Origin of the sequence: Streptomyces sp. C, from assembly GCF_000158895.1 — a bacterium.
Classification (GTDB): domain Bacteria; phylum Actinomycetota; class Actinomycetes; order Streptomycetales; family Streptomycetaceae; genus Streptomyces; species Streptomyces racemochromogenes.
The window spans coordinates 411,060-524,443 of record NZ_GG657751.1; the positions used below are offsets into that span (position 1 = coordinate 411,060).

112 protein-coding genes and 2 pseudogenes (1 of these 114 only partly in view) are annotated in these 113,384 nt (G+C 69.6%); 43 read left to right on the plus strand and 71 right to left on the minus strand.

Annotated elements, in window-relative coordinates:
• The 4 genes and pseudogenes from SSNG_RS44530 to SSNG_RS35200 all read right to left on the minus strand — a co-directional run.
• Positions 1–781: FAD-dependent monooxygenase (locus tag SSNG_RS44530; RefSeq protein WP_241695317.1), on the minus strand; the 781-nt coding region annotated here is incomplete at its 3' end.
• An 88-nt stretch (positions 782–869) separates the two neighbouring features.
• A pseudogene (locus SSNG_RS44535) lies at positions 870–1,349 on the minus strand (FAD-dependent monooxygenase); the annotation flags it as partial.
• Positions 1,342–1,959: a PadR family transcriptional regulator gene (locus SSNG_RS35195; protein ID WP_007268748.1), complete on the minus strand. Its 618-nt coding sequence runs from the start codon at positions 1,957–1,959 to the stop codon at positions 1,342–1,344. The pseudogene SSNG_RS44535 and the gene SSNG_RS35195, both read right to left, overlap by 8 nt.
• Before the next feature lie 160 nt (positions 1,960–2,119).
• A complete protein-coding gene (locus SSNG_RS35200) occupies positions 2,120–2,539 on the minus strand; it encodes a hypothetical protein (RefSeq protein WP_007268750.1) in 420 nt (139 codons plus the stop codon).
• A 310-nt stretch (positions 2,540–2,849) separates the two neighbouring features.
• Between SSNG_RS35200 and SSNG_RS35205 the strand changes: the two genes are divergently transcribed.
• From SSNG_RS35205 to SSNG_RS35225, 5 genes are all read left to right on the plus strand, one after another.
• Positions 2,850–3,725 (plus strand): class I SAM-dependent methyltransferase, encoded by an 876-nt coding sequence (locus SSNG_RS35205; RefSeq protein ID WP_063749980.1) that lies wholly within the window; start codon positions 2,850–2,852, stop codon positions 3,723–3,725.
• Between the two features lie 104 nt (positions 3,726–3,829).
• Positions 3,830–4,912, plus strand: coding sequence for a site-specific integrase (locus tag SSNG_RS35210; protein WP_241695318.1), 1,083 nt, complete (start codon positions 3,830–3,832; stop codon positions 4,910–4,912).
• A 3-nt stretch (positions 4,913–4,915) separates the two neighbouring features.
• The gene (locus tag SSNG_RS35215) at positions 4,916–5,260 is read left to right on the plus strand and encodes a helix-turn-helix transcriptional regulator (protein ID WP_007268752.1); all 345 of its coding nucleotides are present in this window, start codon (positions 4,916–4,918) and stop codon (positions 5,258–5,260) included.
• 194 nt (positions 5,261–5,454) lie between these two features.
• Entirely contained in the window at positions 5,455–7,647 is a 2,193-nt protein-coding gene (locus SSNG_RS35220; protein ID WP_042804664.1) for a hypothetical protein, read from the plus strand.
• Between the two features lie 421 nt (positions 7,648–8,068).
• A complete protein-coding gene (locus SSNG_RS35225) occupies positions 8,069–8,674 on the plus strand; it encodes a hypothetical protein (RefSeq protein ID WP_007268754.1) in 606 nt (201 codons plus the stop codon).
• Positions 8,675–8,729: 55 nt separating this feature from the next.
• Here the strand turns inward: SSNG_RS35225 and SSNG_RS38430 are convergent, their stop codons facing one another.
• The 3 genes from SSNG_RS38430 to SSNG_RS43145 all read right to left on the minus strand — a co-directional run bounded on the left by SSNG_RS38430 (position 8,730) and on the right by SSNG_RS43145 (position 12,446).
• On the minus strand, positions 8,730–11,039 hold the full coding sequence (locus SSNG_RS38430) for a serine/threonine-protein kinase (RefSeq protein WP_007268755.1): 2,310 nt from the start codon (positions 11,037–11,039) through the stop codon (positions 8,730–8,732).
• Between the two features lie 186 nt (positions 11,040–11,225).
• On the minus strand, positions 11,226–11,501 hold the full coding sequence (locus tag SSNG_RS45500) for a hypothetical protein (RefSeq protein ID WP_347232516.1): 276 nt from the start codon (positions 11,499–11,501) through the stop codon (positions 11,226–11,228).
• 588 nt (positions 11,502–12,089) lie between these two features.
• Positions 12,090–12,446 (minus strand): hypothetical protein, encoded by a 357-nt coding sequence (locus SSNG_RS43145; RefSeq protein ID WP_007268757.1) that lies wholly within the window; start codon positions 12,444–12,446, stop codon positions 12,090–12,092.
• 38 nt (positions 12,447–12,484) lie between these two features.
• Between SSNG_RS43145 and SSNG_RS35245 the strand changes: the two genes are divergently transcribed.
• From SSNG_RS35245 to SSNG_RS41480, 3 genes are all read left to right on the plus strand, one after another.
• A complete protein-coding gene (locus SSNG_RS35245) occupies positions 12,485–13,081 on the plus strand; it encodes a hypothetical protein (protein WP_007268758.1) in 597 nt (198 codons plus the stop codon).
• Between the two features lie 103 nt (positions 13,082–13,184).
• Complete coding sequence (locus tag SSNG_RS35250) at positions 13,185–14,387, plus strand: hypothetical protein (protein WP_050780044.1); 1,203 nt, start codon at positions 13,185–13,187, stop codon at positions 14,385–14,387.
• A 125-nt stretch (positions 14,388–14,512) separates the two neighbouring features.
• Positions 14,513–15,880 carry a hypothetical protein gene (locus SSNG_RS41480; protein WP_007268760.1) on the plus strand — a complete coding sequence of 456 codons (1,368 nt, stop codon included), beginning with the start codon at positions 14,513–14,515 and terminating at the stop codon, positions 15,878–15,880.
• Positions 15,881–16,190: 310 nt separating this feature from the next.
• Here SSNG_RS41480 and SSNG_RS45505 read toward each other — a convergent pair whose 3' ends face one another.
• Both SSNG_RS45505 and SSNG_RS35260 read right to left on the minus strand, forming a co-directional pair.
• Entirely contained in the window at positions 16,191–17,864 is a 1,674-nt protein-coding gene (locus SSNG_RS45505; RefSeq protein ID WP_241695319.1) for an IclR family transcriptional regulator C-terminal domain-containing protein, read from the minus strand.
• The gene (locus SSNG_RS35260) at positions 17,861–18,442 is read right to left on the minus strand and encodes a sigma-70 family RNA polymerase sigma factor (protein ID WP_241695320.1); all 582 of its coding nucleotides are present in this window, start codon (positions 18,440–18,442) and stop codon (positions 17,861–17,863) included. The genes SSNG_RS45505 and SSNG_RS35260 overlap by 4 nt, the downstream gene beginning before the upstream one ends.
• Before the next feature lie 563 nt (positions 18,443–19,005).
• Here SSNG_RS35260 and SSNG_RS35265 point away from each other — a divergent pair.
• Complete coding sequence (locus tag SSNG_RS35265) at positions 19,006–19,722, plus strand: HNH endonuclease family protein (protein WP_241695321.1); 717 nt, start codon at positions 19,006–19,008, stop codon at positions 19,720–19,722.
• Positions 19,723–19,793: 71 nt separating this feature from the next.
• A complete protein-coding gene (locus SSNG_RS35270) occupies positions 19,794–20,624 on the plus strand; it encodes a hypothetical protein (protein WP_007268765.1) in 831 nt (276 codons plus the stop codon).
• 4 nt (positions 20,625–20,628) lie between these two features.
• Here SSNG_RS35270 and SSNG_RS35275 read toward each other — a convergent pair whose 3' ends face one another.
• A complete protein-coding gene (locus SSNG_RS35275) occupies positions 20,629–21,171 on the minus strand; it encodes a DUF5956 family protein (protein ID WP_007268766.1) in 543 nt (180 codons plus the stop codon).
• Positions 21,172–21,516: 345 nt separating this feature from the next.
• Here SSNG_RS35275 and SSNG_RS35280 point away from each other — a divergent pair, with 345 nt between their 5' ends.
• The gene (locus tag SSNG_RS35280; protein WP_050780046.1) at positions 21,517–22,983 is read left to right on the plus strand and encodes a HEAT repeat domain-containing protein; all 1,467 of its coding nucleotides are present in this window, start codon (positions 21,517–21,519) and stop codon (positions 22,981–22,983) included.
• A complete protein-coding gene (locus SSNG_RS38435; RefSeq protein ID WP_050780047.1) occupies positions 22,959–23,687 on the plus strand; it encodes a hypothetical protein in 729 nt (242 codons plus the stop codon). The genes SSNG_RS35280 and SSNG_RS38435 overlap by 25 nt, the downstream gene beginning before the upstream one ends.
• A 19-nt stretch (positions 23,688–23,706) precedes the next feature.
• Here SSNG_RS38435 and SSNG_RS35285 read toward each other — a convergent pair whose 3' ends face one another.
• The 4 genes from SSNG_RS35285 to SSNG_RS35300 form a co-directional block, all read right to left on the minus strand.
• Positions 23,707–24,795, minus strand: a complete 1,089-nt coding sequence (locus tag SSNG_RS35285) for a PQQ-binding-like beta-propeller repeat protein (RefSeq protein WP_007268769.1) — start codon at positions 24,793–24,795, stop codon at positions 23,707–23,709.
• A 36-nt stretch (positions 24,796–24,831) separates the two neighbouring features.
• Positions 24,832–25,206, minus strand: a complete 375-nt coding sequence (locus tag SSNG_RS35290) for a PIN domain-containing protein (RefSeq protein ID WP_042804667.1) — start codon at positions 25,204–25,206, stop codon at positions 24,832–24,834.
• Complete coding sequence (locus SSNG_RS35295) at positions 25,203–25,463, minus strand: hypothetical protein (RefSeq protein WP_007268771.1); 261 nt, start codon at positions 25,461–25,463, stop codon at positions 25,203–25,205. The genes SSNG_RS35290 and SSNG_RS35295 overlap by 4 nt, the downstream gene beginning before the upstream one ends.
• Positions 25,464–25,618: 155 nt before the next feature.
• The gene (locus tag SSNG_RS35300; protein WP_007268772.1) at positions 25,619–26,224 is read right to left on the minus strand and encodes a hypothetical protein; all 606 of its coding nucleotides are present in this window, start codon (positions 26,222–26,224) and stop codon (positions 25,619–25,621) included.
• Positions 26,225–26,939: 715 nt separating this feature from the next.
• Between SSNG_RS35300 and SSNG_RS35305 the strand changes: the two genes are divergently transcribed.
• Positions 26,940–27,881 (plus strand): phosphotransferase, encoded by a 942-nt coding sequence (locus tag SSNG_RS35305; protein WP_007268773.1) that lies wholly within the window; start codon positions 26,940–26,942, stop codon positions 27,879–27,881.
• Positions 27,882–28,121: 240 nt separating this feature from the next.
• On the opposite strand, the gene SSNG_RS35310 is transcribed toward SSNG_RS35305, so the two are convergent.
• From SSNG_RS35310 to SSNG_RS35340, 7 genes are all read right to left on the minus strand, one after another.
• Positions 28,122–28,679 (minus strand): AAA family ATPase, encoded by a 558-nt coding sequence (locus SSNG_RS35310; protein WP_007268775.1) that lies wholly within the window; start codon positions 28,677–28,679, stop codon positions 28,122–28,124.
• A gap of 46 nt (positions 28,680–28,725) precedes the next feature.
• Entirely contained in the window at positions 28,726–29,430 is a 705-nt protein-coding gene (locus SSNG_RS35315) for a class I SAM-dependent methyltransferase (RefSeq protein WP_007268776.1), read from the minus strand.
• Positions 29,417–30,376, minus strand: coding sequence for a glycosyltransferase (locus SSNG_RS35320; RefSeq protein WP_050780049.1), 960 nt, complete (start codon positions 30,374–30,376; stop codon positions 29,417–29,419). The genes SSNG_RS35315 and SSNG_RS35320 overlap by 14 nt, the downstream gene beginning before the upstream one ends.
• Positions 30,373–31,566, minus strand: coding sequence for an arylsulfotransferase family protein (locus SSNG_RS35325; protein ID WP_007268778.1), 1,194 nt, complete (start codon positions 31,564–31,566; stop codon positions 30,373–30,375). Before SSNG_RS35325 ends, SSNG_RS35320 begins: the two co-directional genes overlap by 4 nt.
• Positions 31,567–31,621: 55 nt before the next feature.
• Positions 31,622–32,383 carry a creatininase family protein gene (locus SSNG_RS35330; protein WP_007268779.1) on the minus strand — a complete coding sequence of 254 codons (762 nt, stop codon included), beginning with the start codon at positions 32,381–32,383 and terminating at the stop codon, positions 31,622–31,624.
• Positions 32,384–32,420: 37 nt separating this feature from the next.
• Positions 32,421–33,278, minus strand: coding sequence for a hypothetical protein (locus SSNG_RS35335; RefSeq protein ID WP_165365089.1), 858 nt, complete (start codon positions 33,276–33,278; stop codon positions 32,421–32,423).
• Positions 33,279–33,380: 102 nt separating this feature from the next.
• Positions 33,381–34,559 (minus strand): radical SAM/SPASM domain-containing protein, encoded by a 1,179-nt coding sequence (locus tag SSNG_RS35340; RefSeq protein WP_042804668.1) that lies wholly within the window; start codon positions 34,557–34,559, stop codon positions 33,381–33,383.
• Between the two features lie 267 nt (positions 34,560–34,826).
• On the opposite strand from SSNG_RS35340, the gene SSNG_RS35345 reads away from it, so the two are divergent.
• Positions 34,827–36,149, plus strand: a complete 1,323-nt coding sequence (locus SSNG_RS35345) for a transcriptional regulator (protein ID WP_042804669.1) — start codon at positions 34,827–34,829, stop codon at positions 36,147–36,149.
• Between the two features lie 293 nt (positions 36,150–36,442).
• Here SSNG_RS35345 and SSNG_RS35350 read toward each other — a convergent pair whose 3' ends face one another.
• The 11 genes from SSNG_RS35350 to SSNG_RS35400 form a co-directional block, all read right to left on the minus strand.
• Entirely contained in the window at positions 36,443–36,766 is a 324-nt protein-coding gene (locus tag SSNG_RS35350) for an ankyrin repeat domain-containing protein (RefSeq protein WP_007268784.1), read from the minus strand.
• Positions 36,767–36,864: 98 nt separating this feature from the next.
• Positions 36,865–37,470, minus strand: coding sequence for an ATP-binding protein (locus SSNG_RS35355; RefSeq protein ID WP_347232522.1), 606 nt, complete (start codon positions 37,468–37,470; stop codon positions 36,865–36,867).
• Between the two features lie 157 nt (positions 37,471–37,627).
• The gene (locus SSNG_RS44545) at positions 37,628–38,134 is read right to left on the minus strand and encodes an NUDIX domain-containing protein (RefSeq protein ID WP_347232517.1); all 507 of its coding nucleotides are present in this window, start codon (positions 38,132–38,134) and stop codon (positions 37,628–37,630) included.
• Positions 38,131–38,976 (minus strand): class I SAM-dependent methyltransferase, encoded by an 846-nt coding sequence (locus SSNG_RS35365; protein ID WP_007268787.1) that lies wholly within the window; start codon positions 38,974–38,976, stop codon positions 38,131–38,133. The genes SSNG_RS44545 and SSNG_RS35365 overlap by 4 nt, the downstream gene beginning before the upstream one ends.
• On the minus strand, positions 38,973–39,401 hold the full coding sequence (locus SSNG_RS35370) for an HIT family protein (protein ID WP_042804811.1): 429 nt from the start codon (positions 39,399–39,401) through the stop codon (positions 38,973–38,975). Before SSNG_RS35370 ends, SSNG_RS35365 begins: the two co-directional genes overlap by 4 nt.
• A gap of 161 nt (positions 39,402–39,562) precedes the next feature.
• The gene (locus SSNG_RS35375; protein ID WP_241695322.1) at positions 39,563–40,774 is read right to left on the minus strand and encodes a methyltransferase; all 1,212 of its coding nucleotides are present in this window, start codon (positions 40,772–40,774) and stop codon (positions 39,563–39,565) included.
• Complete coding sequence (locus SSNG_RS35380) at positions 40,764–42,077, minus strand: MFS transporter (RefSeq protein WP_241695323.1); 1,314 nt, start codon at positions 42,075–42,077, stop codon at positions 40,764–40,766. Before SSNG_RS35380 ends, SSNG_RS35375 begins: the two co-directional genes overlap by 11 nt.
• The gene (locus SSNG_RS35385; protein WP_063749981.1) at positions 42,074–42,862 is read right to left on the minus strand and encodes a class I SAM-dependent methyltransferase; all 789 of its coding nucleotides are present in this window, start codon (positions 42,860–42,862) and stop codon (positions 42,074–42,076) included. The genes SSNG_RS35380 and SSNG_RS35385 overlap by 4 nt, the downstream gene beginning before the upstream one ends.
• Complete coding sequence (locus SSNG_RS35390) at positions 42,850–44,295, minus strand: NUDIX domain-containing protein (protein ID WP_347232518.1); 1,446 nt, start codon at positions 44,293–44,295, stop codon at positions 42,850–42,852. Before SSNG_RS35390 ends, SSNG_RS35385 begins: the two co-directional genes overlap by 13 nt.
• A 157-nt stretch (positions 44,296–44,452) precedes the next feature.
• Positions 44,453–46,342: an ABC transporter ATP-binding protein gene (locus tag SSNG_RS35395; protein WP_007268793.1), complete on the minus strand. Its 1,890-nt coding sequence runs from the start codon at positions 46,340–46,342 to the stop codon at positions 44,453–44,455.
• 466 nt (positions 46,343–46,808) lie between these two features.
• Positions 46,809–47,936, minus strand: a complete 1,128-nt coding sequence (locus tag SSNG_RS35400; protein WP_241695324.1) for a phosphotransferase — start codon at positions 47,934–47,936, stop codon at positions 46,809–46,811.
• A gap of 497 nt (positions 47,937–48,433) precedes the next feature.
• Here SSNG_RS35400 and SSNG_RS35405 point away from each other — a divergent pair, with 497 nt between their 5' ends.
• Complete coding sequence (locus tag SSNG_RS35405) at positions 48,434–48,823, plus strand: hypothetical protein (RefSeq protein WP_007268796.1); 390 nt, start codon at positions 48,434–48,436, stop codon at positions 48,821–48,823.
• 77 nt (positions 48,824–48,900) lie between these two features.
• Here SSNG_RS35405 and SSNG_RS35410 read toward each other — a convergent pair whose 3' ends face one another.
• From SSNG_RS35410 to SSNG_RS35440, 7 genes are all read right to left on the minus strand, one after another.
• A complete protein-coding gene (locus tag SSNG_RS35410; RefSeq protein ID WP_007268797.1) occupies positions 48,901–49,899 on the minus strand; it encodes an alpha/beta fold hydrolase in 999 nt (332 codons plus the stop codon).
• Positions 49,900–49,941: 42 nt separating this feature from the next.
• Positions 49,942–50,910: a beta-ketoacyl synthase N-terminal-like domain-containing protein gene (locus SSNG_RS35415; RefSeq protein ID WP_007268798.1), complete on the minus strand. Its 969-nt coding sequence runs from the start codon at positions 50,908–50,910 to the stop codon at positions 49,942–49,944.
• Positions 50,907–52,043: a beta-ketoacyl synthase N-terminal-like domain-containing protein gene (locus SSNG_RS35420; RefSeq protein WP_007268799.1), complete on the minus strand. Its 1,137-nt coding sequence runs from the start codon at positions 52,041–52,043 to the stop codon at positions 50,907–50,909. The genes SSNG_RS35415 and SSNG_RS35420 overlap by 4 nt, the downstream gene beginning before the upstream one ends.
• Positions 52,040–53,824, minus strand: coding sequence for an AMP-binding protein (locus SSNG_RS35425; protein ID WP_277752179.1), 1,785 nt, complete (start codon positions 53,822–53,824; stop codon positions 52,040–52,042). The genes SSNG_RS35420 and SSNG_RS35425 overlap by 4 nt, the downstream gene beginning before the upstream one ends.
• Before the next feature lie 163 nt (positions 53,825–53,987).
• Positions 53,988–54,764, minus strand: a complete 777-nt coding sequence (locus tag SSNG_RS44550; RefSeq protein ID WP_241695325.1) for a nucleoside 2-deoxyribosyltransferase — start codon at positions 54,762–54,764, stop codon at positions 53,988–53,990.
• Between the two features lie 91 nt (positions 54,765–54,855).
• Positions 54,856–55,575 (minus strand): uracil-DNA glycosylase family protein, encoded by a 720-nt coding sequence (locus tag SSNG_RS35435; protein ID WP_007268802.1) that lies wholly within the window; start codon positions 55,573–55,575, stop codon positions 54,856–54,858.
• Between the two features lie 110 nt (positions 55,576–55,685).
• Complete coding sequence (locus SSNG_RS35440; RefSeq protein ID WP_042804670.1) at positions 55,686–56,909, minus strand: class I SAM-dependent methyltransferase; 1,224 nt, start codon at positions 56,907–56,909, stop codon at positions 55,686–55,688.
• Positions 56,910–57,317: 408 nt separating this feature from the next.
• On the opposite strand from SSNG_RS35440, the gene SSNG_RS42720 reads away from it, so the two are divergent.
• The gene (locus SSNG_RS42720) at positions 57,318–57,923 is read left to right on the plus strand and encodes a hypothetical protein (RefSeq protein WP_007268804.1); all 606 of its coding nucleotides are present in this window, start codon (positions 57,318–57,320) and stop codon (positions 57,921–57,923) included.
• Between the two features lie 396 nt (positions 57,924–58,319).
• On the opposite strand, the gene SSNG_RS35450 is transcribed toward SSNG_RS42720, so the two are convergent.
• The 12 genes from SSNG_RS35450 to SSNG_RS44555 all read right to left on the minus strand — a co-directional run bounded on the left by SSNG_RS35450 (position 58,320) and on the right by SSNG_RS44555 (position 66,957).
• Positions 58,320–59,789, minus strand: coding sequence for a sporulation protein (locus SSNG_RS35450; protein ID WP_129593420.1), 1,470 nt, complete (start codon positions 59,787–59,789; stop codon positions 58,320–58,322).
• A 286-nt stretch (positions 59,790–60,075) separates the two neighbouring features.
• Positions 60,076–60,615, minus strand: a complete 540-nt coding sequence (locus tag SSNG_RS35455; protein ID WP_007268807.1) for a hypothetical protein — start codon at positions 60,613–60,615, stop codon at positions 60,076–60,078.
• A complete protein-coding gene (locus SSNG_RS35460) occupies positions 60,612–60,950 on the minus strand; it encodes a hypothetical protein (RefSeq protein ID WP_007268808.1) in 339 nt (112 codons plus the stop codon). Before SSNG_RS35460 ends, SSNG_RS35455 begins: the two co-directional genes overlap by 4 nt.
• 153 nt (positions 60,951–61,103) lie before the next feature.
• A complete protein-coding gene (locus SSNG_RS35465) occupies positions 61,104–61,571 on the minus strand; it encodes a hypothetical protein (RefSeq protein WP_007268809.1) in 468 nt (155 codons plus the stop codon).
• Positions 61,572–61,616: 45 nt separating this feature from the next.
• Complete coding sequence (locus tag SSNG_RS35470) at positions 61,617–62,123, minus strand: hypothetical protein (RefSeq protein ID WP_007268810.1); 507 nt, start codon at positions 62,121–62,123, stop codon at positions 61,617–61,619.
• Positions 62,120–62,650, minus strand: coding sequence for a GntR family transcriptional regulator (locus SSNG_RS35475; protein WP_007268811.1), 531 nt, complete (start codon positions 62,648–62,650; stop codon positions 62,120–62,122). The genes SSNG_RS35470 and SSNG_RS35475 overlap by 4 nt, the downstream gene beginning before the upstream one ends.
• A gap of 62 nt (positions 62,651–62,712) precedes the next feature.
• Positions 62,713–63,468 carry a hypothetical protein gene (locus SSNG_RS38445; RefSeq protein ID WP_007268812.1) on the minus strand — a complete coding sequence of 252 codons (756 nt, stop codon included), beginning with the start codon at positions 63,466–63,468 and terminating at the stop codon, positions 62,713–62,715.
• 17 nt (positions 63,469–63,485) lie between these two features.
• The gene (locus tag SSNG_RS35485; RefSeq protein ID WP_007268813.1) at positions 63,486–63,989 is read right to left on the minus strand and encodes a hypothetical protein; all 504 of its coding nucleotides are present in this window, start codon (positions 63,987–63,989) and stop codon (positions 63,486–63,488) included.
• A gap of 124 nt (positions 63,990–64,113) precedes the next feature.
• Entirely contained in the window at positions 64,114–65,181 is a 1,068-nt protein-coding gene (locus tag SSNG_RS35495; protein ID WP_007268814.1) for a hypothetical protein, read from the minus strand.
• Positions 65,175–65,681, minus strand: coding sequence for a DUF6624 domain-containing protein (locus SSNG_RS38450; RefSeq protein WP_050780056.1), 507 nt, complete (start codon positions 65,679–65,681; stop codon positions 65,175–65,177). Before SSNG_RS38450 ends, SSNG_RS35495 begins: the two co-directional genes overlap by 7 nt.
• Before the next feature lie 218 nt (positions 65,682–65,899).
• Entirely contained in the window at positions 65,900–66,385 is a 486-nt protein-coding gene (locus tag SSNG_RS35505) for a hypothetical protein (protein WP_129593423.1), read from the minus strand.
• Between the two features lie 371 nt (positions 66,386–66,756).
• Positions 66,757–66,957, minus strand: a complete 201-nt coding sequence (locus SSNG_RS44555) for a DUF5999 family protein (RefSeq protein WP_007268817.1) — start codon at positions 66,955–66,957, stop codon at positions 66,757–66,759.
• Between the two features lie 330 nt (positions 66,958–67,287).
• On the opposite strand from SSNG_RS44555, the gene SSNG_RS41485 reads away from it, so the two are divergent.
• Together SSNG_RS41485 and SSNG_RS35520 are read left to right on the plus strand one after the other, a co-directional pair.
• Positions 67,288–67,761 (plus strand): ATP-binding protein, encoded by a 474-nt coding sequence (locus SSNG_RS41485; RefSeq protein ID WP_007268818.1) that lies wholly within the window; start codon positions 67,288–67,290, stop codon positions 67,759–67,761.
• Between the two features lie 41 nt (positions 67,762–67,802).
• Positions 67,803–68,816: an aldo/keto reductase gene (locus SSNG_RS35520; protein WP_277752180.1), complete on the plus strand. Its 1,014-nt coding sequence runs from the start codon at positions 67,803–67,805 to the stop codon at positions 68,814–68,816.
• 96 nt (positions 68,817–68,912) lie between these two features.
• Here SSNG_RS35520 and SSNG_RS35525 read toward each other — a convergent pair whose 3' ends face one another.
• Together SSNG_RS35525 and SSNG_RS35530 are read right to left on the minus strand one after the other, a co-directional pair.
• Positions 68,913–69,641, minus strand: coding sequence for a 2'-5' RNA ligase family protein (locus SSNG_RS35525; protein WP_042804673.1), 729 nt, complete (start codon positions 69,639–69,641; stop codon positions 68,913–68,915).
• 8 nt (positions 69,642–69,649) lie between these two features.
• A complete protein-coding gene (locus tag SSNG_RS35530; RefSeq protein WP_128637633.1) occupies positions 69,650–71,008 on the minus strand; it encodes a hypothetical protein in 1,359 nt (452 codons plus the stop codon).
• 462 nt (positions 71,009–71,470) lie between these two features.
• Between SSNG_RS35530 and SSNG_RS35535 the strand changes: the two genes are divergently transcribed.
• Together SSNG_RS35535 and SSNG_RS35540 are read left to right on the plus strand one after the other, a co-directional pair.
• Entirely contained in the window at positions 71,471–72,376 is a 906-nt protein-coding gene (locus tag SSNG_RS35535; protein WP_042804820.1) for a helix-turn-helix transcriptional regulator, read from the plus strand.
• Positions 72,373–72,609 carry a DUF397 domain-containing protein gene (locus SSNG_RS35540; protein ID WP_007268823.1) on the plus strand — a complete coding sequence of 79 codons (237 nt, stop codon included), beginning with the start codon at positions 72,373–72,375 and terminating at the stop codon, positions 72,607–72,609. The genes SSNG_RS35535 and SSNG_RS35540 overlap by 4 nt, the downstream gene beginning before the upstream one ends.
• 125 nt (positions 72,610–72,734) lie before the next feature.
• Here the strand turns inward: SSNG_RS35540 and SSNG_RS35545 are convergent, their stop codons facing one another.
• Positions 72,735–73,844, minus strand: a complete 1,110-nt coding sequence (locus tag SSNG_RS35545) for a methyltransferase domain-containing protein (protein ID WP_007268824.1) — start codon at positions 73,842–73,844, stop codon at positions 72,735–72,737.
• Positions 73,845–73,851: 7 nt separating this feature from the next.
• Positions 73,852–74,013, minus strand: a complete 162-nt coding sequence (locus SSNG_RS42725) for a hypothetical protein (RefSeq protein ID WP_165365090.1) — start codon at positions 74,011–74,013, stop codon at positions 73,852–73,854.
• 199 nt (positions 74,014–74,212) lie between these two features.
• On the opposite strand from SSNG_RS42725, the gene SSNG_RS35550 reads away from it, so the two are divergent.
• Positions 74,213–75,502, plus strand: a complete 1,290-nt coding sequence (locus tag SSNG_RS35550) for a helix-turn-helix transcriptional regulator (RefSeq protein ID WP_042804674.1) — start codon at positions 74,213–74,215, stop codon at positions 75,500–75,502.
• Here SSNG_RS35550 and SSNG_RS42730 read toward each other — a convergent pair.
• The 7 genes from SSNG_RS42730 to SSNG_RS35580 all read right to left on the minus strand — a co-directional run bounded on the left by SSNG_RS42730 (position 75,499) and on the right by SSNG_RS35580 (position 79,858).
• Positions 75,499–75,663, minus strand: coding sequence for a hypothetical protein (locus SSNG_RS42730; protein WP_007268826.1), 165 nt, complete (start codon positions 75,661–75,663; stop codon positions 75,499–75,501). The two genes, SSNG_RS35550 and SSNG_RS42730, sit on opposite strands and share 4 nt — an antisense overlap.
• Positions 75,660–76,913 (minus strand): tyrosine-type recombinase/integrase, encoded by a 1,254-nt coding sequence (locus SSNG_RS35555; protein WP_007268827.1) that lies wholly within the window; start codon positions 76,911–76,913, stop codon positions 75,660–75,662. Before SSNG_RS35555 ends, SSNG_RS42730 begins: the two co-directional genes overlap by 4 nt.
• The gene (locus SSNG_RS35560) at positions 76,910–77,284 is read right to left on the minus strand and encodes a DUF6221 family protein (RefSeq protein ID WP_007268828.1); all 375 of its coding nucleotides are present in this window, start codon (positions 77,282–77,284) and stop codon (positions 76,910–76,912) included. The genes SSNG_RS35555 and SSNG_RS35560 overlap by 4 nt, the downstream gene beginning before the upstream one ends.
• A 16-nt stretch (positions 77,285–77,300) precedes the next feature.
• Entirely contained in the window at positions 77,301–78,143 is an 843-nt protein-coding gene (locus SSNG_RS35565; RefSeq protein ID WP_007268829.1) for a hypothetical protein, read from the minus strand.
• Positions 78,140–78,451 (minus strand): hypothetical protein, encoded by a 312-nt coding sequence (locus tag SSNG_RS35570; RefSeq protein WP_007268830.1) that lies wholly within the window; start codon positions 78,449–78,451, stop codon positions 78,140–78,142. Before SSNG_RS35570 ends, SSNG_RS35565 begins: the two co-directional genes overlap by 4 nt.
• A gap of 61 nt (positions 78,452–78,512) precedes the next feature.
• On the minus strand, positions 78,513–79,661 hold the full coding sequence (locus SSNG_RS38455; RefSeq protein ID WP_007268831.1) for a hypothetical protein: 1,149 nt from the start codon (positions 79,659–79,661) through the stop codon (positions 78,513–78,515).
• Entirely contained in the window at positions 79,661–79,858 is a 198-nt protein-coding gene (locus SSNG_RS35580) for a hypothetical protein (RefSeq protein ID WP_007268832.1), read from the minus strand. The genes SSNG_RS38455 and SSNG_RS35580 overlap by 1 nt, the downstream gene beginning before the upstream one ends.
• Before the next feature lie 369 nt (positions 79,859–80,227).
• Here SSNG_RS35580 and SSNG_RS42735 point away from each other — a divergent pair, with 369 nt between their 5' ends.
• Genes SSNG_RS42735 through SSNG_RS42740 form a run of 3 tightly spaced genes read left to right on the plus strand, consistent with a single transcriptional unit; the run spans position 80,228 to position 80,732 of the window.
• Positions 80,228–80,395, plus strand: coding sequence for a hypothetical protein (locus tag SSNG_RS42735; protein WP_165365091.1), 168 nt, complete (start codon positions 80,228–80,230; stop codon positions 80,393–80,395).
• Between the two features lie 53 nt (positions 80,396–80,448).
• Positions 80,449–80,574 carry a hypothetical protein gene (locus tag SSNG_RS45095; protein ID WP_277752181.1) on the plus strand — a complete coding sequence of 42 codons (126 nt, stop codon included), beginning with the start codon at positions 80,449–80,451 and terminating at the stop codon, positions 80,572–80,574.
• 2 nt (positions 80,575–80,576) lie between these two features.
• On the plus strand, positions 80,577–80,732 hold the full coding sequence (locus tag SSNG_RS42740) for a hypothetical protein (protein WP_165365092.1): 156 nt from the start codon (positions 80,577–80,579) through the stop codon (positions 80,730–80,732).
• Positions 80,733–81,264: 532 nt separating this feature from the next.
• Here SSNG_RS42740 and SSNG_RS35585 read toward each other — a convergent pair.
• Entirely contained in the window at positions 81,265–81,600 is a 336-nt protein-coding gene (locus tag SSNG_RS35585; protein ID WP_042804676.1) for a helix-turn-helix transcriptional regulator, read from the minus strand.
• A gap of 304 nt (positions 81,601–81,904) precedes the next feature.
• Between SSNG_RS35585 and SSNG_RS35590 the strand changes: the two genes are divergently transcribed.
• On the plus strand, positions 81,905–82,303 hold the full coding sequence (locus SSNG_RS35590) for a hypothetical protein (RefSeq protein ID WP_042804677.1): 399 nt from the start codon (positions 81,905–81,907) through the stop codon (positions 82,301–82,303).
• Here SSNG_RS35590 and SSNG_RS35595 read toward each other — a convergent pair.
• Complete coding sequence (locus tag SSNG_RS35595) at positions 82,298–83,140, minus strand: IS5 family transposase (protein ID WP_007268836.1); 843 nt, start codon at positions 83,138–83,140, stop codon at positions 82,298–82,300. The two genes, SSNG_RS35590 and SSNG_RS35595, sit on opposite strands and share 6 nt — an antisense overlap.
• 815 nt (positions 83,141–83,955) lie before the next feature.
• Here SSNG_RS35595 and SSNG_RS40805 point away from each other — a divergent pair.
• Together SSNG_RS40805 and SSNG_RS41490 are read left to right on the plus strand one after the other, a co-directional pair.
• On the plus strand, positions 83,956–84,810 hold the full coding sequence (locus SSNG_RS40805; RefSeq protein WP_241695327.1) for a DUF4231 domain-containing protein: 855 nt from the start codon (positions 83,956–83,958) through the stop codon (positions 84,808–84,810).
• Positions 84,811–85,202: 392 nt separating this feature from the next.
• A complete protein-coding gene (locus SSNG_RS41490) occupies positions 85,203–85,742 on the plus strand; it encodes a hypothetical protein (RefSeq protein WP_007268839.1) in 540 nt (179 codons plus the stop codon).
• 155 nt (positions 85,743–85,897) lie between these two features.
• Here the strand turns inward: SSNG_RS41490 and SSNG_RS35605 are convergent, their stop codons facing one another.
• A complete protein-coding gene (locus SSNG_RS35605; RefSeq protein ID WP_128637634.1) occupies positions 85,898–87,625 on the minus strand; it encodes an AAA family ATPase in 1,728 nt (575 codons plus the stop codon).
• Positions 87,626–88,360: 735 nt separating this feature from the next.
• Between SSNG_RS35605 and SSNG_RS35610 the strand changes: the two genes are divergently transcribed.
• From SSNG_RS35610 to SSNG_RS35645, 8 genes and pseudogenes are all read left to right on the plus strand, one after another.
• Entirely contained in the window at positions 88,361–91,129 is a 2,769-nt protein-coding gene (locus tag SSNG_RS35610) for a hypothetical protein (protein WP_129593425.1), read from the plus strand.
• 735 nt (positions 91,130–91,864) lie between these two features.
• A complete protein-coding gene (locus SSNG_RS35615; protein WP_129593426.1) occupies positions 91,865–92,050 on the plus strand; it encodes a hypothetical protein in 186 nt (61 codons plus the stop codon).
• Between the two features lie 9 nt (positions 92,051–92,059).
• Positions 92,060–92,854: a helix-turn-helix transcriptional regulator gene (locus SSNG_RS38465; protein ID WP_007268843.1), complete on the plus strand. Its 795-nt coding sequence runs from the start codon at positions 92,060–92,062 to the stop codon at positions 92,852–92,854.
• A gap of 493 nt (positions 92,855–93,347) precedes the next feature.
• On the plus strand, positions 93,348–93,581 hold the full coding sequence (locus SSNG_RS35625) for a hypothetical protein (RefSeq protein WP_007268844.1): 234 nt from the start codon (positions 93,348–93,350) through the stop codon (positions 93,579–93,581).
• Positions 93,574–94,598, plus strand: a pseudogene (locus tag SSNG_RS35630) (response regulator). Before SSNG_RS35625 ends, SSNG_RS35630 begins: the two are co-directional and overlap by 8 nt.
• Before the next feature lie 246 nt (positions 94,599–94,844).
• Complete coding sequence (locus SSNG_RS35635; protein WP_042804679.1) at positions 94,845–95,138, plus strand: hypothetical protein; 294 nt, start codon at positions 94,845–94,847, stop codon at positions 95,136–95,138.
• 372 nt (positions 95,139–95,510) lie between these two features.
• Complete coding sequence (locus SSNG_RS35640) at positions 95,511–95,873, plus strand: hypothetical protein (protein WP_129593427.1); 363 nt, start codon at positions 95,511–95,513, stop codon at positions 95,871–95,873.
• A gap of 118 nt (positions 95,874–95,991) precedes the next feature.
• Positions 95,992–96,660 (plus strand): HNH endonuclease family protein, encoded by a 669-nt coding sequence (locus SSNG_RS35645; RefSeq protein ID WP_007268849.1) that lies wholly within the window; start codon positions 95,992–95,994, stop codon positions 96,658–96,660.
• A gap of 24 nt (positions 96,661–96,684) precedes the next feature.
• Here the strand turns inward: SSNG_RS35645 and SSNG_RS35650 are convergent, their stop codons facing one another.
• A complete protein-coding gene (locus tag SSNG_RS35650) occupies positions 96,685–96,996 on the minus strand; it encodes a hypothetical protein (protein WP_007268850.1) in 312 nt (103 codons plus the stop codon).
• A gap of 44 nt (positions 96,997–97,040) precedes the next feature.
• Between SSNG_RS35650 and SSNG_RS35655 the strand changes: the two genes are divergently transcribed.
• From SSNG_RS35655 to SSNG_RS35675, 4 genes are all read left to right on the plus strand, one after another.
• A complete protein-coding gene (locus SSNG_RS35655; protein ID WP_007268851.1) occupies positions 97,041–97,382 on the plus strand; it encodes a hypothetical protein in 342 nt (113 codons plus the stop codon).
• 2 nt (positions 97,383–97,384) lie between these two features.
• A complete protein-coding gene (locus SSNG_RS35665) occupies positions 97,385–97,744 on the plus strand; it encodes a DUF6233 domain-containing protein (protein ID WP_007268852.1) in 360 nt (119 codons plus the stop codon).
• Positions 97,745–97,814: 70 nt separating this feature from the next.
• Positions 97,815–98,291, plus strand: coding sequence for a Ku protein (locus SSNG_RS35670; protein WP_347232519.1), 477 nt, complete (start codon positions 97,815–97,817; stop codon positions 98,289–98,291).
• 58 nt (positions 98,292–98,349) lie between these two features.
• On the plus strand, positions 98,350–98,751 hold the full coding sequence (locus SSNG_RS35675) for a hypothetical protein (RefSeq protein WP_241695328.1): 402 nt from the start codon (positions 98,350–98,352) through the stop codon (positions 98,749–98,751).
• A gap of 10 nt (positions 98,752–98,761) precedes the next feature.
• Here SSNG_RS35675 and istB read toward each other — a convergent pair whose 3' ends face one another.
• Together istB and istA are read right to left on the minus strand one after the other, a co-directional pair.
• Positions 98,762–99,532, minus strand: coding sequence for an IS21-like element helper ATPase IstB (istB, locus tag SSNG_RS35680; RefSeq protein ID WP_007268855.1), 771 nt, complete (start codon positions 99,530–99,532; stop codon positions 98,762–98,764).
• On the minus strand, positions 99,529–100,947 hold the full coding sequence (gene istA, locus SSNG_RS35685; protein WP_042804831.1) for an IS21 family transposase: 1,419 nt from the start codon (positions 100,945–100,947) through the stop codon (positions 99,529–99,531). Before istA ends, istB begins: the two co-directional genes overlap by 4 nt.
• A gap of 145 nt (positions 100,948–101,092) precedes the next feature.
• On the opposite strand from istA, the gene SSNG_RS35690 reads away from it, so the two are divergent.
• Positions 101,093–101,638, plus strand: a complete 546-nt coding sequence (locus tag SSNG_RS35690) for a hypothetical protein (RefSeq protein ID WP_050780060.1) — start codon at positions 101,093–101,095, stop codon at positions 101,636–101,638.
• Positions 101,639–102,453: 815 nt separating this feature from the next.
• Here SSNG_RS35690 and SSNG_RS41495 read toward each other — a convergent pair.
• Positions 102,454–102,981, minus strand: coding sequence for a hypothetical protein (locus SSNG_RS41495; RefSeq protein ID WP_007268858.1), 528 nt, complete (start codon positions 102,979–102,981; stop codon positions 102,454–102,456).
• A complete protein-coding gene (locus SSNG_RS35700; RefSeq protein WP_128637636.1) occupies positions 102,981–103,946 on the minus strand; it encodes a NucA/NucB deoxyribonuclease domain-containing protein in 966 nt (321 codons plus the stop codon). The genes SSNG_RS41495 and SSNG_RS35700 overlap by 1 nt, the downstream gene beginning before the upstream one ends.
• A 290-nt stretch (positions 103,947–104,236) precedes the next feature.
• Between SSNG_RS35700 and SSNG_RS35705 the strand changes: the two genes are divergently transcribed.
• Complete coding sequence (locus tag SSNG_RS35705; protein ID WP_050780063.1) at positions 104,237–104,827, plus strand: hypothetical protein; 591 nt, start codon at positions 104,237–104,239, stop codon at positions 104,825–104,827.
• Positions 104,828–105,003: 176 nt separating this feature from the next.
• A complete protein-coding gene (locus SSNG_RS38475; RefSeq protein WP_007268861.1) occupies positions 105,004–105,363 on the plus strand; it encodes a hypothetical protein in 360 nt (119 codons plus the stop codon).
• A 1,028-nt stretch (positions 105,364–106,391) separates the two neighbouring features.
• On the opposite strand, the gene SSNG_RS38480 is transcribed toward SSNG_RS38475, so the two are convergent.
• A complete protein-coding gene (locus SSNG_RS38480; RefSeq protein WP_165365093.1) occupies positions 106,392–108,632 on the minus strand; it encodes a ricin-type beta-trefoil lectin domain protein in 2,241 nt (746 codons plus the stop codon).
• A gap of 594 nt (positions 108,633–109,226) precedes the next feature.
• Between SSNG_RS38480 and SSNG_RS35730 the strand changes: the two genes are divergently transcribed.
• Positions 109,227–113,384 carry the 5' portion of a polymorphic toxin-type HINT domain-containing protein gene (locus SSNG_RS35730; RefSeq protein ID WP_165365094.1) on the plus strand. The gene runs 45 nt beyond the window's last position, so 4,158 of the gene's 4,203 nt are visible here — the first part of the coding sequence; the start codon lies at positions 109,227–109,229; its stop codon lies off the right edge, out of view.

Consider the following 113,384-nt stretch of genomic DNA (forward strand, 5'->3'; position numbering starts at 1 on the left):
CCGCCCACGGCCGGACGGCGGCGGAGAGGGCCCGGGCGCCCGCCGTGCCGTCGAGCAGCAGTGCGCCGCCGGCCGACCGGGTCAGCAGCGCCGTGAGGCTGTCACCGCCGTCCCGGCCCAGCGGGACGTCCGGCACCATCCGCCCCGCCCACGGGTGTCCGGGGTCCCCCGAGGCGGGGTAGCGGGTGCCGACGGCGGTGATCGCCTCGGCCAGCGGCCCGGCCGTGTCCCCGGAGCCGGCCAGCTCGGCGAGCAGGTCGCGGACGGGAGCCAGGCGGTCGTCGTCTCCCTCGGCCCGGGCGAGCACCGCCTGCGCGCGGGTGTTGCGGAGCAGGCGCTCGCCCGCCGCGTGGCGCTCGTCGTGGTAGCTGTCGAGCAGCGTGTCCGGCGCCAGGCCGCGCACTACCAGGGCGAGCTTCCAGCCCAGGTTGACGGCGTCGTCGATCGCCGCGTTGACGCCGACGGCGCCGGCCGGGGGGTGGATGTGCGCGGCGTCCCCGGCGAGCAGCACCCGGCCCGTCCGGAACCGCTCGGCGAGCCGCGCCGCGTCCCCGAACCGGGTCAGCCACAGCACCTCGGTGATCTCGGCCCGGTGTCCCAGCGCGGCGTCGATCGCGCGCTGGAAGGAGTCGGGCGCCACCGGCTCGTGCGGGTCCGCGGGCGGCGCCGGGTCCTCGGTGAGGAGCCGGACGTGGCCGGGGCGCGGGATCGCGAACACCGAGCGGCCGCCGGGCCCGGCGTGGGGGCCGAACGGGACGGCCGACGGGTCGGTGAGGACCACGTCCCCCGAGCAGGGTGAACGTGCGCGCGGGCGTCCCCGGGAAGCCGGTGGCGGTCGCCTTCCGCACCGTGCTGCGGCCGCCGTCGCAGCCGACCAGCCACCGGCAGCGCACGGTTGACGGGCCGTCCGCGCCGTCCGTCTCCACCGTCACGCCGCCGGCGTCCTGCCGCAGCCCGGTGAGGTGCCGCCCGCGGACGAGGCGCGCGCCCGACTCCAGGGCCCACTCGGCGAGCAGCTCCTCCACCCGGGTCTGGGCGATGCCGAGGACGTAGGGGTGCTTCGTGCGCATGGCGGCGAGGTAGAGGCGGGAGCGGCCGACGAACGCGGTCGTCGGGACGGTCGGCCCCTCCGCGAGGAAACGCCCGGCGAGGCCCCGGCGGTCGAGCAGCTCCAGGCTCCGGGCGTTGAGGTTGAACCCGCGGCAGAAGCCCGGCGGTTCGGGCTCCCGCTCCAGGACCAGCGCCCGCACCCCCGCGCGCCCCAGCTCCCCGGCGAGCGCCAGCCCGGCCGGACCGGCTCCGGCTATCAGGACGTCGACGGCCTCGGCCCGCGGCGCGCCGTCACTCACCGTCCGCCCCTTCCGGCCACGCCAGCGTGCCGCGCTCGACCTCGTCGGCGGTGTGCTCCACCCAGGCCAGCTCGGCCCGTGCCATGGCGGCGGCGTACTCGGCCTCGATGACGAACAGGCGCGGTGCGCCGTGCTCCTCGCGGGCCGTGCGGTAGCCCTCGGCGTCCTGCTCGATCCGCTCCCTCAGCGCGGCGGCCCGCTCGCGCAGCGCCCCCGCCGCGCGGACTCGGCCCAGCGCGCCGAGGTATCCGACGGCGGAGAGGAACCGCGGGTACTCGGGTGAGGGTTCCCGGATCAGCTCGTCGAGCCAGCCGGTGAAGCCCTCCCGTCCGGCGGCGGTGTGGCGGTAGACGGTGCGGGCAGGGCGGTTGCCGACCTGCTCGGTGCCGTCCGCCTCGATCCACCCGTCCCGCGCGAGCGCGCGGACGGTGTCGTAGAGCGATCCGGTCGTCAGCTTGAACGTGCGGTCCATACCGCGCTCGCGGAACGCGCCGGCCATGGCGTGGGGGTGCATCGGCTGCTCCAGCAGCAGCCCGAGCACGGCGAGGGCGAGGGCGTTGGCGGGGCGCTTCGGATGTTTCCGGACGGCGGAGGGTTCGCGGGTGGGCATGGAGCTCCAGTGCGCCGGCTCGGCGGTGTACTCGGTGTCGATTACTCGGATCCGAGCATAAGGAGCGGGGATCCCGCGCGCAAGGACGCGGGTCCAGGACGGCGGGGGCCGGGCGCCGCCCGTGATCCTCGGCGGATCACCGCGTCGCCCGGCGGGCCGGTCAGAAGTGCGGGTTGAGCAGCGAGCCGATCGTGTGGGTGCCCCTGTCCAGTCCGAACTCGGACGGGTCGACGAGGTACGCGGTCTCTGAACCGGGCTTGTACAGGAGGGAGTACTGCTTGTAGTAGCCGTTCTCGGGCCTGAGGCAGTCCTTCCACGTGTAGGTGCCCATGGCCAGGTAGAGGTCGCGGGTCGGCCAGCGGTACCCGTCGAGGATCTGCGTCCACGTGTAGTTGCCGGAGGCCAGGTACATGCTCCGGGTGGTGCACGCCTCGTCCTGGCCCCGCGTCGGTGTGCCGTCGACCCAGACGCTCCGCGTGTTGAAAGCTATGTCCCCCGCGCTCGCGGGCGTCCCCGTCAGCGTCACGACCGCCGTCGCCGCGGCCGCCACGGCCGCGAACTTGCCCGACTTTCCAGGCATGAGATGCCTCCCCCTTGATGACGTCGTCGTCGATGGTTGTTCAGGCAGTGCGGAGTCGCAGGACCCTGTTCGGGCAGGAGTCCGGCGTCCGTCACCCGGAGGTGAATCTAGGCGCGGGCGCCGCGCGGCGGTGTTCGCCGCGTGCCTGGTTCCTGTGCTCTGCGTGCCGTGCGGCTGCCGGTACCCGGCTTCCCCCGCCCGCGCTGCGGGGCCGCTGGGGCAGGACGCGTCCGGTGTGCCGTTCCGGATGGGCGGTCCGCCCGTGCTATCTGCTGGTCCGTCAGGTTCGGGTGAGCGCAGGGAGCGTGTGGTGGACGAGCGGATCGCGAAGTGTGCCGCAGAGGTCTTCGACGAGCTGGGCGGTGAGTACGAGCGGGCGTTCGCGGGGCTGCCCGGACAGGACGAGGCGTTGGGCTGGCTCACGGAGCGGTTGCCGGCGGACGCCCGTGTGCTGGACGTCGGCTCCGGTACCGGGAGGCCCGTCGCCGCGGCGCTCGCCGAGGCGGGGTTCCGGGTGACCGGCATCGACGTTTCCGCGACCATGGTCGAGCTGGCCCGGTCCCAGGTGCCCGGGGCCGACTTCCGGCTCGCGGACGTGCGCACGTACGAGCCGGCGGAGCACTTCGACGCCGTCTGCGCGTTCTTCCCGCTGCTGCTGATGTCGCAGGGGGAGGTGGCGGCCTCGCTGGAGCGGATCGCGTCCTGGGTCGCCCCCGGCGGCTACCTGCTGTTCGCGACCGTCCCCGGCGACCTGGACGGCACCACCCTGACGTGGATGGGCCGCCGCATGAACGTCAGCAGCCTGCCCGCCGACGCCTTTCCCGCGCGCTTGGAGGAAGCCGGGCTGACGGTGCTGCACCGGCAGACCGCCACGTTCCAGCCCGACAGCCGCATCGCAGGCCCGGAGGAGCACCTGTTCCTCCGGGCCCGGCGCACCGGCCGGGTCACCGCGCCCGCCCACGCGCTCCTGGGCCCCTACCCGCACCCCGCCCGCTACCGGGGCCCGCACACCCTGAGCACCGACGCGTGGGCCGCGTTCGAACCCCACTTAATTGGAGTTCCGTTGGGTTCGTTGGCTGGTAGTGGCGGGGTTCGTCGGTTGACCAGCTCGTTTGCCGGCGTCTGGGTCGCTCGGTGGGGTGAGGTTTTCAGGGTTTCTGGCAGATTCTGCGAGTTATCACAGTAATTTGCAGGGCTGTGGTTGATTTGAGTGGTCGTCGGTTGTCGTTGGTGCCGCCACCGATGCCGGTGGAGGACGGGCGAGAGTCCGCAGGCCCAGGTGGGGCGGATGTGCTGGCTCTGTCGAGGCAGGGGGCGGGCTTCGCCGATGTGGGGAACGAGTCTGCGTTCTTCCTGGACACGATGGCGGAGTATGTGTGGGCCAGGGATGTGGCGGGGCTCGCGGAGACCACGCTGCAGAGGCTGATGCAGCCCGTGATGGAGGTGTGTGGTTTCTACGAGACGGTGCCGTGGCGGTTGACGCCGAGGCAGGTCGACTACTACTTCGCGGGGCCGGGGAAGCGGGGGCATCGTACGGTCCGGCAGAAGATGGTCAAGATCGACGGGTATTTCGCGTTCCTGGAGCAGCGGTACGCAGGGGAGATCGGGCGGCGGTTCGGGACGGCTGTGCAGTCGCCGGTCGATGCGTTCAACCGGCCTCGGCACCGCGGCGAGTTCCTGCAGCGGGTTCCGCCGTCGCGCCGGGAGATGGGGGAGTTCTTCGCCGGCTGGCGTGAGAGTCTGCCGGCGTCACGGAAGTATCCCGTGGCAGTACGGGACTACTGCATGGCCAAGATCGCTTACATCTCCGGTGTCCGGGCGACGGAGCTGTGTTCGGTGCGCCTGGGCGACGTGCACTGGGAGCTCGGCCGGTGGGGACGGTTCATCGTCCGGGGCAAGGGAGCGCGTGGGTCGGGTCCGCGTGAGCGGCAGGCGTACCTGTTCGCGGAGGGCCGTGAGTTGTTGTGGTGGTATGTCGAGGAGATCCGGGGTCAGTTCGCCGACGATGTGGCCGATCCGCGGGTCCCGCTGTGGCCGTCGGAGCGCCTGCCGCAGACGCGGGCCCCGCTGGATGGTCCCGTCGCGGCGGCGGTCGGGCCGGATGTGTTCCGCCGGGCGTTGAAGACCGCGTCGGGTCTGTATCTGGGCGGGCCGGTGGACCGGCTGTATCCGCATTTGTTGCGGCATGCGTGTGCGACGCACAACTACGAGCTGGGGATGCCGCTCTGGGACGTGCAGAAGCTTCTGGGGCATGAGTGGGCGACGACCACGGTGGGCTATCTCGGCTCGGTGGGGGCGGATCCGGAGAGGGCGTGGCGGGCGAGTCTGGCGGCTTCGGACCGTGCGGCGCGACGGCTGAGCGGGGAGGTGTAGAGAGTGAAGTGGAACCTTCGCTGGGTGGCGGCCCGCCGGGACATCTGGCGGCCCACCCAGTTGCAGGCCGCGTTCGAGGAGGTCGGGTTCACCCCGTCTCTCAGCAAGGTTGCTGCCCTGTGGTCGAACAAGCCGGTCACGGTACGGCTGGAGGACCTGGACAAGATCTGTGCGGCACTGGGCTGCACGGTCGCCGACCTGCTGGAAGCCGAACCCCAGCAGTACGAGTCCCGGCAGGACACCCCCCGGCAGCCGGCGGCCGGAGCCCGGCGCGTGGCCGACACGGTCCGGCCGGTCCCGCGCCGTAGTGGTGGCGGCGCGCCCCGGCGTGGCCTCCCGCCGAACTGACGGCGCCGATGGCGAGCCGGACCGGTCAGTGCGACCGCTGCCATGCCTGGGGACCGCTGCGCCCACGCGGCAGTTGCTACGGGTGTGTGGCGTGGAAGGCCCGCGGCGGGAGGGATGGTCTGTGCCTGAGATGCCGTCACCCGGGCCTGGTCAACGGGGACCAGGTCTGCCGGCTGTGCACGATCGAGGTCCGGATGCTGCCGGACCCGCAGTGGAGCCACGCCGCCCTCAGCCGGGTTCCAGGGCCGCCGCGCCACCTGCAGCTGCCCCTGCAGCTGCCCGGGATCTTCCCGCCCAAGGCCACGGCGGTCCGCGGCGCTGAGGCTCTCCCCGGCCCGGTACCAGCCGTCGGGGTCTGGAAGACGGTCCGGGGCCTAAACCCCGGCAGAGAGCTGGACGCCCCCGGCATCTGCCCGCCCCAGATCCCCGGACAGCTGCCGCTCTTTCCCCGCCAGCCCAGGACCTTCACCCGCGAGCACGCGCTGCGCATCGCCGGCCGGGACTTCCCCGAGGGAGCACGCGTCCGTGAAGCCGCAGAGAGGCTTCGCACGCGTGAGCACCAGACACCGGACTGGCGCTCACGCGTCCTGGAGATGGTCCCGCTGGCGCTGGCTTCCCGCGAGCCCGGCGAGCTACTGGTGGACGAGCGCATCGTCGCGGAACTACCGCGCCAGCGGCCGGCCGTTGCTGCCGTGCTGAAGGAAGCCGGCCTCCTGCGCCCCCACCTCGGCTCAGGGCTCGCCCAGACCGGCTACCAGCGTGACCTGCGGCACAAGGTTTCCTGTGCCCACTGCCTGGCCTGGGCCGGGGACGCCAAGAGCCTGTGCGATTGCTGCCGCGAGTGGGCACGAGACCTGGACAAGCGCCCCGGTCCGTGTGACCGCTGCGGCCGTACCTGGCCGCTCAAAGACGGCGAGTGCCGGTTCTGTCTGCAGGTGCAGCACGATCACAGCGGCGATGGTCCCGTCATCGAACAGCTCTGGTTCAACGGCTTCGCACCGGGACTGAGGACCAGGAGGCCCGGTGCCCGCGTCCGCACTCCAGGACTTCCGCATTCGGGGGCGCGAGAAGTCACCGATGAATTACAGCGCGGGTTGCCTCCCATGCCACCCATGGCCACCCAGCCGGCCCTGTTTGCGCTGCCGCATCGGGTATGGCTCAAGTGCGTCAGCGGCCCCCAGCAGCTGGCGCTGTTTCCCCAGCCCCCGCGAGACTGGCTTCGTGTGCGCGACCAGGAACAGCCCGCCCTGTCTCCCGCAGCTTCAGAGCTTGTCACCGAGTTCAAACGGTATGCCACCAGCCAGCAGTGGAACCTCTGCGCCCGCGACGCTCACCTGCGAACACTGCGGATGCTCCTGGCCTGGCTCGGCCTCGCGGCCCTGATTCCCGAAGTCGATGTCCAGGCCGTCGCTGCGCTGGGGCCCGGCTGGTCGGGCCGGCGTCTGATTCCTTTTCTGCAGGAGCGCGGCCTGCTGCTTCCTGTGAACAAACGCGACCGAGACCATGCCGCCGTCGAACGCCTCCTTGGTGGACTGCCCGAGCAGATCCGCAGCGAGGCCGAAGTGTGGGTGCGCGTCATGCGAGGCGAGGGCCACCAGCGCTCCGTTGTTACCGACTGGGCCACCATCCGCGCCTACGCCCACAGCAGCTTCCCGATTATCCGACGATGGGCCCAACGGATCGGCAGTCTCCGCGAAATCACCCGCCACGACATCAACACAGCCATCAGGGAGTGCACCGGCCAGCGCGCACACAGGCGCCAGACAAGCCTGCGGTCCCTGTTCCGCGCTCTCAAGCGCGAGCGGGTGATTTTCCACGACCCCGCCCGCAGCGTCTCCTTTCTCGCAGTCGAGACCGTACGCCGCCCCATCTCCTCCGACAGGCTTGCCGGCCTGCTCGACGCGACACCCGGCCCGATGGCGAAGGCCGTGGTTGCCCTGGTCGCGATCCACGCACTCCGCCCGATCGACATCGTCCGCCAGCAGCTGTCCGACATCGACCAGTCAGCCGGCCGGATGACGGTGCGCCGCCGCTTCGGCCACCACACCATCTACCTCGACACCGTCACACAAAGGCTGCTGGCGGCCTGGCTCGAAGAACGGGCCCGCCGCTGGCCCTGCGGTACGAACCCCCACCTGTTCGTCACTCAGCAGACCGCGCTCGACCCTGCAGGGCCGACCCTCGTGAAGTACACACTCTGGGCCACCTTCCGAGTCCTCGGCCTCACGCCGACGCAGCTGCGTGTCGACCGGATCCTCGACGAGGCACACGAAACCGCAGACCCCGTTCACCTGATGCATCTGTTCGGCATCGCCGACACCACTGCAATGAAGTACGTCAAAGCCGCCCACCCCGAACACTTCCTCAAGAACTCCGCTCAGGGATGACGCAACGTCCTCAAGTCCGGCAGCCGACGGAGTCCACATGCGGATGTCCATGCCCTCACCCAGAGCATGGCTCCCGGCCGTCCACCAGCTGCCCCGCCCGGCCCCCGGCCCCTGGCACGTCGCCAAGGTCCCAGATGCGCTGGGCACGCCCGGACCGTCGGAGCGGCCCCTCGCCCGGCCGAGGGGCCCGGCAGGCAGAGCAAGCTGCGCCCGGCTCCGGTCGTGCGGCCCTGGGCCGACTGGCGAGCGGTGCGCACCGCCTCGGTCGCCGCTCCCCGCTCACCTGCCTCGCCCCGGTCACCCCGGACACGGACCGGGTGCTGCTCGCGGAGGCGGCCGGGATGGCGCGGGTGGGGCGGGCGCCGGTGGCGGGCTGGCGCCGCCGCCACACCGACTTCCCCGCCCCTACCCCCGGGACGGAGTGCATCCGGAGTTTGAGCGGGCCGACGTCGTCGCGTGGCTGCTCGCCCACGACAAGATCACCCTTCCCGCCGGGGCGGGGCAGGCATCGCTGCTGGTGCGCGGCGACATGGGCGCCACGGGCCGGTTCCGGCTGGATGTCCCGTGGCTGGGCCTCGCCGACGACATCGAGGGCACCGACCAGCTGTCGGGCTGGGTCGCCAACGATACCGACGCCGACGCCCTGGCCGCCCTGGCCGCGGGCCCGGTCGGGGCCACGCTGACCCGGCTCACCGCACCGGGTGCGGGACCGCTCGCGGTGCTCGGCGACGTCCGGGTGACCGACCGGTTCAGGTCCGGGTCCGGGGCCTTGCGCATCACGCTGGAATGGCCGGCCCGCCTGCGCGGCACCACCACGCGGACCGGCCGCGGCGGCGTGGTCCGCCACGGCGTCCCGCAGACGAGGGCCGGCGAGGACTGTGTATGCGCGCGGCACGACTGCGGCGGCCTGGTCCCGGTCCTGTGGTGCGCCGAGCACGGGGACGACGTCGCCCCGGTACTGGACTGGCACGCGGGCGGAGGCCTGCGCTGCGCGCAGCTCACGCGCGGCAGGGCGGCAAGCGCGTAGGGGGCTCGTCGGCTGCGGGTGGTCCCGGCGCACCCTCGGATGCGTCGGGCGCCGGTCAGGCCCGGATTTCACCGTCCGGGGTGCCGGCGGCGCGCTGGTACCAGGCTTCTGCCTCGGTCTCGCGGCCAGTGTCCCGCAGCAGCACTGCGAGGTTGTTCATGGCGTTGGTGTGTCCGGTGTTGGCGGCGCGCTGGAACCAGTGTTCCGCCTCGGTCTCGCGGCCGGTGTTTACCAGCAGTAGTGCGAGGTTGTTCATGGTGTCGGGGTGTCCGGCGTCGGCGGCGCGCCGGTACCAGGGTTCTGCCTCGGTCTCCCGGCCAGTGTTTACCAGCAGCACCCCGAGGTTGTTCATGGCGTTGGTGTGTCCGGCGTCGACGGCGCGCCGGTACCAGTGTTCCGCCTCGGTCTCCCGGCCAGTGTTTTGCAGCAGCACCCCGAGGTTGTTCATGGCTTCGGTGTTTTCGGCGTTGGCGGCGCGTTCGTACCAGGGTTGCGCCTCGGTCTCGCGGCCAGTGTTATGCAGCAGGAGTGCGAGGTTGTTCATGGCGTTGGTGTGTCCGGCGTTGGCGGCACGCTGGAACCAGGGTTGCGCCTCGGTCTCGCGGCCAGTGTTATGCAGCAGCGCTCCGAGGTCGTTCATGGCGTTGGTGTGTCCGGCGTTGGCGGCGCGTTCGTACCAGTGTTCCGCCTCGGTCTCGCGGCCAGTGTTTTGCAGCAGGAGTGCGAGGTTGTTCATGGCTTCGGTGTTTTCGGCGTTGGCGGCGCGTTCGTACCAGGGTTCCGCCTCGGTCTCGCGGCCAGCGTTATGCAGCAGCGCTCCGAGGTTGTTCATGGCGTCGGTGTGGCCGGTGTTAGCGGCGCGTTCGTACCAGCGTTCCGCCTCGGTCGTGCGCCCGGTGTTCTCCAGCAGCAGTGCGAGGCTGTTCATTGCGCCGGTGTGTCCGGTGTCGGCGGCGCGCTGGTACCAGGGTTCTGCCTCGGTCTCGCGGCCAGTGTTCTGCAGCAGCAGTGCGAGGTTGTTCATTGCGCCGGTGTGTCCGGTGTCGGCGGCGCGTTCGTACCAGGGTTCCGCCTCGGTCGTGCGCCCGGTTTCCTGCAGCAACGCTCCGAGGTTGTTCATGGCGTTGATCTGTCCGGCGTCGGCGGCTTTGCGGTACCAGGTTTCGGCTTCGTTGCTGCGGCCGGTGTCCTCCAGCAGGAGTCCGAGGTCGTTCATTGAGCCGCTGTTTCCGGAGTCGGCGGCTTTGCGGTACCAGGTTTCTGCCTCGTTGGTGCGGCCGGTATTGGCCAGCAGGATTCCGAGGTTGTGCATTGAGCCGCTGTCTCCGGCGTCGGCGGCCTTCCGGTACCAGGTTTCCGCTTCGTCGATACGGTCAGCCTCTGCCAGCAACAGCGCGAGGCTGAACATGGCGTCGGAGTTTCCGGCTTCGGCGGCCCGTTGGTGGCGCTCCTCGTCGGTTTCCGGAGCTTCCGCGGCAGGGCCGTTGGTTGGCCCGGGTGCGAGGTGTGCCGAGCGCAGGCGTGCGGCGACGTCCTTGGCGGTGGGGGGACGGTCGACGGGGTCTTTGGCAAGGAGGGAGGTGATGAGGGTGTCGATGCCGGGCGCGATGGCGGGCCGGTGGGTGCTGGGCGGTTCGGGAGCGGTGGACAGGTGCATGGCGATGACGGCGTACGCGGAGTCCGCAGTGAACGGAGGGCGCCCGGTAAGGAGCTCATACAGGCTGGCACCCAGGGCGTACAGGTCGGCCGAGTGCGTCGGTGTCTGGCCTCTGAGCTGCTCGGGAGCCATGTAGAGAGGGCTGCCGAGCAGCGCTCCGGTCATGGTCAGGCCGATCGTGCCGTCCTGGACCTGGGCGATCCCGAAGTCGCAGATCTTGACGGTGCCGTCGTCGAGCAGCATGAGGTTGGCCGGCTTGATGTCGCGGTGGACGATGTTCCGCGTGTGGGCGGCGGCCAGCCCGTCGCACACCTGGGCGCCGTACTCCACCACCTGCTCCAGGGGGAGCCCGCCGGGGTGGTACTCGTGCAGGACCGTCGCGAGATCACGCCCTTCCAGGAACTCCATGACGAGGAACGGAGAGACTTCCACCTGCCCGTCGGCGCTCGTCTGCCGGTGCTCGCCCAGGTCGTGGACGACGGCGATGTTGCGGTGGTTCAGCCGGGCGGCTGCTTCGCCCTCACGGCGGAAACGGGCCAGGACCTGGGCGGCGAGCCGTTCGTCACGCAGATGGGAGGTGAGCACCGTCTTGACCGCGACGGTACGGCGCAGCCTCAGATCGGACGCCGCCCACACCTCGCCCATGCCGCCGTGCCCCAGTCGGCTGTCGAGCCGGTAGCGGCCCGCTAGCTCCATCCCCCTGTACATGCAGGTCAACGTATGCGACTCGCCCGCGATGCGACAAGAATCCTCCGAACCTGGGCGGGGTTTCCCGGCCGCATCCGCCGGCCCGCTGCCAGGAGTACGAGCACCGCCGCGACACCGCGACCGGTCCGCTGCGCGGGTCGGCTCCGGCTGGTCCCGTTGTGTGCCTTCGGATGTGCCGGGGGCCGGTCAGGCCCGGCTCTCGTTGACCCGCATCCGCAGGGTCAGGCTGTGCTTCTCGGGCGGCAGGGCCTCCATCGCGGTGGTGGCGTGCGCGACACCGCCCGCCTTGTCGCCGGAGCGGGCGAGCATCAGCCCCCGGTGGAGCTCCAGGTGGGTGGCGAAACGCGGCAGGCTCGCGGGGAGTTCGGCCAGGGCCTGGTCCTGCGCCTCGGTGGCGGCTTTCTCCTCGCCGAGGCGGGCGAGGAGCAGGGAGCGGAACACGTTGAGCCGCCACCACGGCACGGCGTAGTCGGAGGTCTGCTCGTACGAGCCGGCCGAGTCGAAGACCCGCCGCCCCGGTCGTCGAGCGCGAACGCGGTTGTGTGGTCGCCGTGGAGGGCGGCGGCGGCGTGGGCTTTGCCGTAGATGGTGTTGAGCAGCTGGGAAGCCGGTCACCTTCACTCACTGGTACATCGACTGGCTGCAGATGGCGGAGCTCACTGCACACCAGCCATCTGCAGGCGCCTGACGCTGGGCAGTGGTGTGCACGGCGCCGCGCCGTCGTCACGACGGGCGCACGTACCCGCATACGAACACGGCGGGGTGCCGGGGCTGCGTGTTGCGCATGTCCGGCGTCCGGGCCGGGGTGGTGGCGGCTTTCGGCCGGGGTCGTGGCCGGAAGGTGGTGGCGGGGCTGGTGAGGGGTGTCCTTTCGTGGCCGAGGCCGTTGTTGATCAAGGATCCGGCGTCCGGTGCGGCCCTGAGCCGGCTGCCCTGTGCTGTCAGCGTGCGGGGGCGTTGCGTGCCGTGGCCGGGATCCGTACGACCTTGGTCTCTAGATCGTTTTGGAGTGGTGATGACGCGGAGTTCCGTGACGGCCAGGTTCCTTCTCTACGCCGTGCCGGCGGCCCTGGCGATGTCTCCGGTCGCGTTGGCGCAGGCGGCGCCGGAGGCGGGGGACAAGCAGGCGGAGAGTGTGACGACGACGGTCTGCTCGCCGACACAGGGCATGGCCACGGGCACGGGATTCTCGCGCGGCCCCAATGGTGATGTACCCAACGATGTGCAGGCGATGGGGCAGGGCTGCCTGACCACGGTGCGTACCGGGGACAGCGCGAAGCTGACGTTCAAGGTGAAGGCGAACGTCGCGGAGCGCAAGGACAAGGACTCGCCGTGGGTGCCGGCCGAGAAGTACCACGGTGCGGCCACATGCCGCCTGTTCCGGGTGGACAAGAACGGCAGCTTCACCCTGAAGGACAAGGAGGTTCACCAAGGAGTTCCACGAGGTGACCGGCCCGGTGGACACCTGCGAGCTCACGGGCACGTTCCCGACGGCGCAGCTGCGGGACCTGCAGCTGCGGTGGGAGGTCGTCAAGCACGGCCTGACCGCGTACGTGACCGGCGAGCCGATCAACGCCATCTTCCGCCCGGACGCGTCCAAGTGGAAGCCGGGCACGGTATGCGACCCTGCCCCGGACAAATGGCTGGACGGCTACTCCGAAGACGGATCCCGCAGCGTCTCCGCCCGGGGCTGTGTCACCACCGCCAAGGACGGCGACAAGGTGAAGATCACCGCGAAGGTCACCGGCGCCTCCTACGCCAAGGCCGCGGGCTGGTGGAAGGAGACCAACTACGACTACCAGATCCGCTGCCAGCTGCGAAAGCGCACCAGCGACGGCTGGGACCGCGTGAAGGGCGGCGGGACCGCGATCGTCAACGGCAGCGGCCAGGTCACTGGCTGCACCCTGAACCACTTGGTTCCGGCCAAGGACATCAACCTCTACGAGCTGTACTGGGGCTTCGGCCGCGCCTACCCCGCCAACCTGAAGGCGGCCGCCGAGGTCGGCAACAGCATCTACCCGCTGTGGGACTCCGGCCGGTAACACCACCCCGGCCCACCGGCACTGGCAACTGTTCCTCGCCGGAATGGGCGTCCCTCTGCCCGGAGCCGCCGTCCCTGCCCCGGCCCGGACCCGGATTTCACCGGTGACCTGGCAGATCCCCGGGCAACTCGCTCTGTTCCAGATCCCCCGGGACCTCACCCGTTTCCACCGCCCCACGCACGCCAACCCAGCAAACCCGATGCTCATCCACGCCCGTGCCGCTGCGCGCAAGATCACCCAGGCCCGCGGCTGGTCGCACCACCTGCTCGATGAAGTCGACGACGCTCTGGTGGTGCTGCTCTCCGGCTACGCGCCCGGCGACTGGATCAGCCACAGCGAGATCTGTCAGGTCGACCGGCTGGGCCTCAACGTCTCACGAACAGCCGAGGTTATCGACCACCTTGGCGTGCTCAACGACGACCGCCAGGATGCCTTTGACGCCTGGCTCGACCGCAAGCTCGCCGACCTCGCACCGCGTATCGCCACCGACGTCCGCGCCTGGGCCAACACCCTCCGCCACGGCGGCCAGCGTTCCAAGCCTCGCAGCCCGCAGACCATCCGCAACTACCTCAACGCGATGCACCCCCAGCTGAGGGCCTGGTCCGCCTGCTACGAAACGCTGCGCGAGACGACTCCGGCCGATGTTCACACCGCCACTGACGCCCTCACCGGCCTGCCCCGCAAGCGGACCGCCGTCGGTCTGCGTTCACTGTTTCGCTTCCTCAGGCGCACCAACCGCATCTTCCAAGACCCGACCCGCCGCCTGAAGACGGGGAACCCGGCACTTCCCGCTCTGTGCCCACTGCCGCCAGCGACACTCAGTCGCGCCGCCGGCATGGTCACCACCCCGGCCGCGCGCCTGATCCTCGCTCTCGCGGCCATCCATGTGGCCCGTCCCATCACCCTTCGACGCCTGCAGCTCGAGGACGTCGACCTCCCGAACCGTCGTATCACCATCAACGGCCACACGCGCCGCCTCGATGAACTGACCGCGCGCCTGCTGGCCGACTACCTGGAAGATCGGAACCGACGTTGGCCCCACACGCTCAACACCCACCTGTTCGTCAGCGAGCAGACCGGCCACGACCACCGTCCGGTCGGTGAGTGGTGGATCAGCACCCGCCTCGAAGGCATCGCCGCGACCCCCAATCAGATCCGCATGGACCGCCAGCTCGAAGAAGCCATGGCGTACGGGCCGGATGCCCTGCACCTGGCCAGCGTTTTCGGCATCAGCGAACGCGCAGCAATCCGGTACGCGGACGCCGCCAGACAGCTCCTAGAAGCCGGACCGTTCTGGCACGGGTGATCGCAGACCGAACTACATGACATCAGCCGTCTGCAGCCCTGAAGCACCCGTGTGGCGGGTTTCCACCGGGGGTGATCGAAGCACGATCACTGAGCCCGAACCATCACCCAACCAGATCCTATGGGGTGGTTGTCATCGCCACGAGCGGCCCACAGCAAAACGACACCGGCCTTAAAGTTTATGAGACGGAGAGGAGAGATGAACAAAACACGTCCTCTCTGATTGTTGCCGTGACAACGGGCACTCTTGCCTACTTCAGTGCAGCTTCAGCGTATCTCGCCGACGAGACGAGGCAAAGCAAGATTTCCCCGAATATTCTGATGCTTGCACCGTTTCCGCTTCTCATCCTGACTGGTTATGTCACCTTTCAATATGCAGCCTCCAGGGTCAGGCAGTCCTATCTCATGAAACTTGAGATGACACTATCCCGAGAGCCCTGGGATAAGAGGGTCAATTTTCCTGGTTTTATGACACTCCATCAAGGGATTTTCGCTGGCTGGAAGGGCGGCCTCTGGCCGTTCGCCGCTTTGACGATTCTCACATTCCTGTCACATGTGATCATCGTCGTCGGGTTTACCGGATATACGGCATATATTGCCTATGGGGAGCATGTCAACGAAGCGTGGTTTTGGTTCCTCTCGTCGTTCTATACGCTAATGATCGCCGTTAACACCGCAGCTGCGTTTATGGTGCTTGAATTTGCCTTCAACGCAAGGAGTAAGCAACTGGGTACACTCAGACGTCTTGCGGCAGACACGGTGGATCGCGAAATGTCACGGTGGAGCCAGCCCCACGAACCTTCTGGCGGCAGCGACTACATCGGGAGCGCGTGGGTTCTAAGGAAATTTCATCCATTCGCTGCAGGCGTGATCGCTCTATTCATTGTCGGGATTGTCGGAATTCTGCGCCTAGCCTTCGAAGGGCGCTTCTATGACTATGCACTCTCAAGCCTGCCTGGCGACCTTCTTATTGCCATTGAATTGGCACTCGTTAGCTGGATGCTCCGGGGGGAAGTAAAGCCGCCACCGCTGGTTGGAAATGTCGTCTGGCACTCGGTGATTGGTGCCATCTGCCTAGCTTTGGGCGTTCTTCTATACGCGCACTCAGGCTATACCGAAGACACAATCGCAAACATCTATCACAACCTGGCGGCAGCCCCCCTGCTAACTTACTCCGTGATTTCTACCCTTCCGACGCTAATTCGGGGAAGTCATCCGATTTGGAGACTGGTTGCAACTGCATGCTTGCTGGCGTGGCTGGGTCTCCTTCTCTATGACGTTAGCGTGGGAAATCTTCAACGGAATAACCCGGGCAGGTCCGGGGCATCGGCGCTGCATCAGCCGGAGACCCTCGGGAAAGGGAACGTAGGTTCGGGGTCAGCCACAGCCGCTCAATCGGACACGACTGGCAGTCGTGCCTCACATCGGGTTCACGTCGCCTACCCTCCCCCAGGTCACCGCGAACCCGCGGTGCGGGGAGCAGTCTTCGGCTGATCGGCTCGCGAGTTCCCTCGTGCTATCCCGCAGATTTTCTGAACTCGCGGCAGACGCGCCGACACCGCCGTCGACCGCGGCGGCGTCTACAGGCACCCTGTCAGGCTGCGCAGGCTCCGGCTGGATATGACGCCCCAGGAATCGCCCGCCTTCGAGACGGGACCAGCCAGGGCAGAAGGGTGATCATGATGGCGTCGCCGCGAGCCGGTCTTGCTGCGGAGCCTCCCGGTTTGGCAAAGGCTTGCGGGCCTGGCCCTTGCGGGCCGCGCGCCCCGCGGCGGTCAGGCCACGGGGCGGCTGCCCCTCGAGTTCAGCGGCGGCCTGCGGCCGGTCCGGCTGGTGTGCGCAGATCCTCGCCGGCGACCAGGAGGGCGAGGACGACGGCTACGGCTTCGTTGCGCAGGACGCGGGCTGCCTGCTGGAGGCGTTCGGGGTCGGGGGTGGGCAGGGACAGGGCCACGCACTGGGGTTCGGTGCCGGTGCCGATGGGGACGGCGGCACAGACGGTGCCGAGGGTGTACTCCTGGAGGTCGAGCAAGGGCTGGCCGGGCCTGCGGTCGTCGAGTTCGTCGAAGAGGATCTCCCGGCTGGTGATGGTGTGGGGGGTGAAGCGCTCCATGCGGTACCGGCTGAGATGGTCAAGGCGTTCACTGGGGCCGAGTTGGGCCAGGAGGGCCTTGCCGACGGCGGAGGCGTGGGCGGCTTCGCGGAAGTCGACCCACTCGTGCACGGCCGGGGTGCGGGGGCCGTCGGCGTACTGGGTGATGGAGACCTCGCCTTCGGTGTAGGTGGCGACGTAGACGGCGGCTCCGACGGCGTCGCGCAGGTATCCGAGGGTGTCGCGGAGCTCGCCCATCCGGTCCCGGTCCGCGGCCGCGAGCTGCAGGGCGGAGCCGGCGGCGTACACCCCGGGGATGATCGGTGCGGCGAGCTGGGCACGGACGAGTTGCTGCAGGGCCTGGTTGAGGTGGAGCTGGCCCAGGCCGGTCTCCCGCGCGATCTGGGTGAGTCGTACACCGCCGACGTGCCGGTGCACGACTTCGAGGACGCGCAGGGCCCTGTGGGCCGCGTCCAGGCTGGAACATGTCGGCCGCCGGGGCGCCCGGCGGGCGATCCGTGCTCCCTGCAGGGCGTCGGCGGTCAGTCCGGACGGGGCCAGACGGGCGCAGCGGGCCAGGGCGGAGGCGAGTTGGCTGGTGGTCCTGTAGACCTCGCCGTGGACGAGGTCCTCGCGGGGGACGAGGGCGGTCATCGCCCGGTGCAGCGGCAGGGGGACCTGCCGCAGGGCCTTGGAATCGGCGGGCGGGTGAGCGGCCAGGTCAGTGGTGGAGATGGGTGGTGAGGACCAGATGACGGACGCGCCCAACGGGGACTCCAGGTCCTCGGGGATCGGCGGCAGGGCCGGCAGGCCGGCCTCGATGTCGTTGGTGGGGCTGGTGGTCTGCTTCTGCCAGTGGCGGGCGATGGTGACCTCGGCCCGGGACAGGTGAAGGAGGTAGAGGGCTCGGGCAGCGGTGGCCGAGCCGGCGCCGGCGGCGTACTGGAACCAGAACTGCGCGCCCTCCACCCGGCCGGACAGGTGCAGCAGGCTCGCGAAGAGCAGGGCGGAGGGCTGGCTGTAGGGCCAGGCGTCCGCGTCCAGGGCGATCCGGGTGAACTCCGCGCTGTCGACCAGGTCCCGGGCGAGGCGGTCGAGGGCGCGGCCGGCCCGCACGTGGCAGGCCGCGTCCAGTACCAGCTGACGTTCCCCTCGGCTCGGAACACGGGATCCAGCCGGAGCGACGCCTCCGTACGGCAGCGCACCACCGGCGGGGCGTCGCGCCGCCGCGCCCCTGCGGTGACCGACGACGCGCAGGGCGATACGGCGGCGTGCCTCCGTCTCGTCGTAGGTGGCGTAGTCGCCGGTGAAGACGTTGGCGGCCAGGAGAGCCTTGCCGTCAACTTCACTCGGCGATCCGGCGGCGTTGCCGGTTGTGTCGTTCACAGGTCCTTCTCCTCTCCGGGAGTCCATTGCAAATTGATCTTTTCGGCAAGCGTGCGGCGGGCGGTGTGGATGTGCGAGCGCACCGTGGTCGGGGAGATGCCCATCAGCTGCGCGACCCGCCTTCTCTCCAGACCCAGGACAAACGTCAGCAGCACGACGTCGTAGTGCCGCTCGGGCAGCTCGGCGATCGCCTCGTACAGGCCGATCGTGGACACCTGCTGCGCCTTCAGCTGGCGGCGCGAAGCGCGTCGCAGCGCCGCGAACTGGGCGGTCTTCACCAGCGCTACCGGAACAACCTCGGCCGCCTTGAAGCGTGCGACCGTCTCCCGCAGCTGCGCCCAGGCGAACCCCTGGAGACTGGCTTCCTGGAGCGCCTCCGGCCATACCTGCAGCAGGAACGTGAAAACGTCCTCGACGACGGCCGCGGCGACCTTGCCGTCGCCGAGCTCCCACTGGGCGTAGTGGAAGAAGGCCTCGTTGTTCTGCGAGTGGAACGCGACGAACTCCACCGGCATGATTCCGGCCAGCTCGACGTCGACGGCCTGCTCACCGAACGGGTCGTCCTCGGCGTCGGTCATGAACTCCCCCACGGCTGTTCCCCGGCCCCGTTCAGGCCGGCACTCGGCATGTCACGCGGCCGGTCCAGGTGACCGGCCGCCAGGTTGCTGCGGCCCGCAGTGAGTTCGGCGGCGCCCACCCGCACTCCAGCCCCGAGAAGGCGGCGGAGACCTCGTGCCACGTCAGGGGCGAACACGCGCACGGCAGTTGCCCCTATCAGCGCCAGAGCGAGCGGTTCGGTGATGTCCACGGAGCAGGGCGTCCTTCCAGACGGTCTTCAGGCAGGTGATCCAGGCGTGCCTCCCCCCAGTGCGGCAGCCGGGAGCCACCACGAGGCGGCTCCTAGTCACCAGCCAAGCGAACTGGCCTCGCGAACGTTCAGGACGTGTTGGCAAAACTTCTGGAGCGGGGGCATCCGCTTCTTTGCGCGCCCCCGCACCCCCGCGCACGCCCCCCTGCTCCCCAACGTCACCCCCGGCCCCCGCCGGACGATCGTTTCCGCAGTGAAGGCACCCACCCGGCAGGGTGAAACACCCGAACACACGCTGGCAGGCCTCACTTCAAGGCCGATACAAATCCCTTCGTGATCAAGAACCTCATGCGCCGTGGCCTGCCCGCACTCGCCCTCGCCGCCCTCCTCAGTACCGCCGTCCCCGCCGCCCAGGCCGCACCAAGCCGGCCGACAGCTCCTCCCGCGACCGCCGCGGGCGCGGCCGGCCTGCGGACACCGGTCCCGCTGTACGAGGCGATCGACCGGCTCCCGGTGGCCCCCGAGCACCGCGACGGCTACCGACGCGACCTGTACAAGCACTGGAACCGCGGGCTGAACGCCTCAGACGGCTGCGACACGAGGAAGGAAGTCATCCTTTCCGAAGCCGTCGAAGCGCCGCAGGTCGCAGCCGGCTGCAAGCTCACCGGCGGCTCCTGGCGCAGCGCCTACGACAACCTCGTCGTAGCCGACGCCGCCCGTCTCGATGTCGACCACTTCGTGCCGCTCGCGGAGGTCTACGACTCCGAGCAAACCGTCTGGTCCGCGGCACGCCGGGAGGCATACGCGAACGACCAGGGCTCTCCGGACACGCTGATCGCGGTCTCCGCCGCCTCCAACCGCAGCAAGGCCGACAAGGACCCGTCCGAATGGCTGCCCTCGGACGCTTCCTACCACTGCACGTACGCGGCGACCTGGGTCGGCACGAAACTCCGCTGGAACCTGGCCGTCGACGACGCCGAGCGCCAAGCCCTTCTCGGACTCGCCGAGGACTGCCCGACCACCACGGTCGTCTACGAGACCGCTCCCTGATCCGCACCAGCCGGATCGCCCGCCACCCCGGTCCGGCGGCACCGTCATCGTGAAGCCCGAGAGAGGCGCCCATGAAGATTCTCCGAAGCCTGACCACGGCACTGGCCGCGTGCCTGGCCCTGGCCATGGTCACTGCGCCGCCTGTCGCTGCGGCACCCGAACACGCTCCACTGCCCTGGACGGCACTGGACACCTCCGACGGCCAGGACGCCGGACTGGGTCCCTGTGTCAATGAGGCACACCGCACGCGGCCCGACGCGTGGACCTGTATGGGCGGCGTCCTGAGAGTCACCGCGGACAGCCGCGGCAAGACCACCGACACCGTGTACACCGTCGCCGAGAACACGCCTGCCTCCCCGGCGGCGCGCGCGGCGGCGCCGGGCAGAGACGACTACGACTCGTGGTGCGAGAACGGCACGATCTGTGCCAGGCAGATCAACGACTACACGGCGGAGGTGAAAGGCAACGGAGCCTACGGCGACAGCAAGGGCGTCATCGGCACCTTCGACGTCGTCTACCGGCAGTCCTTCGACGGGAACCTTCCGCGCTGGCGCACCCTGATCGACTGGGACAGCGGCCCCGAGGTCAACCCCGGCTCCTGGACGAACACCTGCCGTGTCAACCTCAGCGGCCGGCCCGACGACTACTGCGGGCGCAACAACGTCAACCTCACCTCGATCAACGCAGCCGCGCCACGGGCCTGGTGGCCCAGCGGCGACCGCTGGTCATACAACGCCCAGCGGCTGACGGGCAGCGGCAAGTACCACGACGACCACGAAGGGGAGTTCACCGCCTTCGGCCACCGGCAGTTGTTCAAGGCCGGCGTGCTGCACACCGGCCGCTGGACCAAGTGCAACACCCGGACCGGCTGCCAGTACTACCAGGTCCCCTGGACGCCCTGACGCATCACCCGGCTGCGCCGGCCTCCGGTGCGGTGGGCCGGCCCGCATCTGCTGCGGCCTGGAGCTCGGCCGCGCACAGCGCCACGAACGTCGCCGACAGCCCGACGGGCACACCGCGGGCCTCAGCGCGATCACAGAGGTGGTCCAGGACGGCGTCCAGATCGTCGAACCGACCCACCGGCCTCAAAAACCAAAGCCGTCCGGCGGGACGCGGCGGGAGCCCGCACCGGGCCAGGTCCGCGCAGGCGTCCTTCTCCAGGGTCTCCTGCTCCGCCTCCGTGACGGGGTGGCACTCGACATCCACCACCCGCCCCGACCCGTCCAAGGTGGTGTCGACCTGCCAACGGGTCGACCGGTCAGGAACCCACGTCCGGGCTTCCGCTGGCCACGCGAACGGCAGGAACACCCACATCGGCGCCTCAGGCGCCAGGAACCACCCCAGCACCTCCAGCTCCCGCGCCTCCGGCAGCCGCCCCGGTTCCAGCTCGCTGCGACCCGAACGGCGGTCGGCCAGCGGGTGCGGGCCACCCTCTACATCCCATGACATACCGGACCACAGTAGTCAAAGCACTGCTTCCACGCCGGGACACGCCGTCAGTCCGCTGATGCGCAGGCCTGCGGTCGGCGCCGCAACGGCACGTGGCGTTGTCCACGAGAACGGCTCGTGAACAAGGCCAGGCACGGTTGTCAGCCGGCGAGGAGGAGGCGATGACGATGGCGGCGAGGTCCTCGGGGCCAAGGATTCGGATGCCCAGCTGTTCGGCCGTGTTGCCGCCTGGAGCTGGCCCTCCCGCCCGCCACCAGCAAGGTGGTGCGCTTGGACGCTTCCGGGTGCCCGCCCCACTCCTCGGGCCCTCACCGATTGTCGGAGGGTCCTGCGAAGATCACGGCCATGGAGCTCCCCACCGCCCTCGCCGGGCTCGCCACCCACCCCTGGGCCACCGTGAACCACGCCTACGGCCCAGCCTTAGACCTGCCCAACATGCTGCGCACCTTCGCCGAGGGTGGTGAGGATGCCGAGGAGGCACTGGAAGAGCTGTACGGCTCGATCGTACACCAGGGCACCGTGTACGCGGCCAGCGTCGACGCCGCCCCCTACCTCGCCCGCATCGCCGCCTCCGGCCGGCAGACCGTAGACGCGCTGCGTCTGCTCGGCTGCCTCGCCAAGAGCGAGGACGAGCACGCCGTCGAGCCCGGCGCGGTCCGCGCCGCCGTCACCGCCCAGCTGCCGCTGCTCATACCGCTGCTGGCCGACGAGGACGCCGCCGTCCGGCAAGCAGCGGGCTGGACGGTCGGCCACACCAGGGACACCCGCACGGCCCTGCCTGCTGTCCGGTCCCGCTTGGCCGCCGAGACCGAGCCCGTCGTCCGGGCGGAACTCCTGACCGCGTACAGCCGGCTGGACCGGGCGGGCGCCGGCGCCGAGGCCCGCGCCCTGCTCGGCCCGGACACGCCCGCGCCGCTGCGCCTCGCCGCCGTGTTCGCCGCCCTGGGCCCCGAGCAGCCGTGGCTCGTGGCGCACCGCGACGCCCTCCTCGGCCTGCTGCCCGCACGCGAGACGGCTGCGGCCGGGTACGCGGACGAGCACCGGGATCCGCTGAGCGCCATGATCGAGATCCTGCTGGGTCGGGACACCGAAGCCGACCGCGAGAGCGCCTTCGCACTCCTCGATGCCGCGCTGCGCGACGAGCGCCCGGATGTGCGGGCCGAGGCGCTGTGGGCGGCCGACCGCGCCTGCATGCTGTCCCGCAGCGCACCGCAGCGGCTGGTCCCCGCGATCGCGCCGCTCGCCGCCGACTGGACGGCCGCCCGGCTCCTGGGCAAGATCGGCCCGGCCGCCGCCGGGGCCGCGCTTCTCCTCGGCGAGCTCGCCGCGCAGCCGGACGACGAGGCGGCCGACCAGGCCCTGGCCGCGCTCGTACTGGTGGCACCGCAGACGGCCGCCCCCCTGTTGGCCAGGGCGCTCGGCCGACGCCCGCACGCCATGCAGTGCGCCACCGGGTCCCACGCCCCGGCCGACATGCCCTTCCCGTTCGACGCGGAACTGCTCGCTGCGGTCCGCGCTCGCCTGGCCGCCAAGGCACTGGAGCAGCCCGAGGGACGCAAGGACTGCGGTTGCCCGACAACCGCGGACCACAACGACACCGCCGGACTGGTCCACCTGCTCAGGCTGTGGGGCCCCAGGGCCGTAGAGGCGCTGCCCGAACTCTGCGCCGTCCTGCCCCGGTTCCACTACGCCGCCACCGCCATCACCTCCGTCGCCGCCGGCCTCGGGCCGGAACAGCGCGAGCAGGCCGCCACCGCCCTGCGGGGCCGGTCGCCGACAGCTTGTTCGTGGCGCAGGCCCTGCACGAGCTGACCGGCGAGACCGGCCCCCTGTTCACCGCCGCCGAGGCGGCGCTCGCAACCGGTGTCCGCGGCTTTGTCGAGGGCGCAAACGCCTTGGCCGACCTCGGGCCGGCTGCCGCGCGCATCGCCCCGGCCCTGCGGGCGGCGCTCGGCCGCACCATCGACAGCGACACATCGGCGGAGATCGACGCCGACCTCGCCTTGGCGCTCGCCCTGTGGCGGATCACCGGTGAGGCGTCCGAGGTCGTGCCGGTGCTGGCCTCGGTGTTCGACCGGTGCGAGGGCCAGCGGTGGTCCCACTGGACGACCGCCCGCGCCGCCCGCGAGATCGCCGCCCTCGGCCCGGCCGGGCGCCCGCTGACCGGCCGGCTCCACGCTCTCCTCGACGACCCGGCCCAGGCGCCGTCCGCTGTCCTCGGACTGCTCGCCGTCGCCGATCCGGGCAGCCTCGACCGTGCCCGGCTCGCCGAGGCGGCGCTGCACTCGGCCGAGACCCGCGCCGACCTCAACGGCGCCTGCGACGCCCTGCGGGCACTCGGCTCCGCCGCCCTCACGCCAGAGCAGCACGATCGGCTGGCCGCGCTGGCCGAGGGGGACCGCCGCCTGGTCCTCTACGGGTCCGACCACGCGATGATCCGCGAAGACGAACAGCTGCGCGCCGCATTGACGTCTGCACTGCCGGCGGCGGCGAGGGACACTGCCGGAGCTTGCTGAGGCCGGTGCCGCTTCCCGGCTAGGCCGTTGTTTTCGGATCTTGTCGAGTGGACTTGCGGTCGGAGAGGGCTTCCGCGCTGGCTGCGGTTGTGGTCAGCCGCTGGGCTTTCGGGCTGAAGGTGAAGGAGCCGAACGTGCCCTTCGCCGCGAAGAACAGCCCGCCGTCGTCGGCGGCGGCCAGCGCGTCCAGGCGCCGACCCGGCAGCGAACACCCCTCCACGGACCGGCCGTCGGGCCCCAAGAGCCGGATGCCGCCGTTGGCATCCCCCACCAGGACGCCGTCGGCGTACGGCAGAGGGTCGGCCACCATCCGCCGATCTGCCTCGACCGACCACGTCGGCGTCCCGTCGGCGGGGTCCACCGCGAGGAACCCCTTGCCTGACCGCAGCATCCATACCGACCGGTGGATGTATCCAACTGCCCCGAACGGATCGTAGGATCCGAGCCGGGTGGGCTCGTCCGCGCCGATCCCGAAGGTCACCAGTGACGAGGCCTCGCAGACCGCCACCACCCGCTCCGCGTCCACCGGGACGAACGCCTTCGCGTCGGTTCCCGCGAGCGGGTCCGGCAGCCGCCACCGAGCCATGTCGCTCCCGTCGGCCGGATCGAGGAGAACCGCCTCGTAGCCGCTGCCGGTCAGCACGCCGCTGGCCCATGCAAGGGTCGGTACGGACGTCACCGGCGATGGTGTCGTCCACCGGACGCCCCCGTTGGCGAGGTCCAGGCCACTCATAGGGGTGTAACCGCGCCAACCGCCTATCACCACGGTGTCCGAGTGGACCGCGAGGTTCCCCGTCCACCTCGGCGTCGGGGCGCTCCATAGCGACGCACCCGTCCGCAGATCGATGCAGGACAGCAGGTCCGGCGCTTGCGGCAACACCAGCACGCGGTCCCCCGCGAGGACGATCCCGCGCGGCCAGGTACCGAGCGGGACGTCCCAGCGCACGGCGCCGTCGAGGCGTTCCAGGCAAACCAGCCGGCTGTGCCGCTCGTGCAGGACGACACAGTCCGGCCCCACGACGAAAACGGAACCCCCGCCCCGCTGATGCAGTTCGCGCTCCCAGAGCACTGTGGCGATCATCGGGCCATCCCACCACAGGCGGTCCACCCCCGACGACGGCGCCTCAGGGCCGGGACGGCCACCTTAGCTCGGGTTGAGCGGGTAGACCCCGGTGCCTTCGTACGCCTCGGGGGTCAGCGAGAGCACGGTGACCGGCTCCCCGGTTTTCGCCGCCTGCCAGGCGATGGCCGCCGGATGCGTCACCGTCCATTCGGTGGTGGGCCAGGAGCCGGCGTCCAGGGCGTGGGCCGCGGTGAAGGGCACGGTCTCGGCGAACCGCAGGCGCGCGGCGTGGGAGCCGGCACCAGGCATCGCGCGCTCGGCGGCCAGGACGGACAGGGCCGGGATCAAGACCCGGCCCGTGCCCCGGGACGACTCGATGTACAAGCCTGTGAAGAACGGGTCGGCCTGGTAGAGGGCGACAAGCGCCGTGTGATCGAAGACTGCCGTCAGGTTCACGCGGCGGCGCCGCCCTGATGGGCGCGGATCTTCTCCCAGGCCGACTGGCCGGCCTGCTGCACCTGCTCGGTGTACTCCAGCCCCAGCTCCGCCGCAGCCTCCCGGACCCGCTGCTCCTGCTCCGCCCGGGTCAGCCGGCTCTGGGCCAGTTCCTCCAAGAGCTCGGTGATGGTCGTGCCGCGCTCCTGCGCGAGGAGGCGCAGCCGGTCCCGGGTCGCCTCGCTCGTCTTGATGCTGGTGGGCTTGCTGTCACTCATGGAACGATTCTACCGCCGGTAGAACCCCGCTGTCATGGCAACCGACTCCCTCATGCCTGCCAGGACCCGGTCAGCTGACGCACACAGGATTTCGCTGCGACGTACCGGCCGGGCGTCGGCCGAAGCCCGGCCGGAGCGAGCGGTGATGCCGCTGGTCAGCCGTAGAAGTCCCAGCCGCCGAAGCGTGCGAGCAGCGCCTGGGCGTGGTCGGGGGTGAGGCCGAGGGCAGCGGCAACCTCGGCGGGGTCCTGATCGCGGGCGTCGTGGGCGGCCCCGTAGGCGGTGCGCTGGGCGATGAGCTCCAGGCCGCGGGCGGCCTTGATGGCGGCGGCCGGGGAATCCCATAAGAGTCGCTCGATCGCGTCACCGACGCTGCGCAGGAGCGCCTCCAGCTCGGCGGGGAGAGCAATGGTGGTGTCTCGTACGGTGCCGATGTGCCGGTCCCAGTCCTCCTCGCACTGCTCGGCGGCGGCCCGCCCGCTCTCGTGGAAAGGCTGCTCGTCGGCCGGGTCCCACTCCACCGGGTAGGCGGCCCCGGTCCAGCCGCAGGAGCATTCCGGCCGCAGTGCATCCGCCTTCGGACGCGTGGGGTGGGTGCTGCCGTCGTAGACGCTCCAGTGGGTGATGTCCCGGCCGGCGGTTCCCGACGCCGAGTCGAAGTACACCGGCTTGGGCACGGTCCCGTCCGCGAGGAGCACCCCGACACGGCCCTCGTGCGAGGTTCCGAACTCGTCGGACGTCCACGTCTCATCGTTCTCCATAACCCCTCCCGCAGTTGTGCGGCTGCTTGGGTACGACGATCGCGCACCTGCGGGAGCAAGCGCGCGTGAACAGTAGAAGTTCGCTGAAGAGAGCGGCCCCTCGGCGGCGGCACCGGCAGAGGTGTTTACTCGTCACCTCCGTCACGACAACGAAGCCCCAGCAGAATCCGGGCGGGGCCTCGCCGTGTGCCTCCTCGATCAGCGTCTCGCCTGCCACCACCGCCCTCGCCGCGGCGGAACCTCGGCGAGGGCGAGCGGCTCTGGTAGCGGGGCGATCCGGTCAGGCTCAAGTCCGACCTTGTCGGGGTGGACACAGGCCGGGGTTCCGTCAGCGGTGTACCGGTGGCCGTCGGCCGGGTTGAACGGGCACTCCTGGGACGGCCTGTCGTGAGACCACGAACCCCTCGCGGGGCAGTCTCGTCGCCGGACAGATCCCGCACGCCGGATGGTCGGGGCCGGTCGCGAACGGCGTCTCCATGGCGGGACGGTAGCGCAGCTGTCGCTACGAGGCGGCGAAGGTGATGTCGTGCTCGCGCCCGGCCGGTGCAGGCCGATCGCCGTGTACCGCGCGGACAGGATGGCCACCCGCCGGTCCACCTCCGTCTCGGCGACCGGACATGTCCTGGCTGGGCGCGCCCTCGACACCGGTGGCTGAGCTGAGCGCCGTAGCGTAAAACTCGGGGCGCGGGCCGCTCGTATCCATACCCTTGAATCCATGACTGCCACCGCCGTGAGGCCCGAGTGGGGTGCCGTCCCCGACCAGGTCCGCGCGTACATCGAATCGCGGCTGGGTGCCGCTGTCGCAGAGGCGCAGACGTGTGGAGGCGGGTTCACCCCCGGCCTCGCCGCACGGCTCCTGCTTGCCGACGGGAACCGCGTGTTCGTCAAGGGCATCCCGGACGAGCACCCCATGGCTTCGGTCTATCGGGAAGAGGCGCGCATCACCGCCGCCTTGCCGGAGAGCGCGCCCGGCCCGCGGGTGTTCTGGACGGAGACCTCCGGGCAGGAGGCCGGTTGGTCTCTGCTGTGTCTGGAAGACCTGCCGGACGGCAACCCCGACCTCTCGCCGGGCTCCTCGGACGTGCGGGCTGTGGTCGATACGCTGCTGCTCCTGCGGGAGTCGCTGACCCCGTCGCCGATCCCCGAGGCGCCGCAGATGGCTGACGTCCACGGCTCCTACCTGTGCGGCTGGGCTGAACTCGCCGAGAGCGTCCCGGCCGACCTCGATCCCTGGGCGCGCAGGAACCTGGAGCACTTGGCCGGGATCGAAAAGGGCTGGCTGGACGCGGCGCGCGGGTCCACCCTGACGCATGGCGACCTGCGGCCCGACAACATGGTGATGAGCGGCGGCAAGGCCGTCGTCATCGACTGGTCGTACCTGAGCCAGGCGGCCGACTGGTGCGACGCGGCGTCCCTGGTGCCTCACCTGATCCTGGCCGGGCACGATCCTGCCTCCGCCGAGCAGGTCCTTGCCCCGCTGCTGGGATTGGTGCCGGACCCCGACGTGGTGACGGCGTTCGCGGCGGCGTTCGGCGGGTTCTGGGAGCGTTCCTCCCGCAACCCGGCTCCTCCGAACGTTCCACACCTTCGCGGCTACCAGGCCCGCGCCGCTGAGGCCGCCCGGCGCTGGATCGCGCACCGGACGGGCTGGGTGTAGGCCGGCAAAGGAACGGGCCCGGCCCCTGGCCGGGCCCGTTGTGCTGCAGGCGGGGGTGGCTCTACTGGGGCCAGAGCGAGGACGATGATCATCTGCGCGGCGATCTCCTCGCGCAGCGCCTGGCACTCGGGGCCGCCTGGGACATCGCCGCCGGCCGCTTGTCCTTCAACGGGCAGCAACGCCGTGTCGGCGCCCGTGGCCGCACCGCCGCCGCGCTCACGACCTTCTTGCTCACGCCCTTCATCGCCTTCGACGGACGAATTTCTGGATCTCTGCCATGGCGGGCGTGTAGCCGTCGGATGTGTTCACCAGCAGGTTCGGGGCGGTCAGGCTGATGGGAACGAACTGGTCGGGGTCGTAGAGGCCAGCCTGCATGTCGGCGAGCAGGGCCTTGTCACCATGGGCGACCCTGTGGCTATCGCTGTGGGCGCGGTCGGTGATGCGTCGGGCAATGGTCGGCGTGGGGGTGGTGCACCGGATGATCCGTAGGTCGGCGAACTCTGTGAGCGGCTCGAGTCCGGGGCGCCAGAGGCGGTCCTGGAAGGCGGCTTCGGCGACGACGGTCGTGCCCGCCTGCAGGAGGATGGTGATTGTCGCGAAGAACGCCTCCATGGCTGGGACGTTGAGAGGGTCGTCGCCGTCGGCTTCGTGCCCGGGGTAGTTCATGACCATGCCCTGCTTGATCTCGTCACGCAGGATCGCGGGGCAGCCCAGGTGCTGGGCGAGCGTTCGGGCGAGGGTGGTCTTGCCGGTCGCGGGAGGGCCGCTGACCACGGCCAGAGTCGGACGGATGTGCACGGGTGGACTCCGAGGGGAGGGGGCGCTGAGGCAGCTGGGGCGGGCCCTAGATCTCAGGGTGTCGCTTGCGGAGCTGGATGGCCATGAAGCCAGGCTGGTGGGTCAGTTTCTCGTGTTCGGCCGGGTGTCGGTGGGCCATCGCGGGAACTGGCTGGTGTTCGACGAGGCGGTCGATGGTGAGTCCGGCGGCGGTGAATTCGTCGAACCAGTCCTGGAGGGGCTGGTGCCAGTAGCGGTGGGACATGCCGTTCGACCAGAGATCTTCGGCATAGCCGCTGGTGAAGTAGCTGCCGCCGATGGCAAGCCAGTCCGCCGTGGGGTGACTGGTCGAGACGATGATCTTCCCGCTGGGTCGGAGGACTCGGCCGAGCTCCCGTAGCGTGCCGATCCGGTCGGGGAGGTAGTGGAGTACCAGAGTGAGCAGGACGACGTCGAAGGTCTCGTCGCTCGCCCAGGCGAGGGGCTCGGTCAGGTCGTGCTGGCGGACTTCCGCGAGGGTCCCGAGGCGCTGGCCGGCGAGGCGGACCATGTCGGCGCTCTGGTCGATGCCGACGGGCCGAGCCCCGCGGGCGGCGAGTTCGGACAGGTACAGACCGGGGCCGCAGCCGGCGTCCAGGATGTCGAGGCCGTTCACATCGCCGATCAGGTCCAGGACGGTGGGGCGGTCGTAGTGGGCGTTGTAGGCGCTGACGGCGGCCTCGCGGGCGAAGGTCTCCGCGAAGCCGTCGTACGGGGCGTCACCGGACTGCATGCGTCACTGCCGGGCGGAGCACGAGGGCCTCGCCGTCGTGCCGGGAGGGCGCGGCCGGGGTGAGGGGGAGGAGCCGGCCCAGGAGGTCGCGGTCCGGGGAGCGGCGGTCGGTGAAGGTGGCGTGGAGCTTGCGGACGGCGTGTTCGTACACGTGGTGCGGGACGCGTCGGCCGTGGGCGATGAGGGTGTCGAGGCGCTGGTCGAAGCGGCGGAACCAGTCCCTGTACTCCTCGGCGCGGCCGGTGGCCGCGGGCCAGCGGCCGTAGAGGAGGGTGCGTGCCCGGGTGAACGGGGTGGGGGTGGACTGGTAGGCGGTGTGGACGGCGCCGGGCACAGGGACCTGGTGGTAGACGCTGGTGATGGTGTCGAGGCGGGCGAAGCGGTTGCCGGCGGCGCGGAGGGCGAGGAGGAAGTCCCAGTCCTCGCAGTGGTACAGCGTCTCGTCGAACCGGACCGGGCTGCCAGCCGGGTTGCGGGTGACGACGGAGCCGGTGTGGATGGTGTTGGCGACGGAGAGGAAGGCCGGGTCGAACGCGTAGTCCTTGCACGGCAGGTGGCCCCGGTCGCGCGGCAGGTCCTCGATCCAGGTGGGGCTGACGAGGGCCTGGCCGTAGACGGTGTCGACCCGGCGGGTGCGCAGCGCGTCGGCCGCGGCCTGGAGGTGGTGGGGCAGGAAGACGTCGTCGTCGTCGAGGAGGGCGATGTGGTCGCCCTGCGCGACGTCGATGGCGCTGTTGCGGGCGTGGGAGACCCCGTGAGGGGTGTCGGATTCGAGGAGCCTGACGGGTATCTCGCGCTGCCAGCGGTCGATGACCGGCTCGACGGGGTGGCCGCCGTCGCGGACGACGATGACCTCGAAGTGCCGGTAGGTCTGGCGGGCGACGCTGCGCAGGGCTCGGTGGAGCGGTCCGGGGCGGTCTCGGGTGGGGATGATCACGCTGATCACAGGGGGCTCCGTACGGTCTGGACGAGCTGGGCGCGGACGCGGGATGCGGTGAGGGTGCGGGCGGGCCGGTCACCGGTGCCGAGATGGTCGGCGGCGGCTCCGGGGATGGCGGAGAGGCGGTAGAACTCCGCGCGGGAGCGCGGGCCCGTGGTGTGGGTGGAGACCTGGACCTGCCACCGCTGGTGGCCGTCGTGGTCGACGATCAGGGCGCGGCCGGCTTGGGCGTCGCTGATGAGGATGGTGCCGTCGGTCAGGCGCTCGCAGCCTCCGGCCATCTCGCAGAACAGGCCGGGCTCGTACTGCCAGACGACCGTCCGGGTGACGGGTTCGATTTCCAGGATGCGGGAGCGGCTGGTGCGGCGGCCGTTGTCGAAGACGAGGATGGTGCCGTCGGGTTGAGCGGAGGGCTGGTGCTGCCCGGACAGTTCGCCGGGGCCCCACCACCAGCGCACGGCGCGGGCGCGCAGGTCGAGGACGGCGATGAGGTCGAGGTCGCGCAGCGAGACCAGGACGTCTCCGGCCGCCCACAGGCCGGCGGGGTGGGCGGGGAGGAGTTCGAGGGTGTTGGTGTGCAGGATGTCGCTGGGGGAGCCGGGCCGGGAGCGCAGCAGGCGGGAGATGTCGCGGCCGCGCCGCCAGCCGTTCGGGCCTTCCAGCCGCGGGGCGAGGACGGCGGTGTCCGCGGTCCGGCCGGCGCTGCGGTGGCGGTCGATCGCGTCGGTGATCAGCGTGGTCAGGGCCGGGTCGGTGGTGAGGATCTCGTACAGGGAGTGCGCGTCGCGCAGCTGGCCGTCGGGGTCCAGGACGGTGATGGAGTTGTCGAGCAGGACGTGGGAGCCGCCGGTGCAGGGCACCGGGCGGGGCTCTTCGGTCAGGACGTAGATCTCGCCGTGGGGGCCGAGGGCGAGGTCGTGGTGGGCGGGGAGGTCGGCGCGCCAGGTGAGGGTGGAGTCCGGGGCGAGCTTGAGCAGGGCGTGCAGCGGCACGATCGCGAACAGGGAGCCGTCCGGGGTGACTTCGACGTGGTTCCAGCCGCGGAGGTAGGACGGCGGGCTGGTCTCGATGTCGGGCTGGCCGATCGGGCTGGACCAGGCGTGGACGATCCGGGCGCGGTCGTCGATGACGGCCGCGAACGGCCGCGGGTAGGAGGCGGAGGGCGAGAACACGAACAGGTCGTTGCCGAGGGACATGGGTGTGGGTCTCCTTCGGAGGAGCGCCCGGGCCGGGCCCGGGCGGCGGCCGGGTTCAGGACGGCAGGGGCGCGGTGAACTCGCGGAGCACGGCGTCGGCGAGCTGCGCGGCGACCTGGTCGGCGACCCGTCTGCCGAGCTCCGGGCTCGCGTGGGCGGCGGTGTAGACGATGCCGGTGCTCGTGGTGGTGTCGGCCGGCTGCGGGTACAGGTGGTAGCTGATCCGGCGGGGCCGCTCGGTGCCGCCGTCGGCGGGCAGCCGGTTGGGGCGGACGGCGTGCGGGCTGATGTGCATGACGAGGCTGGACTCGACCATCCCGGCGTGGTGGTCGTCCGCGCGGGCGGTCCCGGTCTCCTCGGCGAGGGCGTTGCGGAAGTCCTCGCCCACGACGTCCCACCAGTTCACGATCATCACCCGGGCTCCGGGGACGTGTTCGGTCAGGTGGCGGGCGGCCTCGCACAGGAAGGCGATGTTGTCGATGGCCGAGTTCAGCAGGATCAGGCGCCGGTAGCCGTGGTCGGCCAAGGCGGTGAGGATCTCGGTGACCAGGGCGGTGAGGGTGGCGCCGGTGATGCTGATGACGCCGGGGAAGGTGCCGCCCAGGCGCTGGCCGGGCGTGGCCACGCCGTAGCCGATGCTCGGGGCGACGTGCCCGGCGACGGCGGCGGCGAGGCGGTGGGCGAAGTGGTCGCTGATCATGGTGTCGGAGCCGAGCGGGAGGTGCGGGCCGTGGGGTTCCAGGGCGCCGACGGGGATGATGACGTGGGTGTCGGGGCCCGGGTTCAGGTCGGGCCAGGTCATGTCGCCGATGAGCACGAGAGCTTCTCCCTTCCGGGAGCGGGAACGGTCGGGGTCAGGCGTCGGTCCAGCCGAGGCTGGGGACCGTGGAGGGGCGCAGGGGGGCGGCGATCTGCAGGTTGAGGAAGTCCTCCTTGTTGCCGCACCCGCCCCGGGCCGCGCACGGCGCCCACGGTTCGGGGCGCAGCGGGAGGTCGAAGCCGGGCTCCAGGACGCTGCCCAGCGGGGGCTGCTCCTGGGAGGAGTAGTTGGAGCAGCGGTAGGCCTGGCCGTGGATGTCGATGAACGCCGTGTCGTGGCCGGCGCGGCAGAGCATGCCCCGGCAGGAGGTCAGCCCGATCAGGGCGGCTTCCGCCAGGGCCCGGTTCCCGCCGAGAGCGGCCAGCGTGTCCAGGGCGTCGGAGCTCTGGAGGACCGGAACAGCGGCGGACGGGTCCTGGACGGCTGCGGTCGGGTCGTAGCCGAGGTCGACGTTGAAGCGCAGGCCGGCGGCTCGGGCGGCGTCCCGGGCGGAGGCCACGGCGTCGGCGTTGGTCTCGAACAGCAGGGTGTTGACGACCACGAAGCAGCCGTAGCGCTCCTGGGCGAAGGCCGCGGCCTTGATGAACCGCTCCAGGTCGACCTGCCCGTCGTGCCAGGTCAGCCAGAGCGACAGCTTGCCGAGGTTCGCGTCCGCTTCGAGCTTGGGCAGCCGCCTGGGCAGCAGGATCGCGTTGGAGAGCAACTCGACGTACTCGACGCCGCTCTGCCGGGTCAGCCAGGCCGCCTTCTCCAGGAAGAAAGTGCTCGCGAACGGCTCGCCGAGCGTGCCCAGGCGGACCTTCACCGGGTAGGGGCGGGCCCCGATCCAGGTCACGACCTGCTCGTAGACGTCGCGGTCCTCGGGGTTCTTCCAGTCGTAGCGGTTGCTCATGGCCCACTCACCGATGGACACGCAGCGGGCGCAGGACAGGTTGCACAGCCGCTGGCCGGCCAGTACCACAGGCGTACGGGTGCTCGCATGAGGGGTCGCCTCCTATCCGAAGGTCGCGATCGGGCGGAAGTCCCGGCCGGGGAAGTCAGGCAGCTGGTTGTGGCAGCGCCGGCACAGGAAGTCGTCCGGGGCCGTCTCGACGCCGAAGACCTTCCGACGCAGCGCGACCGCCCGCTCGCTCGACATCAGCTCGTCGATCGAGCCGTCCCGGACATGGCCGAAGGTCTCGCGCTGGTAGTAGTCGTTGCAGCACAGGAACAGCTCCCCGGCCACCGAGAAGTTGACGTGCTGCACCAGCCAGCCGCAGCCGGTCAGCCGCCCCTGAACGTGGACATCCTGCGCGTACTCGCCGCCCAGCTCACCGGCCCGGTCGCAGGTCAGGCTCGGATACACCTCGGCACCCAACGGCGTGAAGTGCCGCTCCACGCCCTCCAGATTCCGCTCCAGGCGCGCGCCGACCCCGTTGACGACGACCTGCACCGGCAGGCCGGCCGCCAGGGCCGCCTCCGTGTTGCTTATCGTGTGACGGAAGTGCCGCGAGCCGGTGAGGACGTTGAACTCCGTCTCCTCGGCGGAGGGGATGTTGACGATCAGGTGCTTGAGCGCCCCGGTCCGCTGGAGCGTGGCGATCTTGTCCGCGGTCAGCGCGGAGGCGTTCGAGTACAGCGCCAGCGGCATCCCGCGCGCGGCCAGGACCTCCAGCCGCGCGGCGAAGTGCCGGTCGAGTGTGGGCTCGTTGAAGAACTGGAAGGTCAGATACTGGGCGCCGGCCGCGGCGAGCTTGCCGATGATCTCCTCGAACAAGGGCATCGGCATCGTGCGGCGCGGCTTCGGGTCGGTGGCGACCGGGCAGGAGACACAGCCCCAGTTGCAGTGCGCAGTCACCTCGATCTCGCCGGAGACCACGCGGTACTCCCGGCACAGGCGAGCGGGATCCTGCAGCCACCCCCGGCCAGCCGCCGCGGAAACCCGGCCGGGCCCGAAGCGGGCCGCGAGCTCGCCCCTGGCGCGCGGGGTGGAGGCGGCGTAGCGCAGGAGGTCGAGGACCTCGGCGTCGTCCTGCCACACGATCGTCCGGTCCAGTCCCACGATCCCGAACACGGCCGCCGCCGGGGGGAGCGGCCCGGTGGGGGCCTCGGGACCGGCGGTGTCGGCCAGGTACACCAGGCGCGGGTCGGCGCCGGGCCGGACGCTGGAGAGATACGGACAGGTCTGCAGCATCGGCTCCGGGCTCCGCCCGGCACGGCAGCCGCTCTCGGCCATCACCAGGGGCGCCGGGCAAGGAGCCGGGGATCGGGGCATGATGTCTCCCTTCGGAGCATGCGGGAACGAGACGGGCGCCGGGCCTCGTACGGCCGGGCGTTGACGCTCGGAGGATCGAGCTTCGAGCACACGTGCCCCGGGTGCGATGGGTTGGCGGGGGTCCTGCCGGGGGTCCCCCTCGTCAAACGTCTCCCAAGCCGCCACGGGCGGTGCTTGACTGACTACGTGACCGAGTGCACTCACCCGTTGGCCCACCAGCGCGCGTCCAAGGGCCTGACCCGGGTCGACCTCGCGAAGCTCATCTGTGCGGCGGCCGAGCGACGCGGCCTGCGCTCGGGCACCGACAAGCACCGGGTCCGCAAGTGGGAAGTCCTCGGCATCACCCCGGAGGCCGAGACCCAGATCTACATCGCAGAGGCCCTGGAGCTCCCGCTCGATCTGGTCGACCCGGCCGCCTGGCCCCACTGGCTGCCTGCGGGGGATGGGGGCGTTGTGCCTCTCGGACCGTCCAGCACCGTCATCGCACTGCGAGAGGCCCTCAACACCGCCATGGAACCACTGGAACGCCGTACCTTCCTCGCCCTCTCCGGGTCCGCCCTCACCGCGCTCGCCGCGGCCTGGGCCACCGGGCCCGGGAGCGCTCTCGCAGCGCGGCTGGGGGGAGAGAAGCTGGTCGGCGAGGAGACGGTCACCGTTCTCGAGGACATCAGCCGGCAGCTCAACAGCCTGCTCACCGAGCAGCGCCAGCACGTCTCCGCCCTGCTGGACGCCCACCTCAAGACCGTCACCGACCTCATCGACGACGGCCGCTACAGCAAGGCCACGGGCCTGCGCCTGCACACCCTGGCCGCCTCCCTCGCGCAGACCGTGGCCTGGCACCGCTTCGACCACGGCCGCCACACCGCCGCCGGAAAACTCTGGATCGCCGGCCTCCACAGCGCCCACGCCACCGGCGACCCCGACCTCGGGGCCGCGATGCTCGGCGACCTCGCCTACCAGGCCGCCTGGCGCCAGGACCACACCACCGCCGCCGGAATCCTCCGCCAGGCCCTCAAACGCGCCCAGCACCCCGCCGCCCGCTCCCTCCTTCACCTCCGCCTCGCCCGCACCCTCGCCGCGCAGCAGGACAAGCAGCCCGCCCTGCGCGCCCTCGAAGCAGCCGAGCACCACTTCGGGGCCTCATCCGGCAGGCCACTGCCCGCCTGGTGCTCGTGGATGTCCGAAGCCGACCTCGCGGTCGACTCCGGCCAGGCCCTCCTCGACCTCGGAGACGCCCGCCGCGCCCACCAGCTCATCACCGAGGGCCAAGGCCTCCTGCCCCACTCCCGCGCCAAGACCCGCGGCGTGTTCCTGGCATACGAGGCGGCCAGCCACCTACAGCTCAAGGAACCCGAACTCGCCGCCCACGCAGCCGAAGAAGCACTCACGCTCGCCCGCCGCATCGGCGCCCCCCGCTGCGAACGACTTGTCCAGGACCTCGTGCCGGACTTCCAGCGCTACCGAGGCGCTGACGGTGTCCCCGCCTTCCTCGCCCTCGCCGCGGCCTGAAGCCGCCGGACACCCGGCCGGCCATACGGCCACTCCGCCGGAACGAGTTCCCGCCCGATGCCTGCCCACCTCAGGCCAGGATGTCCGTAAGTCCTCCGCCTGATGCCACCCGGTCAGAAAATCGGGTGCATGGGTGATCTGGTGATCCACGAAACGGCGAGTTGCTACGCCTTCGCACGGTTCGGAAGAGAGTGGCGACTGTGCCTGATCGAACATCCTGTGGACGACGGCGTAATTCCCCAGGGGCTGTGGTCACGTAATTCCCCAGCCACTGGGGATGCTCTGGCCTGTGATCAGGTGTTGGACGGCCTTGTGGCCCAGGCCCGGATCAGTTCCGCGGCCAGCCAGTGACCGCGCTCCTCCGCCTCGGCAGCCGGGAAGACACCATCAGTGCTGCGGAGCGGATCCGCCCCGCGAGCCAGTAGGAAGGCAGTCACGTCGGCATGGAGGGGCTCGCCGCTTTGAATGTGGCTGTCGATCTCGATGTCGATGGCATGCCGTAGAAGGGTCCAGCCATCTCCGTTGTCGTCCTCGACGTCATAGCCGGCGTCGAGAAGTTCGCGAAGTTTGGGCAGGTCCTCCTGCTCGACGGCCTGGTGGCCAGGTGACCACGTCATAGGAGCCCTCCGGGGAAGCTGTCGGGGATCGTGGCTGCTGTGTTCGAAGCGTCTCACGCTGCCGCGGGCCCCTGGCGGGCGCCCTGATCTGCGACGACTTACTCGGCTGTGGGATTCGTCGGCTTGTTGGCGGAGCTCTTGGGCCGCTTGTTGGGTCGGTAGCTGGGGCCGTTCATGATGACCTGGTGACTGGCGTTGATCAGCCGGTCCAGAAGGGACTCGGCGACGACGGGGTTGGGGAAGAGGGGATACCAGTCGCTGGGCGCCCGGTTGCTGGTGATGATCACGGACCTGCCCTGCCGCTCGGAGATGAGTTCGTAGAGGTCGTCAGCCTGGGGGGCGGTCATCTGGCGCATGGCGAAGTCGTCGAGGATCAGCAGGTCGGGACGGACGATCTCGCGCATGCGCCGGTCCCAGGTGCGGTCCGCGTGGCCGCCGGCGAGCTCGGCCAAGATGCGGCTGGTCTTGGCGAAACGGACGTTGGCGCCCTGGCGGATAGCGAGGTGCCCGAGGGCCTGCGCGACGTGTGTCTTCCCGACCCGTGCAAAGACCGGCCTCCCACTTCGGTGAGCACGACGGTCCGCAGCCCCGCATCGGCAGCCACCAGACGGGGCGCGGCCGCGCCGAGCCCGACGACCCAGCCGCGGAGCGCGGCGACTTCGCGCTCGTGGAAGCGGTCGTTCTGGTGGATCTTGACGTACCAGGTGCCGCCCTCAGCGCCGCGCACCCGCCATACGCGGCTCCCCGCACGCGCCCAGGAGACATCGCTCCAGGTCGTGATCCGGCCCACCGCCTGTTCGACGAAGGCGCGCACCGCGTCCTCCGGGACGACACCGCGGTCGGTGTGGCCGGGGACCAGGGTCAGCCGGTCGGCTGCCGGGTCGTAGGCGATCGCATCGCCGGGTTCCTGGAAGTGCAGCGCGACCGGCGCGCCGGCCCGGTAGGCATCGATTCCGGCTCGGCAGTAGGCGACCATCGGCTCCGGGAGCCCGTCGAGCGCGAACCAACCGATCGCGTCGCACTTGTCCGCCTCCACGACCCGCTCGGTGCCGCTCCAGCGGCGGACCTCGAAGAAGAGCCCGACCCTCGCCTGACCGCCCGGTGGCCGGTGGCCGGTGGCCGGTGGTGCACCGTGACCGCCGCCCGCACGTCCGCCGCCTCCACGACGAGACCGGTCTCCTCCAGCGTTTCGCGTACAACGGCGTCGACGACGGTCTCGAGCTCCACATGACCCGACGGCGCGTGCCACAGACCGCTCGCGTATACGTCGCCGGCGCGACGGGACAGCAGCAATTCCGGGCCCTGATCTCCGTCACGGACGGCGAGCAGGTGCACGTCCGCCGGCACGGTGTGCCGCCCGCCGCTCACGCCTTGCCTCCCGGACGTCGGGCCAGCAGCACGGTGAACACCGCGTCCTCGACGAGGCCGGTGTGCTCGCTGTGGCGCTCCAGCAGCTCCAGGGCTTCGGCTTCGAAGCGGTCATGGCGGTCGTGGCGGTCGCCGAAAAGGCCCGGGCGGGCGAAGCTCGTGCTGCGCAGGTAGCCGAGGACCTGAGCCGGCGTCCAGACACGGCGGACAGGGAATCGGCGCTCGGTGACCTGGTGGAACGGCGATGCGGCGAGGTCATCCTCGAACCGCCGGCCCGGTCCGGCGTACACGCCGCCCGTGCCCGCGCGGCGCTCGTCGCCCAGGTAGGACTGGATCAGCTGCTTCAGCGCGGCCGTCCACTCCGCCCGGTAGGTCCACAGGCTGCCGTCCCCCATGATCGCCACCGTGGCCTCGGGAGTGGTGGCACGGTCGGCCATCTTCAGGACGGCGGACCGGTCCATCCAGTGGAATGACCGCGCGCAGGTGATCAGGTCCGCCCGGTAGCCGTCGCACGGGGGCGTGAAGTCCTCGGCTGCCACCGGGTGGAAGCCGGCCGGACGGGCGCCCAGCAGGGGTTCGAGAGTGGTGGCGGCCTGGCGGAGCATGTCCTGGTCCGGGTCGACCAGGTCCACGCGGTCGATCCGGGGAACGGCCGGGAGCAGAGCGGCAGGCACCTGGCCCGTGCCGGAGCCGAGGTCCAGGAGGGCCGGGTGATCGGCTGTCCGCATCGTTTCGGCGAGGAGCGAGACGGCCTCCGGCGGGATGCCGGGGCGGTGGCGGGCGTAGTCCGCCGCCGTCGACGTGAACAGTTCCTTGGGCTCGTTGTGCGGCGGGGTGGTCATGCGTCCTCCAGCAATTCCCGCAGCGCAGCGGCGTCGGCCTGCAGCTGTGCCTCGTCCTGGCGCCCGTTGTCGAGGACGTCCCAGGGCAGTGGGCCGCCCGGCGCCGGGTCGGTGTCACCGGCGTACCGGGGGCAGACGTGGCTGTGCAGATGGGGTACGACGTTCCCGAGCGTGGAGAAGTTCAGTTTGATCGGCTTGTAGAAGGCCGTCAGGGCCCGGCCGAGCGCGAGGGTGTCGCGCCAGTAGGCGGCCGCGTCGGCTTCGGACAGGTCGGTCGGCTCGGCCGCGTGCGGGGCTCCGCGGTGGATGAGCACGCAGTAGCCGCGCAGGCGTCCGCTTCGCCACAGGTAGGCGTTGGCCACCTCGCCGCGGCGGAGCACGAGGCCCCAGCCGATGTCGTCCGCGGAGTAGTCGTTCGCGCACATGGGACATCCGTCGCCGGCGCGGTGGCGGAGGAAGGTCTCGGGCCAGCCGACCGGCACGCCAGGGCTGACTGCTTGGGGGTGAACGGTCGGTGGCTGGGGCACCCGAAACTCCTTTTTGCTGTGCGGCTGGTGGGGCGGTGGGGGCGGGGCCTGTAACGCGGTCATGGCACCTGCCGGGGCACGGCGGCGAGCGGAGGCAGCGTCCAGGACAGGGCCTTCGGGCCCGCGCCGGAGGTGACGTGCTGGACCCCGGAGCTGTCGTGGAGGTCGACCCGGTACCGCTCGGACCGTCCGGCCTGCTCCCAGCGAGCGTGGAGATCTTCGAGTTCGGCCCACACATCACGCGGCCCATGGACTCGAACGGTGCCGTCGCCCGGACCGGCCACGGCCCAGGAGTCGTCCTCGGGCGCGACGATCGTCATCGTCTCGGCCTGGAAGTCCCGGACCAGACCGGATGCGAGGTAGGCGGCGGCGAGCCAGAACCCGTACGCGTCGTCCGGCGGCGGCGCGAGCGGTGTGGACCGTGCCGTGCCGGGGTCGTCCTTGATGCGGGCGCGGTGGTCCACGGCGTTGAGCCACCGGTAGCCGAGCAAGGGCAGGTATCCGCGCGGCCGGCCCCGCAGGACTGCCTCGACCGTGCCGGCCGAGGTGCGGGTGACGAGGAGTTGTCCGGGCCAGCTCGGCGTACGGGTCGCGAGCGTGGTGAGCAGCCGGCCGCCCGGTGCGAGCTGCTCCACCCACGGCGCCGGGACACACGGCACACCGATGCCGGAGTGGATCCGGTCGTAGGGCGCCCTCGCCTCGTGCCCTTCGAGCGCGTCACCCTCGATCACCACCGCGCCGACGCCAAGGTGGTCCAGGTTCCGCTGAGCGAAGGCCGCCATGGGTCCGTCCCGCTCCACGCCGGTGGCCAGTCCGGGGCCGGTAATGGCGGCGGCGAGTGCGAGGGAGACGCCGGGTCCCGGCCCGAGCTCCAGATACCGCTGCCCGGAACCGAGTTCCAGGGCTTGGAGGACTTCGACCGTGGCAGGGGTGTAGGTGGACATGGACGTCATGTGTCCGCCGGTCACCGGCCCGCGGGGGAGAGCATCAAGGGGTTCACCGTCGCGCTGGAGCAGGATCGACTCGTCGCTGTGGATCAGCTCGAGCCACTCCTGACGGTCGTCCGGGTGGGAGCCGTCGAGGAGGCGCCATTCGATCGGGTCCGCACCCGGGCCGCTGACCCGGACATACGCGTGAGGGAGCAGGATCTCGCGCGGCAGGCGAAGCAGCGCGTCGCGCAGCAGCGAGTCGGTCAGGCCCCCCTCAGCCGTGAGCCGGTCGACCATGCCGGTGCGCCGACGGCCCGTCGCCGTGTGGAGGTCAAGAGCCATGAGCGGGGTCCTTCACCGGAGTGGGCGCGGCAGTGGGCATGGTGGTCAGGCGGCGGACCGGCGAGGCCCACAGCAGTGCTGCCGGCACGAGGTAGAGCAAGGTCCCGGCGATCAGCGCGGCATGTACGGAGAAGGCGGCGGCGATGGCGCCGGCCGTCAGGGCGGCGGCCGGGCGCAGTCCGGTGACCAGCCAGACGGAGGTCTGCTGCGCACGGGACTGCAGCTCGGGAGGGCACAGTTGCTGGCGCAGGGACCGCTGTGTCGTGCCCGCCGCGACCGCGGCCGCCGTCCTCATCGCGCCGGCGGCCGCGATCACGCCCAGCCACACCGGTTCCGGCCGGGCGACGAGAAGGGGCACGCCGCACACGGCGTAGGCGAGGAACCCGGTCAGCAGCACGCGTGCCGGCCCGACCCGGTCCACAAGACGGGTGGCGACCACTGCCCCCGCGAGGCCGCCGACGGCGGCTACGCCCATGACCTGGCCGAGACCGGTGCTGCCGGAGTCCAGCCGGGTCAGCAGCGTGTACGCGAAGTACGTCGTCACGATCCCGTCGGCGAAGGCGAGCCCGGCGAGCGAGAGCACCAGCGGGCGCTGTATCGGATCGTGCATCACGTAGCGCACCCCCTCGCGGATCGCGGCGCCCATCCGCGTGGGCCGCTCAGCCGCCGCCCGTCGTGCCTGGCCGGGCTGGATCCGGGAGGCGCACCAGGCGCTGAACAGGTACGAGACGGAGTCCAGCCACAGGGCGCGGCCCGCACCGAGGAGGCCCACGACGAGGGTGCCGCCGTAGGTACCGGCCGTGTCCGCCAAGGAGAAGGCGCCGGCGATCCGCGCGTTCGCCGGATGCATGTGGTCGCGGTCGACGATCTCGGGCACGATGGCGATCGACGCGGCCTGGTGCAGCACGGTCAGTGCCCCCAGCAGCAGGGCGACCGCGTAGAGCACGGGCACGGACACGACGCCCACGGCCCAGCAGACCGGCCCCACGGACACCACCGCGGCTGCGGCGAGATCCGTACCGATCATGATCTTCTTCTTCGGGTACCGGTCGCCGGCCACCCCGGCGGGCAGCGCGAGAACGAACGCGGGCACCGTCGCCGCGGCGGCCAGCAGCGACACCTGGCCGGGGGAGGCGTCCAGCTCCAGCACCGCGATCATCGGCAGCGCCACGCCGTGGACCGATGACCCCGCGAGGGTCACCGCCTCGCCGACCCAGTACGCGCGAAAGGACCTGTTGGCGCGCAGGGGAACGGCGGCCGCGCCTTCCGCGGCCGTTTCATGGACGGTGCTGGTGGGCGTCACGATCGGCTCCGCCCCGGTCGGCGGGCCAGGGTGTGCACGAGGTGACCCAGGTCCCGGTAGGGGCTCCGGGAGGACGCGGCCCACTCCAGCTCCAGCGCCGCCGCGTAGGCGGCCGGATCCGGAGCCCAGGTGTCGTCGAAGTGGTCATGGAAGATCCGCACACCCTGCCACGGCTGCGGACTCAGCCCGTGCTCGGCGGCGAGCCGGTCGAGGGCGTCGGGGTCGTCACCGCGGGTTTCCCGGCCGAGATTGCCCACGCTCCGGTCCGCTTGGGACACGATGAGCCGGCACGCGGTCTCGGAGTCTCCGGCGAGAGCCTCGCGTACGCCGACGGCCCGGCTGTTCTTGGCGAGGATGCTCAGCAGGCCGCCGGGCGCGACGAGCCCTGCCAGACGGACGACTGCCTCACCGGGATCGTCCAGGTACATCAGCACGCCGTGGCAGCACACCCCGTCGAACGGCTTCCCGTCCAAGGAGAGGGAGTCCAAGCCAGCGTTGACGAGTTGGACGCGGTCGGCGAGCTCGGGCCGGGCCGCGAGACGGTCGGCCGCGGCCGCCAGCATGGTGGCGGCCGGATCGACGCCGGTCACCCGGTAGCCGGCGGCGGCGAGGCGCAGCGTCATCTCGCCGTTCCCACAGCCGACGTCCAGAATCCGAGCGGGTGCGGCCGGGAGCTCGGCGAGAAGCCGGCGTTCCACCAGGTCGTGACGTAGGCGGCCCCGCGCGCTGTCGGAGTGAGCGGCGTACGCAGCGCCCACGGAGTCGAATCCGGTCACCGCGTCCATCCCAGTTCCGTGTAGACGCGTCCGGCCCGAATGCCCTCGATCGCAGCGCGCGTGTAGGGGACGACCTGCTCGGGAAGGTCCTTGACGTTCCACCACTCCCACTGGACGCACTTGTCCGGCTCCCGCAGTTCCGGCTCCCCCTCCCAGCGGAGGGCGCGGAAGAAGAGCTGGATGCGGGGCGGGTCCGTGGGCTGTTCCCTCATGTGCACGGTGTGGACGAGCTCGACGTCGGCCGCCTCGATGACCAGTCCCGCCTCCTCGTACGCCTCCCGCACGAGGCAGGCACTCGCGGCCTCCGCCTCGCAGTGGCCCGCCAGCACGTGCCAGGAGCCGCCCGCGTAAGCCGAGTCGGGATGCCGCAGGCCCAGCAGGACCTGCCCGCCGCGTTCCAGGTAGAGGTGAACACCGACCACGTTCAGCACGGTCCCGGCCGGCGCCTGCGCCCGCGCGGTCCCTGCGGGCGCCACCGGACCGTCGGCGAGCAGGGGATGATCGACGGCGTGCTGCTCCAGCAGTTCCCGGGTCGAGGGCCGCATCGTCATGTACGGGAACTTCTCGGGCCGCACCCAGGCCAGCATCACGCCCTCGGTGAGAGGCAGACGGGCCGGGTCACCGTTCCAGAGGCCGGTGAACAGCTGGATCGGCACCCTCGTTCCGTCGGTCCCGGTGACGTGCTCGACCGCGTACGGCTCCAGGTCCGCGACCGTCAGGCCAGCCTCCTCGTGCAGCTCCCGACGGACCGTGTCGAGCAGGGTACGGTCCTGCGGCTCCCGACCGCCGCCGAGCAGCGACCAGCACCCGGGCTCCCAGATCCACGGCTTGTTGGCGTCCCGCAAGTGCAGCAAGTACCGGCCCTGGCCGTCGTGGATGATCGCGGAGGCATTCACCGCAACGGTCACCCCGTCCAGTGCCGAGCCGGCGAGTTTCTCGCGCAGCGTTGGGGAGGACACTTCGTCGAACGGCAGCCACGCCGATCCCGTGACCTCCCCGGCCTGCAGCGCGAGCTCGGGCGCACTGTCGGCGAGGTAGAAGACGAAGCGCAGGTCGTAGTGCCGGTGGGCCGCTTCGCCTCGTGCCGGATTGGGGTCGATGGCGTGGACGTCGATGTCGACCGGCTCGTCCCGGAGCTCGGGCGTGAGGACGAGAGAAGAAGCCGGGATTCCCGTCTCCTCCTCTACCTCGCGCAGGGCAGCGGCCAGGAGAGTGTCGTCGCCTGCCTCGACGTGACCGCCTGGGGCGAGCAGCACTCCTCCGCTCGCCTTGTGGCGGATGTGCAGGACCCGCCGGTGCCGGTCGATCACTACGGCGCTGCACGTGATGTGGGCAGGAAGGGTGGTGCGGTTGGTCGGCTCGGCGCCGGCGTCCAGAGCCGCCAGCAGGCCGGCCAGGGCGTCTCGTTCGCCGAAATTCCGGTCGAGGTAGGCGGTGACCACGGTACGGATGTGAGAGGGGGAGGGCGGCATCAGAACCTCGGCGCTGAGGGGACAGGGGTGTCACGCGGAGCCGGCTCGGGCTCTTGTTGAGCCGGGCACGGGGGGCAGGGGCGGCTTGGCTGTCAGCGAGGGGACGTATGTGACGGGGCGTGATCGGTCAGCGGTCCTGGGAGAGTTCCAGCAGTTCGGCGAAGGTGCCGCCAGCGTGGATGAGGTCGTCGTACCTGCCCTGTTCGGTGATCCGGCCGTCCTCCATCACGATGATGTGGTCAGCGATCTTGGTGTTCTCCAGGCGGTGGGTGACCATGATCGTGATGCGGTCCGCGGCGATGGCCTTGATCTGCTCGAAGATCTGGTGCTCGCCGCGAGGGTCCATCTGGGAGGTGGGCTCGTCGAGAATCAGCAGCCCCGGGCGCCGGTACAGGGCCCTTGAACAGGCGATGCGCTGCCACTGCCCGCCGGAGAGTTCCGAGCCGCCGAAGACGTCGCGGGCCAGGAGGGTGTCGAGACCGGCGGGCAGGTCTTCGACGGCCTCGCGCAGGCCTACTGCGTCGATGGCTTCCCACACGGGGGTGTCGTCGTGGGTGCGGGGCTGGCCGAGGGTGACGTTCTCGCGGACCCGCAGCGGCCACTGGGCGAAGATCTGCGGCACCAGGCCGGTGTTCGCCCACACCGTGGCGGGGTCCATCGCGGCCAGGTCGGTGCCGTTCCATGTGACCGTTCCCTTGTCGGGCAGGTAGATCCCGGTCAGCAGCCGGGTGAGCGTGGACTTCCCCGACCCGTTCGCACCGACGATCGCGAGGATCTGCCCGCGCCGCAGCGCGAGCGAGACACCGTTTACGGCGGGCTTGTCCTTACCCGGGTACTGGTAGACGACCTCCTCGAGCCGGATCTCCTCGGTCGGCGCGGCATGCGGGTGGGGGCCGCGCTTGGGGGCGCGGGCGGCGGCATCGTCGAGGAAGGCCTGCATGTCACTGAGGTACAGGCTGGTGTGGAAGACCGCGGCGCCGTTGATGACCACCTGGGACAGCGCGGCGAGCGTGGTCTGCACGGCGATGACCGCCGTCGCCGCGACCGCGAGCTCGACCCGGCCGGAGACCGCCAGCCACGCCAGCGCGCCCCAGGTCGCGACGAGGAAGATGCCGCCGGCCAGCGCGGAGAGCAGGGCGATCCGCAGGGTCCGCGGCGCGGCGGCCAGGGTACGCCGGTCGCACCGGTCGGACAGAGCCCGGTACCAGTAGATGAGGTAGTCGGTCATCGAGTTGGCGCGGACTTCGTCGCCGTACTTCGACTCGGTCGCCCACCAGCGCATCATGCCGCGCACGTTGCGGTCGGCGACGTTGGCGTAGTGGATCTCGTAGTCGACCCGGGCGGTCAGCACGGCGCCGACGCCGGCCGGCAGCACCGCGAGCAGGAGCGGCGGCAACATCCACGGGTTCAGCACCGACAGCACACCGCCGGCGGTGACCATGCGGATCAGCGCGGACAGGAACCGCTGAGCGTCGGTGACCATGACGTGCGTACGGACCACCCCCATCTCGGCCGCCTCATGCCGGTCCGAGAAGCCGTCCTCCGCGTAGGCCGAGGCCTCCACGCGGCACACCGCCTCGACCAGCGCGGTGTCCGTCTCCGTGGTCAGCCGCGGAGTGATCCGCCGCTCGGCGTACGCGGCGACCGCCCCCGCAGTGCGTGCCAGCGCGGCGGCGAGCGCCACCACCAGCAGTGCCGGCAGGGCGCCGCGCAGCCGCTCGCCGGCGGTGCCGTCCCCGAGGACGGGTGCCATGGCGCGGGCCGTGGCGGCCAGCAGTACGGCGGCAGAGACGCCTGTGACTACCTGGCAGCCGAGCAGGAGCTGCACGGCCCGCCGGTCGGTCCGCCACGACAGCCGTGCGATCCGGCCCAGGACGGCCGGGATCTGGGCGCACATCCGCCGGAAGGAGACCTCGGCGAGCGGGTTGACGGAGTACTGCCCGCTGTACGTGATTTCCGCTGGCAGGGGCGGCGGAGGCGCGGTCTTCTGCTGTTCGTTCGTTGCGGCCGAGGTCAAGGCGGGTCCCCCTAAACGGTCGTCCGGCGTGTTCGTGAGGTTCAACGACCACGCCGAGATATCGAACTGGTGTATTTGAGTCGCTTCGGATTTCCCGAGATAGAGCGGCTGGGGCCGTATGGGGAATGCACGGACCCAATCCCCGCAACAGGTCTATGGAACGGAGCGGTTGGCCGAATCGCCGACGGTGGTGTCCTCACGTGTCCGCGGGTGACGTCCACGACGCGCGTCGCCCCCGTGGTCGACGATCACGCAGCCCGCTCCTTCCAGCCGCCGGTGGCCCCGACCGCCGCCACCGCGCAGCCAGACGCCACCGTCGACGGTGCCGGCCGCGCGGTATCCGGGACGGCGGTGTTCTTGACCGTGTCGAACTGGGCGGTCTGCTGGGCGGCGGTGCAGGCCCGGTGCGGGACGCCGAGGACCCCGTCCAGGGCTGGGCCCTTGCGTGGCCATGAGGGTCATGAACTCAGCGAAGAGCGGAACGCAGGGCCTCCTCGAAGACGGGTAGCTGGTCCAGCAGCATCAGATCGGCCTCGTGCCGCGCCCTGCCGTAGGACTCCAGTGCGGCATCGACGATGTGCGGACGCTTCACCGGTGCCGAGAACGGAAACGTCGAGCAGAGCACGGCTGCACAGCCCACACGGAGCGAGGACACGAGGTCGTTCGCGGATGCCTTGGGGTTGGCGTCCCGGTAGGCCAAGATGAGATCGGTGTATCCGGTGAGCCAGCCCTCGACACCGTTGGCCAGCACGCTGCTGGGGTCACAGCCCAGACGCGCGATTTCCCAGGCGAGGTACCCGGGTGCGGGCGGTCGGAAGTCCACGAACGCGGCGGCATCGTCGTCCTTCAACAAGACGTTGGGGCCGGACAGGTCGCCGTGCAGGATCTGGACCGTCAGCGATGGAAGCGCAGCAAGGATGCGCTCGACGCCACCGAAGAGAGCGTGCCGTTCACGCGTCGCCTGCAGCGACCACGCCTCGAACTCCCCCAGCCTGGGCTTGCTCTGGAACGCGAGAATCAGACCCTCATAGCTGCCTCGTGAGGCAGCCACATCACACACCGCGGCGCCAGGTTTTAGGGTGGGCGCGGCGGCGGGGTGAGCGGCGAGCCGACGGTGAAAGCGGCCCATCGCTGTGCCGACGGCTCCCCACCGTGCACCCCGCAGGCCTCCTTCGGCGGTCGCGGTGTGCGGCACGTACGACCACAGGGACAGCGGCAGGGGGCCGCGGGTCGCGATGAGTTCCTGCTCGCGTGTGCGGGTCGCCCGCGCGGTCGCGACACCTCCGCCGGCGCAGTACTCGGACAGGTCGACCGACGCCCGCTCCAGATCCAAGTGCTCCCAAGTGCGGTAGACCTTGGCGAAGTGCTTCCGGCCCGCCTGGTCCACGACGGCGTAGTTGTCCGTCGCGGTGCCCTCCGGGATACGCGTGATGTCTGCCGGGTGCATTCCGTACTCGAGCACCAGCGTGTCGGCGACCGCCTTGACCTGCTCCCCCTGCGCGGTGGGGCCGGGTGTGGAAGGCGCGGGGAGAGGGCTAGTAACGGGCTGGTGAGATGCGGTGGACATGGTCTCCTCGTCGAAACGCAGCGACATGCTCAGATGCCGAGTGGGCGGCAGGTGGTCCGTTCGATCAGGACGCGGCATGAATTGCGACCGCTGACTGCGGCGACCGAGCCAGGTGCAGCGCGGGTCCGCAAGGTCGCCGGCGGACACCACTCCGTCAATGCAGTCATCTGCTTGCGCCACCCTCGTTCGGGTTGTGGCAGCACCCGAGCCCGACCCGGCACCACCAGCTGCCGGCGGGGCACCGGCCGACCGAGCCGACACAGCGGCGCCCTGCCGCGTGAATCGGCTGATCGAGGCGCTGAACGCGGTAACCGACACCGGTTGCTCGCGGCGAGAGTGACTGTTTCGGCATCCCTTGGGCGGGGCGTAGGGCTGGCGGACGGGCGGCGCGGCACCAGGAGGGGGTGCTCGTCGCATAGAGTGCGGGCGCGCGGGTGTCCACGTCGTCCGTCAAGAGATGATCTCGGACGCCTTTGTTCTTGTCTCCGCAGGCACCCCTCGGGCCGCACCACCAGGAGGAACCAGTGTCGTCCCCGCAAGTGATCACCCCCGAGGCGATGCTCGCCGATGCGAAGAGGCAGCTGGGCTTCCCGCGTATCGTCGCGATCTGCGGCTCCACTCGCTTCATGGACGAGATGACCAAGGCCGATCTGCGGGAGACCAAGGCCGGAAGGATCGTCGTCAAGCCGGGTTGCGACCTGAAGTCGCCTCACGAGCTTTGGTCCAATCCTGCCGAGGCTCAGGCGCTGAAGGTTCGACTCGACGAACTGCACCGGTCGAAGATCCTGCTCGCCGACGAGGTGCTCGTCGTCGGCGACTACATCGGAGACAGCACCCGGGCAGAGATCGCCTACGCCCGGGAGCTGGGCAGGCCCGTGCGGTTCACACACCCCGAAGTCGACCCCGGCGCCTGAGGACCCGTCACCGCGCTCTCCACGGGCTCCCCGTTGGGATTGATCACCCAGCGGGTGGCGTGGTAATGAAAGCGAGCTCATGCAGCGGCACGCATCGCGGCCGTGATGGCGGCCGCGAGAGGCTGCCGGTGGTTCATCACGTAGAAGTGGTCGCCCTCGAACAGCTCGAGTCCGCGGAAGTGCCTGCTGAACGCTCGCCAGGAGAGCAGGCGGTCCTCGCCGATCAGCTTGTCGTTGCGGCCCCCGAACACCGAGAGCGGAACGGGCAGCGGCTCGGGGGCGTGCGGAGGCGCCCAGGTGTCCAGGAGTTTGAAGTCGCTGCGGAACACCGGGGCGAACGTGGACCAGACGGCGTCGTTGTCGAGGAGCTGCGGTGTGCTGCCGCCGACGCTTCGCAGCCAGCCGCGCAGTTCGTCGTCGGACATCAGGTGAGGTCGGTCGTCGGTGTCGGCCTCACCTCGCGGGGCGCCGTAGGCCGACATACCGAGCCAGATGGGGAGCGGGCCTCCCTTGTGGTGGAGCCGGCGGGTGAGCTGGTAGGCGATGAGGGCGCCCAGGCTGTGACCGAAGAACCCGAAGGGCCGGTCGAGCAGGGGAGCGATGGCGGTGTGGAAGTAGTCGACCAGCCGGTCGCAGTCGTCGATCAGCGGGAGTGTCTGCTGCTGGCCTCGGCCGGGGGCCTCCAGGAGGCAGAGTTCCCAGTCCTGGGGGAAGTGCTCCGCCCAGCCCCGGTAGAGCAGGTGTGAGCCGCCGGCGTGGTGGAACAGGAACAGGCGCACCTCCGGGTCGTCCAGCGGCCTCGGGCGGATGACCAGGCTGGCCGGCCTTTCTCCGACGTGCTTCGAGATGACGAAGGCGTGCAGCTCGGCGAGGGTCCTGGCACCGCTGACGACCACGGTGTTCTCCGGGACGTCGTACGCGTTCTCCACGCGGGTGGAGATCTCGAGCATCAGCAGCGAGTCGATGTCGAGCTCGTCGGTGAAGAGCGCCTCATCGGTCACCTCCTTGGGTTCGATCTCCAGGACGCCGGCTATCAGGGCGCGGAGATCCTCGATGTTCACGGTCGTACTGGTCATGCCTGTTCCCCCAGCTCCTGCGCGGAATGGACGAATGGTCGGTCAAGGGGTCAGCAGCACGGCGGCTGCCGCGTCGTGGCGAGGGCCTCCCGCAGTGGCGAGCACGTTCCCGGTGGCGCCGCCCTCGAAGTGGGCAGCCGCGGCGGCGCACTGCAGGACGCCCAGCGCCCCGGACAGGGGGCCCAGCTGGACTTCCAGGTCGATCCGGCGCGTGGCTGCGACCAGCTGGCTCGCCCCGGCATCCGCCTCGTCCCCGAGCCACAGTCCGACGGATACCTCCTCCGCCACACCGGCGCAGGTCAGCGCCGCGGCGAGGTCCCGGGCCCGTGCGTACCCGGTGATCTTGGCGCGAGGCCGTGCGCCACGGGAAGCGGCTGCGTCCGCCGGTTCGAGGACGACGGCGACCGCCGCGTCGGTGGACTGCTCGCCGAGCAGCTTCGTCGTCACGGCGTTGGCCGGTTCGACGCCGACGACGACGGCCGTTTCGGCGCGCCCGGCCAGGATGAGGTTCCGGGCCCAGGCGACGGCGTCCAGACCGCTCGTGACGCCGTTGCAGACGGTGAGGTTGGGGCCGCGCAGCCCGTAGCGGATGGCCACCCAGCCGGCGATGACGTTGCTTGAGGTCTGGGGCAGGCCCAGGGGGCTGAGGCCCCTGACGCCTTCTCTGGCGATCGTGTCGGTGGCTTCACAGACGCTGTCCGCGTTGCCGAGGTTGGTGCTGACCACGACGGCGGTCGCATCAGCCGCACCCGTGAACGTTTCGTCGGCGTCGGTCAGTCCCGCGTCATGGAGGGCGAACTCGGCGGCCCGCAAGGCGAGCCGGGACGCACGGTCCTTATGGCGCAGTTCGCGTCCGCTGAGTCCGGTGGCCGGGTCGAAGCCGCCCACCACGGGCAGCTGCCCAAGGAGGTCGCCGTACGTCGCGACACCGGGGAGCGCCAGTCCGATGCCCGTGACGACGACCTCCCCGACGTTCGGGTTCCCCGTGCGTCCGGCGCTCGTCGCGCTCATCGGGCTGCCTCCACGATCGCGACGGCGTTGATCCCTCCGAAGCCGAACGCGTTGATCTGCGCGATGGCCAAGTCACCGGCGGCGGGAGAGCCCTGCACCAGGCCCAGTCCTGCGGCCTCGGGGATCGGATCGGTGAGTCCCAGGACCGGGGGTACCGTCCCTTCCTTCATGGCGAGCACCGCCATCACGAGGCTGAGCAGTCCCGAGCCGCCCAGAGTGTGGCCCGTCATCGCCTTGATGGCGGTCATCCGCGGACCGGGTCCGGAGCTGTCGAAGATGCGGCGCAGCACGCTCGACTCCGTCGCGTCGTTGAGGGGGGTGCCGCTGCCATGCAGCATCACCAGGTCGATGTCACGGGCCCGCACCCCTGCTCTGCTGTAGGCATCGAGCACCGCGTGGGTGATGCCGTCGGGGTCGGGCGCGGTGGCATGGTTAGCGTCGCAGTTCATGGACACACCGCGCACCCGGGCGTGCACGGGCCCGTTCCCAGTGCCAGCGCGCTGGACGACGACGGCCGCCGCGCCCTCACCCATCAGCATGCCCTTGTGGGTGGTGTCGACGGCACGCAGCGCGTCGGGGATGCCGTTCTGTACCCGGTCGAGCGTGCCGAAGCCGCTCTCGGTGGCGGAGTCGGTGCCCGCGACGACGACCGTGTCGGCCATGCCGGCCTCGATCATGTCGGTGGCCATGCCGAGCGCGTACAGCGTGGCGGAGCAGGCGTTGGCGAACGTGTACGTGGTGGACGCTCCGAAGGCTCCCTGCAGGGCGGTGCCGAAGTGCAGGTCTTCGAGGGCAACGTCCGCGCCGTCGCGCCACCACAGTTCGAGGCTGCGCTGTTCGCGCATGGTGGTCCCGACCAGCACAGGTACCTGGGACAGGTCCTCGCCCAGGCCCGCGTCGGCGACTGCCTGGCGCACGACGGTGGTCAGCCAGCGGGTGGCGCGCCGCGGGATGTCGCCGCCGTCCTTGGGCCGGTCGTCGATCTCGTAGGCGTACGCCGCCCGGTACTTGTCCGGGTCGAACGCCATCAGGGGCCTGCGGCTCTCCCGGCCCGCACACAGCGCGGCGAAGATCTCCCCGGGGGTGGCGCCGACGTTGGCAACGGCCGCCATGCCCGTGATGTCCCAGGTCACGGTCGGGCTGCCGCCTTCCTCAGCTCGAAGGCGGCCACCTTGCCGGTCGACGTGGTCGGGAGCTGGTCGAGGAACTCCAGCCGGGCGGGGCGCTTGAAGGCGGCGAGCCCGCCACGGATCGCGGCGGTCACCGCGCGCCGCACCACGGCCTTGTCAGATCCCGGCCGGGCCACCAGGTACGCCACGGCCTGCTCCAGGCCGTCGGCGTCGCGGCTGCCGACCACCACGCAGTCCTGGACCCCGTCGACACCGCGGACGACGCTCTCGATCTCACTCGGCACGACCTTGTAGCCGCCCAGGTTGAGCACGTCATCGGCACGGCACAGATGGGTGAACGTGCCGTCCGGCTCACGGTGCACCACGTCGCCGGTGTAGGCGCCGCCGTCGGCGAAGGTGACCGCCGCGGCCTCCGGCCGGCCGATGTAGCCCAGGGCGACGGTAGGGCCGGCGATGTGCAGCCGTCCCTGCTTCCCTTCGGCGACCGGCGTGCCGTCCGCCGCGCGGACGGTCGCGGTGATCCCGGGCACCGGGACCCCGAAGGTCCCCGGCCGGTCCTCCTTCGGTGGGGTGCCGACGACGATGTAGAGGACCTCGGTCGCGCCGAGGCCGTTGAGCAGCTCGGCCTGGAAGGCGGCTCGGATCCGCTCGCTGAGCGGACCGGGCAGGTTCTCGCCCGCCGCCACGCACAGACGCACGGAGTCGACGCTTTCGGGGGAGAGCTTTGTCCCGGAGGTGTTCAGCAGCGCCGCGTACAGCCGCGGGACGGAGAACAGCACGGTGGGCCGGTGGTGCTGCAGCGCGGCAGTAAGGGAGTGGACGTCGACGGTGCCGCTGATGAGCGCGACGCGGGCACCGGCCGCCAGGGGGCACAGGACGGAGCTGCCGAAGCCGTAGCCGAAGGACATGCGGGCGCTGGACAGCACGGTGTCGTCGGGCGTCAGCGCCAGGACCGTGCCGACGCCGTCGGCCATGGCCGCGATCGCGCCCGCCGAGTGCCGCACCCCCTTGGGCATGCCGGTGCTGCCGGAGGTGTACTGCACGAGCGCCTCGCCCACCGCCCTCCACGCGGCCGGTGGCCCGGCCACCTCGGGGTGGTACGCGGGTCCAGCCGAGGCCGTCGCCAGGCCGGCGCGGACGTCGGCGCCAGCGAAGCGGGTGGTCGTGGTGAACAGTTCCTCCAGGGCGCGCTGGCGCGCGGGAGCTGCGTCCAGGTGAACCATCGCGGCGGAGCAGTCAGCGGCGATGTAGCGCACTTCGTCGTCCGTGAGCACCGGGCTGATCACCACGGGGATGCAGCCATGCCACCACAGGCCGAGGACGGCGGCCACGGTCGCCACGGAGTCGTCGGCGACCAGGAGACCGCGGGCGCCTTCGGGAACTCCGGCGGTACGCAGGGCGCCTGCGTACCCCCGGGCTGCCTCAAGGAGGCCCGCGTAGGTGATCTCCCCGGCCTGGGGGTCGAGGTAGCTGGCCCGGTCGCCCCGGCCGGCGGAGACATGGCGCACCACCAGGCGGTCGATCAGGTCGATCCCCTGGAGGCTCGTCGCCCGCTCGCCGAGCACGGCCACCGCGGCGTCCAGGCTGGTGAAGGCCGCCGCTTCCTGCGCGGACAGGGCTCCGAACTCGCGCTCGACCGCGACCACGACCTCGGTCTTCTCCAAGGAGCTCATGCCGAGTTCCTCGTAGAACTGGGCACCCGGCTCGATGGCGTCCTTGTCCACCTGAAGGACAGACGCCACGATCTCTCGCAGCCTGTCGCGCGCTATGTCGATGTGTTCCACCGGCGGGAGTCCTTTCCGTATCTTCGTAGCCGAGAAGCGGGGTCGGGTTGGGCAGAGAAGATGGAGCAGGCGATCTGTGTCCGGGGACTGCACCGTCCACCGCGACACGATCCGGGCGTGGATTCGGGAAGGGTGGGGCGGGGCGGTCCCCAGCAGGTTGGGCTCAGGCGCCCAGGCCCACCTCGCAGGGCAAGGACACCGACACGCCCTGGGGCTCCTCCGTGAAGATGACCCTCGTCCCGAGCGCGGACATGAAGCCGAGCTCGAAGACGGTGCCGCTTCCGACGCGACCGCCCGGGTTGCACACGACGACGGCGTCGGCCTGCCGAAACGCGTCCATGTGCACATACTTGTGCCGCCAGGTGTCGCGGTGGTTCTTCAGCAGGTCCTGGTACTCGAAGAGGATGAAGTCGGTGCCCTCGGTCTCCGGCTTGATCCTGGTGCTGCGGGGGCTCAGCACCTCGGTGTCGGTTTCGCGCAGCTGGGCGATGGTGCCCTCGATGTCCCTCAGCGACTGCTGGAAGCTGCCGCAGACGACGGCCGTTCGGAACTCGCGCCGGACCAGGCCTTCCAGCATGTCGGTCGAACCGCAGGCGGCCAGGGCCGTGTCCAGGTAGAACCGCTCCAGCTCGGGCCTCACGATGTTGAAGTACAGGCCCGTGTCGACGTAGACGCTGTTGACCAGCGTGGCCGCTTCCGGCTGCGGGAGCTGCTGGAAGACCCCGGTGGCGTGCACGCGCGTGCTCTTGTTGTCGATGGCGTCGGCGTACTGCTTGAGCCCGGCGCAGAACTCGCCGACGCGCTCCGCCAGGGCCTCGCCAGCGAGGCCGACTCCGAACGGAAGCCGTTCCCTCGTGAGCAGCTGCAGCTCGCCGCCCTGGGAGCGGTGGACGCTGACGTGTTGCGGGCCGAAGTGGACCAGGATCCTGCCGTCTGACACCACGGTGCTGTTCTCCTTCTTCTCGGTCCGTCGCGTTGGGCGCCCTTGGCCGGGGAGCCGGCCGCGGGAGGCACTGCGTTGGGCGCCGCTGTTAATCGCCTTCTCCGCGCAGAGCGCTGAGGTACTTCTCGGCGAATTCTTCTTTTCTGTCGCCGTTGTATTGCGTGATGAAGCGCGGGTGCTCCAAGGGCACGATCCTCTTGAAGTACCCCTGGTCGTTATTTAGCGCCGAGAGAAATTTGAAGTTCTCGCCGCTGCCGATGCAGTAGCACACCGAGGCGTCGGCCCCGAATTCCAGCTGGCGCTCCAGGGTGTCCACGAGGAAGGCTCGCAGGCCCTCCACCAGCTTCTTGCTCTCGTAGTAGTTGCAGTTGACCTCCTTTCCCTGGGGGTTCGTTCTCACCAGGCCGAGCGGGCACACGAAGCTCATGAGGAAGTCGGCGTAGAACCGTGTCCGGCCCCCGTAGCGCGCGATGACGTCGTGCAGGAACCCGGCGGAGGGCCGGCTCACCGCATAGCCTTCGGCGACGTCGATTCCGGTGTCGCTTTCCAGGAGCTTCGCGTCTTCGAACGGGACTCCGGTCACGGCCGTGCCCCGCCGGGCGGGCGAGCTGCCCAGGACCAGTCGGCGGGGCCTGTCGTCGGCGTAGTACCTGCGGTAGAAGGCGGTCGTCACCTCGCGGACGCGCTCCTTCTGGGGGCCGCTGAAAGGGTTGACGACCTTGAACCCGGGGGGCAGTTCGAGCGTTGTGCCCGCGAGTCCCTCATTGAACTGCAGGATGCGATCGGCAACCGTCGTTCGCTCGTTCATTGCAGAAGCCCTTCCTTCACGCTGCCCCTCCAGGCCGTCCGGCCGTCCCTGCCCGCCGCCGTCCTTCCCACGGGGCGTCGCGACCGCGGCCGGCCGGGCGGGTGGAGGCGTTAGACGGCGACCGCCGACAGGTAGATCTCGGTACTTTTGGGGAGCATTCGAACATCTTTGAATTCAGCGCACTCGAGGTCCGCGCCGATCAGGTTCGCCGTTTCCATTCCTCGGTAGAGGTCGACGAATTCAGTTCCGGGAATGATCAGTCCCGGCACGACGCAGCCTCGCTGAGTATACAAAAACCCGTTGGCCACAGAGACGATAATCACGGCGCCGGGCTTCAGGACTCTGCGCGCTTCCCGGGCCGCTGCGGACGTGTCGAAGAATGACGAGTTGTATGTCCTCAAGGAGACATACAGATCGAAACTGTCGTCGGGCAGGGCGGACAGATCCTCGGCGCTGGAGACGACGGTTCTCGAATGGGGAATGCGTCCGCTTATGTTTGCGAGGCCACTTACCGCGATGTCGGCGAAGGTGATTCGCGGGCAGTCGGAGAACAGGGCCGTTGCCTCGTGGCCGGCGCCGACGCCGACGTTGAGGACGCTGACGGCGGACAGGGGCCTTGTGGACGTCCTCCCGTACACCGACATGAAGTCCTCGGCCCACCCCGCGTTGGCGGTGCGGGCGTCGAACGCGTAGTCGTAGGTGCCGTACTTCGCGTCGAACGCGGCGGCCAGCGCGTCGCCCACGGCGCGATCCGCCTCCTTGTACTCCGCTCCGTACCTTTGGGAGATGAGAGAGGCGAGCGCCGTCCGCCCCCGGTGCGCGTTGACGTCGTCCTTGGTCAGGGCGAACCCCATGGACAACAGCTTGGCGGTGACGGATTCACTGATGCGGTGGGTGAAGTAGTGGGGGTTGCACTCGATGCTCTGCCCGCTTGCCGCGTAGAGGACTCGGTTCTGTTCCAGGATCAGGCGCTGGAGTTCGTCGGGGAAGCGCAGGACGTGGCCTCGCTCGGTGACGGGATCGCCGCTGAGGTAGCTCGTCAGCGCGGGGTCCGGCAGACCGATGTACACCCTGTCGATCCGCACCTCGCTCAGCAGCTCGGCCAGTTCGAACGACCCGGCCTCCGACAGGGAGTTGATCGTCAGATAGACGCTGTGCGCGCTGGACACTCCGAGTTCTTGAACCTTGCGCCGCAGGGTGCGGTACCAGGGTTCGCCGCGCACCTCGCCCCTGAAGGCGGTGCAGATCAGCTCGTTGTCTTCGGAAACGAGCGCAACGCCGACCCGCAGACCTGACTGCGGCCCCCTTTGTGCGACCTCAATGACGTGTTTCATCCAATGGGTACTATCCGGGCTCATCTGGACCTCTATTTCTCACCTCTCGCGGCACGCACGGGGCGTCGTCGCTCCTCGGGGACGTGGGCAGGCCGGCTCAGTGCGGGGATACATGGCACGGACGCCGTAGGCCCCACGGCGATTGACCAGCACCCGGGGCGCTCAGGGGAACAAGCACACAACAGATCGGCCTCTGGTGGGAGGCACGTTCGGGGGGCACTTTTCGGTGAGGGCGATCTTTGGGCGGGCCGGCCCGGCCGTGCGTGGGCGCCCACTCTCGGTTGCTCCACTGTCCAGAAAACCCCGGCGGCCCGTCACGGTCTCCGAGATCGGCCTGCGCAAGGACACGAGCACCGACTTCATGCTGCTGGGCTTCGCGGCCGCCGAACCGAAACCGGAAGGCTCCTCGTGCACAACCGCCGCGACTTCCTCGCCCTCGGCTTCTCCGCCGCAGCCCTCCTGGCCCCGCTGGCCCCGGCCCCCCGCACCGCTGCCGCACTGCCCGCCGCCGGCCCCGGCCGCCGGATCGGCAGCGGTGAAACCATGGCGGTGCGCCAGTTCACCGCCGCCTTCCGGGCCTCCGACGAGCTCCTGGGCGGCGGGCACGGCCTCAGCGTCGTCGGCGTCTTCCTGAGTGACGTCGTCGCCCCCATGCTGCACGGCACCTACGCCGACGACCGCGCCCGCGCCGACGCCTTCGCCGCCGACCTCGCCTCCCTCGTCGGCTTCAAGTGCCACGACGCCGGACGCGAAGGCGCCGCCCACCACCACTACCGGCTCGCCATCCGCCTCGCCCAGGAGGCCGACCCCGACGACCGCACCAGCCAGGCCGCCTGGGGCATGCGGGCCCTCGTCCACCAGGCCCTCGACCTCGGCCACCCCACAGGCACTGTCGACCTAGCCGAAGCCACCCTCGCCCGCAGCCGCGTTGACAAGCGCACCGAAGCCCTGCTGCTCATTACCGCCGCCCGCGCCCATGGCGCCAGCGGCAACCCGAGTGCCGCCTCGGCTTAGATCGACACCGCCCAGGAGGCCGCCCTCACCGGAACCGACGCGCTGCCCTCCTACGCGGCCGCCGCTGGCCCCACCGACGCTGTCGTCGCCTCCCACACCGGCCGCACGCTGACCGAGATGGGCCACCACGCTGCCGCCGAGCGCCACTGCCGTGCCGCCTTGAGCGACCGCACCGACCACGCATACCGCCGAACCCGCGCGCTGACCCTTACCAACATCGCCCGCGCCGTCGCCGCCCAGGCCCGCCACGAGGAAGCCGTCGACTTCCTCACCCGCAGCCTCGACCTGGTGGACGGCGTGGCCTCCCACCGCGCCCGCCGCGAACTCGCCGGCATGCAACCGCAGCTGGCGATGTATGCGCGGCGTGGAATCCGCGGCGCCGCCACGCCGCACGCGTTACCCGCCTGGCCACAGCCTCGTAGAGCCGCCCTGCGGCGACGGGCCGACGGCTGGAGGCAGCTCGCTACGGACGCGGTGGACGACCCCGCGCACCCCCGGCTCGTCCCGCCACCGGCCGAGCCTGCCCACCACGTCGTGCAGGTAGGCATGGGCGCGGGGCGAGCGGACCCCACCCAGGATGTCCACCGCACGGTGAGCGTCCGCGAGCGCGGGCTCGAGGTCCCCGTCGATCAGGTGGACGCCAGCCAGTACGGCGCGCCGGATGCCGACCGCCCGGCTGAAGCGCTGCACCGGCATCGCCCCCGCCTGCTCAGCCCACATCATCGCCGCCCGGGTTTGACCCAAGTCCCGATGCACCTCGACCGCGTCGGTGGCCATCCGCGCGGGGGTCATGTATGAGATCCACCCGGGGTCGTGAGATCCGGGCCGCAGCCCCGACAGCAGGCTCTCGCACCGGGCCAGGGCCGCTCCCGCACCAGGGCCGTCGCCCTGCTTGGCCAGGGCCCGGGCCTCGGCGAGCTTGCAGAACGCCAGAACCCTCGGGGCCGCGTGGCCGCGGCCACGGGCGTAGGCGGCGGACGCCATCTCTGCGGCCTGCGCGCACCGGCCAGCCAGATACGCCGAGAGGGACATCGTCGCCAGTACGTAGCAGCCCATCTCCACGTCGCCTGCGGCGCGGGCCATACGAAGCGACTGAATCAGCAGCCGGTCGGAGGCGGCTCGGTCCCCGGCGTCCATCGCCGCCCAGCCGGCCACCCTGGACAGTTCGGCCAGCGCCGCGTGCAGGGCCTGCCCAGTCGAAGCCGAGTAGGCGCCGTCGAGAAGCGGCCCGGCTCCCCGAAGGCAGTCCATGACCTGGCTGCCGCGCCAGTCACCACCCCCGAAACGGGAGTCGGCGACCTGCGCCTCCGCGGCCGCCGTCCACAGGCGCTCGACGTCCGCCGGACCGACACGCACCGTTCCGCCGCGGGCGGCTGGCTCGTCGGCCGGGTCGGCCAGCCAACGGAAGGCCGGCGTGATGAAGGACGCCCCTGCGGTCAGCAACAGGTCGCGACGGTCCACATTCCTCCAGCAGTCCACGGCGCCCGCAAAGGCGGCCTCGCGGTCGTGGGGGAAATCCAACCCGGTGTCCTCCCCCGAAACCGGCGGGACGCCCCAACCGGCATCCGAAAGGGTGACGGTTCGGCTCAGAAGGTTGCCGAGGACCTCAACGATGCACTCCCGCGCCGCCTGCCGCGGTGTCGCGCCGCCCAGCCACGCGGCGACGTGGGTATGGGTGTAGGCCGTCCGCCGCCCACCCGCGTGCGCCGCAGCATTGATACGGCGGGCAAAATCCCGGTGCGACACCCCGCACTCTTCTACCAGTGCGCCCAGGCGAACATTCGGCCCCCTCGCGTCCCCGGTCACGGGGCAACCGTGATCAGGTAGGTGTTCGAGTTCGCGGTAACGGGGGGTGTCAGCGGCCATGGATGCGGTCCTCCTTGGAGGGCGTGGAAGGGCGTGGAGCGGCGGCTGTACGCGTTCGGTGCCGGGTGCAGCTGGGCAGCTAGGGCGCTGCGGAATCCGCCTGCGGCGTCCTGGGCCAGCGGCACCCGCCGGAATCGAGGAGACGCCGACCGACTCGGGCATCACCCACGCCTCGCCCCTTCCCAGGGTGCGCCGCAGGCCGCGTCCCCCGAGGTCCGTCGGCCGTCCGGGTCGATGCCTTCGCCACGACGGCCGGGAAGCGGATCGCCAGACGTCGGCCGGTCCCTCAACCTGGACCCGGCGGTCCTTCGGGATCAGAACAGGGCCGGGCCCGTAGCGCAGCCAGCAGCTCGGGTGCGAAACGCGGGTCCTCCCACTCATCGACGGCGGCGAGGGAGGCTCTTGGATCACGCAGCAGAGGCCGCATGCGTGTCGCGTCACCAGGTCCGCATTCGGCCGCGCCGGCGACGAGAAAGCCGAACTGAACGCGGGCCTCATCTTCACCGAAGAATTCCGGCCCCAGCCGGTGCACGAGGACCGCGTACCGGAACCAAGCCCCGGGATGGCTTTCGTCCGTTGCCTGACCCAGCCAGTCTGCTGCGATGTCGAACTCCTCGCGCAGCAGCGCCTTGGAGCCCAACACATACATCGAATTGGCGTGCTCGCGGCGATCCCGTTCCGCCCGGTTTATCGGCACGCCTTCGCCCCAGTTCCCGTCAGGCCGGTTCCAGTGGTCGTGTTCGCCTTCGAGCTGCTTCAGCAGCTCGGTCAGGCTTCCCTTCCACGGCAGGTGCGCCAGCGGCTGACCGGACTCGTGCGCGGTCACCGCGCCGCGCTCCAGGCCTCAAGCCCCTGGGATGCCTCTGCGGGATCGACCAGGTCCAGGGCCACGGCGGCGCCCAGGAGACGCAGCTCGGCTTCCCATCCCGTGGCCAGGCCGAAACCGAGGTGCATCTGGGCATGCCGCAGGAGGCTCTGGAGTTCGGCGGCTGGCAGATGTGCTTGACGGCCGATCTCACCCAGATCAGAGCTCGGTGTCCTCGCCCAGACCTTGATCGCGAAGGCCTGTTCACCGGTCAGCGCCCGCACGGCCCTCAGGGCCGCCGGAGCCTTGAGCTCGCCGGCGTTCAGGGCGAGCAGGGCGACAGTACGCAGCGGCATGTCGTGTCTGGCTCGTGTGCGGGCCAGGGCCTGCCCAAGGGCGGTGCTGGTGATGTTCAGGCGTGCTGCGGCCTCGCCGGCCGAGCTTCCTGCCAGCAGCCGCTGGATGCCGGCCCGCTCGGTGGCTCCCCAGGATCGGCTTGTCCCGTCTCGTCATCGTGCTGTCCCCCGCAGGTTCTCCCACTGCTCCACACCGACCAGGCCGTGTGCCAGGGTCGCGCCCACGAGGGTGACCTCCGGGACGGTGAGGGGGAGCCGGAACGCCTGGTGGACGGTGCGGAGGATCTTGGCGAGCTCGACCGGTGTGGTGTCCGGCTCGATCTTCGGGAGCCCATAGCCGGTGTGCTCGATCCAGGCGTGGAGGGCCTTGACCGTCCGCTCGTCGAGCTGCCGGGAGAGGCGGAACTCCTTCTTGGCCGGACAGTCGAGCTGCCCGGTGACCACTGCCCCCAGGGCGACGCAGCGCAGCGGTATGCCGTGCCGTGCCCGTACACGGCGGAACAGCTCGGTCAGCGAGTCCCGGCGCGCGACGAGGAACTCGACATTCTCCCGTGGCGTGCCGACGAGGAGGGCGTCGAACACTGCCTTCTCCGTGTTGTCTTCCAGCAGCAGTTCGCTCATGCTGCCGCTCCCGACGGATGGGAGGCGGCGTCGCTGGTGAGGAGGTCAGTCACGAGGGGGCCCTTCGTGCGGGTCGGGGTGCCCGGGATCGCTGCCGTCATCGCAGGCGGAGGCGGCGATCGTCTGCGCGATGGCCTCCGCCAGGGCAGGAGGATTCATCAGCTCCCCGCTGCCGTCCGGCGCGGTCTGCCAGTACCGGTCTTTGGAGGCCGGCTGGCCCGGCTGGGGGCACTTCAGAGTCTGCGTTCGATCGCGGCCGGTCAGCAGGAGGCCGCCAGGGATGTCCCGTCCGTCAACGAGTGAGGTCGGGACCAGGAAGGACCAGACGTGCGGCTGGGCAAGGACCGGTCCGGTCGGGATGGATCGCGCGTGGAGGTAGTGCACGACCTTCTTCGCGTTGCCGGCCGGCACCCGTACGACGTGGAAGGCCCGCCCAATGGGAATGGGCGCGGGCTCGCCGTTCGGGGGCCAGGGGCTGCGGTTCATCCTGCGGCGGGGGTAGGCGGCGATCTTCGCGAGCCAGGCCGCGCCGCTGGTCAAGTGGGTTGTCACCGGTCCTCCTTCACGGTTTGTGGCACGGCGGTGTGCAGGGCGGCCGGCATGGTGCGGACGTAGATGCCGGGCCCGTACGGCCCGTGGGGTCGGCTGTGCAGGAGGCCGGCTCGGATCAGGGGCCGGCACGCGCGCCGTACCTGGTCTGAGGGGACTCGGAAGCGCAGGGCGAGAAGCTCCAGTGCCAAGGGCTGCCCGGGCCGGTAGATGCCGGCTTCGATGCGTCGCCGGATCAGGCCGGCAATGCCCGTGCCGTTCGGATGGGGCTGCTGCGGTCCGAGGACGAGTACGCCGTGGTTGGGGACGAGGGCGATGTCGCCTCGGTCGGATAGCCTTCGCAGCGCGGACTGGACGTGCTCGGGGCTGAGGTGGAGGAGGTGCGCGAGGTGGCGCACGCTCTCCTTCTCCGTCGCGGGGTGGCCGAGCATGAGCTGGTCCGGGCGGCAGTGGGAGGCCAGATGACGGCGGACGGCCAAGGTGGCCGCGGCTTGCTGGCGCGGTAAGACGGAGCGGGGCCCGGAAATCATGGTCGTGCCTTCTCGGTGAGTCGGATGGGGTGGTGGGGCGGCAAGCTACTGCTGTGTGCCGTTCAGGCGGTGGTGCTGGCGGGCGCGTGGGGGCGGGACTGCCGGGCCTGGCCGAGGGCGCGCAGATGAGCGGTGAGCTCCTCGTCGACCGTCACGCCGTTGAGGCTGCGGACCATCTGGGTCGCCACCACCCAGCCGAGGGCCGGGGTTTCGTACTCCGCCATCCCGAGGCCAAGCACATGGAGACCCTGCGGGCCGAGGCCGTACCTCGTTCCGTGCACGCCGTAGAGCAGGGGGCGGCGCACCCACAGGGCCACGCATCGCGTCAGGCGAGGACAGCCCGCTGCCGAGTCGTCCGCGTCATGTAGGCAAACCGGCGGTGTCGCCTCCCTGACGCCCTCCAGGTCCAGGCCAGCCAACCTCTCGGGGCCGTCCGGCAGGACGAAGAGGAAGTCACCGTGGCGATTGCGAGCCGGGGCTCCCACACAGACCTGGCACAGGAGTTCACGCATGAGGTGACGCTGGCGGTAGTAGTGCGGGAGCGCGTTTGTCACCCTTCCGCCGCCGGTGGGGTCGCTGGTGATCCTCACCCAGAGCCCGCCTTCGGTGTCCCGGTCCTCCTCCCGCTCGTCGGGGTAGCCGAGGGAGCCGTCCCGTCGGACCAGCAGCCGCGCGAGTTGAGGCCGCTCGGTGGTGCGCCGCGAGATGAACGGCCACCGTGAGGTGCCGAGCCCCGCTGCCTGGGCGGTCAGGGCGCTGAGCCCCGCGCCGCCACGTCTGAGGGCTCGTGGAGCGAGTATCGGTGTGGAGGCGGTCATGGCGAGTCTCCGGAGATCTACACGGCGCGGGCGCTGGATCGTGTGGTTTGGGTGACGGCCGGGGCCGTCCGTCCGGTGAGGGCCTTGGCGAGCGCGGCTGCGCGGGTGGAGCCGGGGCCGGGCGGGACGATCCAGTGGATGTCCGGTCCGGTGCGCGCGGTCGCGGGCGGTATGGAGATGACGGCGCTGGCGGGCATGATGCGGGTGCCGGGCACCGACCAGCTGCCCGGGGCGACCTCGTTCACCGGGAGGAGCCAGTACCAGATGCCGCAGTAGGCGCTGGCGAGCACCGGCCCCTGGGCACCGAGACGGGCATGTGCGGCGGCTCCAGCGGCGGCCGTGACGCGTACGGCGTGGAAGTCGTCACCGCAGCGGGCCCGCCAGGTCGCAGTCAGGGGCTCCCGGAGCGGATCCGTCCAGGTCGTCATCGAAGCCCGGGAGAGGCCGCGCTCCCGGTCGAGCGGGGGGCCGGCGCCGCACAGGGCTTGCGGTCGAAGTCGGCCTTCGTAGAGGTACGCCATGTTTCCTCCAGGGACTGCAGGCGCTGCATGGGTAGGTCAGGGGTGTCGGTACGCGAAGGGGTGAGGAGGCTGCCCAGGACCGGGGCCAGGATCCGGACCGCGCGGTGCAGGGTGTGGAGGCCAGTCACGGGGCAGTTCCGTTGCCGGACGGGTCGGCGCACTGGTGACGGCGTTGCATTACCCACACGAGCGCGTGTCCGCTGGGGGTGGTGCGGAGCGCTGAGGCCCGCCAGTGCAGGTCTTCCAGGTGGCGGACGAGGTCGGGTTCCGTCACCGGCGCTTCCAGGACGGCGAGGTGCCAGTTCGCCGCGTAGTCGCCGGCCCATTCGGTGAGCCTCTCCAGGGTCCGGCGGCGGTCATCCGCCGCCACCTGGAGCCGCTCCAGGCGCAGCGCGGGGGCTTCCTCGACGCCTCCTCGCCATCCGGGGCGCCTCGCAGGGTTCCTGCGGAGCGTGAACACCGCCGCCAGGCGGCCTTCCTTCAGCAGCAGCCAGCCCGAGGCCGGGGCGGGCGGGCGGGTGTAGTCCTCGGGCACGCCCTCGCCGCCCTCCCTCTGTAGGAACTGCGCGACGACCTCGTAGTCGTTGACACCGACCGGCAGCACCTCAATGAGGCCGCCAGCGGACGGTTCGTCGACGGCGGCCACCATGGAGGCCAGCGCGGGAAGCGGCTGAGGCGCCCGGACATCGACCTGCTGCACGAAGCCGTCCACGCCCCGCTCTCTGGACGAGATCACAGCCTTGCCGGAACCTCGGGCCCGCGCCATGGGACAGTCCACCTGCACACGGATCTCACAGATCCGGGACGGGCGACGGGAGGACCAATGGGTCAGCCAAGCCACCAGCAGCTCCCGCGGCCGGTCACCTTCCCGCGCCGGATCAGCCACCACCCCCCGTACGAGGAGACGTCCGGTCCCGTCGGCGTCGAGTCTGACCTCCGCGTACGCGGCTGCCACGACCCAGCCCGACGAGGCGTCGCAGAGCACCCAGATCCGCGACGACTTTCCGAGCGCACCAGCGGCGATCTGGTCCGCCAGCGCTTCCGCATCCCGGCATGACGACAGATCCGCACAGGCCCGCCGGTGCTTCATGACCAATGCGTGCAGCAGATGCGCGTCCTGCCGGCTGGCATACCGGACACTGAACGGCGCCTCGGGGCCGCCCGCCGCGGGGAGGGGTTCGCGGGTCAACACCCGTACCCCCTGGGGGAAACCGTGAGGGTGTGGGTGGTGGGGAGAATCAGGCCGCTGTCAGTCGGCATGCCGGGCAGGGGCGGGAGCCCGCACGCCGTGCGCAGGTCGTTGACGGCCTTGCTGTCCCGGATCGGGTACGGGCGTAGCGTGCGCGGGTCGACCTGTGTGCCGTACACCTGCCGCTGCCGGGCTCGGATGGACAGCACGTCGTCGACGAAGGCGTAGTGGACCAGCTGGCAGTCCCCCTGGTGGACCGCCTCCAGCAGCAGGTCCCGGCACTGCCGTACGAAGGCCGGATCCTGGCAGCAGCACACGATCTTGACCGCGGCCGTCGCGGCGGCACTGCCGTAGATGGTCTCCGTGGGCCAGCCGTACCGGGCGACGATCGACTTCAGGGACGCCTGTTGACGGCGTCGCACGGCGGCGAGATCGGCCCGCCGGTTGCTGGCCGCTGGCAGAGCGAGGGCGTGCTCGACCGCCTGCTGCTCGGCTCGTGCCATCCGGCGCAGACGGCTGCCGATACGGAACCGTTCCCGTGCCGAGGGCAGCAGCACACGGCCGTGGGTGGCCGGTGTGCTGGTGCCTGGCGCTGGGGCGGGCGGCAGTCGGAAGGGCATGGGTGATCTCTCCGTCGATCGACAGGTGGTTCTGGTGGTGGAGGCTGGCGCCCCGTGCAGGGAAAGGGGGCGTGGAAGCTGGGCTCAAGGAAGAGGCCGGTTCAGGCAGGTAATCTTCTTGGCATGCTGCCGGGCACCTGGGCGTCGTCGGCCAGGACCAGCCGGACGCCGCGAGCGTTCAGCCAGGCACGGATGCCCTCGGGCGTCTGGTACCCCCACGCGTCCGGGACCCGGTCCGGGGCCAGGTGCGCGATCGACGGGGTCACGAGCACCTGTGCCTGCCCGGCGTTGATGAGCTGCTCGGCTTCGCGGAAGCCGACCCGGTCGCCCGCAGTGAGACCCGGTACGTCATGGAACCGGCGCGCCACGTGCGCGCAGGTCCGCTCCGCCGCGTGCTCCAGGGCCGTGAACATCTGCCACGGGGAGACGCTCGCTGGCAGGACCACGTAGGCCACTGCCACCGCGGTCCGGTTCAGGTGCCCCGTCGCGAAATGCAGGACGTTCTCCAGCGTGGCCAGGTAGCCATCGGAGGGGCTGCCCGCGTCCCGGGGCTCGGAGTACAGCCACCCCGCCGTCCGCTCGATCACACGACCGGTGGCCTGCGTCCCCGGCAGGGCCGTCAGCCACCCAAGGACCTGCGCCAGGCGCGCCCGGACGTCTGTGAGGCGCTGTATGCGCCTGGCCGTCTCACCCTCAATGTCGAGGTCGTGTAAGCCGGTCAGGACCCGGTCCAGTAGATCCCGCTCCGCGAACGCCGCCCCATTCGGTTCCGAGAGCCGACGGGTACCGGTCGGGCTGCCACCGCAGGCCTGCGTTTCGGCGCCCGTGAGCACAGCGGACACCCAGGCCTCACCTCGCGGTCGCGTGGCGCCTGCCGCCGGCTGGTCGGATCCGCTCCGGTGGCTGAGGGTCTCAGCTGCTCGGTTGGGGAGCCGAGTCCGGCGGTGGCGACCGCCCGTCATGCCGCGTTCGCCGAGGTGGGCAGCGGCCGGTGGGGGGCGACGGCCTGACCATTCGGGAGCAGCAGCCCGGTGTCGTCGAAGAGCACCGCGCCGTTACAGAGCCGAACCCAGCCCTGATCCGCGTGGGGGTCAACTGTGACTGCCCTTGCCCCGTCAGGGGCCTCGGCGCTCGGGCACGGCGTCTTGTGCTGGCACATGGCAGACGTCCTTGGAGATCGTGGGGGCTGGGCGAACCGGCTCAGGTGGCACGGTGTCGGCGGTTTCCACTGTGCCGCCGGTTCTTCGGCATCGATACGGCGAATAGTCACCACTTTGTCGCCACTTCAGGAACCGGAGCCGCTAGCGGGCAAGCACAGGGCGCCCCTTTTGTCCCGTCTTCTTTCGGCATCGAACGAGCTCCGGGCCCGCGAAGCGGCGAGTAAATGGTGAATGTTCGCCGTTTCGGTGGCCACGCACCGTCCTGCACCGTTGAACCCGGGCCGATCGCGGCCCACGCCGTAGGGCGTCGCGAGTGCGAGGAGACGAGAGTGCCCCCGACAACCGCCGACCTGCTGTGTGACCGACGGCTCGGAAAGCTGGTCGGGCATCGCGATATCAGTCTGGCCGGATGCCCGGCTCCGCAGCGGTTTGCCCGTGCCGAGGTACGCACAGCTCTGACGGCCCGGGCCAGCAGGGAACAGGTCGAGGAAGTGATCCTGGTGACGAGTGAGCTCGTCGGCAATGCCGTCGAGCACACCGACGGGCCCCTCGCGCTGACCCTCGACATCTTCGAGTATGGCGCTGCCGTCGGTGTGGTGGACTGCGGAACGGACGTGGGTGCAGTCCCGGTACTTCTCCCTCCGCTGGGTATCTGCGATGAGGACGAAGCCCCTGAGACGCTGGCGCTGGGCGGCCGCGGACTGCTGCTCGTCACCCACTTCACGAGCGCCCTGTCGGTGTCCGCGACCACTGTCGGCAAGATCGTTCTGGCGCTCTTCATCCTGCCGCGCGGTGACCGATAGTGCCCTCGTCGGCCTTGACGCCCAGGCATCTGAGCCGGGGCGTGTTCGTTCATCCGCTCGGAGTCCATTGTGATGTTGGAGGCGATGGCCCCGATGGCTTCCTGGCTGGCCCAGACTCATCAACGTCGGCCGACCAGTGCTTCCTCGATGGGCTGCAGCGCGCCGTGGGTTGCGGCGCCACGCTCATGGACACTGCCGACTCCTACGGACAGGGCCATTCTGAGCGGTTGATCGGCCGGTTCCTACGGGAGCACCCCGCCGGGCTACTGCACCTCAGCAGCAAGGTCGGCAGGTTACGCGGCTCAGCACCCCACCCCTACGCCGGGCGTCACATCCACCATCAGTTCCAGCAGACCTTGGAGAACCTCTACGTCGAGGAGCTCGCGCTCTACTCCCTCGACTCGTTGGACTTCGGCCCTGGCGACCGTTATCTGGGTTCAGCCATCGAGCAGATGCGCACCCTTCGTCAGCTCGGTGCGATCAAGGCGATCGGCATGCGCGGGCCGGAGCTCTCCTACGGCGTTTCGCCGGCAGAACTGACCGCGTACACGGAGCGCTTCCTGTACCTGTTCCGGCTGATCCAGCCGGACGTCCTCTGGACCCCTTTCAACGCGCTTACGCTGGGGGTCCTTCTTGAAGGTGAGAACCTTCTCTCCTTCACTGCCAGGCATGGTGTCGGGCTGGTCTTGGCGGCGCCGCTCGCCCACGGCCCGGTCACTGACCGAGGCGCTCGGTCCCAGCGGCAGGAGCCGGGCTCGACCGCGGCGGCCTTGACTTCCCTGCCGTCGCTCCCTTCCGGCCCGCAGGCTGTGCGCGAAGACTTTGGGGGGACCCTCCGGACCCTGACCCAACTGGCCCTGCGGGCAGCCCTCCAGTTGGCCGGCCACTGCATCGTCGTTGCCGGCGCGAGGAACGCAGGGCAGGCGAGGGAGAACTTCGGCAGCCTGAGTCCCTCGCTCACCCGCGCGGAGTTGTCCCTGATCGACGACATCTACTCCTGGGTCCGCGCCGGTCTTGAGGATCCGCAGGCCCAGCGGACGCGATGGAGTGCCTAAGCCTGAGGCGTCGACGTCCTGGCCGTCGTAGCCCCAGCCCGCGGGACCCGTGGCCCGGTCCCTGGGGCGAGGGCTGCCGCGCACGCCGTGGTCGATCTATCCAGTGATCGTTCCGGGCAGCTGGAGCGGAACTTGGTGCACGACCTCCCACCGGTAGGCCGCACCCTCACGGCGGAGCTCGACAAGATCCACGGCGGTGATGTCGAGCAGCACCGGCGGGAGCACGCGAAGCAGTTCGACCTGCGCGATCACGGGATGGGCTGGACGGTCGCGGTTGTTGTACTGCACCCCCAAGTGGGGCCGGAAGCCGGAAGTCGGCTTGCCGCCGGGAACGCCCACCTGGACTCCGACCGCCCCGAGGGCGGCATGCAGATGTATGAGCTGGCGCCAGGGAGAGAGCGAGAATCGCAGCGCGCCACGCGATCCCGCAAGAGGGTGAGCGGCGAGCTGGAAGGGAGCGACGGGAAGGCTCTCGGCTAGGCGGACGAGGCGCTGCACCTGGGCTTTCGGGACCCGGGAGACGTCACCGACCCTGGTGATCGTGACGTGCAGGCCATCTGCAGGGACAGCATCCATGCCAAGGTGCGCGAGCTCGTCCTGACATTGCCGTGCCCGGCTGATCAGAGCGGGGAAGCCGGAGAATGTGAGCATCCAGTAGTAGGCGCGCTGCCCCGCTGACCATCCGGGACGCATCCAGTGGTCGGTCATGCGGCCAATGGCGGCGAAGGCCTCCCAGTCGTGGTCGACGATCCTTCTCGGGTCGTCAAGGTCAGGAGGAGGCGTGGAGGGGAACGCCCGCGGGTCGAGGTCCAGCCTGGGCGTCACAGATCTCCCTAGTGCTCTGGTACGGAGGCCGCGCCGGATCCGACGACGACCAGCTCGGCCTGCGGCCGTGATCGCCACGTACGCAGCTCCTCGGCATAGTCCCCCACGTCGGGCTCGCCATGCCAGCGGACAGCTTGTTCGTACAGTTCGTTGGCGCGCTGCCACACCGATTTGATCGGCGCTGTGGTTCCTGCCCGCAAGGCCTGGCGGCCCAGGACCATCGCCTGCTCGACCTCCGGTGACTTGCACTGGAGGAGTGCGGTGGCCGTGTCCAGCCCGACCAGCGCACGGCTCCATTCGGAGTCGGAGTGCGCGATCAGGTCGTTGATCTGGCCGCCGTAGCTGAGAACCTCAGCTGTGTCGCCAAGTGAGAGGCGTGCGGTGACGGCGTTCGCGAGGGAGCGGGCAACGGAGTAGGGGGCGAAGCTGATGCACGACGTCAGGCCGTCGGGAAGGCCTGTGTGCCGGTCTGACAGCTGCATCGCCCCTTCGATGGCAAGTTCGGCACCACGGCGGTTACCCAGTCGTGCGAGGGCTCTCGCGCGTCCATTGACCAGGAGTCGAATGGCCTGGCCGCTCTCGGGGGCTAAGGAGATCCCGGCCAGCGCCGCGGCGTCGGCCTCCGCATACCGCTTCTGGTAGTACAGGCCAAGCGAGCGAGTGCCATGAACCCACATCTCCAGGTCGCTGTCGCCGATCTCGCGAGCCAGGCTTTCGGCCTCGGTGCAGTACGCGTCGACGACCTCGAAGGACGCGCTGGCGTTGACCGCCATGTAGGCAAGGAGGCCGGCCGCGCGGGCAGCCAGGCCGAAGAGCTCGGCCCGTACCCGGGGTGGCTGCCGGCCTTCGAGAACAGAGTGCACAAGCCTTCTCAGAAGCCGTGTCTCACCAGCCAGCTGCTGTGGTCCGAGCGCCTCGTACCGGTCGACGATGCTCTCGATGGACGTGGCGACCATGAGCAGCAGCGGGGGCTCAGCGTTCGTTCCGGTCAGCGCCCTGGCCTGCGTGATGACCTCCGTCGGGTTGTCGAAGCCAAGCTGCTGGGCAGTGGGCAAGGGCAGCGGACTCGGCAGAGCTGTCCCCAGCGGGTGGGCGTCAACGGGCGTGAAGAGACGCTCGACCGACATGTTGAACATGTGACTCAGCACCAGGTAGAACTCCCGGCGCGGAGTCCCTTTGTTCCCGTCTCCTCTGCGTCCTGTCCAGCGGTCGAAGCTGCTTCGTGACACCGCGACTTCGGCGAGCCGTGGGTCATTCTCCTTCTGCGCGGCACGAGCCGCGGCCTTGGCGAAGTGGATGCAGAAGGTCTCGTACGTGGACCAGCCCTTCTCCTGAAGCAGCAGTACGAACCGTGTCGTGCCGGCCAATGCTCATCCCCTCGCGGCTCGGTCGTGAAAGCCGTCTCTCACATTCGTAGGTTCTTGCGCATGGCCGAACGCCTGCACAGGAGGGTGCGACCAGGTGCTCCGGCCCGCCCACGACGCACGTCGAGGGATGACCGCCCCGGCCTACGGGCAACCCAGCGATCCGACGTGTCGCTGGCGAGAGAAGCCACGGCCGGTTCGAAGGGAGAGCAGGACTCCCCCGGCCGCTCCTACCAGGCTCCTGAACAAGGGCGCAGAAGACCGTCCGGTGGGACATAGTGACTGTCCTCCTCACACTGCCACGAGCGTCGCCCAGCGGGGTAGGTCACACGAAGCTGCGACAGCAGTACGCATCGTGACAGCATTAAGAATGCTCGCCGCTGCAAGCTGCGCGCAACACACCAGAGCAATTTGCTCGCTTGACTTGGTTGTCGGGCTCGTCGAGACCCGGCACACTTGACCACCATGCCGGACCCAAATAGGCCACCTCGCTCGCTGACCCTCAGTGAACTCGGCAGGCGGATCGAGGTGTTGCGCGAGAACCGGGACGTAACGCAGGCCATGGTCGTGGCGTGGCTTCACGAGCGGGGAATCAAGACCGACACCAGCGCGCTAAGCCGGATCGAGGGCGGGAAGCGGCGCGCCGTACCACGCGAACTGATCGAGGCGCTGCTGGAGTACTACCAGGCCGACGACCAGACAGCGCGCCAGATCCTCGACCTGCTCACCACGGGTACTGCGTCACCCGGACGCCGACGCAGGCCCGGTCTCTGGCGGCGCCATGCCGAGCTACTCGGGCCGATGAACTTCCAGGGCTATCTGGAACAAGAACCACAGGCTTCAACCCTGCGCAACTATGAGCCGGAACTCGTGCCCGGACTCCTCCAGAGCGAGCGCTACGCCCTCCACGCCATCAGCACGATGCGCCCCGAGCTCAAGCCCGCGGACGTTCGCGGCCTCCTGGAAGTCCGCCTGGACAGACAGCGAAAGATCGCCGATGGGCCACTCCACATGTTCCAGGCGCTGATCGAGGAAGGGGCACTGGGGCGGACCGTCGGAGACCGGAGTGTCATGCGCGAGCAACTAGAGCACCTGCTGCGAGCAGAGGAAAACCCCCGGACCTCCATCCGCATCCTGCCGAGGAACGTCGGCTGCCACCCTGGGCTGGCCGGCGCCTTCATGCTGATGAGCTTCCCCCAGGCGAACCGCGACGTGGCCTGGGTCGAGACCATGAACCGGTCGCTGTACTTCGAGAAGGAGGGAGAGGTGGATCGCTACACCGAAGTCTTCACCGGCCTGTGGGAGCGGGCACTCGACCCCGTAGCCACACGCACCCTCCTCAAGGACATGATCAAGGAGCTGCAGAAGTGACACTGGACAAGGCAAACCCGGCCTTTATCGACCTGACGGAGGTGAACTGGACCGTATCCAAGTACAGCGGAGGCGGTGGAAACTGCGTAGAGGTTGCCGATCTTCGCTCCACCGAGCACGCGAGCGTCGCCGTGCGCGACTCCAAGGACGTACACGGGCCGGCCCTACTGCTGGGACCAGCCGCGTTCCAGGCCTTCATCCGGCACGCGGCCGAGGGCAAGCACACAGCCTGACCCTCAGCACGACGACGCCTGGCTCCCCCAGCCCGTAGCGGGGAGAGCCAGGCTTTCTCGTACACCCACACCCAGACGCCCCACCACTTACCCCATCAGCACGGCCACCGCCTTCCACCTGAGCCTCAACCGTAGTGCCCAGAGTCGGGCGACCTGCACCAGATGATCTGCTCCGCGGCTGTCACGGTCATCCCGAAGTCAAACAGCCCGGGAGCCCCACGCTGCTCCCAGTGCCGCCAGCCGGCCTCAACCTCTTCGAACAGGCGCCGGGGGCCGCCTTCGTGCACCGTAGCCCCGGCCGGGCCCACGGTCGCGGTGGCCCAGGAGCCGACTCCGTCGTGGAGCCAGGCGGTGAAGCCCTGCTCCCTCTCGCCGGTGGTGATCCGGATGTCGGCGGCCGTGACCCGCAGCGAGAACAGCAGACCCAGCTCCTGCGCCCGCAGCCGCACGTTCCGTTCGGTACGGCTGGTGCGGTCGGCCGGCTGGTCGGCTCGGATGGCGTGCAGCTCGCGCCCCTGATCGACGCCGCGGCTGGGCATGAACATCCCGAGGCCCTGGACCCAGCCGGTCGCGGACTCGCCGTCGGCGGTGACGGTGAGCGCGACGTGTCCGAGCCGGCCCCAGGGGGTGACGAGCCGTCCGCCGGGGCGCACCTGTGCAACCCATGTCCAGGGGACTCTCTCGACGGCGTACGTCGCGATCAGCCGGTCGTACGGCGCGCCCGTCGGCCAGCCGGCGTTCCCGTCGCCGGGGTGCACCGCGGCGTCCAGTCCGGCTGCCTTGATCCGCTGCCGTGCGGCCGCCGCGAGGCCGGGGTCGACCTCGACGCTCGTCACCAGTCCGGGCCCGGCCCGGTGCGCGAGCAGGGCGGCGTTCCAGCCCATGCCGGCGCCGACTTCCAGGGTCCGGTGCCCGGGTTCGAGAATCAGGGAGTCGGCCATGTCCGCGACCACGCAGACGCAGGACAGGCTCGACGTCGGCAGCCCGTCCCCAATCTGGGTGATGGCTGAGTCGTAGGGGCCCGCGTAGACGAGGTCGGCCCAGGCCTCGGGCTGAAGCGCCCGGTCGACGGGCACGTAGGCGGTCCCGCTCCACATCCACAAGGTGTCAGGGGCGAAGAGGTGCCGGGGGACGTCATCCAGGATGGCGCGGCGGACCCACGGGGAGTCCGCCGGCCACAGTCCCTGGGCGTCCATGGCCTCCGCCAGCGCGGTGCGGCGGTCGTCCAGACGCATCGCAGTCCTACCTCCTGCGCTTGCCCGTGCCGGAACCCGGGTTGGAGACCTGGCCGTCGCTGTTGCCGGGCGGCGGGGTGCCGGTCGACAGCGGCGGGCTCGGCTTTGCGTGACTCCCGCTGCCGTCGTTCCCGCCGCTGCTTCCGCTCCCGTTCTTGTCCTTCGCCATGACGTGCTCCCCTCACCGGTCGGTTACGAGCTGTCTGCTGTGCGTCACCACAACACCACAGCCGTGCGGCGGACGGAGCCGGGTGTGCAGATCCTGCATCCCACTTGCAGATCCTGCACACGCGCTGTGCTTGCCCGGTCACAGGCCATAGGGTGGGGGGCGGCAGACCTGTGAACCGCCTCTGGCTGGAGGGGGACCGGTGAGCACCGACCCGCTGTGGACGACCCGCCGCGCCCAGGCTCTTGCCGCAGGCCAGCAGGCCGGCGGCCTCGTCCGGATAGGCCGAGAGGCCCTCGGCTGGCGCCAGGCTGACCTCGGCAAACGGCTGCGCTGCTCCGCCTCGACCGTCTCCCGCCTGGAGGGCGGCCGGCACGGGGACCTGCCGCTGCTGAAGGCAGCAGCGGTCGAGGTCGGCGTCCCGTCCGAACTGCTGGCCGCATCGCTGGGGTTACGAGCACCAACCCCGCCTACAGTGGCAGTTGACGCTCCGTCCGTCCGAGAGGATCCGATGCTCCGCCGCACCGTCATCGCAGCCGCCGGGCTCGCGGCACCGCTCAGTCTCCTCGGAGGCCTGGAGACGGCGCTGGCCACCACGCCCGACCCGAGCGGATCCCCGCTGCCGCTCGACGCGCGCCTTGCCTCCGCCCGAGCCCTCTTCGACGCCAGCCGGCACACCGACCTCCTCCAGGCCCTGCCCGGCCTCCTGGGCGACGCCCACCACGCTGCGGCCGCCGCCCGTACCGACCTCGGCTACGCGCGGCTGTCCACCGCCTACACCCTTGCCTCCACGCTGCTGAACAAGTTGGGCCACTACGGGCCCTCCCGGCTGACCGCGGATCGGGCCAGCACCTACGCGCAGGTCTCCGGCTCGCCCCTCGCGGCCGCGGCCGCCGCCCGCGAACTCGCTGCTGTCCTGCGCCACCAAGGTCAGGAAGCGGCCGCGCAGCGGCACATCACAGCCGCCGTGTCCGGCATCGAGACCACTGGGCTGGCCACCGACGCGCAAGCCTCCGCATACGCCCAGATGCTGGCCTCCACCGCCTACACCGCCGCAATCGCAGGTGATCGGGACCAGGCCCTGACCATGATCCGCGAAGCCGGACGCGCCGCACGCGACCTCCCGCACCAGCCCCCGCCCGGGCGCCTGTTCCCCATCACGCCCGCCGCCATCGACCTCTATGCCGTCGGCGTGCACTGGGCGCTCGGTGACGCGGGACACGCCCTGGAAGCCGGCCGCAACCTCCACGCCGGCCAGTTCGCAACACCAGAGCGCAAGGGCCGAATGCACACAGACCTCGCCCGCGCATGGTGGCAGCGCGGCAACCCGGAACAGACCGCCGCCGAACTGCTCAAGGCCGCTCGGGTGTCCCGATCCGAGGTCACCGACCGCCCCCCGATCTGGCAGATCGTCACCGAACTGCGCACGCGTAACCCCCGCACCGCCGGGGTACGCGAGCTCGGGGCCCTGGCAGGTGCCGCCAGCAGCTAGGCATCGCCGGCCTCGATGAGCTGGATGACGGCCGTGGGGTGGTTCCCGTACAGCCCGATCCAGTTCCGGTGGGTCCGCTCCGCCGTCGCGAGCGCCACCCACTCCCCGGTCACCGCGGGCCCGCCCGCCTCGAAGCGCAGGACGGCGAGGTAGCGGCTCACGGCTGCTCCTCTGCGGGGGCGGCCTGTGGCTGGGCGGCTGCGCGGGCGGCCGCGACCGCCTCGTGTGCGGGTCCGCCGTACAGCGGCACCTGGGCGAGCGGGTCGCGGGTGCCGGCGCCGAGCGGGTTGTCGTAGTGGGTGTCGGCGGTGAAGGAGCCGGGTTTCCACCGGCCGGCGATGTTCCGCTCGGCGAGGGAGACGCCTGCTTGCTTCATGTCGGTGTTGCTGCCGCGGCGGAAGGAGTGGGAGGTGACCTTCCGGCCGTCGATGTAGGCGACGCCGGCCCGCTGGGCCAGGAGCTGGATGCGCTCGTTGATGGTGCCGGGCCGCATCCGGTTGCCGCGTTTCCGGTCTTCGGGGTAGCGGCGCAGGCGGCCGGTGGAGGCGAGGCCGGGGAAGAGGGGCTGGCGGGGTCCGTCGGCGCCGAGGTCGCGCAGGACGGCGAGCCAGGCACGCGCGCGTCGGACCTGCTGGAGGTCGGCCCGGTCGCGGATGGTGTTGGGGACGCCGACGCCCGCCTGGTCGGTCTTGGAGGCGGCGGTGACGATGCGGATCTGGTCGTCGAGGACTCGCAGGTGCATGACGAGCATGTCGGCGAGCTCCGTCTCCCGGTGGAGGTTGCTGTAGGCCAGGGCGATCAGCAGGGCGTCGCGCTTGCCGATGTTGGTGGACTCGTCCACCGTGTCGAGGATCCGCAGGGTGTAGCCGATGGTGGCGGTTGCGGCGCGGTCGACTTCGCCGCCGGCCTTCGCCCACTCGCGGCGCCACGCCCGCAGCTGGCCGAGGAAGGGGTCGCGGTCCGGCCGCAGGTTCTTCGGCTGCGCGTTCCAGATCCGCGACATGTACTTCCCCACGCTGTCCGGCTTGTACTCGCCGGCCCGGCCCAGGCGGATCAGGTGCAGGCCGTAGCGGGTGTAGGTACTCGTGGTGCACGGATCGGCGATGAGCGGTGGCTTCTGCTCCGCGCACCACTGCCTGAACCGCCCCAGGGTCGAGCGGCGGTTGCGGTCGGTGTTGTCGGCGACGTTCGGCTTGTTGAGGTCTTCGACGTCCTCGGGGGAGAGGCGGAAGTCGGCGTCCGTCCAGCCCGGTGCTGCTGGCTCGGAGCTCGGCGGCAGCTCGCCAGGGCCGAGCATGGTGTGCTGGGTGACCACGAACCGCGGCCGCGGAGCCTGCTCGGGCGGGGCCGGGAGCAGCACCTCGCTGTCGTCGACCAGCTCGGCGTCGATGATCTCCGTCTCGTCGCTCACGACTCCTCCCGGGAGTTCTCGGGATGGTCGGGGTGGTCCTGGAACGGCTCCGCGAACGCCACGACGACGTCCAGGAGGGCGGGGGCGAGCCGGCCGCCCTGCCGCTCGCACAGGTCGAGGAGCCGCTCCTTGGCGTCGAGGTCTGCCAGGACGCGGTGCGGCTGGTGGGCGGCCACGTGCATCGCGACGTCGTGGTCGGTCTGGACGCCGGCGCCGGTGAGGATCCTCGCGGTGATCCGGCCGTCTACGGCGATGCCGGGGCCGGTCGGCTCCCACCAGCCGCCGGCCCCGGCCGCCTGCGCCAGGCTGCGCTCGTCCTCAACTCGCGCGCGCAGGAAGGCGATCCACACCAGGGCGGGGTTGCTGCTCATTGGCGGTTCGGTCCCTTCAGTCCCTCGCGCTCTGGCCGGCGACGGCGTCGGCGGCCGCTGGCACGCGGCGGGCCGCGGCCTCGGGGGTGGCGGCGTACGGCTCAACCCGTGCGGCCAGCGCAGCCAGGGTCTCGAAGACCTGGTCGGCCCGCAGGGCCCACTCGATCGAGGAGTCCGAGTGCGCCCACGAGGCCGGGCTGCCGTTCAGGGACAGCCCGAGGCCGCGGAGGGAGCGGGCGGCGTCGTCCAGGGCGAGGCGCAGCGCGGCCGCGACGGCATCGCCCGCTTCCGGGTCGGAAATCCGGCCCAGCCTGCTGCCGTCGCCGCGCGGGGCGGGAACGGGCTGGCCGGGCCGGAGCCGGATGTAGCCGGTGGTGCGCGGCCTGCCGGCGGCGGTGGTGGGGGAGTCGTGCAGCTGGTCGGACAGCAGCCACCGCTTGCGCAGTCCGCGGCCGTCCTCGCCGACGGTCTCGACCAACACCTTGCCGGTGTGGAGCAGGCCGGGCTGGCCGGCGTCCTCGGCGACCCGGATCACGATGCCGGGCGAGCCGAGCGGCGGCTTGGCGGCGTAGTACTCGGTGCCCTTCTGGAAGGTCGGGGACGCGGTCGTGCACCGCTCGTCGGGGCTGGCCGCTGCGGTTGCGGCGTCGTGCTGCTGGCGGGCGTGTTCGGCGCGCAGGGCGTCGGCCTTCTCCAGGAGCGCGCGCTCGTCGTCGGTGCGGGGGCCGGCGGTGAGCGGGGGCACGCGGGCTTCCAGCGCGGCGGCACGTTCGAGCAGTCCAGTGCCTATCGTCGGCCGGGTGGCGGCCGGTTCGCCAGTACGGGGGCGGGGCAGCGGGTGCTCGGCAGTGTTGCTCACGGCTGCGGGGTCTCTTCCTGGGAGGTGGCCAGCTGGAGGGCTTGGGCGACGGCAGTGGCGGCGAGCCGGGCAAGGTTGTCGACGCTGTTGACGGCGTCGTCGTTGACGCTGCGCAGGGTCAGGGCGGGGTCGCCGCTCGGGCTGATGCCCGCCCAGGCGTCGAGGACGGCCTGAACGAGGTCGGAACGCACCCCGAGGCCCCCGGCGTTGTAGCGGTACCCCGCGTGCATGGGGGTATCGCCTTCCGCGTGGTGCAGCGCACGGGGCGTCTCAGGGATTCGGCTCGCCTGGTGGGCGCTGTCGCTCATGCGTCTTCCTCTCGGTGGGCCTGGACTGGATCGCAGGTGGACGGCTTTGATGTGGCTGTCGTCAGAAGCGCGCGAGGCGCGCGTCGAAGCAGTCAGGGCAGAGGCACAGGCCGTCCTTGGCCTCGGCGGGAATTCCGCAAACGTCGCAGTAGGCGAGGTTCGAGGGCACGCTTTCTCCCCCGCAGGTGAAGCAGAAGTATTCGGCGCGCCGTCCGCTGGCGAATTCCACGTCGGCGACCAGGCTGAACTCTGCACATTCGGGGCAGGGGTGAATTACCCTTCGCGGGTCGCTGAGGGAGATGAACTCCTGCACAAGGTCGACGTACTCGTCGGCTACCCGTTCCCCTGTCTCCTCCGACATGCCGCAGAACCGGCATTCGGCCTTGCCGTTGCACAGCAAGGCGAACTCCTGGCAGGTCGGGCACTGCACCGTCTGGTCTTTCAGCGGATCCAGCTCGGCGCGCAGGTTGCTCCAGCGGACGGTCAGGAACATCTTGATGTCCGACAGGCCACTGCTGAGCTGCCGCATCTCGTCGTGCAGGCGCAGGTGCTGGCTGCTGCCGCGCGGCTTGGACGGCAACAGCTCGTCCCGCACGAAGGTGAGGAGGAAGTCGAGCAGATTGGCGGCGAGTTTCTCCACGGCGGGTGCGTAGATTGTTTTCCGTGTCTTCGACCCCTTCTCGCCCTCCGTGTATGTGGTGAGGCCGTAATGCTGGAGGGCGTTTCTCCACTTGATCAGGCGCTGCAAGTCGTCTTTGGTCGAGCCGTTTTTCCCCACGTCGAGTTGCGCAAGCCTCTGCAACCGGTCGAGGGCTTCGATCGAGCCGCAGCTCTTGAAGTCCGCATGGTCGAAGCTTTCCCGGGTGGCGGTCTCCGGCTTTTCGAAGACCAGCGACCAGTGTTCACCTTGCAGGCGCGCCTTGAGCAGTACCTCGGCGGCCGCCGCGAGGTGCAGGATCGCGTACTTGAGGTCCCGGGGAGCGGGGTCACCCTTCAGGTGCTTGGTGACGCTGATGAGGTAGTCGAGCCCGTTCTCGACCGGACCGAAGGCGATCTTGACCGGTTCCCTCCTGCGGCGGACCGGCCTCCTGGAGGCCGGTACCGGAGACGGGACCGCGGGCGCCGGGTCCGGCTGCCCCTCGGCCGCTGATGTCCGGCCGTCCTCGGAGGGCTCGCGCCCGGGCAGCTCGTCCTGCGCGTGATCGGGCATCAGACTTCCTCGGCGGGGATGAGGTCGGCGTTGATGGCCGCTTCCAGGTAGTTGCGGGCGTCGGGCAGCGCGTCGGCCCGCTCCTGGTCGGTCAGTTCCTCCCAGGTCGGCAGGTGGCCGGCGTCGTGGGCGAGCTGCTGCCGGGCCCGGGCCAGGGCCAGCACGCGGGGATCGGTGAGGGGGATCTGGGGCAGCACGGTGTTCTCCTCGGGGAGGGGGCCGGCCGGTGGTCCTCCGTCGCGGGGGCCACCGCCGTCGGTGTGCTCCGGCAGCTGTGTCCGGACGCTCCGTCAGGGTACAGGGGGGTACTGGGTATTCCAGCGAGAATACCCGGTAAGGCATGCCTAAGTAGCGGACACGGCGGGGAAGTTCACCCGCTCGTTGGCCGAATGAGGATGAATACCGGACAGGAAGGGGCGTGGACGGCAACGGTGGGCACCGCTCGCCCTAAACACGTGCATCCACGTCCCGCAGTACGGAGCGACCGTGCGCATCACCATCGTGATCGACAATCTGCGCCCCAGGCGCTGAGGGACTTTGGCGCCGTCAGCGTCAAACACGGGGCCGTGCTCCAGCCCGACACCACCTGGACCCCCGGCCGAGCCCGCGACTACTTCGAGCTCCTGCCGCCGCGCGCGCAGGACATCGTCCGCGAGGCACTCCGGGGCGGCCGGGTGTCGGCCGACGCCCTGCGGTTGACGGCAAGGGCCTCAACGGCCACGCCAACGGCCTGAAGAGCGTCCTGGCCAAGGGGGCCGACCAGAATCCGCCGCTGTGGCCGCACGGAATGAAGCGGCCCGTGGTCGGCATCGGCCCCGGCAACGGCCCGGTCAAGGGGCACAAGATCCGCGACGAGGAGCTCGGCGCCTTCCGCAAGGGCCTTGCCCACCTCCTCAAGCAGGAGGAGAACTGACCATGGAGGACAGCGACAAGGCCTACTTCGCGCGGGCCATTGCCAGCGAAGAGTCGGTATACCTCGACACAATCCAGCGCGCCGCCCAGCGCGACACCTTGAGCAGGAGGCCCTCACGGCCCCGCCGGGCCACCGGGGCACCAGCGGACAAGACCTGAAGCTCCTCGCCCAGTTCGTCACCGACCTCGTGCATCGCGATGGCGTGATCCTGCGGCCTGAAGGAGGGGGCTCACCGTGGCGGAGATGCGCGAGGAGGCCGCCCTGGCGGACGAGGTGTCATGAAAACCGGCGAGCAGCAGGTGCACGGCAACGAGGGCCGCGCCGCGGACCGGGTCACCGGCGAGATCTGCATCCTCAAGGACCGCTGCGGAACCTGCGTCCTCAACCCTGCGGCCACCGCGATCGAGCTCGAACCCGGCCGGCGCCCAGACGGGGGCGGCCGCGGCAGGGCGGGGGGTGCTCAACCCACCCATGCGGACTTCGGGATTCACCGCAAACACCTCACAAATGCAAGAGTCGAGTTGACCTCGAACCGCCCTGCGGCTTCGGGGCAGAGTTCGCGATTCGTCCAGCGGGTGGTCCCCAGACGGCGTGACTCGTGGCCAGCCATGGCAGTGGTCCAGTGGCAGGTCGCCGGCCGGGCCGCCTACGAAAGACTCCTGCGCTGGGGCTTGCGGCGGAGGCTGGCTGTCAGGGAGTGGTGCCTGGATTGCTGTTGGCGGTGGGGGTGTCGAGGCGGTGGTGGACTTCGGTGGGGTGGATGTAGTTGAGCCAGGTGCCGAGGCCGGCTGCCATGACGAGGGGGTCGATGCCGAGGAGCTGGCTGATGTGGTGCATGTCGCGGAGGGTGTAGGTGATCTGGCCGTCCTGGCGTTTGCTGATCTGGCTTTTGGACATGCCGAGGTGGCGGCCGAGCTGTTCGTAGGTGAGTTCCGCGCGGAGTCGTCCGTGTTCTACGGCTTCGATGAACTTGAGCTCGAGGTCGGTGACGGCTTCCCGTGCATGCTGCTTCGCGGACTTCTCCATGGCAGGCATCATATCGAGCTCTGATCCGATCCTGGATACCAGGAAAGCTTCTTGGCGCCACTGTAGCCTCCAAGGCAACGCAGTTGCTCTTAGGGAAACTTCGTTGGTAGTTTGGTGGCATGACCGACGGACCGAATGACGGCATTTTTGCGGGGATTAGGCCCGGCTGGGCCCCGGCTCACGCCTGGCGCTGGTTCCTACTCCGGGCGGCTAAAAGAGCGTTTTGTCCTGGCCGGGGCGTTTGATAACTGGCGCAATGTTGGCCGCTTGGGGTCGGCCCGTGTTGGCGTGTGAGGATCCGCCTGTGGAGTGTGATGTGTGCGGGCGGTCGATGTGGCGGTGGCCGGTGCCGCCGACGGTCTGGGAAGAAGAGATCTGGTCCTGCTTGTGGTGCCATGCGGCCACCCATGTGGGCGGCGAGTGGTTCGAGATTTCGCGACCGCCGTATCTGCCCCTGAGGATGCGTTGGGAGAAGGCTGCCGCGGACGGCCTTGCCCCTGGTGTCTCCCACGCGTTCGGCATCTTTGACAAGACGCTGTGCGGCATCCAGGAAGCCGGCATGTCACCGTCCGACTACTCGTGGCTGCCGGAACGGGAAGACGCCTGCGGCGCCTGTCGGGAAGCGGCGAGTCTCATCAATAGCCGCTGGCCGCGGTCGATGAGGAGTGAGGATGCGCGGGTCAGCGTGGCCCGGCGGCTATGAGTCTTTCCAGTTCGGAGTCGATTCTCGGGTGAGCCTGCGGCTCATCAGGTCGATCATCGCGAGGTGGATCATCGCTTCGGAGCGATGGGGGTGGGTTTCGTAGTCGCGGGCGAGGCGGCGGTGGTGCATGAGCCAGCCGAAGGTCCGCTCGACGACCCAGCGTCGCGGAATCACCTTGAAGCCCTTGTGAGCAGGGTCGCGGCGGGTGACTTCGACGTCGATGCCGAGGCGGGCGCCGTGGTCGATGACCTTGGTGCGGTAGCCCGTGTCCGCCCACGCCTTCGTGATACGCGGATGGTCTGCGGCGATGCTCGAGAGAACCTGAATGCCGCCGGCGTTGTCGGAAACGTTGGCGGCTGTGACCAGCACGGCCAGGAGGAGGCCGAGCGTATCGACGCCGATGTGCCGTTTGCGGCCCGCAATCTTCTTGCCCGCGTCGATGCCTTGGCCGGTCGCAGGCACATTGGCCGAGGTCTTGATGCTCTGGGCGTCCAGGATGCAGGCGCTGGGTTCGGCGTCGCGGCCTTCGGCCTCCCGGACCAGGCGTCGCAGGAGACCGTTGAGCTGGCCGAAGACCTCGTCCTTCTGCCAGGCGGCGAAGTACCCGTAAACCGTCTCCCATGGAGGAAAGTCGTGCGGCAGGTACCGCCACGGGATCCCGGTCCGGTCAACATAGAGGATGGCGTCCATGATCCGGCGCAGATCGTGCTCGGGCGGTCGGCCGATGTCCAGGCCCTTCCCTCTTCGCTCGGCCCGCCACGCCGTCAGAGTTGGTTCCAGCAGATCCCAACGGGCGTCGGACAGGTCACTCGGATACGGTCGCTGTCTGCTAGGCATGTTTCTGTAGTACCGATGGCCGCCGTCCCGCCACAGGGCGCAAACCGGCGTGACCGGGGGCGTGTTGGGATCAGACAGGAGCGAAGGGCCCGAAACGGGCTCTCGAAGGCCGTCATCCGCCTCACCTGTCACAAGACAGGTCTGCTGCCCCAGCCGGCCCGAAGCGGTCCGTTACCTAAAGCGTGATGAAGTGCCCCTGCTGGGATAAAACACTCTTTAAGACCGGCACCCGGACGCCGGCGCACGGGAGCTACTCCGCACCTCCCCCCCGGCCCCAGCCACTGTGCTCGCCCTGACAGTCAGGCGGCGTCGTTCGGGGCCCTCCGAGGCTTGTCCGCTGTGGTGGCGAGGACGTCGACCAAGCTCCGGAGCGAGTGCAGCGCCGGGGTCGTCTGCGGGGACGTGGGCCAGCAGGGTGTCGGCGCTCCCGCCCTCCAGAGCCTGGACCAGCCTGGTGCCGTAGGCGTTGTGGTCGGCTTCGCGCACGGCGGCCCAGACGGACTCCTCGGTCCAGGCGGCCATCCGGGCCAGGCCTGCGGCGGCCTGCTGGCAGGGGGAGGTCGCCGTTGTCCGTCCGGAAGTCCGTGGGGAGGACCTTGGCAACTGACGGTTGCGGGCGCCCTTTCCGTACCAGCCGCTTGGCGTCCTGGGCGTCTTCGTGGTGTTGTACGGGGCGTGTAACAGCCTCCGCGGTTCCTGCCGATGGTGTCGGGGTGCTGGGTGATACTCGGCCCCCGTGGTACTAGGACTCCTCGGGAACGGGAGCAGAGTTGACCGTCAGCGCGCAAGACACCCCTCGCTCTGAAGTCAGAGCTTTGATCAGCAATCTTCAGCGGCAAGTCCGTGAGGGGGAGCGTGATCTTGCCTGGAAGAGGAGAAGGGCTCGCTGGTTTGGTACGGCACTCCTTCTGATGCTGTTGTCTGTTCCGGCCTTGGTGGCGTGGTCTGCGTTATGTGCCAAGGACCACGCCCTTCTCGTGGCTGGCAACGGTGTACTGGTGTCGATCCTGGTGGTGTCGGCGGCGTTCGTCGTTGGGGCGTTGATCACCCACTGGATGAAGGCATCCTATGTCGCTGTGGGTGGCATGACAGTGGAGGGCCCGGACAGGTACTCGAAGAGCAAGGCCGAGTTGGGGGAACGCCTGTTGCGGGACCAGGAGTCCTTGCGGCGGCTGAGTGCGCTGGTCCAGGCGCCGCTGCGGGAACGTCGGGGGCTGTACCGCGAGGATGTGACCGAGGTCGTCGTGCAGTATCAGCGTGAGGGCCGCAGGTACCGGCGGGTCCATAACGCTCTTCAGTCTCTGGTGATGGTCGGGTCGACTGCGATGACGACGCTCGCGGCTCTGGAGGCGAGGGTGTGGAACTGGCAGACGATCTTGGTGATCGCGCTCGGTTTCTCCGTCACGCTGGCAAGCGCATTCACCGGGTACTACAAGTACCGGGAGCGCAGCTACTTCCTGCGGCAGACCGCCGATGCCATCGAGGAAGAGGTCAATGCCCTGTCTCTGGGCGTGGGCGCGTACCAAGAGTTCGGGCCGGACCAGGAGGATCAGGCGCTCGCTCTGTTCACTCAGCGTGTAGAGGCTCTGCGCAATGAGCAGCGTCGTCGTGAGCAGCAGCTTGACCAGCCTGCGGACCAGGCGTCTCCACAGGGTTCCCCGGTTGTGTGACGGACCTCGGAGACCACCATGAGAGGGCGCCGGCAGCTGAGCGAAGCTGGTGGGCCGACGCGGGGAAGGGGGCTCTCCTGGTCGGTGGTGGCTATGTGCCCTCGCCTGATGAGGTGTCCGCTGCGCAGACCGCGAATGGCGGCTGGAGTAAGAAGCAGCTGGCTGAATGGGGAGTGCCGTGGCCTCCGCCGTCCGGCTGGCGGAGGCATCTTGAAGCGAAGTGGAACGGCGAGGAGGTCGACCCTCGCCAGGAACCTGACCAGGACACGCTGTTCTGACTGTCCGGTGCTGGCGTGCGCCAGTGGCGGGCTCCAGCAGCTGGCCTCGGACTTCCCCGGTTCCCAGGCCGCTACCCGGTGGGGGCGCCGGCCGTTGGGCCGGGCATGGGACGTATGAAGCCGAACCGCGTGCGCCGCGCGCGGCTGGAGTGCGGACGCTGCCGGAAGCCCGCACCGCAGGATTGGACCTCGCCCGAGGCCACGGATTGGAGCGGTCGCTGGGAGCGCGGGCGCCTGGCGTTCGTGCTGTGCCCGCCGTGTCACAGCCCGGTGGAGGTCGCGGAGGCGGAGCTCAACGCGGTCGGGATCGCGGTCGCCCAGGATCAGGGCGGCCGGTTTCTGGCCGATCCGGTCGTCTGCCTGACGGGGACGTGGGATGCGCCGGGCCAGGTCCTCTACGGGCGTGACCACCTGCAGCGGATTATGGCCACCGGAACGATTAATGGTCTCGGCGTTGTCGAACGGTTGCCCGTGGGCACTCGATGCGTGGCCACTGCGGGCGGCGTCCTGATCTACGAGCGCGCTGTAGCGGCTCCACCTGAACCGGGCATGACGGCGCCTGCTGTGCCCGGTGGCAGCTCGCCCATGCCTGCTCCTGGGATCACGGGAGGCCGCCCTGGTGAACATGCCGAACACCTGCGAGGTGTGAGCTGAGCACGGCTGGGGCTGGCTGAGAGCCGCCCCCCGGCCTTCATAGCTACTCGGCGGTCGGGGTGTGCACCTTTGCTGCCGACCTCGTCCAGGTCCACGGGGCCGCAGGCACTGCGGCTACCTCCAGCGGCGGGGGAGAGGCCTCCCTCCAGGTCCACTCACTGTGGGAAAAGGTAGTCGGTGATCTGGGCACAGAAGGCTCTGAGGCTGGGGCTGGGGTTCTTGTAGGGGCCGTCTTGTGCGAAGACTTGCCTGAGCCACTCGGCTTTCTCCTTCCGGGGGACGTCCGGATGCCAGGATTCAAGTTCTCCGTCGGGCATGGGGAAGAGTCCGATGGCGGCGGCTTGGGTGAGCAGGCGCTGGGTGGCCTGGTAGGCGGGTTGGTCGGCGAGGGGTCCGTCTTGGTTGAGGTTCTCGATGCCTGACTTCTTGAGGGTGCGCCACCCTGTGGGCTCTTTCAGGAGTGCTTTGATCTTGGCTGCGTGGAAGGCCGTGAGCTGGCTTTCGGCTTCCAGGCCGTCGAGGGCTGTCTCCAGTTCTTGGGCGAGGGCTTCGCGGGTGGGCAGTGGTGCCTTGTGGGATGTGGCATGGGTCAGGAGTTTGAAGTCTGCGGCTGTGGAGGTGTCCCATTCGCCGCCTAGGTTTTCGAAGGCCCGGCGGGTGTGGTACTCGCTGTTGAGCAGGTCGAGGTCTGTGATGACGGCCACGGGGATGCCGCACTGGCGCAGTCGGCGGGCTGCGTCGGCCAGGGGCTCTTTGCCTCCTGTGTGCAGGAAGACGATGTTGTTGTGGGGGTCGGATCCTCTGATGGCGTCAAAGGTGGCTGCGTAGAACTGGGCGTCGCCGGCGCCTTCGCACAGCACGACGGCGTCGTGGAAGAGGCCGGCGATGATGTTGGAGTAGCGCAGGAGCGGGGTGTTGAGGATGCCTGCGAGGTCTTCTTGTGGCAGGACTTTTGCCTGTGGGGTGCCTGTGCTCCGGTCGAGTCGGACGAGTGAGACGGGCTTGTGGTCGGCTTCGAGTACGCCGGCGAGGAAGTCCGCGCTGTGTGTGGCGACGAAGAGCTGGCAGGGGGAGGGCGTCTCCTCTGCGAGGAGACGGCCGAGGAGGCGGGCCTGGGGTGGGTGGAGGAACGCCTCGGGTTCATCGATCACGATGACGGGTGTGGGGCGGAGCATTGTGGCGAGGATCAGGTTCATGAAGCTGCGGAGTCCGTCGCCTTGTTCTCGTACCTCGGGCAGCAGGTCGTAGGCTCGGCGGACTTCGGGGGACAGGGGGTACGGCCCTTCGGGGATGCCGATCTCGCCGATCTTGAGTATGAGCTCGGCGCCCTCCCTGTTCAGGGCGATTCGTTTGCTGAACGCCCTGTACATCAGGTTGGACAGCCTGTCCTGGATGTCTCTGGATTCCGTGATCACCTGGACTGCGTCGGTCGGTGGGTGGCTTCGGTTCCAGTTTGTGGAGACTGTTCGGTTTTCCAGCCTTGCTTCGGTGAGTTCCTGCGTGATCAGCAGGCCGCCGAGGGCTGAGTACTGCTGGTTCTCCCAGGCGGACATGAGGGTGTCCTTGGTGTGCGAGGCGCCGCCGCTCCGCAGGTCGAGGCTGTAGAGGACTCCGCCGAGCTCGTGGTGAGGTGTTGAGGGGTGCCCGTTGTCGTGCATCCAGTCGATCAGGTCTTCTCCGCCGCCGCGGTGATACGGCACCACCTGCATCACCCACCGCGGGGTGCTGTTCACCGCACCGCCCAGGCCGAGGGACAGCTCCCGGAGAAGCACCGATTTGCCGCTGTTGTTAGGGCCGAAGAAGACGGTCATGCCGTCTCTTGGCGGGTTGAGTGTGACGCCTCCTGCCAGGGTCAGTTCCTGAAGACCGAACTCGATTGCCATGGACACACACCTTTGTGAGCTGGGCAGTTAGGCGGATTTCCGCCCTAACAAGTGCGGTGAGCCTACTCCGGAGGCCTGGCGGACCAGGGCCTCTTCGGTTGCCCCGTCGGAATCTTGGACGCGGGGAGGGGGCTTCTGACGTCTGTTCTCGACACGGTCAGGTCTACGGCTTGGCGGTCGAGGGCGCCTCCGGTCAGAAGCCTTCCAGCAGAGGCACATCGTCCTCGGCGGACGCCACGGGCGCCGTGGCCGGGGACGGCGCCGCGCCGTGGCGCGGTCTTCGGCCAAGGCGCTGATGTCTGTGCACAACGGCGACAAAACCGCTGCGCAGTGAAACCGTTGCACCCGCCGTACACGCTAGAACGGCGGTCGCGCATGGTGCGGCGCTTTGAGGCGACGCCTGGGACGCGTCAGGATGCCCCCACACACCTGGTGTGGGGGCATCCCTTTTGGCCTGCCCTCTGACGTCCTCGGGGCTCGGGGGCTGCCCTCCGGAGACCGGCCAGCCTCACCAGGGCTGGCTGCGGATGGCTGCCGGGCGAGCGCCGGCACATCGTTGGGTGCAGTGGCCTGGCTGTCGCTTCGGGCCAGTGGTCTTCGGCTGGCGTCATCCTCCGGTTTTCGCCAGGTATGGGTTGCACACCGGTGGTTTCTGGCCGGTCGGCATGTGCGGGGTGGCTGGGCCGTTAGCATCCGCATCCTGTCACTTCGGGGGAGGGCCAAACGATGCGGACGTTGGAGATGCAGCTGGAGATCTGGTTCACGAAGGCTGAGCACTTCTTCTCTGCGCCGGACTCGGAAGCTATCTACTTTCGGTGTGCTAGTTCGGCCCTGGGCGCTCCGGAGTCGGCCCGGCTGCTTGGGAAGCGTGAGGGGGTCAATCGCTCTGCCGTGTTGGCACGCATGTGCGCCGAGCCCTACCGCGGGCAGGTGATCCGTCGATGTGCTGATGCCCTGAGTACGCGCGCCCGGTTTGTGGATGCTTGTGCCCGATTAGATGAGGCTGCCCTTGCCCATGAACGTGCGGCGGACGAAGCGGATTGGGACTGGCGGCTGGTCTGCCTGCTCCTGCTGGGCGGCATTCTTGCCCTGATCCTGTTCGGCGGTCCCCTGATTCCCTGCGTGGTGCTCCTGCTTACGGCGGGGGTTCTCATCTGGTTGCACTCTCGTGGCAGCACCGTCTTGATGACCCTGCTGCGGTGTATGTGGGCGGGCGCTCTGAAGTTCCGCTGGGTAATCCGCCGCGTCAGCGCGGGGACGTGCGCCATGGCGTGGGCTGAGACTCTGTGGAGGGAGGGGACAGGGCCTTCGGCCGGCGCACTGATCCTGGAGATGCTTGGCGACGACCCAGATTCCCTGCTTATCCGTAGCGGTCATGAGGAGGGTCTGCGCATGCCGCGGGCTCACCGCTACCTCGTGGAGAGCGCTGCGTTGGTCCAGCTGAAGCGCAAGGTGCAGCAGATCGAGGGCGGGACGATCGCCGTCTGTGGTCCTCGGGGCTCGGGAAAGACCACTCTCCTGGAGGGGGCGGTCAGGGCGGCGGATTTCGGGGTGCTTGCTCAGGCTCCGGCCTCGTACACCCCGCATGAGTTCCTGGTGTCGTTGTCGGTGCGTCTGTGCCAGACCTATATCCGGGCGAGTGGCAAGCCCGTGCCTGAGTTCACACGGTTGTCGCCTCTTGCCCGCCTGGGCCGGCGAGTCAGGGCTGTTGCGAGGCGTGCGGGGCGGTGGGCGCTGTTCGCGGTGCCAGCCGCGGCTTTGGTGGTGGTGGCTTCGGCGACGTCAGTGCGAACGGTGTACACCGGCAACGTTGCGGCAGGGGCTCATCTTGTGGACGTTGTGTCGAGCCGTGTGGCCTTGAGTGGGGTGCAGCTCTGGCAGGGACACTCGGTGGTCGGCAGTGTGCTGGTTGCGGTGGTGGGGCTCTTGTGGTGGCGGGCACGGCGGAAGGCCGGGGTGATCCGCGTCCTGCTCCAGGTCCCTCTGGTGTTCGCCGGCCTGATGGGCCTCCTGCTGTTCGCCTTGCTCATCCGTGACGTGGTCCGTGACGAACAGGTTTTGTTCGTGCTCCTGCATTTCGAGCTCCGCACCATGCTCATCCTGGGTGTCCTCCTCCTGGTCTGGGAGGGCTGTCGCACGGCTCAGGCGTCAGAAGCCGAGGTCTCGATCGGCTTCTGGGATGTCTCGTCCAGGGCAGTCTTCCGTCCTGTCATGTATCTCGTCGGCGGCTTGCTTGTCGTCCTTCTCCTGCGCAACGAGCAGATCCGGGCGCTGCTCGCGGACTCTGAGAACCCGCTGCGGATTGTCGGCTTTGTGGTCGCGGCACTGCTGATGAGGATTGGGCTCTGGAAGCCTCGCCCCGCCGAGTCCGCTCTCGTGGTGCGCTGCCAGGACTATCTCTACCGGCTGCAGACCGTCCAGTCGTCCTCAAATGCCCTGAGCACCAGCCTCACGAAGCTGCTGACTCTGGGCACCTCCCACACTTCGTCCCTGTCGACGGTGCCGGTGAGTTTTCCTGAACTTGTCGATGACTTCCGGCGCCTGCTGGGGCTCATCGCCGCCGAGAAGGCGGAGGTGGGGCAGATTGTCGTGATCGCTATCGACGAGGTCGACCGGCTGGGGTCCGACAGCCAGGCACTCGCGTTTCTCAGTGAGATCAAGGCCATCCTTGGGGTGCCAGACGTCTACTACTTGATCTCGGTGGCTGAGGATGTCGGGGCGGCGTTCGTCCGGCGGGGGCTGCCGCACCGGGATGTGACCGACAGTTCCCTCGACGACATCCTTCATGTTCAGCCCAGCACTCTTGAGGAGTCGAGGGAGATTCTCTCCAGCCGCTCGAAGACTCTGACAGGCCCGTACGCGGCGCTGGCCCATGCCCTGTCGGGTGGCGGCCTGCGGGATCTTCTTCGCTATGGCCTGCAGATCCTGGAGATGCAGGAGAAATCTCAGTCCTACGAGCTGACCGAGATCTCACGGCATCTCATTCTGGAAGAGCTGTCGGAGACACTGGCCGGCTTCCGTACTCTGCTGAGTAAGCATCAGTTCTCACGCACCACGAGCACCATTCTCGGTTCCTTCGGCGCACTCGTCCGAGACGTCCAGCTTCCGTGTTCGTGTGCCGTGGTCAGCCTGCGTCCCACCCTGGAACGGTTCGCCTTCTACGGCAGCGCCGATCATTCGGAGACCTTGTCCAGCCCCGACCTCGTCGACACCACGCGCGAGCTCATCGAGGAAGCCTCCGCCTACGCCTACTTCTCGCTGACCCTGCTCGACATCTTCAGCAGCAACGGGCTGGACCGACGTACCGCCCTTGCTGCGGCGTTCGGCCGCGAAGGCAGCCTTCAGCGTCTGGCCGACGCCAGGCAGGAACTGGGAATCTCTCCGTACAGCGCACGCACGCTGCTGGACGGGATCCGTGTCGCCTGGTCCCTGCCCCTCCAGCCGAGGGCTAACGGGGACATCCCTCTGCAGCGTGCTAGTGACTGCGCCATTCACACTTCCTGAGGCCAGAACCTGGAGGAGATGCTGCAGGACTACTGCAGCGGTGGCGGCAAAGGTGGGATGTGAGGGGAAGCAGCAGAGGCTGTCACCTCAATGAGGTGACAGCCTCTGGGCTGTCCGCGCGCCAACGTGGAGCAGCCGGTGTCCCTGTCAGCGTGGTTTGCAGCCAGTAGCCGTTGTGGGGACTGTCCAGGCGGTACTTAACCAACCTGGTTGCTTCAGTCAGCGTCAGTCAGAGGATCTCGGCAGCGCAAATTCGAGTTGGACGGATCCGAGCCAACGTGTGGCCGATAGCCCTGGGGATGGCTGAAAAACACCACTCTCGGGGCGTCTTTGGTGCCGCCTCAGAACGTACCGGTAACTAAACTTGCAGGTCAGAGGCTTCTAGTAGCAGTTCAGGACCTGGCCCGTTTGCGACACCACATTGCCCCTCACACTGGAACGCTGGCGAGCCAAAGAGGTGGTTCCCCTGAGGAGACCGGCTGTTCGCGGTCACCGGGCTGAGATGATTGCAGCGGCATCAAACTCGTGGGGGAAACGCCAAATACCCCTGTGTGCTTGCCATTTGCAGCCAGTAGCCGCTGACGGGGCGCCCTCGGGCGCCTCGCCAGGACAGTCAGTCACAGACAGGGGATTGGTCTCTTGCCCAGCAAGTCCATTAAGCCCGGTTCCAGCGCGCTCGAACCCGTCATGGTCCCGCCACCGGCGGCCGAGTCGACTCGCCTCACTCTCCCTCTGGTGACCGGTGTGATCGCCTTCCCCGTTCTCGGCACCGTGCTGGCCATCGCCGGCATGCCTGCCAATGAGATCTACCCGCTCCTGGGGTACTGCGGAGCCATTGGGACCGCCGTGCTCGTCGCGGCCAGTGGAGGAAGGAAGCTGATCACCGGGCTCGCGGAGCTTGTACTCCGTGTGAGCCAGTGAGGTGAGGCGATGGGACGCTCCGAAAAGCCCGTCGACTACTCCGTTCCCGAGCGTGGTCACCTCGCAACGCAACTCCGCGAGTGCCGTCTCGCAGCCGAGCTCACCTACCAGCAGCTTTCCCAGCGGAGCGGTCTGTCGGCTGCCACTCTGAAGCGCGCAGCGTCTGGCGGTAGCACTCCGACAGAGGCCACAGTCATCAGGTTCCTCAAGGCTTGCGGTGGCTCCGACGCCGAGATCACTGCTGGCAAGATCTACTGGCGCCGAGCTCGTGCTGCCGAGCTCGGATTCAAGGTCAGAGGGCTGCCCAACCCGTCCCTCCTCGGCACACAGGGGGATCTGAGTCAGGCACTGGTGAGTCTCTACCAGAGGGACGGTGCCCCTTCTCTACGCGAGATGCAGCGCCGTGCCGGCAAGGAATGGCTCGCTATCAGTAGCGCTTCGAGGATCATCAACCGGCAGGCCCTCCCGACCACGCCTGCCCAGCTGAGGGCGTTCCTCCGGGCGTGCAGCGTCCCTGAAAGGCAGCAAGGGGCCTGGCTGGACGCATGGGCCAGATTGGTTGGTCCAGGACGGTTCGCTGTTGCCAAGACCGACCACCTGGAGAAGTGGCGGCAACTCAGAAACGCTGTCGTCCACGGGGACTCTCAGACATTCAGCGAGATCACATCCAACGATCCGGTGCCGATCCGCCCTGGGGGTAGTGATCGATCCGGGGCTTCCACCATGTGGGACCGCCTGCTCTACGAATCGTTTGTCACCCTCGACTACGAGATGTACGGGCAAAACGTGCGCTCCGCTTCGTGACGTTGCTCAGACGTCCATGGATTTTGCGCGCCATGGGCGTCTGAGCCCCCCGGACACAACAGACGTGTCCAGGGCTCCGCAGGCGTAGAGGTCGTCGGCGGTGCCCCACCCCAGGAGACCGGGCGCCCATTTCCGGGTGGTAGCGGTGTGCACGGCATCCGTGACCAGTCGTACTGTCTCGTCGGCATAGGTCTCGTAGCTGCGGGCAATTCATGCAGGTCATCTGTGTCTGCCGAGCCGCAGCCGTGGCCTTTGCGCGCGGATGTGGTGTTGCACGGCATCAGCTCGGGCCGTTACAGCGCTGAGCGGCGGGGATGCCTGGTGGGACTGGGCGGAGGTGATGCCAGAGCCCTGCCAACGTTGCCGATATGCCTGTTGCCTGGGTGCAACGGTCTGTTCACGTTCCATGCTGTGGCTCTCTCTTCCGGCTGCTGCCGGAGGAGTCGTGCGGCGTCGGGCTACGACTCGGCGTGGCGTTGACGAAGAGGACGTGATGGACCGTTCACTGCTGTCGCTGCGGGCGACTTTGGTGTTCTTGCTTGCGGCTCTAGCGGGGGCTGTGGCCGGGGTGCTGGCCTCGTTTGCCGGCGAAGGGATTGCCCGTAGCTTCCTGTGTGGTCTGGCGGCTGTTGGAGTGGCCGTTCCCTTCTTCAACCGGCTGATCGCGGTCGAGCCGGCGACGGAGCCGGTGCGGGAGCAGGCGGAATCGGGGAACCGACATGGGTGAGTTACGGCCGCTGGGGGATGGTCTGACGCAGGAGTCTCGGGCCTTGGCCGTGGCATTACGGGAGCTGTTCGACGGGCTGTGTGTGTCGGTCAGGCGGTACGCGGCTCGGCGCACCCGCGACCCGGGCACGTTCTCCCGCTATCTGAGCGGGACGCGCGTACCCCCGTGGGAGGTCGTGATGGACCTGTTCACCGATCTGGCCGAGCAGCGCGGGGTGAGCCCGACGGCTGAGGCGATCGAGATGGTACGTGGTCTGCACCGGGCAGCCGGGTTTCTCGGCGCTCGACCGTGCGGGGCGATGTGTTGGGGGATGCCCTGCTGGACCGCCAGCACCGTATCGCTGACCTGGAGGTCCGGTTGAACCACTTGGAGGTCGAGTGGAGCACGGAGCGGGAGCGGGCGGATCGGCTGGCTGCGGCCCATCCGAATGTCTCGGAGCTCCTGATGGAGCGTGACGCGTTGCAGAGTGAGGTGGCTCGGCTCTGTGCGGAGCTGCTGGCTGCGCAGAAGCAGCACAGTGAGGCGGAGGAGCGGTGTGCTCTGCTGGAGCGGCAGCTGGAGGCAGTCGAGGGGGTGCATCAGACGGGTGTGGCAGCGGTGCCGGGTACGGCTTCTGTGCCGCCTGGTATGCCCAAGATTCTCGTGGTGGACGATCAGGCGAACAACCTGCTGGCGATGAGCGCGGTGCTCTCGACCCTCGACCAGGAGCTGGTAGCAGTGTCTTCTGGGCGGGAAGCTCTCAAGGCTCTGCTGGAGCACGATGACTTCGCGGTCATCATCATGGATGTGCAGATGCCGGACATGGATGGCTACGAGACTGCTGCGCACATCAAACGTCGGCCTCGTACGCGGGATGTGCCGATCATCTTCCTCACCGCAATGGGGGCAGACCCTGAGCACTCCGCCCGCGGTTACGCGGCCGGTGCCGTCGACTACATCTCGAAGCCTTTCGACCCCTGGGTGCTGCGGGCCAAGGTCGCGGTCTTCACCAGCATCTACCTCGAACGCCACCAGTGAGGTTCGCCAGCTGTCCCTCGGACGCGGGGAAAGGATCGCCACGCTGTTGGGTATGACCTCGCCGACGATGCCTGATGGGCGGTGGTCAGCCGCGTGGAAGTGGCCGGGACCTCGGGGCTGCGGACCAGCCTCTGCAGGGCCCGTTCCACGTCGGTGAGAAGCAACAGGAAGCGGCTGGAGCCAGGGCCTCCAGCCCTGGGGCGATATCGCTCACCTCGACCAGACTGCATGACGAAGGGAAACCCCTTGACCGACCAACAGCGTCCCGAGCCGGTGCTCACTCAGATCACCCCGGTTCCCGGCGGCTTGTACGCCGACGAGCACTACGAGGCGGTCCTAGGCGACATCCAGCTGACCGTCGCGTCGATCTCCGCAGTCCTTGCCCGTGCCGATGAGACGGCCGCCGCCCGCCTGACCGCGCACCGACGCAGGCTCAACCAGCTTCAGCTGGAGCTGCGGCCGAGCGACATCGGCGCTCTGGCCCAGGCCCGCGAGCTGTGCCTCCAGGCCCGCGAGGAGCTGCCGGGTGGGTGCCAGTGACTCCTCTGTCCACCGCGCCCGGGAGGCTGTGAACCGGCGCCTGTTCTTGGGGGAGCTCACCCCGGATTCCTTCGGTGCCCGCTGGCCAGGCTGCCCAGTTTCATGCAGTAAGCGCTCTTGCTGGTTTCGCCCAGGCAGACGAGTGCGCGCACCCTCGGCCGGGCTGCCGACGTTCACAGTGGTGTCAGTGACGTCTCAGCTCTGGAGCAGTCATGAGTCTCATCGATCCCGCCTCGCGGATCCGGCCGGACTGGTGGAGCGACAACACCTTCCGCCACCTGTGTGCCCCTCCTGGCTGCGCTGTGGTCGCTGGGGAAGACTGGTGGCCTCCCGAACAGCAGCAGGCGCGAGGCTGTGGTGGAGGCTCTGTACTTGGCGGAGTTCCAGGTCGCCGCAGCGGCGAAAGCGGCTCGCCTGACCATCAGCCAGCTGGTCGATCTCGATGAGGACGACGTGGAGGCGGAATTTGAGCGCGATTGTGAGAACAACGATCCGCAGTGGGGCCCTCCTCACGCCCGGTTGACGGAGGCCAGCTTCACGGTGCGGCTGCCCGGCCACTCCGGCGACACCGTCCAAGGTTCCTTCCGCGTCGACGACCTCGGGCATCTCACGTTCTCGGGAAACGGGCCGCTGGCGGCTCCCACTGTTCTCGCGCGGCTGGAGGCCCGCGGAATCATCCGAGGCATCGAGGACTTGGTGGCTCTGCTTGCCCGGCCGATGCCGACTGAAGACTGATGGGGCGAAGCCTCAGCTAGCTGAAGCTTCGTTTCTGCGGTGAAGATGGCCCCCCAACCGAGTGGTGGTCTTGCAGCGAGGGCGGGCGAAGGTGGGGGTCAGCCGGTAGGAACGCGGAGTGATCAAGCACCTGTGGCGCGCTACAGTCGCGCTCTCCCTCGCCGCCATCGCTGTCGCCGGCCCCGCCTCCGCTGCATCCTCTGCCGTCGCCGTTTCGCCGACGGTGTCGATCCAGATGCCCGAGCCGCCGCAGGCCGCCGTCGCGGTCGACGAGCTACAGCTGCTCACCGTCGAGCCGCCGCACCCGATGACCGGTTACAGCCGGACGAAGTTCCCGCACTGGGCGGCTCAGTTCGGCAAGTGCGACACCCGCGAGGTCGTCCTGGCCCGCGACGGCGAAACCGTCGTCCAGGACGAGGAGTGCAGGTCGGTCTCGGGAACATGGCTGAGCCTGTACGACAACAAGACCTTCACCGCGTCCGGGCAGCTCGACATCGACCACATGGTGCCGCTGGCCAACGCCTGGCGGCACGGCGCCGACAACTGGACCACCGCCAAGCGCAAGCAGTTCGCGAACGACCTGGAGCACTCGCAGCTGATCGCGGTCTCCGCCGCCTCGAACCGGAGCAAGGGCGACCAGAGCCCAGAGTTCTGGGTGCCGCCGAGCAGCGCCTACTGGTGCACCTACGGCCGGGCCTGGACGCACGTGAAGGCGATCTACGGTCTGTCGGTCACCGAGGGGGAGAAGGCCGCCCTTGTGAAATTGCTGGACACCTGCGAGGCGTGAACCAGCCGCAGCGCCCGCCGTCCTTCACCCGCGAGCGTCCTGCCCCTGTGCCGGGGGCAGGACGGCGACCAGCCGTCCGTCGACCACCTGCTTCACGATCTCCGGCTCGCCGCCGGGCGCGGTGACAGCGGCTCGGTGGAGGGCCGCGCGGGCGGTTCTAGTTGGGGGGTGATCACGCCAGTACGGGTGCGCACGGATCCGGAAGGACAGCTGGAGCAGTCGGCGGTCGAACTCTGCGGGGTCGGGCGGAGGTGGCGGGGTGGCGAGGCGGTTGTAGGTGCGGACCCACTCCGCCCTGAGCTGGATGAGGTCCTCCGGGAAGCAGTTTTCCGCCATGGCTCGATTACACCACGACTATCGAACGCTAGTACGATTGCAGTATGTCGTTCGACTTCCCGCCCCGCCTGCAAGCCCTCCAGACCCAGCTCCACCGCGTACGCGCCGACCACAGCGCCTACTGCCGGAGCCTGCCGTGGTCCGTGGAGCCGCCGCACCCGGGCTGGCAGGCCCGCGAGGGCGTGTACTCGCACCACGGCGACGTCGAGCCGAGCCCCGGCTACACCGACGAGGAGCGCCGCAGGAAGGCGGCCTTCGAGGTCCGGCTGCGGCGGCTGACCTCGGCGGTCGTGGACCACGACTTCTGGGCGACGGTGGAGCGCGAGAAGGTCGTGGCGTCCCGGATGGCCCTCAAGCGGGTGCCCGCCGAGGACGGGAAGGGGTAGCCGTGGACACCGCCAGCGAGCGGGCCTGGCTCCCTCCAGACCTGGACCGACTCCGGACCGTGGAGACCCTCCTCTCCGTCCTCCTCGACCACACCCGGCACCGGATCGCCGGCCTGGAGGAGGCGGAGCGCATCCGCGCCGACGCCGCCCAGCACCAGCCGCCAGTGGTGGAGTGGATCATCGAGTACGGCATCAGCACCCAACGCCGACCCGAGCTCGTGCACACCGGCGACTGCCGCATGGTCTCGGGCCGCTCCCGGCCCGCCACCCGCGCCCAGGCCGTCGAGACCCTGCAGAACACACCGGCGCGCGCGTGCGAGATCTGCCGCGCCGACTCCGCCCTCGGACTCCTCGACCTCTGACCACCAGAGATGCGATCACCGCCCGCAAGCGCTGAGCTGAGAGTCGGGGCGAGCGGTGGAGGTGCGGGCGATGGCGAGACCCGTATGGGCCGGAAATCTGGCATTCGGGCTGGTCAGCCTGCCCGTCGGCCTCTACACCGCGACCGACAGCCACACCATCCACTTCCACCAGCTCCAGCGCGGCACCTCGGACCGGATCCGCAACAAGAGGATCAACGAGCGCACCGGCGACCAGGTCGACCTCGGCGAGATCGTCAAGGGCTCCGACACCGGCGCCGAGTACGTGATTGTCGAACCGGGGGAGCTCGACGACATCGCCCCGGGCCGCTCGCGTTCCCTGGAGATCGCCGGATTCGTGGACCTGGAGGATGTGGAGCCGATCTTCTTCGACAAGACGTACTACCTGGGCCCGCGCAGCGCCGAGTACGCGAAGGTCTACTCGATCCTGGAGCAGGCGCTCGCAAAGGCTGGCAAGGCCGGCATCGCCACCTTCGTGATGCGCCAGCTGTCGGCGTACTCGGCTATGTGCAGAGCTGCGTACGGATGAACGTGCAGAGCAGTGAGCCCTGTGAAGTGCGAGCGTCGTGGTTCGAGATGATGGGGAGGTGTCTCTTCGCTATTTCAATCAGACCGGCTGGACCGCGATCTTCAACGGCACCGACACGGAGATCGGCCGCATGGTGCGTGTGGAGGGCTGGGACCAGGCGACCGGGACGGCCCTGGTCGTCGATCCCAAGCGCGGCGCCCTGCGTGCGGTGACGGACTATGAGGACTTCTCCCACCTGGAGCGAGCCGACCAGGTCGTGGCCGCGGTGCCTGGTGGAGGGTGGCGGGTGCACTGGAAGGACGAGGGTCCAGGGGGAACGCCGCTGACGGAACAGGTGCTGGCCTGGCTCATCACCTCGCAGGGGCGGGCGACGGCCATCACGGTCGATGCCCAGGGGCATGTCGAGGATGCCGATGGCGCCGATGCCTTCATCGCGCCGGGCGAAGATCCGGTGCACTGATCGCAGCTGGTCAGGCCACGTCGTTCTCCCGCTCGATGGCCTGGAGGCGGTTCTTGAGCCGGTAGCTGGGGCCGTTGATGGAGATCACTTCGCAGTGGTGGAGGAGTCGGTCGAGAATCGCGGTGGCGAGGACCTCGTCGCCGAAGACCTGGCCCCATTCGCTGAAGGTCTTGTTCGAGGTCAGGATGATCGATCCCTTCTCGTAGCGCTTGGAGATGACCTGGAAGACCAGGTTCGCCTCGGCTCGTTCGAGGGGCTGGTAGCCGACCTCGTCCACCACGAGGACGCCGGGCCGCAGGTAGGTGCCGAGCTTGTTCGTCAGACGCCCGGCGGTCTCGGCAGCCTTGAGGTTGCGGACCATGTCGTCGAGGCTGGTGAAGTAGATCGAGTAGCCGCCCCGGCAGGCCGCGACCGCCAGGGCGACGGCGATGTGCGTCTTGCCCACCCCGGGTGGCCCGAGCAGGGCGGCGTTCGCCTTGCCCTCGACGAACGAGAGGGTGGCGAGGTCCTTGACCTTGCGCGGGTCGAGCTCGGGCTGGAAAGAGAAGTCGTACTCGTCGAGCGTCTTGTGGTGCGGCAGCTTCGAGAGTCTCAGGCCTTGGCGGAAGCGGCGGTCGTCGCGGACGGCCAGTTCCTCGGAAAGGACCAGGTCGAGGAAGTCGAGGTAGCCCATCTTCCCCTCGTCGGCCCGCCGGGTGTATTCCCTGATGGTTTCCGCGAGGTGGGGCAGGCCGAGCTTGCCGGCCGTGTTGCGGATGCGGGTGGAGACCAGCTCGCTCAAGACGTTTCCCTCGTGCTCGGACGGGTGGTGAAGGGGCGGGTTCCGGTCAGCTCGTCATAGACCGACAACGGACGGCGGCCGACCTCGATATGGGTGGCCGCGGCCCGGTTCAGCAGAGCCTGCAAAGGCCCTGCCTCCTCGCCCCGAGGACGCTCACGACGGGGCTGTGGCAGGACATCGCCGGTGGTGGTCCGGCGTCCCTTGCCCGTGGGCAGGCCGTCCCAGTGGGCTTCCTCGACGACGCGGACCCCGCGGCCGATCGCCCGAGGATGGGTGGCCAGCAGCGTCTCGCCGCTGGAGTCGGCGATGGTGGAATGCAGCATGATCTGCGACTTCGTGGCCCGGATCTCCACCAGCTGCCGGGGGCGGACCCTGCGGGCGGGCACCGAGTAGAGGTTTCCGCTGAAGGCGACCAAACAGTCCTTGCCGACCGGCCGCAGGTGCCGCTCGGCAACCAGATACGGGGTCGGCGGCAGAGGCCTGAGAGCCACGTGATCAGGGGCCGCCCGCTCTCCGATGATCTGCTGGTGGGTCCTGTGGGCCTGGGCCCGTCGCTGCGGGACCCAGGTAATGAAGGCGGCGTCCATCTCCTCGACGGAGGAGAAGGAGCGGCCGGACAGGACGTGGTCGCGGACGATCAGGACCTGGCGCTCGACGCGTCCCTTGCCGGTGGGCCGGTAGGCGGCCAGGACGTCGATGTCGAAGTCGTAATGGCCGGCGAACCCGACCGCTTCCGGGTGCAGCGGGACCGCCTCGCCCGGGGCGACGTGGCGTCGGACGACGGTCTTCGTGCGGTCGTAGACGATCGTCATCGGCACCCCGCCGAAGTGGGCGAACGCGCGGCGGTGGCAGTCGAAGAACGTCTGCAGGTCCTGGCTGGTGGTGAAGCAGCAGAACGGGTCGCGCGAGTACGACAGCGTCATGTGGAAGGAGTAGACCTTCGGGATGCCCATGTGGGCGAGGATCTTGCCCTCGTCGCCCCAGTCCACCTGGGCCTGGGCGCCGGGGATCACCTCAAAGCGACGGTGCATGCCCGCCAGCTCATTCGGCGTGATGCCGAGTTCCTCGGCGATCCGGGGTCGGGCTTCCTGAACGTAGAGCTTGGTCCGCTGGTAGTTGCCGGTGAACCCGTACTCCGCTGCGAGCCGCTCGTGGATCACGGCGGCCTTCATCAGGATCTCCGCCCGCAACATCGAGTCGACCAGCGGCGCGAACTCGTCGATCACCCTGACCCGTGACCGGCCGTTCGGCGACCGGCGTGGAGGCGCGGCGGGGCCGTCGGCTGCCAAGTACTTGCTGACCGTCCGCCAGTTCAGGCCCGTCTCCTTGGCGACCTCGGTCAGGCTCATCGCTCCGGACTCGACCAGGCCACGAAAGCGGCGTAGCTCCAGCCAGCGCTGCGGATCCAGGACCACGGCCACCCCATCTCTGCGACCTCGACCAACAGGCAGCAGAGTGCCGAACCCTGAACCTCAGCACATCAAGAACCCTGCACGTTCATCCGTACGCGGTCCTGCACGTTCACGTGTACGCCGACACCAGCACGAGTACCTCGTCGCCGTGAAAGCCGAGAACGGCATCCTCACGCTGCACACCCTCCACTGGGCGGACGAAATCCGGGACCCGAAGAAGGAGATCGACAACCTGCCCGGCAAGGCGAAGGCCTCCGAGAAGGAGCTGCGGATGGCCGAGCAGCTGATCGAGGCCCTGAGCATGACCTGGGACCCCGAGCAGTTCCACGACACCTTCCAGGAGAAGGTCGCCGCCCTCATCAAAGCGAAGAAGACCGGCGAGAGCGTCGAAAAGGCGGAGCCGGCCGCCAGGGCCACCGGCGCCGTCGATCTGATGGAAGCCCTGCGCGCCAGCGTCGAGCGGGCCCGCAGCCCCAAAGACACCCAGGGCAAGGCCACCGCGAGCGGCACCACGCCCGGGAAGAGGAGCCCGAAGAAGCGCATCCGCTCCACGCCGAAGGCCCGAGATCTGGCGTCGCTGACCAAGGCCGACCTCTATCAGCGGGCCGCGGCCGCCGGTATCCCCGGCCGCTCGGCCATGACGCACGACCAGCTCGTCGACGCCCTGGCGGGAAGCGCCAGGCGTCGGTCCTGAGAACCCACCTCCCCGTGACGGTACTGGTGCCCGGACGCGGGGAGAGGCTGGGTGCGGCAGGCGCGGCTGCAGGGTGGAGGAGCTCTCGGAGCGGGAGCAGCAGGGCGGCCGGGGTTGACCTGCGCAAACGAGCAAGTGACTGAAGCCTGCCCCAAGTGCCTGGACACGGCTGATGCCACCCGCGCGCCCAGACGCCGTGCCGACGCTGGCCGAGCCGCCGACGTCGTGGCTGCGGGCACGGGGCCGGTCCCGGTTGCCGCGCGCGGCTACGAGGAAGGGGTGCCCAGGGCGCGGAGGGGGGGCGCGGGTGTAGTCGGCGGGGGAGGCGTCGGGGCGGTGGACTTCGGAGATGGCCGCCAGGACGGTGAGGTAGTTGGGGTCTTCGTCGATGGTGTCGTCGATGAGTTCGAAGGCGCGGGAGGTGAGGCGGAGCAGGCTGGCGTGGGTTGTCCTCCCGCCAGTGCCGCCGAGGTCGTGTTCGACGACGAGCCGGGCCCGGGAGTTCCCGACCTCCAGCACCCGCAGTCGCCGGTCCCGTGCACTCATGACGGGTGCCAGGTCCGGGTAGTGACCATGCCCGCCACGATTCCTTCTCCGGCCCGCAGGGGCTGCGCCCTGCTCGGCAGCACCCTACGCGCTTCACCGCGGCTGCAGTGTCCTGCACCTGGAGGTTGCGGAAGGCGGGGGAGGAGGCTCTTCAGGCGGCGGGCTGAGTGCTGTGGTGCCCACAGCACTCGACGGCATCATGAGCCGGCCTGGGTGGGTGTGCCGGGGCTGGGAGGTGGCTGGACGGGGTCATGGGTGCTGGTGGGTGGTCAGTGGCTGAGGGTGCCGACGTGGTCGGTGAGTTTGTGTTCGGTGATGCCGGTGGCTGGGGCGGGCCAGATCTGGATGAGGTGTTCTTCTACGGGTGTTTGGACGATGCCGATGCTGTGGGCTTTGTCGCGGCCGCGGGCGTGGGCGCGGATCCGGCAGGGGGAGCCGGTGTAGGCGGCCAGGGAGGGGAAGGGTGTGTGGTCGTGGGCGTCGATGAGGAAGGCGTCGCCGTCGGGCAGGTGCAGGCTGGCCTCGACGATCTCGTCCCACAGGTCGAGGGCGGGCGGGGGTGGGGCGGTGGTGCGCAGTTCGAGGGTGACGGTGAGGGGTCCGGTCTCGGTTCCGGTCAGGATGATGGCGAACGTGCCGGGGGTGCTGATGCTGGCGCCTGGGGTCAGGGGGGCGAGGAGTCCGTTGAAGCCGGTGTAGCTGAACCCGGTGGGGTCGAATTCGCTGCCGTGGAGGTAGTACTGGCCGTCGCTGGCCCACATGGGCGCGGTGGCGGTGATGTCGCGGGATTGGGGCATCAGGGGACCTCCACCCAGAACCTGTCGCCATCCAGGACCCGCTGGGTCTGGTAGAACGCCGATACCCGGCCGCCCTGCTGACGTTGCTCGGAGACCGGCACCCAGGCCCAGCCCCAGTCCCTGCGCTCGGACTTGGCCGCGCCCTGGTTGGTCCGGGCGAAGGGGTACTCGTCGCAGGACTTGCCCGCGGGCCGTTTCCTGGAGGCGGGGCAGGCGGCGTTGCGGTTGTCGCGTTCGTTGTTCGGGTCGGTGGAGCGGGTCAGGGCGCTGCCGCGGGTCCGGTCGCCGTAGTGGTGGGGGCCGCCGTCCATGACCTTGCGGATGTTTGCGGCGATCTCGGGAAGGTCGGCCATCGTCTTCAGTGCCGGGATGGCGTTTGGGATCACGCATCCCGCCTGGGAGCCGATCTCCTTGTCGCAGCGGATGACCGGGGACTTCCACGTCGTGGCGCCCGGTGTGGCTGCGGCCGCTGTCACGGTAGCGGTGTAGGAGACGGTGGCCGTATTGCGTTTGGTCGTGGAGTCGGTGTGCGTCACGCTGCCCACCGACTCGTTCCCGGCTGACACCGTCAGCACCGGCACCTTGACCACGGTCTTGCAGCTGCCCGCACACGCGGCGGCCAGCGTGATCCGCGCGCCTTGGGCCCGACCTTCGACCCGTTTCACCTTGAACGTCACCTTCTCGCCGAACTCGGGCTTCGTCGCCGCCAGCTCGTACTGCTGGGTCATGTCTAAGACCGCGCGGCCCACTACCTTCTGCCTCTCCCGGATGGTGAGGGTGGCCTCGGACTGGGCGCATGCCCTGAACCGCTCGATCAGGTTCGGCCCGGGCAGACACGTTGTTCCCGCACGCAGGGTCAGGACGACGTTCGCGGCCGGCGGGCTGTTCGGTGCGGGTGCGGTTTGGGAGAGGAGGAACCCGGAGAGCAGGCTGCCTGTCAAAGCGAGGCGGGTACTCCAGGGCATGGGGGAATCCTTCGCTGCGAGGCCGGGCAAATGGACAGGACAGTGCCGGTCGCCGCGGTGGGGAGGGCGCCGCCTGCCACGTCGAGTTGTAGCTCTCAACTCCTCCCGCGCGACGAGCGTCGCTGGTGGTGTCACCCGGTCGGCTCTCGACTTTGTGGTGGTGGGTGTGACCCGCTGGACGGTCTGCCGCGTGCTGTGAGCGGGCAACGCCTTCTGGTACTCGCTGTGCTGGCCGCCGTGACGATCGATGGGTGAGAAGGAGTCGGCTGCTTTCGTCAGGGATTCCTGACATGCTGGCTGTACGTCAGGAATCCCTGACAGTGTCGGTGGGTGAAGGGTGTGGGGTCGTCGTGTGGGTGGACGAGACAGGCCGTCACGAGGGCTCGGTGCTCGCGGTGCTGGCGGACGGCGGGGAGGCGCCACCGGTGGAGGCGCTGGGCGGGAGTACCGCGTGGTGGGACAGCGACGGCACGGTCTCCGAACGCGCGGTGGCGGTGAAGAGCGCGTGCGGCTGCGGATGGCGCGCCAGTAAGACGCATCCGGTGGTGTGGGGGGATGTCCAGGCCACCGAGGGCGAGGACACGCGTACAGGGCCGTTCGCCGACTGGGACTACCACGTCACCACCGTCGAGGGCCTGATCCCCCGCGATATCGAGCAGATGCTGACCACCCTCCACGCCCGGATCACCGAACTCTCCCGCACCCAGCCGGTGACGGCGCTGCGCGCGGTGGCCCGCCTGCAGGACACCGCGCCGGCTCTGGCGGTCGACGTAGTGCGCGCGGCCCGCGAGGCGATGGTCACGTGGGAGGCGGTCGGTACGGCCCTGGGCTGTAGCCGGCAGTCGGCACACGAGCGCTTCGCCCGCCACATGACGGACTGAACCGCGAGCGGCCCGCCCTCTCCCGGACGGTCGGGGCCCCGGGCAGGCCGTTGCGGGACGTTTCCGGCCAAGCGGCGGGTTCGCCGCCGTCACGTTCCGGCATTCCCGCGACAGCCGCCCGCCTCTTCAATACGGTGGTCGAGCCCGCCCCGTGCAAGACCAGCTGGAGGTCGCCGATGTTCCTTCCCGAGCCCGCGCGTCCGCGGCGCACGGTGACGACGGGTACGGCGCCGGTGACGGACACGGCCGCCGGCCGAATCCGGGTGATTTCCGACCGCTGCGCGACCTGCGACTTCCGCCCCGGCAACCGCGGCAACCTCGCCCCCGGACAACTGGCCGCCCTCGTCCGCGACTGCCTCGCCGACGAAGGCCACATCGTCTGCCACGAGAGCGGCCCCGACCGCAGCACGCAGCCGTCAGCGGTGTGCGCGGGATTCGCCGCTCACCCCGACGCCGGCCGCTCCCTCGCGCTGCGCATCGCGGCGCTTGGGCACCTGCAGTGGCAAGATCCCCCGTCCGGCTGCGAGCCGGCCTGACTCAGGCGGCGGGCCTGGCGGGCGGTCCGCCGTACCGCCCCCGGCCGCCGCTCCCTCCTCGCCGCCGTGCCCCCCGTCGTCCCCGGGACGGACACGGTCTCGTGGCGCAGGCCGCCCGGATCGCCGGGGTCAGCCGTGCGACGGTGGCAAGCTGGCGCCGTACCCTGCCCGGCTTCCCGGTCCTGGCACAAGGCTCCGGTGCGGGGGCGGTGTTCGACCAGGCCGCGGTGGTGGCATGGCTGCGCGCAGTCGCGAAGCTGACCGTCCCCTGTCGGCCTGCTGGCGGGGGTGCTGGTGCTGCGCGGGGCCGGGCCGCGGTCGCTGGCGGTGCTGGGCTCCCTGCGGATCGCCGCCCGGGAGCGGCCGGGGACCGGCGGGCTGTTGGTGGAGCTGGTCTGGCCCGCCGGTCTGCGGGGGATGGCGGCCAGCTTCGGGGGAGTGGCCCACCATGCGGTGCTGCACTCCAGCGCGGACGCGGAGTGCGGGTGTGTACGGCACGATTGTGGCGGTGTCATCCCGAGGGGCTGGTTCCCCGACCACGGCCCGGCCGCCGGCCAGGCGCCGCAGGACCACATCGAGGGCGGCATCTACTGCACGGACCGGGCCGCCAGCAGGCATGCCGCCACCCGCACTGAGTCGCCCCCAACCCGGGCAAGGGCCCCTCCGTACCCGGCGAAGTGGCCCTCACCCTGCCCGCGCCAGGAACCGGCGATCCTGTCCTCTTCCATGTTCCGCATGGGCGGCAGGTTGCAGGATCCCGGATGCCCGGAGGCGTGCTAGGTCCCCGGCTGCGGTTGACCACTACCCCTGTGACGGAGGTCGGCATAGCTCCGTGCCGAGGGCCAGTCAGGCCCGATCGCTTCAGGGGCGGTCGAACCGCACGGGGTTGGCCCGCGGCGGACGGCGGTGTGGCTGCGAGCCCCTGGTGGGACGACCACGCCATCGGCACTTCCTGGGGCAGCCAGGGCGCGGGGCCAGCCCACTAACAACGTGGTGAGTGAGGGCCGGCCCCGGCGTCGGATCTGGTGTTACGGGCGCTTCCACTTGGTGTTGGCGCCGCCATTGCAACCCCACAGGCCGAGGGTGGATCCGTTGGCGGTTGCCTGGCCGTTGACGTTCATGCACTGGCCCGGGTTGAGAGCGGCAGTGATGGTCTTGTCGGAGTTGACGTTCCACTTCTGCTCGGCGCGGCCGTCGCAAGTGGTGGTGGTGACCTTGGCGCCCTGGTTGGCTCCGGTGTCGGCGGTGAGGCACTTGTTGCCGTTGACGCGCAGTTCCTTGGCGGGGGTGTGGTCCCACTGCTGGCTGACGCCGCCCCAGCAGTCCCAGATAGTTGCGCTGGTTCCGTTATCGCTGTCGAGGCAGCGGCTGGACTGTTCGCCTTGGAGGCTGCTGGATATCCAGCGCTCACCACCGGTGGACCAGCGGACGACAAGGCTGCCGTTGTCTTCGAGGGTGGCGTAGGAGCCGGTTCCGCCGACGGTGTTCGAGGCCCACAGGGCACCGGTGTTGGTGCCCTGCTTGTAGAGGACGAGGTTGCTGTCGGCCTGCATGTGGAGGTAGGCGTACGGGTTGGAGGTGATCTTGCTCCACAGGGTGCGGTTGGTGCCGCGTTCGCGGAGCAGGATGTCGCCTTGGATGTCCATGATGAGGACCTTGTCACCGGTGGAGAGCCAGGAGCCGGGCATCAGCTTGGCGCCGGAGGTGAGCTTGTTGCCGCGGGAAATGGTGTCGCTGTACCAGAGGGCGCCGCCGAGGCCGTGGCCGCCGTTCTTGGTGTAGACGACGAGGTTGGCGTCGGACTGCAGGTCCAGGCGGGCGTCGGTGTTCTGGTAGGTGCCAGAGGCCCACAGGGCGCCGGAGGGGTCGTTGCCGACGGTGCCCTTCTTGTAGACGACGAAGTTTCCGTCGGACTGCATCCTGGCGAACGCACCGGGGTTGCCGGAGGTGCCGGACTGCCATAGGGCGCCGCCCTTACCGTCCCCGCCGGTGACGTGGTAGAGGACGAGGTTGCCGTCGGTCTGCATGACCAGCTGGGCCTCCTCGGAGGCGAGCATCTGGCCCGGGGCGAGGGTTTCGCCTCCCTTGAGGCTGACGGGGCGCGGCTTGGCGGAGGCGATCCAAGAGGTGAGGCCGTCGGTGCGGGTGGCGTAGGCACCAGTCTTGTCGGTGGGGGCGGTATCGAGGCAGGAGCTCTGCCACGCGCGGCTGATCAGGCCCACCAAGGCCGGCCTGCCGTTCTCGGTCCGCAGGGCGGGAGCACCGGCGTCGCCCTTGCAGAGGGTGGCGTCCGCGGGGGTCTTGGGCGCGAGGTCGTAGCTGGTGGCCGCGACGGGACCCGTGGAGAAGACGGCGGCGTGCAGTTTGCTGGGGGCCCACTCGGTCTTCGTGCGGCCGAAGCCGACGGCAGTGATGTCTTCGGTGGCCGTGGGCGCGGTGGCTGATACAGCGACAGGCGTGACGCTGAAGGCGGGCTGGCTCAGGCGCGCGAGCACGAGGTCGCGGTCGGGGTGGGGCACGAGATCGACGATGTCGGTGGTGTGACCGGCGGTGGCCAGGTCGGTGCGGCCGATGGTGACGGTCGTCTTCTCCTTCGGAGCGCCGGCCGCGACAGTGTTGTTCTCGGCAGGCTTGTCGGCGAAGCAGCTCTTCGCCGCGAGGACCCAGCGCGGATCCACCAGGGTGGCGGTGCAGAATCGCTTGTTGTCCCCGATGGCGAGCTTTCCCGCGAAGGCGTACGTCTGGTCCCCGGAAGGCTGCGCGGGGGCTGTAGACGAGCCGGTGACCCGCATCTCCAGGAGTGTGGCCTGCTGGGGGTCTGTTGGACTGGCCTCGCCAAACCCCTTGGACGTGTCCTTGGGTACGGAGATGCTGGAAGTCGCGCCGTTGACGGTGATCTGCGCGTTCAGATCGCGGCCCTGCGTCTCGATGCGGTAAGCGCGCGAGACGTTGAGCGCGAGGTAGCCGGTGTTGGCCGCCTTGAAGCAGATCCGGGACTCGTCGGACTTGAGGTTCCGTGCCCAGAGCATGATCTGGTGCGGGCTGGTACAGGAGGTGTGCATAATGCCGCCGTCTCCGGCAACCAGATCCGCCCCGGTGGCCGCGAGCACGTCGGAGCGGAACGGGTAGGCGCCGTCCTCGACCGCGAAGGGAGCACCGGCGTTGGCAGGCGGCACCGGGTCGGCGAACGCCGGCGGTGGCGGCGCTCCTGTGGTGGCCGCGATGACGGCGGCAAATGCGGCTGTGGGCAGCCATCTGCGAATACGCACGACGTGATTCAAGCCTTCCAGGCTGTCCTCGCGTTTGGAACGCGAGGATGGGCTGAACTGAGGGGACTGCACCGCGACGTTGCGGACAGTCATGATTGCCTGGGGGCCAGATCGAACGGTACCCAGTCGCAGGCAAGTCCACACCCCTGACTGAAAACCTGTCCTGATCAGCGCATTCGCTTGAGATTCCGGCCATCCCTCGTACAGGAACAATCGATGATCTGGGCATTGAATCGAATGCATGGCTACGCTGAGCCATGATTTGAACGACGCCTAGCGCCTGTTCCGGGCCTTGCTCGACTGCTCCACGCAGGCGCGAACCACCTATGGGCCGCGAGACAGACGTCCACCGGCCATGTCGTTGCCATCAGCCGGTCGAGGCCCCGAAAGGGCCAGACCGGCCAACAGCTGCACCGGACCGTTCGGACGGTCCGGGCGGGGACCACCGCCCTCCGGCCTGGGGAAGCCGAATCACAAGGAGGGCGCCGGAACCCGTACGTGCACACGGGCAGGAAGCAATGACGCCACCGTCGCCTTCCTTGGCGGCGGCCTGCCCGTGCACGGCAGACCACACACACCAAGAGGGATCATTTCGTGGGTCACCACACAGGCCGTCAGGCTCGGGTGTGGCGGCGGGGGTACGTACTGGCCGGGAGGGCCAGTCGTGGACTCCTGCCGCTCGCCCTTCTGGCGGGACTCGTTTCTGCGGCGCCCGTCGCCGCAGAGGAACCAGCTCCGCCTCAACTGTCCGAACGCGAGCGTGTCCTGCAGAGTTATAGATCCGGGGGAGAGGCTGTCAAGGCCGCCGCGGGCGCCGCCCTCTCAGGCAACGACGACCAGGTCCGTGAGTTCCTGAACAAAGGTCAGGAGATCGCCGAGGACCTGGACCGACGCGAGGCCGCAATCACCCTGGTGACCGATGGCGGTCCAGCTCTGCGCGAGGCCGCGCAGACCGCACTCAACGGCACTCCAGACCAGCTGAGAACCTTCATGAAGGAGGGCTGGAAAGCTCCACTCGCCGAGGACCAACGCGTCGAAGCCGCTCGCGCCATCGAGGCAGGCGGTACCGGTGTCCATGAGGTCGGGGACGCCGCCATGCGCGGCTCCATCGACGACATCCGTGCCTTCCTCACCGAGGGCCAGTACAAGCAGCGTGACGACGACGCGCGCGTCCGTGTGGCGCAGATCGAGGCGGAAGGCGGCCCCTCCACCAAGCGCGCCGCCGCCCAAGCCCTGGCCGGCTCCATCGACGACATCCGAGAATTCCTCCTCTACGGACAGCACGTCTCCCGCGCCCAGGACCAGGAACACGCCACCATCAGCGAGCTGGCCAAGCAGACCTCCGATGCCGCAGCAGCGTCGGAGAAGGCCAAGCTGAGCGCCGAGGAGAACGTCAAGAAGGCCAAGACGGCCTCGGACCTCGCGAAGAAGGAAGCGGCCAAGGCCGCCGCCGAGACCCAGGCGGCGAAGAACGACGCGGTGAAGGCCGCCGACGCGGCCCGCCGCGCGGCCGAGTCCTCGCGCCGCGCCGCGGACGCAGCCAAGGCCGCGATCTCCGCCGCCCGTGCCGCGAACGCTGCCGCACAGACAGCCGCGTTGGCCGCTCAGAACGCCGCCTACGCAGCGCTGCAGGCGTCCCGAGCCTCCAGCAAGGCCTGGGACGCAGCGGCATCGGGCAAGGTCTACGAGGGCGTCGCCAACGAAGCCGAGATCGTCTCGAAGCTCGCCTCGAAGATGGCCGACTCCGCCGAGGCCGCCCGTGTCACCCTCGAAGCCCTGAAGCTCAGCATGCAGGCGGTGCGCGGGTCGATCGACGCCATGAACGACAGCGCCCAGTACTCGGAGGACTCCGCGAACTGGGCCAGCCAGGCCGGCGTCCACGAAACCCAGGCCAAAGCAGCCGCCGCCTCGGCACGCCGGCACGCAGCCGAGGCCAGGAGGGCGGCGGGCGCCGCCGAGGCCTACGCCAACGACGCCGCCCTCGCGGCAGCTCAGGCCCGGGACGCGGCACGTTCGGCGGCAGCCCACGCCCTCAAGGCGGCGCAAGCCGCGCGCAAGGCAGCTGACCACGCCAACGATTCCCAGGCCGCCGCGAACCAGGCCAAGATCAACGCCGGCGAGGCCATGACCGCCGCGCAGGCGGCTGGCGCAGCGGTCGCCAAGGCCAAGGAAGTTCAGGACACGGCCCGCAAGAACGCGGCCGAAGAGGCCGCCACACGCACCAAGCTGCTGGTCAACGAGGCCAAGGACATCAAGGAATCAGCAGACGCGGCCCAGGCGACCGCACAGAGGAAGCTCCAGGACGCGGTCAAGCTCAACACCGACCTCGGCACCCTGGCCGCCGAAGCCGCCAAGCCCGACGCGCAGCCTACCCAGATCGCTGGCACCGGCCGGAAGATGGCCCTCCTGGCGTTGCAGGTCCGCGGCCCGTGGAGCAAGTCTGCCGCGGAGGCGGCCCTGACCGGCGACGACGGCGCCGTCGTCCTCTACGCCCGCGTCGGCTGGAAGCTCGCCGAAGACCAGGACGAACGCGAAGCAGTCGACGCTTTCGCCCGCACCGCCCCGCAGGAGAGGGTCCGCATTGAGGCGAAGGCCGCCCTGGCGAAGGACCAGGTGTCCGTCCACCAGTTCCTGACCAAGGGCCAGTACCAGGCCGCAGCCGAAGACAACCGGATCCAGGTCTCCCGGATCGCGGAAGCCGGCGGCAGGGGTGTCAAGGAAGCGGGCCAGGCAGCACTCCACGACCCGGACCCGCAGGCCCTGGACACCTTCCTCACCAAGACCCAGTACCAGGCCCGCGTCGAGGACTACCGCGTCGAAGCGGCACGCATGGCCGAGGGAGGGGGCCTCGAACTCAAGGCAGCCGCCGAGGCCGCCCTCGCCAGCCCCAACACCCACCTGGTCACCTTCATCGAGTCCGGCCAACACCGAGCCAAGCGCCGCGATCTGCTCACCGCCACCCACGTGGAGCAGGTCCAAGGCCTCATCGCATCCTCCAGCGAGGTCGCCGCGCGAGCCTTCGAGGACGCCTTCCACGCCGCCAAGGCCGCCTCGGACGCTCAAGGCCACGCCGACGAAGCCCGCGGCCACGCGCAGACGGCAGACAACTACGCCCGACAGGCCGGCGGATACGCCAACGACGCCAAGGCCTCCGCAGACCGGGCTCGCACCTCCGCCGACAAGGCAGCCGCGTCCGCAGCCACCGCCCGCAAGGCCGAAGGTCAGGCACGCGCCAGCGCGGACTCGGCCACCGCCTCGGCAACCCGCGCGCAGGCAAGCGCCAACGCCGCACGCGGATACGCCGCCAGCGCCTACCAAGCCGCCGAACAGGCCCGCCAGTCCGCCGACAAGGCCGGTGAAAGCCACGCCACCGTCGAAGCCAAATACCGCGAAGCACTCCACCGCTACGCCGCCGACCGCGTCAAGGCAGATGTCCAGCGCCGTCTGCAGGAGCAGGCCGTAGCCGAGGCAGCCGCCCGCAAGAACTCGGCAGGTGCGGCCCTGTACGGGCTGCTGCAGTGGCTGGTGCCAGGGGGCAAGAAGGAACTCCCGGCCATGAGCAGGATGGACCAGATCCATCTGCTAATGGACGCCTTGGGCGTCATACCTGGAGTGGGAGAACCTATCGACGCCGCGAACTGCGCAACCTATGCCGTCGAAGGCAACATCTACAAGTACTTTCCGCAATGGGGAGACACAGACCGGGCATTCCTGGACGCCGGTCTCGCATGTGTCTCGGCGATACCACTTGCCGGATACGGCGCAACTGCGATGAAGGCGGGCCGATGGCTCGCGAAATTCGGAATCGACGGCGACGCGGTCCTCGAAGCGCTGTACAAAGTCTTCAGGAGAGCACCGGGCTGCGGTCCGAACAGCTTCCCCGCTGGAACCCGCGTCCTCATGGGCAATGGCTCGACAAAACCCATCGAGCACATCAGAGCAGGCGATCTGGTCCGGGCGACCGATCCGGCCACCGGGACCACTGGTGCGCGCGTTGTCCAGGCAACCATCTACACACCTGACGACCGCGACTTCACAGAGATCGAACTGCGCGGTGCCACAGCAGAAGCTGTCACCTCGACCGACCACCACCCGTACTGGGTGGAAAACCGCAAGCGCTGGGTCGACGCCGCCGACCTGAGGACGGGCGACGCCCTGCGAACCCCGGTCGGTACGGCGGTGCAGATCGGTAAGGTGAGCCACTGGAAGGGCCTGCAGCCCGCTTACAACCTCACTGTGGCCGACCTACACACGTACTACGTGTTGGCCGGCCGCACGCCGGTTCTCGTGCACAACGCGAACGGCCTGGTGAACTGCGGCGACCAAGTGGTCTTGGGCGTGAACGAAGGCCTAGGTGGAAACGGCCTGCGCGACATCCTGAATGGCCAGGAGGGGGGTGGGTCGTGGTATACGTTCAACAACAGGGAAAATTGGGGAAATTCGAGAAACCCGGGCGATCCCACGAGCCGACCGCTGTGGATGGAAGCGGTGGAAGACGCAGCCGGTAACCCGTCGGTGAAGATCGCATTCTCGCTCGATCATCTTTTGGATAACGACCTGAAAGAGTTCCCGAATGCGGAAGCTGCTTTCCAAGCCACCTGGGCGCGGGCACGCGCACTTGCCGGGAAAAATTGGGAAGAGCAGGCGTCGCGCGGAAATGGGACAGCCTGGGAGCTGGGCGTTATTATGAGGCAGTTGACGCCCGGGTCGGTATCTGAGAGGAGCTGGGACAGTGTTAAGTTCTACTGGGAA

Bases quoted from the DNA above. Each gene is read 5' to 3' on its own strand.
- SSNG_RS35195 (WP_007268748.1), bottom strand. From the start codon at position 1,959: ATGCCCACCCGCGAACCCTCCGCCGTCCGGAAACATCCGAAGCGCCCC.
- SSNG_RS35200 (WP_007268750.1), bottom strand. From the start codon at position 2,539: ATGCCTGGAAAGTCGGGCAAGTTCGCGGCCGTGGCGGCCGCGGCGACG.
- SSNG_RS35220 (WP_042804664.1), top strand. From the start codon at position 5,455: ATGCTGCCGGACCCGCAGTGGAGCCACGCCGCCCTCAGCCGGGTTCCA.
- SSNG_RS38430 (WP_007268755.1), bottom strand. From the start codon at position 11,039: ATGTACAGGGGGATGGAGCTAGCGGGCCGCTACCGGCTCGACAGCCGA.
- SSNG_RS35260 (WP_241695320.1), bottom strand. From the start codon at position 18,442: ATGACCGACGCCGAGGACGACCCGTTCGGTGAGCAGGCCGTCGACGTC.
- SSNG_RS35270 (WP_007268765.1), top strand. From the start codon at position 19,794: ATGAAGATTCTCCGAAGCCTGACCACGGCACTGGCCGCGTGCCTGGCC.
- SSNG_RS35275 (WP_007268766.1), bottom strand. From the start codon at position 21,171: ATGTCATGGGATGTAGAGGGTGGCCCGCACCCGCTGGCCGACCGCCGT.
- SSNG_RS35280 (WP_050780046.1), top strand. From the start codon at position 21,517: ATGGAGCTCCCCACCGCCCTCGCCGGGCTCGCCACCCACCCCTGGGCC.
- SSNG_RS35295 (WP_007268771.1), bottom strand. From the start codon at position 25,463: ATGAGTGACAGCAAGCCCACCAGCATCAAGACGAGCGAGGCGACCCGG.
- SSNG_RS35300 (WP_007268772.1), bottom strand. From the start codon at position 26,224: ATGGAGAACGATGAGACGTGGACGTCCGACGAGTTCGGAACCTCGCAC.
- SSNG_RS35305 (WP_007268773.1), top strand. From the start codon at position 26,940: ATGACTGCCACCGCCGTGAGGCCCGAGTGGGGTGCCGTCCCCGACCAG.
- SSNG_RS35315 (WP_007268776.1), bottom strand. From the start codon at position 29,430: ATGCAGTCCGGTGACGCCCCGTACGACGGCTTCGCGGAGACCTTCGCC.
- SSNG_RS35325 (WP_007268778.1), bottom strand. From the start codon at position 31,566: ATGTCCCTCGGCAACGACCTGTTCGTGTTCTCGCCCTCCGCCTCCTAC.
- SSNG_RS35335 (WP_165365089.1), bottom strand. From the start codon at position 33,278: ATGAGCAACCGCTACGACTGGAAGAACCCCGAGGACCGCGACGTCTAC.
- SSNG_RS35340 (WP_042804668.1), bottom strand. From the start codon at position 34,559: ATGCTGCAGACCTGTCCGTATCTCTCCAGCGTCCGGCCCGGCGCCGAC.
- SSNG_RS35350 (WP_007268784.1), bottom strand. From the start codon at position 36,766: ATGACGTGGTCACCTGGCCACCAGGCCGTCGAGCAGGAGGACCTGCCC.
- SSNG_RS35365 (WP_007268787.1), bottom strand. From the start codon at position 38,976: ATGACCACCCCGCCGCACAACGAGCCCAAGGAACTGTTCACGTCGACG.
- SSNG_RS35370 (WP_042804811.1), bottom strand. From the start codon at position 39,401: ATGTGCGCGAACGACTACTCCGCGGACGACATCGGCTGGGGCCTCGTG.
- SSNG_RS35375 (WP_241695322.1), bottom strand. From the start codon at position 40,774: ATGGCTCTTGACCTCCACACGGCGACGGGCCGTCGGCGCACCGGCATG.
- SSNG_RS35385 (WP_063749981.1), bottom strand. From the start codon at position 42,862: ATGGACGCGGTGACCGGATTCGACTCCGTGGGCGCTGCGTACGCCGCT.
- SSNG_RS35400 (WP_241695324.1), bottom strand. From the start codon at position 47,936: ATGTCGCTGCGTTTCGACGAGGAGACCATGTCCACCGCATCTCACCAG.
- SSNG_RS35410 (WP_007268797.1), bottom strand. From the start codon at position 49,899: ATGACCAGTACGACCGTGAACATCGAGGATCTCCGCGCCCTGATAGCC.
- SSNG_RS35415 (WP_007268798.1), bottom strand. From the start codon at position 50,910: ATGAGCGCGACGAGCGCCGGACGCACGGGGAACCCGAACGTCGGGGAG.
- SSNG_RS35435 (WP_007268802.1), bottom strand. From the start codon at position 55,575: ATGAACGAGCGAACGACGGTTGCCGATCGCATCCTGCAGTTCAATGAG.
- SSNG_RS35440 (WP_042804670.1), bottom strand. From the start codon at position 56,909: ATGAAACACGTCATTGAGGTCGCACAAAGGGGGCCGCAGTCAGGTCTG.
- SSNG_RS35450 (WP_129593420.1), bottom strand. From the start codon at position 59,789: ATGGCCGCTGACACCCCCCGTTACCGCGAACTCGAACACCTACCTGAT.
- SSNG_RS35460 (WP_007268808.1), bottom strand. From the start codon at position 60,950: ATGCCGCTGCGTACTGTCGCCCTGCTCGCCCTGAACGCCGGCGAGCTC.
- SSNG_RS35465 (WP_007268809.1), bottom strand. From the start codon at position 61,571: ATGAGCGAACTGCTGCTGGAAGACAACACGGAGAAGGCAGTGTTCGAC.
- SSNG_RS35475 (WP_007268811.1), bottom strand. From the start codon at position 62,650: ATGATTTCCGGGCCCCGCTCCGTCTTACCGCGCCAGCAAGCCGCGGCC.
- SSNG_RS38445 (WP_007268812.1), bottom strand. From the start codon at position 63,468: ATGACCGCCTCCACACCGATACTCGCTCCACGAGCCCTCAGACGTGGC.
- SSNG_RS35485 (WP_007268813.1), bottom strand. From the start codon at position 63,989: ATGGCGTACCTCTACGAAGGCCGACTTCGACCGCAAGCCCTGTGCGGC.
- SSNG_RS38450 (WP_050780056.1), bottom strand. From the start codon at position 65,681: ATGGCACGAGCCGAGCAGCAGGCGGTCGAGCACGCCCTCGCTCTGCCA.
- SSNG_RS44555 (WP_007268817.1), bottom strand. From the start codon at position 66,957: ATGTGCCAGCACAAGACGCCGTGCCCGAGCGCCGAGGCCCCTGACGGG.
- SSNG_RS35535 (WP_042804820.1), top strand. From the start codon at position 71,471: ATGCCGGACCCAAATAGGCCACCTCGCTCGCTGACCCTCAGTGAACTC.
- SSNG_RS35545 (WP_007268824.1), bottom strand. From the start codon at position 73,844: ATGCGTCTGGACGACCGCCGCACCGCGCTGGCGGAGGCCATGGACGCC.
- SSNG_RS42725 (WP_165365090.1), bottom strand. From the start codon at position 74,013: ATGGCGAAGGACAAGAACGGGAGCGGAAGCAGCGGCGGGAACGACGGC.
- SSNG_RS35560 (WP_007268828.1), bottom strand. From the start codon at position 77,284: ATGAGCAGCAACCCCGCCCTGGTGTGGATCGCCTTCCTGCGCGCGCGA.
- SSNG_RS35570 (WP_007268830.1), bottom strand. From the start codon at position 78,451: ATGAGCGACAGCGCCCACCAGGCGAGCCGAATCCCTGAGACGCCCCGT.
- SSNG_RS38455 (WP_007268831.1), bottom strand. From the start codon at position 79,661: ATGCCCGATCACGCGCAGGACGAGCTGCCCGGGCGCGAGCCCTCCGAG.
- SSNG_RS45095 (WP_277752181.1), top strand. From the start codon at position 80,449: ATGAAGCGGCCCGTGGTCGGCATCGGCCCCGGCAACGGCCCGGTCAAG.
- SSNG_RS42740 (WP_165365092.1), top strand. From the start codon at position 80,577: ATGGAGGACAGCGACAAGGCCTACTTCGCGCGGGCCATTGCCAGCGAA.
- SSNG_RS35585 (WP_042804676.1), bottom strand. From the start codon at position 81,600: ATGGAGAAGTCCGCGAAGCAGCATGCACGGGAAGCCGTCACCGACCTC.
- SSNG_RS35595 (WP_007268836.1), bottom strand. From the start codon at position 83,140: ATGCCTAGCAGACAGCGACCGTATCCGAGTGACCTGTCCGACGCCCGT.
- SSNG_RS41490 (WP_007268839.1), top strand. From the start codon at position 85,203: ATGAAGCCGAACCGCGTGCGCCGCGCGCGGCTGGAGTGCGGACGCTGC.
- SSNG_RS35605 (WP_128637634.1), bottom strand. From the start codon at position 87,625: ATGGCAATCGAGTTCGGTCTTCAGGAACTGACCCTGGCAGGAGGCGTC.
- SSNG_RS38465 (WP_007268843.1), top strand. From the start codon at position 92,060: ATGGGACGCTCCGAAAAGCCCGTCGACTACTCCGTTCCCGAGCGTGGT.
- SSNG_RS35625 (WP_007268844.1), top strand. From the start codon at position 93,348: ATGGACCGTTCACTGCTGTCGCTGCGGGCGACTTTGGTGTTCTTGCTT.
- SSNG_RS35650 (WP_007268850.1), bottom strand. From the start codon at position 96,996: ATGGCGGAAAACTGCTTCCCGGAGGACCTCATCCAGCTCAGGGCGGAG.
- SSNG_RS35655 (WP_007268851.1), top strand. From the start codon at position 97,041: ATGTCGTTCGACTTCCCGCCCCGCCTGCAAGCCCTCCAGACCCAGCTC.
- SSNG_RS35670 (WP_347232519.1), top strand. From the start codon at position 97,815: ATGGCGAGACCCGTATGGGCCGGAAATCTGGCATTCGGGCTGGTCAGC.
- SSNG_RS41495 (WP_007268858.1), bottom strand. From the start codon at position 102,981: ATGCCCCAATCCCGCGACATCACCGCCACCGCGCCCATGTGGGCCAGC.
- SSNG_RS35700 (WP_128637636.1), bottom strand. From the start codon at position 103,946: ATGCCCTGGAGTACCCGCCTCGCTTTGACAGGCAGCCTGCTCTCCGGG.
- SSNG_RS35705 (WP_050780063.1), top strand. From the start codon at position 104,237: ATGCTGGCTGTACGTCAGGAATCCCTGACAGTGTCGGTGGGTGAAGGG.
- SSNG_RS38475 (WP_007268861.1), top strand. From the start codon at position 105,004: ATGTTCCTTCCCGAGCCCGCGCGTCCGCGGCGCACGGTGACGACGGGT.